Here is a 94,958-nt window from a genome sequence, read left to right as displayed (position 1 = left end):
AAGGCCTTCGCACTGGGTCTCCGTTCTACTTAAGTCCGGCCTAACAAATTTTTCGGACTCCACCGACCAAGCCCTATTACTGGCTTTGAAAGAAAAATTTTCAGCCGGCATTTTTTGTTACTTTTTGATGCCAAAAAGTAAGAGCGCTTCGGCGGCGGTGAGCCGAGGCAAGACTGTGCTGTATGGCATAAGAAATCAGTTACGTCATTTATATTGATTTTTATACCATAAATTATTCCTCAGCATGACAAATGTTGAAAAAGTTGGCACATCAACCGGAGAAACCCAATCCCAAAAGCTGCTACAATTGCTTTCTAAATCAATTTCTTTATAAATTTAGCCCTCTAAAATAAATTCTGCCTGATGAATAGCGGAGGATTGATGCCCGATAAAAATTAATCTTAATAAATTATCAATTAAGGGGTTCTATAATTTAAAAATTTAATTAGATTTGCCGACTTGTTAAAAAACAGCGAAAGACAAATTATTTTAAACAAACAATGCAAGGAAAAGGTTTTATTAAGTTTATAGCGATAGTATTGGCTATCGTTTGTGCGTATGCACTTTCTTTTACTTTGGTGGCATCCAAGGTGGAAAAAGACGCAAAAAACTATGCGAAAGGTGACTTAGCCAAAGAAAAGGCTTACTTAGATTCGATGAGTACCGAAAAAGTTTATCCAGTTGTTGGGTTTACTTATCAAGAGGTAAAAGCGAAAGAGATTAATTTGGGTCTGGACTTAAAAGGCGGAATGAACGTAACGATGGAGATATCGTTAGCGGAATTGGTAAAATCATTGGCAGGCAACCCTACTGATGCGAATTTCAACAAAGCAATTCAAAACGCGCAGATCAAATTAAATGCCGGCGGTAAAGATTACATCAAAATTTTTGTTGATGAATTCGAAAAATTAAGCCCTGGAGTAAAACTTGCAGATTATTTTTCTAATCAGGATAACGCATCTCAGTTGAAACCTAACGCAAGCAATAGTGAAGTTGAATCTTTCCTAGAAAAAGAAGCAAACAGTGCTATCGATCGTTCATTTACGGTTCTACGCTCACGTATTGATGGTTTCGGGGTAGTTAGTCCGAACATGCAGAAACAAGAAGGCAGTAACCGTATCCTGATCGAAATGCCGGGTGTGCAGGATAAAGAGCGTATTGCTAAACTTTTGCAGGGATCTGCCGAATTACAGTTCTGGCAAGTATACCAGGTACAAGAAGTTGCACCATTATTAGAAAATATTAATAAAATTTTAGCGGCAACATTAAAAACTGATGCACCTGCTGCTAAAGATACAACCGCTGCTCCGGCTGCAGGTGGTAAATTAGCGGGCCTTGAAAAAGCTGCTGCTAAAGATACATCAGCTAAAGGTGGCAAACTTGCTGGCTTAGGTAAAAAAGATTCGAGCGCAGTCAGAGCCGAATTGATTAAATCTAATCCACTTTATGCTGTTCTTAACCTTCCTATTTACCGAGGCGAAAACGGACAACAGCAATTAATGCCTGGTGCAGTTGTGGGTATGTCGCTACAAAAAGATACGGCAAAGGTTAATGCTTATTTAAAACTTCCTGAAGTTGCTGCATCGATTCCATCTACGATGAAATTTATGTGGAGCGTTAAACCCAGAGAAGGTTCGAAAGTTTTTGAATTATATGCCATTAAAGTGGTTAGCGCAGATGGTAAACCGGATTTAGGTGGTGAGGCCATCAGCGATTCGCGTGCTGACTTTGACCAAAAAGGCAAACCGGAAGTAACCATGTACATGACGAGTGAAGGTGCTGCGAAATGGAAAAAAATTACTGCTGAAGCTGCTGCTGATCCAAACAACAAAAAATCAATCGCCATTGTATTGGATAATCAGGTTTATTCTGCTCCTACCGTTCAAAACGAAATTGCTGGCGGTGTTTCTTCAATCACTGGTAACTTTACCCAGGCAGATACCAAAGATTTATCCAACATTTTAAAAGCGGGTAAATTACCTGCCCCTGCACGTATTGCAGGTAGTTATATAGTTGGCCCAACTTTAGGTGCACAAGCTATTCACGATGGTTTAATCTCCTTTGTAATTGCCTTTATTGTTATCCTGATCTTCATGGCGCTATACTATCACCGTGCAGGCTGGGTGGCCAACTTTGCTTTGTTAATCAACTTATTCTTCATCATTGGTATCCTGGTATCACTTGGTGCAGTATTAACCTTACCGGGTATTGCCGGTATCGTATTAACCATTGGTTTATCGGTAGATGCAAACATCCTGATTTTTGAGCGTGTACGTGAAGAGCTTGCACACGGCAAAAATACTGCTTCTGCTATTAAAGAAGGTTTTAAACATGCAATGCCTTCCATCATTGACTCTAACGTTACCTTGTTCATTTTAGGTGCCATCCTTTACGTTTTCGGCAGCGGACCGGTACAAGGTTTCGCCACTACATTATGTATCGGTATCCTTTCTTCATTGTTTGCAGCTGTAGCCATTTCGAGAGTAGTTTTCGAATCGTTGTTAAACCGCAAAATCGATGTAAGTTTTGATAACAGCCTTACGCGTAATGCCTTTAAAAACTTAGCCTTCAACTTTGTCGGCCGTCGTAAAATCTATTACATCATCTCTACCGTTATTATTATTGCAGGTATTGGGATGTACTTCAAAAATGGCGGTTTAAACTTAGGGGTAGATTTTAAAGGAGGTAGAACTTATTTGGTTCACTTCGATAAAGCCGTTAATACTGAAGATCTAAAAGCCAAGTTAAACCCAGTTTTCGGTAACGAAACGCCTGAGGTTAAAACTGCAGGTGAAGATAGCCAGGTAAAAATCACCACTACTTTCCACATCGAAGATCAGGACATTAAAACGGATAAAGTTGTAGAAGATGCTTTAAATAAAGGCCTGGCAGGTTCAAAATATGAAATTGTAAGTTCGCAAAAAGTAACGCCTATCATTGCAAGTGATATTGTAAACGGCGCTTTCTACGCAGTGTTGATCTCATGTTTATTCATGTTTATCTACATCGTTGTACGATTCAAAAAATGGCAGTATGGTTTAGGTGCAGTAATTGCATTATTCCACGACGTTTTAATGGTATTATCTTTCTATACCATCTTAGACGGTGTGATGCCATTCTCATTAGAAATCGGTCAGGATTTTATCGCTGCAATTTTAACCGTAATGGGTTACACCATGACAGAGACGGTTGTTGTATTCGACCGTATCCGTGAGAAATTAAAAGAATCTGGCAAAGAAGATTTACACGGCGAAGCGCGCAACAACTTAATCAATTTCGCACTGAACAGTACCTTAAGCCGTACCATTTTAACTTCATTAACCGTATTCTTTGTATTATTGGTAATCTTTATTTTTGGTGGAGATAGCATCCGCGGATTTATTTTCGCCTTGTTAATCGGTCGTATCATCGGTACGTACTCATCACTATGTATCTCTACGCCTATCGTAATTGATTTGGGTAGCTCAGCTGAGAAAAAATAAGAGATTAAAATCTGAGATATATAAGCGCCTCGATTTATCGGGGTGCTTTTTTTATGCCCTGCTCTTTTACCACGAAAAGAACACAAAGTGGTTTGCTATATTTTTTGGTTTTAGAAAAGCAATGCCTGTGGCGCTTAGGTTCAGATAGCCCTGCTGTTCGTTTTATTCCGCTGCGCTCCATGCTCACTACCATCAGGTTTAGCTAACTTAAAATACTGCTAATAAATCTTCAAAATCCCACTTCGTCATACCAGCGTTATATCTCCTTTTTTAAGCTGGAATAACCGTGAAAACCTCATTATTTAAACCTTTTGGCTATCTTTTTGTTACTTAAAGAATAGATAAACGGAAATAAAATGGATTTACAACTTCCTAAAAGCGAATACCCTAGAGTAGTTATAGTTGGCGGTGGATTTGGCGGCATCGAGTTAGCCAAGCGTTTAAAGAACAAACCCTTTCAGGTAGTCATGCTTGATAAACATAATTACCACACTTTCCAGCCCCTACTTTATCAGGTAGCTACAGGAGGTTTAGAGGCCGATTCAATTGCATTTCCGTTAAGAAAGATTTTTAAGGGACAGAAAAACCTGATTTTTCGCGTAACCAAAGTTACAGCAGTTAATGCAGCAGAAAACTGTTTACAAACGGATATTGGCAGAATTAAATACGATTATCTGGTTATCGCTACGGGTTCTACCAGTAATTTTTTTGGCAATAAAGAAATTGAGGCGAATTCCATGCCCATGAAATCTATCCCGGAGGCACTGGATTTGAGAAGTTTGATTTTACAGAATTTCGAAAAATCGCTGATTGAAAAAGATCCGGATAAAAAAAATGCCCTGCTCAACTTTGTTGTGGTTGGTGGTGGCCCAACCGGTGTTGAAACCTCTGGCGCCATTGCAGAACTTAAAAAACATGTTATTCCGAACGATTATCCTGAAATGGACCTAAGCAAGGTTAACATCTACCTGATCGAAAATTCGCCGGAATTACTGGGTGTAATGTCGCCACAGGCACAGAAAAAAGCCAAAGATTTCCTGACCGATATGGGCGTGCAGATCATGAACGAAACCCGGGTATTAAGTTATGACGGACATACACTCACTTTGCAGGATAAAGCACCAATTTTAAGCTCTACGGTCATCTGGAGTGCAGGTGTAAAAGGAGAAGTATTAGCTGGTTTAGACAAAGCAGAGGTAGTTCGTGGAGGCCGGTTGAAAACCGACACCCAAAATTTAGTGGTAGGTTATCAAAACGTATATGCCATTGGTGATGTGGCCGCTATTATAGATGAAGAAACACCTAATGGTCATCCGGGAGTTGCGCCGGCAGCCATCCAACAGGGACATCATCTGGCCAAAAATCTGATTAACATCAAAGAAAATAAACCTTTGGAGAAATTCAAATATTTCGATAAGGGCTCAATGGCTACCGTTGGCAGAAACAAAGCAGTAGTAGATATTGGTAAAATCCGTTTTCAAGGCGTATTCGCCTGGTTTACCTGGATGTTTGTCCACTTAATGACTTTGGTAGGCTTTAGAAACAAGATCATTGTTTTCGTAAATTGGGTTTGGAGCTACTTCAGTTACGATCGGGGCACCCGCTTAATCATCAGAACCTTTGCAAAGGATCGAAGTGTGGATTATAGGAAAGAAGTCCCTTCGGTGAAAGAGGTTAATGTGTCTTAGGGTTTAGGGTTTAGGGTTTAGGGTTTAGGGTTTAGGGTTTAGGGTTTAGGGTAACTTTAGTGCTAAAAATTTGTTTGTGGTTTCTTCTTTACTTTGCGAAAAACTTTGCGCACTTTGCGGTTAAACCGAAAATATGAGCCAAAACAATTTTAAATTAATAGAATGTCCGCGGGATGCCATGCAGGGATTGCACAATTTCATTCCGACCGAGCTTAAAGTTGAATATTTAAACCTACTGCTTCAGGTTGGTTTTGATACGCTAGATTTTGGAAGTTTTGTTTCCCCTAAAGCCATTCCGCAAATGGCTGATACCGCCAAGGTTTTGGCAAAGCTTGATTTAGGTCATACCAATACCAAACTTTTGGCTATAGTAGCCAATTTAAGGGGCGTAGAAGATGCAGTGCAGCAAGAAGCGGTTGATTATCTGGGTTTTCCATTTTCGATCTCTGAAACCTTTCAACAACGTAATACCAATTCGAGTATCGCTCAATCACTAAATACGATAGAAGAAATGCTTTCGATTTGTGCCAAAAATAACAAGAAAGCAGTAGTTTATTTGTCTATGGGCTTTGGAAATCCTTATGGCGATGAATGGAATTATGAAATTGTAGAAAAATGGGCTGATATACTGGTGAACAAAGGAGTAGAAATTTTGTCGCTGGCCGATACCGTAGGCGTGTCCACACCGGAAAAGATAGAAACAATATTGCCTAAATTAATATCGAAGTTTGATGCTACAGAAATAGGTATTCATTTACACTCTACTCCTGCCGAAAGAATAGAAAAGATAACCGCTGCTTATCTTTCAGGTGTAAAACGAATAGATTCTGCATTAAAAGGCCTTGGTGGCTGCCCTATGGCTGCTGATGACCTCACCGGAAATATTGCTACAGAAGACGTAATTAACGTTTTGAATGCTAAAGGTGAGAATTTAGGGTTAAATATGGATAAATGGGAGGAGGCGATGGCTTTTTCGGGGAAAATATTTGGTTAGGTTTGTTATAACCAATCCCATTGAAAAAGTCTTCATTGCGAGGCACGAAGCAATCCTACTACTATGGGTGGGTAAATAAATTGATACAGCTTTAGCTTTAAATGCTTCGTTGGCTGAAAAGTCTCCAGCAATGACGGAAACTACGCATCCAATCCATCATATAAATCAATCCAATTTGGATTTTTGGCTACTATTAAATCTATCTTCTTTTGACGACTTTCCCCTTTTATTCTTTTTTCTTCATTGATAGCTTCTTCAATTCCGAAAAAAGAAGTTTAATAAACCAATTTATAACATTTATATCTTGAAGTAAAGCTATTTGGACATTCGTTGTTTTTATGTTGCCAAACCCTAGCCTGTAAATCAGAAGTTACGCCCGTATAAAATACGGTATTAAAAGAATTTGCCATGATATATACGCAGCCTCCTCTTTCCATTTTAATTCTGCTTAGCAATTAAGAGCTAATTAGTAGTCTAGCGATCGCATTAAGATCGCTTCGTTCCTCGCAATGACGATATCATTTTCAAACCTGCTTCACCATTTTAAAATGTTGTATGCCAGCCTCCTCAAACTGCTCCCCCTCTGCAACAAAACCAAACTTGGCGTACAAACTCATGGCATCCAATTGAGAATTTAAGTAAATATAATGTGCATCTTCCGGCAGATCAGAAAGTGCCTCTGCAATGAGTGCACGGCCAACCCCCTGTCCTCTGAACTCCTTAAGAACTGCAAAGCGCTCCAATTTGTAACCCTTATCTGTTTTTCGCCACCTGCAGGCACCGCAAGGCTGTCCGTTTATGGTTGCCAGAAAATGTGTTGAGTCATCTTCGTGTTCCCATTCCAGCTCTGGCGGACAATTCTGTTCATCTACAAAAACAATTTTACGGATTGCAAATACTTTATCTAAATCTTCGGGGTGGTTAACTTTTTGAACGTGCAGGCTCATGATCGTGGTGTTTAAAGTGTTTACTCGATTTTAATTTCGATTCATTTAATTCTTTCGCTACATCTATAGAGTGCGAGCAATGAATATCGGCCTCTTTTTTGGCAAGTGTAGCAATCGTAACGTAAAATTTATGCAGTTGATCTAGTTCTTTTTCACTCAGGTCTTCAATATCTACCATCCGGTTGCTTGCACCCTGTTGCGCAGCAATTAATTCATTCAATTTTAACTGTATCGCTTTCCCGTCTTTATTCTGTGCTTTCTGGATTAAAAAAACCATCAAAAAGGTAATAATGGTTGTTCCGGTATTAATCACGAGTTGCCAGGTTTCAGAGTAATTAAAGACTGGCCCGGTTACTGCCCAGAGAATCACAATTGCAGTTGCAGCAATGAAGGCAGTAGAACTACCCGTAAACTTGGTTGCCGCATTCGCAAATTTCTCAAAAAAATTACTTTTTTTGATATCGTTTTTAGATTTTGCCATGACAAATTTGTTTGCTTAAATATACCATAAAACAAACAAAAGCGCCATAAGTTTTTAACTCCATGACGCTTTCGCTTATGTTGTAATGTGGAAAGATTGAAAGTTGCAACGTTACAACTTTTTAACCTCTTAGAGCTTGTCGTTTACGTTGATGCAGTTTAAATCTTCGAAAGCGGTAGTTAAACGCTTTACAAAAGTTTCCTCACCTTTACGTAACCATACACGAGGATCATAATATTTTTTGTTTGGCTTATCATCGCCATCTGGATTTCCGATCTGGCCTTGAAGATAACCCTCATTCTTTTTGTAATATTCTAAAATACCTTCCCAAAATGCCCATTGCATGTCTGTATCAATATTCATTTTGATTGCACCATAAGAAATGGCTTCCCTGATTTCTTCCTGGGATGAACCAGAACCACCGTGAAATACGAAATTTATTGGTTTCTCGGCTGTTAAGTTAAATTTATCTTTGATAAAATCCTGAGAGTTTTTCAAAATTACCGGTTGTAATTTTACGTTGCCTGGTTTGTAAACGCCGTGTACGTTACCAAAAGCTGCCGCAACGGTAAAACGGGGAGAAACTTTACTCAATTCTTCGTAAGCGTAAGCCACTTCGCTAGGCTGTGTATATAATTTAGAGCTGTCTACATCGCTATTATCCACGCCATCTTCTTCACCACCTGTAACACCAAGCTCGATTTCGATAGTCATGTTCATTTTAGCCATACGAGCCAGGTATTTAGCAGAAATTTCCATATTTTCTTCGATAGACTCTTCTGATAAATCTAACATATGAGATGAAAACAAAGGTTTGCCCGTTTCAGCAAAGAATTTTTCACCGTGATCCAATAATCCATCAATCCATGGCAATAATTTTTTAGCGGCATGGTCGGTATGTAAAACCACTGCAACACCATAATGTTCTGCCAATAAATGTACATGTTTAGCTGCAGATACAGCACCTAAAATACATGCCTGTAATTTCTCATTATCTAATGATTTACCAGCATAAAACTGGGCACCACCATTAGAAAGTTGAATCATAACAGGCGAATTTACTGCCTTTGCAGTTTCCAATACCGCATTTACCGTATTGGTACCGGTAACATTTACTGCTGGTAAAGCAAACTGATGTTTTTTAGCCTGCTCAAACAATTCTTGAACGGCATCTCCGTAAATTACGCCTTTGTAGCCTTTTAAACTCATTTCTTGTTAATTTTATTAAGTCCGAAGTTATAAAAAAAAATAACATTACAAGCTTTTGTAACAACAGAATTATTTGCCTGACAGCAAAATAAGGCCCATTTAGTGTAAAAATTACATTATCCTTAGTGTAAAAAAGACACACTTCAGTTTGCGATTTCTAACAGGTAATAGACAAAAATTACATTCATCATTGACAATCAACTATCAACAGATGAACCAATGACTATTTTTACGGCCAATAAGGTTCGAGTTTATTTTATTTTTCGTTTCTTTGCAATCCAATTCTTCAAAAAATTATATGGCTTGGTTTAAGAGAGAAAAAAAAGGTATCATCACTACAACAGAGGAGAAAAAAGAAGCACCAGATGGTTTGTGGAATAAATGTCCGAATTGCAAAAAACCGCTACATCAGGCAGAGCTTCAGGAAAACAAATATGTTTGCCATTATTGCAATTACCACCTCAGAGTAGGCTCGAAAGAATATTTTGAGGTTTTATTTGACAATAACGAGTTTAAAGAATTGTTCCCTAACCTCACATCTGGCGACCCTTTAAATTTTAACGATAATAAACCTTACACTGATAGGATTAAAGAAAGCCAGGCTAAAACCGGCTTAAAGGATGCCATCCGGGCAGGGGTTGGTAAAATCGAAGGACAAGATATTGTAATTGCCTGTATGGATTTTTCTTTTATTGGCGGTTCAATGGGTTCCGTTGTAGGTGAAAAGATTGCCAGATCGATTGATTATAGCATTAAACATAAAGTTCCGTTCCTGATGATCTCAAAATCAGGGGGTGCGCGGATGATGGAAGCGGCATTTTCATTGATGCAAATGGCCAAAACCTCAGCAAAACTGGCTTTATTAAGTCAGGCCAAAGTTCCATACATTTCTTTACTAACCGATCCAACTACCGGCGGTGTAACCGCTTCTTATGCCATGCTTGGTGATATTAATATTGCTGAACCAGGTGCTTTAATTGGATTTGCAGGCCCAAGAGTAATCAAGGAAACCATCAAAAAAGATTTACCTAAAGGTTTCCAGACATCAGAATTCGTTTTGGAACATGGTTTCCTCGATTTTATTGTAGATAGAAGAGCCATGAAAGCAAAATTGGGCGCTTTTATTAAAATGATGAATAATTAAGTTGATCCATTAAGTCATTGGTGATTAGCGAAAGTCTTCAATGACGAAATAAACGTTATAACAAAAAGCAGGGCTTGAATAAATCGGTTATTCAGCCCTGCTTTTTGTTTCAAGTCCCCGCTGTGGGCTTTCCACTAGATCAGGTTTAGCTTATAGTAGTTCTGTAATGCTTAGGATCGGCAGTTTCCCCGCCACAGCCTAAAAATATTCAGCCTTTAAAAGAAAACTAAAAGGTTTGCTGCTATGTGCAACATTTCCATTAACATCTATTTCTGCAGTCCTTATTCCTTAAATTAGCGGATCATTAACTAAGTCCTATTATGAATAAAAAGCTACTCTTACCAACCTTACTCCTATTTACCTCTTCTTTTGCTTTTGCCCAAGACAGGAAAGTAATCGACAATATTGTAAAAGAAGTAAATGAAAACTCTCAATTAGAGAAACTTGCGCACGAACTTTTGGATGTTGTTGGCCCACGATTGGTTGGTTCGCCACAAATGAAACAGGCTAACGATTGGGCAGTAAAAAAATATGCCGACTGGGGCATTTCGGCCAAGAACGAAAAATGGGGTGAATGGGCTGGCTGGGAAAGAGGTATCACCCATATCGATCTGGTAAGTCCGCGGGTACGCACACTGGAAGGTACACAATTGGCCTGGAGTCCATCTACCAATGGAAAAGCCATTAATGCCGAGGCAATTATTCTTCCGGAAATTACGGATTCGGTATCCTTTCAGAAATGGTTACCCAACGTAAAAGGTAAAATTGTGTTAATTTCCATGAACCAGCTTTCTGGCCGACCAGAAAAAAACTGGGAAGAATTTGCCACTAAAGATCTTTTTGAAAAATTTAAGAGAGAAAAAGCCGGAGCTGCAAAAGCATGGGCTGCGGGTATAGCTAAAACGGGTTTAACAGCTAAAACGCTTCCGGTAGCTTTAGAAAATGCGGGTGCAGTTGCTGTAGTAATTAATAACTGGTCGCAGGGTTTTGGTGTAGATAAGATTTTTGGGGCCAACACCACGAAAGTGCCTACCTTAGATTTATCCGTAGAAGATTACGGTCTTGTTTATCGTTTGGCTTTAAACGGTAACAAACCGATGCTTAAGATTGAATCAGCATCCAAAAAACTGGGAGCCGTACCTACTTTTAATACCATTGCTGAAATTAAAGGCAGGCAAAAACCAAATGAATATGTGATGCTTTCAGCGCATTTCGATTCGTGGGATGGTGCAAGCGGTGCCACAGACAATGGCTCGGGTACCATTTTAATGATGGAAGCCATGCGCATTTTAAAGAAGTTTTACCCTAATCCAAAACGCACGATTCTTGTTGGACATTGGGGTAGCGAAGAGCAGGGATTAAATGGCTCGAGGGCATTTGTAGAAGATCATCCCGAGATTGTAAATAACCTGCAGGCATTATTTAACCAGGATAACGGTACTGGCCGCGTAGTTAACATTGGCGGACAGGGTTTTGCGAAATCGAAAGATTACATTACCCGTTGGTTGGCAGCCGTACCAGATACCATTAAAAACCAGATCAAAACCACTTTTCCGGGAACACCGGGCGCAGGCGGTTCTGATTTTGCTTCATTTGTTGCTGCCGGTGCATTGGGTTACTCATTAAGTTCTACCAGTTGGGATTATGGTACCTACACCTGGCACACCAACCGCGATAGTTACGACAAATTGGTTTTTGATGAGATCAGGAGCAATGTGATCCTGGCCGCCATTATGGTTTATATGGCTTGTGAAGATCCTGAAAGAACCTCAAACGAAAAAGCAACCGATTTACCGGTAAATGAACGTACCGGTAAACCAGCTACCTGGCCTGTACAAACAAAATCGAACAGAAAAGGTGGGTTGTAGCTACAGAATTTAAAGATGATTTGAAGGAGCATTTGGAAACAGGTGCTCCTTTGATTTTCTTTAAAGCAATGCGATGTGCAACATTATTTGAAAAAGGAGCGTCTTTTAGAAAAAAACAGAATGAAAAATATCAGTAAAATACTATCCTCCTTTTTGTTCTTTCTCAGCATCAACGTGTGCTTTTCGCAATCGCTATCGCAAAATGATTTTATCGAAGATCTGGAGTACATTAAAAAAACTCTACCAATCAAACACATCAATCTTTTTGCTAAAATAGATTCTTTGGCATTCCTCAGAAAGATTGACATGATTGAAATCAAAACGGGTACTTTAGATTACGATTCATTTAGTGCTGAATTGTTTAAGCTAGTCGTTGCAATTGGTGATGAACACACTTTCATAGAACGAAAATTCACTAAAATACTTCCGATTCAGTTCGAGTTGTTCAAAGAAGGTATCTATGTAAAAAAGATTGATACTACAAATAAAGCGATGTTATATTCGAAATTATCTGCCATTAACAACATACCTGTAAACAATATAATCAACTTATTTAAAGAAGTTATATGGAGTGAAAATCAATCTTACTTTAACGATCGTCTTTTGCGATACCTTAATAATCCTGCATTTTTAAAGGGTTTGGGGATTCTAAATTCCGATCAGGAAGCAGAATTTACTTTAATCGATAAAAATAATATGACTAAAAGGATAACGCTTAATGCGGTTCCTGGAAACAACATTACTGACCTGCAATTGTATAAAAACAGTACTGCGTTGCATACTCAAGAGCAAAAAGGTAATTACTGGTTTAACTATAATCCGGCTCTCAAAACTATATATGTAAATTATAATGATTGTAAGGAAGATCCTGGCAATCCTTTTCTGCAGTTTAACGATGAATTATTTAAAACCATTAATCAATATCAGCCCGAAAAGCTAGTGCTTGACATACGGGAAAACAGTGGCGGAAATTCGGGTATTCTATGGCCATTTATAACCGAGATCAAGAAAAGCTACCTCAACAAAAAAGGAAAATTATTCGTACTCATTGGCAAGAAAACTTTTTCATCAGCTGTAATGAATGCTGTAGAGTTGAAAAAAAATACCAATGCCACACTCATAGGTGAAGCAACCAGTGGGAATATCAACCATTACGGAGAAGTAAGAGGCTTTAAATTACCGAAATCAAAGATAGGTATTGCTTACTCTACCAGATATTGGGAAAACTGGAAGGGTAAAAAAGGTCCGCTCAGACCCGATGTAAAAATTCAGTATTCAATTAAAAATTATATACAGGGCAAAGATGAAGCGTTGATAGTAGTAAACAAAATATAAATAGGGTTTATGTTATGAAAAAGATTTTGTGAAGCAATTCCAGGCATGTTGTAATGCCAAAAATCATCCCTGATAAAGGTCAAATGAATGAAGTATCCTAAACAAATGTTTTCCAATTGAAAACTACTCCTCTTTCTTCTGAAATTTGTAGAACAAATACCCCAGAAAAGGTAAAATTAAAACACTACCTAACAATAAAGCTAAACCTAAACTATAAATCGTTTTCGGCGGTCCGGCTGTTTCTAATAGTGAGATTGCATCTCCGTTTTTTAAACGGATAAAATTTGGAAAGTGGGCATAACTTATCGCCAGAAGAATCATGGTGACCTGGAAGCCTGCCAAAATGCGTAAAATCTTGGTTTTGCCTTTGATTAACAGGTACCATAACAACACCAATGAAAAACTGGCCAATATAATTGCCGATAAACCCACATTGCTCTTAAAAACCCAATCAATCAATGGAATTTCATCACGTTGAGCGGCAATAAATACCATGGCACCAAAAACAACTGCTGCAACGTTCATCAACATCGCCTTCGTAATAAACCTACGTTTATCATGTCCTTCTGTCGTCTCGCCGATGAGATAGATGGCAGCCAGGAAACCACAGAGTGAGACCGTAAAGAAACCGACAGCAACCGAAAACCAGTTTAACCAGCCTGAAATATAGGCCGTATAAAAATCGGTTGCCCTTGCATCGATATGTCCAGAAATCAAACTTCCTGCAATAATCCCCAAAAACAAAGCGGTTACAAAGCTCGAATACCGAAATATCCGGTTGTATAACCACTGCATATCATCTCTTACGGCATCGTAATGGCGAAATACAAAGGCCGTACCGCGGGCTATAATACCAATGAGCATAATGGCCAAGGGAATATGCAGGTAAACCGACATAGTGGTGTAAATAAACGGAAAACCAACAAAGAGGATTACAATCGCAATAATTAACCACATATGATTGGCTTCCCACACCGGGCCAATGGCGTGGTACATGGTTTTGCGTGTTCTGCTCCTGTTTTTTGTCGAGGTAAACAGTTCGATAATTCCGGCACCAAAATCAGCTCCACCCAATAAAAAGTAAAGCAGGATGGCCAGGCATAAAAAGGTAATTACAACGTCTTTCATATTTTATATGATTACACCGGTTACTGGAGTGTATAAATTATCAATTGATCTGGTTAATGATTATCTCCCGAATGCTTATCATACAACACCGGTACCATTTTAATCTGCCGGTAGAGCAAAAATGTCACAATTATACTCAACGAAACATAAATTGCAGAGAAGATATAAAAGGAATAAGCGATACCCGGCATTGGCGTAACGGCATCTTTGGTACGCATGATGCCGTAAATAATCCAGGGTTGCCTGCCAACTTCAGTAACTACCCAACCAGCCTCTAAAGCGAGGTAGCCAAGCGGAATGGCCAAAACAAATAACTTCAATAACCAGCGTTTTTGAGTTAGGGGTTTCTTTTTCCAAAGAATAAAGAAATAGGTTAAGGATATGAAAAGCAATAAAGTTCCAATCCCAACCATCATCTGAAAAGCATAATGGGTGATGGCTACCGGTGGCTGCTCATTTTCCGGAATCTGATCCAGGCCTTTAACTTCAGCTTTGAAATTGCCATGTGCCAGAAAACTCAAAGCCCCCGGGATTTTGATTGCGCCTGTTACCGTTTGATCTTTCTCATTTACTATACCACCGATCAATAGTGGCGCCGGTTTTTCGGTTTTGTACAATGCTTCCATTGCGGCCAGTTTTGCGGGCTGACGTTTGGCAACGTCTTTTGCAGAAATATCGCCACTTACGGGTTGCAGCAATGCCGCAATACAGGCAAATACAGCCGCTATTTTAAAGGCTTTTAAATGAAACCGGGTATTTCTGTTCCGCAAAATCATTAAGGCGTGTACACCTGCTACAGCAAAGCCCGTTGCTGTAAATGCGGCTAAACACATGTGCAGGGCCTGACTAAACCAGGCTTTATTGAACATAGCTTGTATAGGATCGATGTTCAGGTATTGTCCGTTTACAAAATCGAAACCTGCCGGACTGTTCATCCAGGCATTGGCAGCAACCACCAGGATTCCTGAGGCTAGTCCGCTTACTCCCACTACCATTCCGGTAAACCAATGGAACCACTTATTTAACTTATTCCAGCCATAAAGAAAAAAACCGAGCGCAATTGCTTCAATAAAAAAGGCTGTTCCTTCCAGCGAAAATGGCATTCCGAATATTGGTCCGGCATGATCCATAAATTTAGGCCAGAGCAGGCCAAGCTCGAACGACAGCATAGTACCCGAAACCGCGCCTGTGGCAAAAAATATCGCCACACCTTTACTCCACGCTTTAGTCAGGTTTTTGTACACCTCATCGTTTGTCTTAAGCCATTTATAATGTGATACGGCCATAAAGAATGGCATCACCATGCCAATGCATGAAAAAATGATGTGAAAGCCTAATGATAAGGCCATTTGGGAACGGGCTGCTATAAAATCATCCATGGACTGCAGATTTTGTATGGTAGCAAATATACTCGTTAATGATCAAAGCCTATCTTCATTTAATCACGTTGATGGGATTATTTGAAATATAGAACGTTTATAAATTGAAAAAAGATTTGAGATGCTTATTTGCAAGAAAATTATTTTTGATTACAGATGCGCACACATAAACACAGACTGCTGTCGTGCGCGTGGGCAGACTGCAACTCAATCTAGAACCCGAGGGCTTGGCGAAGCTGAATTTATTGAGAATACTGTCACCCTGAACTCGTCGCAGGGTCTTTCTTGGGTAAATTCTCCATTTATCGGTGTTTTATTTGGGAAGAAGGCCTTAGTTAATTTATATCAAGAAAGCGTTTGCCACGGAGACACAGATTGCACGGAATCTACCCGTATATGATTTCAAAACAAAATCCAGCTCCCCTTTAAATTCTGAAGCGGTTAGACAGGTTAAGCTCCCTTTAACTCATCATAAGCAGCGGTTAAACTTCTTTCAATTCCTTCGCCCTTCCATTCAGGTGCATTAGGGATGGTAGTTGTTTTTAGGATGTCCGCTTTGCTTTTACCCGCTTTAATTTCGCCGCCTACATAGGTTAACATGTTTTGAAGGTAATTTTGAAAAGCTTTTACATCAGCTTTACTTCCGGTTACTTTTTCAGGATCAAGACTATGTCCCCAAATAAATAAGGTATCATTATCAAACTGATTCTGAATCTTCTCCAAAGCAGTGATCCAGTTGCCGATGTGGGCACCATTTTCACGATCAATGTATGGAAATTTACGGTTGAATACCAGATCGCCTACATGCACGATATTGGCGTTTTCAAAATGATAAACGGCATCACCATTGGTATGACCTGAACCATAGTAATAAGCCTTTATATTTTCGTCGCCAACTTTAGCGCTCCATCTTGTACCAAAAGTGCTATCAGGCAAAAGCTGTTTATCTAAATTATTGGCTTTCTCTGCCCCTCTTTTTTGGTTGACCAGTGAATTTTGGTGAGCCACGATTTTTTCTGCCAATCCTTTAAAAGAAATATTTCCGGCAGTATGGTCGCCGTGATGATGTGTATTGATCAGGTATTTAAAAGGTTTTTCGCCTAACTTTTTCAACTCATCAATTACATGGGGTGCGGTGGTTGGGAACTGCGCATCTATCACAACGAAACCACTACTTGAATTTAACCAGCCAATGGTCCCGCCTTGCTCGGTAAATATGCCTACATTATTACGGAGTGGCTTAAAATTATAAGCGCGCAATTTTTCCTGCTGTGCAAAAACATTGGTTTTATACATTGAAAGCAAGGCCACGGCGAGTGCCGAATTTTTAATAAAATTTCTTCTTTCCATTTTTGGGATTTAAGCTAAAAAACCACAGCAGATGCCGTGGTTTAAATTTAATGATTTCGATGTTGAAATAACAAAAATTATATCCCCGCACCAGGCGTTGTACCAGGCTCATGACCCGGTCCGAAAGAATTATTCTTACGATCTTTGTCTTTGTTGAACAGGTTGGTAGTTACTTTGGATGATTTGTTTTCATCTAAAGTTCTATCTTCTTTAATATCTTCTGCGGTTTTATCCAGTAAATCGTTCTCAACAGCTTTACCTTGTTCTTTATTCGTTTCCATAGTAATTGTAAATTGATTTAATATAGGAACAAGCGAAAAATAAGATTGTTTTTAATAGTTGTTTTTGGAATGGATTTTAGCTATCCAAACACTATTTAGCCCACCGTTTGCAATGTTGAGTAGCTCACCAAATACGATCAATGTTACGTTTAGTGAGCCAACAACCAGTAAAATGGAAAGGACGAATGGCCTTAAAACATCGGCCCAGGTAATTTCCCTGATTCATGAATATCCCCGAAAGAATGAAACCTCCTTTTGTGGATTTTATTGAAATGATTTGAAGATTCAAAAGAAAATGGATTGAAGATAAACCTGTAAATGTGTTTTCTTTCTTCATTTAATTTTCGGTCCATTTTTGCGTTTTCCAGATTTTGCATGTTGTGATTCGTTTCCATGTTGATATAAATTATTGAAAACCTGGCGGCTTTCAGGGTTAACAATTTTAATTATATTAAAAAGCTATTTTAAAATTTGCTTAACCTTATACCATGAGGATTTGATAAGGTTTCGTTCTGGAACAACAGGTAAATGGCACGAATTGCCTTAAGTTTGATTAAATATAAGTTTATTTTTTGAACTCTGCAAGTTATTCTTTGTATTGGGAGGTATCGAAATGCAGTTTTCCTAAATCTTTTTTTGGAAAGCAAAGGCAGTACTACTTAGCCCTATGCAGTCCTGCTCTCCACTTTACCACGCTGCGCTTCGTGTTCGTTCCGATCAGGTTTAGGCGGCGAGGCCGGTAATCCTATCTGGGGCCGCTGGGCGTAAAGAATTTGTCTATCAGAACAAATATCTCCTGCAACATACAGCCTTCAATAGCAGCAGCGACTTAACGGAGCTAAACCTGATTGAAGCGGATACCGGCACAGGCGCATAAGGCCTGCAGGCGCGCTCCTGAACGAACGGGCAGGTATGAGCGTAAAGCAGGACGAACATTAAAATGAAAAGCTGCATCTGCTTTTCTAAAGCATCATTAAATATTGTCCAAAAAAAAGTCCCGACTTACAACGGGACTTCCTATTTGGCTAATAATATTTTATGCTAAAGCATTCTGCTTCACTACCATTTTAACTTTTTCGATTACGTAATCCAAATCTTCTTTAGTAGTGTATTTACTAAACGAAAAACGTACCGAAGGACGGTTTGGATCGGCCTTGATACCGTTTAACACGTGTGACCCAATGTTTGAACCTGATGAACAGGCACTGCCGCCGGAAGCACAGATTCCGTTAATATCCAAATTGAACAATAACATATCAGCCATGTCCATCTCTGGGAAAGAAACGTTCAGCACCGTGTAAAGACTTTTATCGGCATCCGTTTCACCATTAAAAGCAATTCCGGGAATTTCAGCAACAAGCTGCGTTTTCAGATAATCTTTCAGTCCCTGGATATATGATTGATGCTGATCCATTTCTGCATAAGCAATTTCCAGGGCCTTTGCCAGGCCCACAATTCCATATACATTTTCGGTACCGCCACGCATATTACGCTCTTGTGCGCCACCATAAATCATAGGTGGAATTTTAATATTGCTGTTTACATATAAAAAGCCAACGCCTTTAGGTCCGTGAAGCTTATGCGCAGCACAAACAATAAAATGCGCTTTAAGTTCGCGTACATTATGTGGGTAGTGACCCATGGTCTGCACGGTATCGGCATGGTAAATGGCATTGTATTTCTCGCAGATATCGCCCACCTTTACCATATCGGTCAGTGTACCCAGCTCATTGTTGGCATGCATCAAAGAAACGAAAGTGCGTCCGTTTTTCTGAAGCAGTTCTTCTAAGTGGTTATAATCGATATTTCCTTTTTCATCGATATTAACGAAACTTAACTTATCAATCTCACTATTTTTAAGCATCGTATTTAAAGTATGCTCAACAGCATGGTGCTCTATTTTTGAAGTGATGGCATGTTTAATGCCATAGGCTGAAATGCCACAACGGATAGCAGTATTATCAGCCTCAGTGCCACCTGAGGTAAAAAATATTTCAGATGGAGAGGCATTTAACAGACCGGCAACGGTTTTACGGGCTTTCTCTACCAGCGTTCTCACCTCGCGGCCAAGTGCATGAATGGCAGATGGATTACCAAAATAGTTTTCCATCACGTTTGTCATTTCTGCAATTACTGCTGCATCTAAAGGCGTGGTGGCCGCATTATCTAAATAGACCCTTTTCATTTCTATGAATATTTTAAAGTTAGTGTTGCAAAGTTGCCTATTTAGGGCCGCTCTGCTTTAAATGTCCGGGATTTAATCATCTTGTTAAATCCTGAACAGGTATGTTTAATCCTAAAATCTGTTTTAGAGATTATAGGTGTAATATTTCTTTAATATCAGAAATAATTTTGTTTGCCAGATTTTCGGCAATGGTTTCATTTTCTGCCTCGCTGTAAATCCTGATGATCGGTTCAGTGTTGGAGCGGCGCAAATGTACCCAAGTTTTATCAAATTCTATCTTTAAACCATCAATTGTGCTGTATGGCTGATTTTTATATTTCTCTTCTACCTGCTTCAATAAATGATCGATATCCATTTCCGGCGTAAGGGTGATCTTATTTTTAGAGATATGATATTGAGGGTAGCTGGCCCGAAGTACAGAAATAGATTTACCAAATTTGGCTAAATGTGTTAAAAATAAGGCAATCCCCACCAAGGCATCTCTACCATAGTGCGATTCAGGATAAATGATCCCTCCGTTTCCTTCCCCACCAATAATGGCTTCGACAGCTTTCATTTTGTTAACAACGTTTACCTCCCCCACTGCTGAAGCATGATAAGCTGCTCCATACTTTTCTGTTACATCGCGTAAAGCACGTGTTGATGATAGGTTCGAAACGGTATTTCCCGGTGTATTTTTCAATACATAATCCGCTACTGCTACCAAAGTATACTCCTCGCCAAACATGCTGCCATCTTCATTTACGAAACATAAACGATCAACATCAGGATCTACTACAATACCTAAATCAGCTTGCTGTTTCTGAACTTCTTTCGATATTTCAGTTAAATTTTCTGGCAGTGGCTCAGGGTTGTGTGGAAAGTGCCCGTCTGGTGTGCAATATATTTCTACCACCTTGCTCACGCCCAAGGCTTTTAGTAAGGCCGGAACAAAAATACCGCCAGTAGAATTTACACCATCGATTACCACTTTAAAATCAGCTTTTTTAATCGCTTCAACATCAACTAATGGTAAGGCCAAAACTTTATCGATGTGTTTTTGCACATAAGTATCGTTTTTGATTACTTTACCTAATTTATCTACCTCGGCAAAATCGAAATCAGCACTTTCAGCTAAATCTAAAACTTCCTTTCCGTCGGTATCACTAATAAACTCTCCACTGGCGTTTAACAATTTTAAGGCATTCCATTGCTTGGGGTTATGGCTTGCGGTCAAAATAATTCCACCTCCTGCATTTTCATCAGGAACGGCGATTTCTACAGTTGGTGTAGTGGATAAGCCTAAATCGACTACTTCAATACCTAAACCCTGTAGCGTTCCGATGACCAGGTTGTTCACCATCTCGCCAGAGATCCGAGCATCGCGCCCCAAAACTATTCTTTTATTGCCTGTTTTGTTTATCACCCAGCTACCAAAAGCCGCTGTAAATTTTACAATATCAAATGGAGTTAAGCCGTCTCCAGCCCTTCCGCCAATGGTTCCCCGTATTCCTGAAATCGATTTTATTAAAGTCACTTCTTACAATTTATTAGAGGCTTCAAAAATAAGAAAAAAAACAAGATAGCTGTTATTTAAACCTGGCTGATGACTTTAATTTACATTGTATTTATATCTACCAGTACGATCAATTCTATAGTGCATTTGCAGTGCTGAGTTATACGTTAAGGCAAATTTGTTTTTAATTAAATTGAGCAGTATTTTGGGTTGATTTTTCAGCTTTATGTGGGGAGCTGATTTAGATGATACAAAAAATCAATCCATAATATTCTTGCAACATTATTGCATAAAAGAATATTCTACCTTTACTACCGGTTGTAAAACCTTATATTTGCAACTTTTTAAGATACAAACAGCTTTTATATGCAGCTCAAGTGGTTTCAATATTGGTTCAATTCGCCATACTATCATATTCTTTACCAACAAAGAAATGATGCTGAAGCTGAATTTTTTATCGATAAGCTTACCGCTTTTTTAAACCCTGAAGCTGATGCTAAAATGCTTGATATTGCCTGTGGGAAAGGCAGGCATTCTATTTACCTGAATAAAAAAGGCTTTGATGTTACGGGCATAGATTTATCTGAACAAAGCATCAAATACGCAAAGCAATTTGAAAACAGCAAATTACACTTCCTTGTTCATGATATGCGAAGGCTGTTTTACATCAATTATTTTGATGTGGCTTTAAACCTGTTTACCAGTTTTGGTTATTTCGACACTGAAAAAGACCATATCAATGCGCTTAAAACTTTCTGTAAATGTTTAACTGCTGAGGGTATTTTGGTACTGGATTATTTCAATACCGGAAAGATCATCAGGAATTTAAATTTATGCGAGACCAAATCATTGGATGGCATCACTTTTCACATCACCAAAAATGTTACTGACGGCAAAATCATCAAAAAGATCAATTTTGAAGATAAGCAAAAGGTATATCACTTTGAAGAGCAGGTTCAGGCCTTTAGTTTTGAAGATTTTGAACGCATGTTGGGTAAAGCAGGCATGGTTATCGAAAAAACCTTTGGTGATTATGACTTAGCTGATTTTGACGGAAATAGTTCAGACCGGTTAATTTTAATCTGTAAAAAAGCATGATAGAAAGCTTACAGCAATTTGATGTAGAATTGTTTTTGAGAATCCACCGCGGACTTTCAAACAGCTTTTTTGATTGGCTAATGCCGTTGATGCGCAACCGTTTCTTTTGGTCGCCGCTTTACCTGTTTATCATCATTTTTTGCATCAGGCAGTATAAAAAACAGGGGTATTATATCATTGGCATGGTGCTGTTCACCTTCGCTTTGGGCGACTTAATTGCTTCAAGGCTTATAAAACCCTGGGTATCGCGTGTGAGGCCCTGCAATGATTTAAGTTTGGCGAATGATATCATCCACCGCGTACCCTGTGGGAGCGGTTTAAGTTTTCCGTCGGCACACGCTACCAATCATTTTGCGATAGCTGTTTTTTTAATCTGCATTTTTTACAGCAGATGGAAACCCATTTTACCTATCGGCATATTCTGGGCATTCATTATCAGTTTTGCACAGGTGTATGTTGGCGTTCATTTCCCTGTTGATGTCGCCACTGGTGCCTTGTTAGGCATAACCATAGGCATAATCTGTTCGAGAATATTTAAAAAATTACAACCTGATTTTTGACCTATGGAAATCTGGAAACTTTGCGTACTCTTTTTCTGTGCCTTTTTTGGCGGAACCGCTATCTTTTTGGTTAAAAGCGATAAATCCAAATTACTTAAACTGATTTTATCTTTCAGCGGGGCCTATTTGTTTGCCATAACGGTATTACACTTAATTCCGGATGCCTACAGCGGGCCGGACAAATGGCAGATTGGTATTTTTATCCTGATCGGCTTCTTGTTACAAATTTTCTTAGAGCAGTTTTCAGAAGGTGTAGAGCATGGCCACATTCATAAACATCATGATGGGCATGTATTTCCGTTCGGGGTGATGATCAGCTTATGTTTACATGCTTTTTTGGAGGGTATGCCGCTGGCTAAAGAACAGCATAACGAATTGATTTTTGGCATTTCGTTACACCACATTCCCGCTGCCTTTGCGTTGGCCAGTATTTTGCTGCAGAATCATTTCAAAAAAAGCAGCATTATATTTTATCTCGTTGTGTTTGCCATTATGGCTCCATTTGGCTTTTATGTAAGCGTTGGTTTAAGTAACGGCACTATTGGAGGTATTGATGCTTATTTTAACAAAATTATGGGCATTGTAATTGGTATTTTCCTCCATATTTCCACCACTATATTGTTCGAATCAAGTGCCGACCATAAAATCAATACACGTAAAATGATAGCTGTTTTGTTAGGGATTGGCGTAGCATTGATCGGTTTTTTTGCCGGACACTAATTCAGTTTAACAGTTTTCAGTCGGCAGTTTCCGTTGGCGGTTAGCAGTTTCAGTTAACCAATTAAACATTTCAAACCATTCACCTAATAGCCGTTTTTAAACGTTTAAATCGTTTATATTTTTGACCTTTATGAAAAAACATCCGTAAATTTAAATATGGATGAAATTGTAAATGAACCTGCTGTAGCCTACCAAAAAAGGCATTATACTATTGAAGAATACCTGGAGATGGAAAAAACATCAACAGTAAAACATGAGTATTATCAGGGAGAAATCTTTGCCATGTCTGGTGCAACCTTTAACCATAATCTCATATTTTCAAATGTTTTCGGTCAGCTTTTCTTTAAATTGAAAGGTTCTAAATGCATTCCTTTTGGAAGTGATATGCGAATGAATATCCCTGGAAATACATTATTTACTTATCCAGATATTTCTATATACTGTAATGGTTTAATGCATAGTGATTTTGATGAAGATACTTCCATTTTACCAACGGTGATTGTTGAGATCCTTTCCCCTTCCACCAAAAATTACGATAGGAATAAAAAATTTAACCTGTATAAAGATATTCCGTCTTTAAAAGAATACATTATGATTGATTCGGAATCTATTGATGTACAATCATACCATATTAATGAAGAAAGAAACTGGCTGTTGACAGAATACAAAGCGATTACTGATACTTTAATCTTTGTTTCAATGGGGTTTGATATGGCAATAAGCGATATTTATAACCATATCTTATTTAATGATAGAATTTGATTCGGTTTTCAAGTTCCATTGGGAAACTTAAACCATTAACCTTTCTTACCGATTTAGTAAATTATCATATGGATGAAATTGTAAATGAACCTGCTGTAGCCTATCAACAAAGGCATTATACTATCGAGGAATACCTGGAGATGGAAAAAGCATCGACCTGGAAACATGAATATTACCAGGGGGAGATATTTGCCATGTCTGGCGCCTGAGAGAATCATAATGAAATTTTCAGTAATGTTTTTTTGGAAATAGGCAATAAGTTAAAGGGTAAGCCATGCAGACCTTATGGAAGTGATAAACGAATGAATATACCGGAGAATACATTATTTACCTATCCGGATATTTCCATTTATTGCAATGGCGTAATACATAGCGAGTTTGATGAAGATACCTCTATTTTGCCAAGTGTGATTATTGAAATCCTCTCACCTTCAACTAAGAATTACGACAGAAATAAAAAGTTTAAGCTGTATAAAGATATTCCATCTTTAAAAGAGTACATCATGATTGATTCGGAATGTGTTTTTGTACAGTCCTATCACATTAATGAAGAAAAAAAATGGCTGTTAAGAGGATACAAAGAGATTTCTGATACGCTGACCCTTGTTTCAATGGGATTTGATATCGCACTAAGCGACATCTACTATTATGTCCGTTTTTGACATTGATAACAGAAGGACAAACTGCTGATTACAATCCGCTAACTGCAACTGAAAACTGCAAACTGTAAACTGCTTTACTTTTTCTCTTTTTTTTTCCATAACCCCAGGGACAGTGTTTGCACTTATTTTTACAGCAATAACCACGTTTTAAATGGTAGGTTTCAGTAAAGACCATTAATCCATCTTCATTGAAATAAAAATCTTCCCCTTCTTTCATAGCCACTATTGAATGCTTGAATGTTCATCTGTATCTAAAGATTCTGAAACACCCGTCCGACTGGCCGGGCGGAAGTTCAGAATGACGAAAACTGATTAATTTAATATTTTAACTTCCAGTCTATCTTTAAAATAATTTTTTAACTGTTTACCATCACCGTGCAAAGTCCAAACCTGACTGGGTTTAACTTTCTCGATGGTTTCCAAAATCGCACCCCAATCAGCATGATCAGAAATATAAAGTGAAATCCCGTTTCGCTGCTGCAGGTTCTTCCATCCGGAAGCAAAGGCACGTACTACATTAATGGCCTTGTGGTAACTATGAAATACCATTGGCGGCACGATGTAAACCTGATGTTCTTGGTTGTTCTTCATCACCTTTCTATCATACATTTTGTAATTTCCTATTTTCACGCCAAAATCTTCATATATTTTAACAAATGGCATTATACTATGGTGAACCATAATATTTTTTGTAGGGCAATGCTGGTTGAGCAATTGGATGATCCGCTGGCTTTTACCCAATGCATAAGCACCAAGCATAATGTTCGCAGTGGTACCGTTTAGTTTTTTGATTTCTGCTATGGCAGAAGGGTGTTTGGTTTCCGGATTGGCAAAAGTGCTTTCTGTAATCAAAACATCGGCTTCCACAAACTCAAAAGGTACACAAGTGCCATCAGGATCAATCTTATAATCGCCGGTATAAAGATATTTTGTCCCTTTGTATTCCATCAGTACTTGGGCAGATCCTAAAATATGTCCGGCAGAATAAAAAGTTATGGAAACCTCTTTTATTTTAAAAGATTCATGATAACTTTTGGTAAAAAAATCAGCCGCCGCAAATTTACGGTACCGGTGTTTCATAAAAGTTGCCGTAGCAGCGGTGCAATATACGTTCTGGCTCCCACCGATAGCATGATCTCCATGGGCATGCGAAACCACCGCTTCTTTAACCGGCTGCTGTGGATCAAGATAAAAATCGCCGTAAATACAATATAAACCCATCGGGGTAACGGCAATAAAATCTGCTAAAATCATACTGGAATGAGACAATTTAAGGATAATATGATTGGAGTAGAGCGTTATTCATTGGTAAGCTTAAGGACTTCTGCAGCCTTCAAAAATTGCTGATGCAAGCTTAATACCTGCCCGATGATAGATTGTTGCTCATCATTTACAATAAAATGATTGGCCAGTTTAGATTTCTCTTCGTCATTAAGCTGTTTGTCCATACGCGCTTTAACCTGTTCCGCTGAAACACCGTCGCGTTTCATCACCCTTGCCAGTTTAATTTCATATGGTGCAGTAACCAGAATAGTCGTATCACACATCTTGTAAGAACTACTTTCAAAAAGAAGGGCGGCTTCTTTAATTGTATAAGGTACATTTTCAGGTATGGTTTCTTCCCAGGCATCAAAAGCCCGAAATACTGCCGGATGAACCAACGCATTTAATTTTGCCAGTGCCTCCTCGTCATTAAAAACAATGCCTGCAATATATTTATTGTTCAGTTTCCCATCATCAAAATAACTTTCTTTGCCGAAAGCAGATTTGATTCCCGCTACCAACAAAACATCTTTATGCATGATTTCCTTGGCAACAATATCAGCGTAAAACACCGGAATTCCCAATACCTCAAAAACCTTGCAGGCTGTTGTTTTGCCGCTGCCAATACCACCTGTTATGCCTACTTTATACATTATTTATCTACAATAAAATCTATTTTGGAAGGTTTTACGCTAACCAGTTTACAATAATCCGGAAATTCGGTTATCTTGACCGTAAACTGATGATGCCCTAAATTTTGCCATTCATCCACATCAATGGTTGCGGTAATAAAACTTTCATCTACCTGATCATAATTGCTCAAAGCGACTAAAAAAGTAACCTTAACTTTTTTGGGATAAAGTTTAATGCTGTTGTAATTGCGGTTATTGGTGATTTTTAAGGGTATCTCGATGGTTTTTTCCGTAAATTCATCTACAGGAAGTTTAACTTCAACGGATGATGGGTAAATGCTTACATTTTTGTGGATGCTGTGCTGTAAAGCTACTCTGGTAACAATACTGCTCTGTATTTTATTCTGTTTGAGGGTGTCAGTTGGCCAAAATGTAATTTTTGAAAGCTCCTCTAAAGGACCGGCAACTTTTACATACTTGGGATTGAGGATCACATCGCCTGACCGTCCATATTGTTTTGCAAAACCCAATTTATCAATCAATTTTACCGGAACTTTTTTGACTATCCTTTTGGTAAAATCAAAATAAAGGGTATCGGGTTTAACCGAAATTACCTTTTGCGTACTTTCCAACTGCCTGTTGATATTAAAAAGCTGATCGGAAAAGACGATAAAGTCTTTAGTATTGAGCTGACTCAGGCTAACCGAAACAGAAGGGGGATTAATTCTTAAACGGGCAAAAAGCAGCTGCCAACCCGTCCCTTCTACCTGTAAATCTATCGTATCAGACTGTAAAGGATAAAATGCTCTTTTAGTGGGACTATTTTTAAAAACCAATACCGTTTTGGCTACGTAAACATACTTGTTATTTAATGCCATAAAAAGCCATGCTGCCACAGCCAGCAGAAGGCAGGCCAACAAGCTAAAAACACGTCTTTTTTCAATCTTCGTTAACGTAATGAAGGGCATAATAAATTAAATATGAACGGTAAGCCGGAAAAACATTTTTCGAAAATGCATTTAATCAAATGTAATAAAACAAAAACAGTCCCGAAAGTTTTCGGGACTGCACTTAAATTTTATTAATTTATTAAGCTTTCGGTGCAATCACCGCTTTAGTTGCATCTAAAGAAACAGCCGATTTATCGAAACGGATCTTTACGCCACCTTCAACCTCAATTAAAAAAGTGGTTTCGTTCATATCTGCGATGCGGCCGTGGATACCAGCGGTCGTAACGATTTTATCTCCTTTTTTTAATTCTTCAACCAGTTTTTTATGGTCTTTAGCTTTTTTAACTTGTGGACGGATCATGAAAAAGTAGAAAACTACCATGATCAATACCATTGGTACAACTGTAGATAGCATATTACTACCACCTGCTGCTGCATCTAAAATTAATGTTAATGTCATTTCTTATTGATTTGTTGTTTTGTGAATTCTGATGATTACGGACTATGCTATAAGCACAAGTACCGATTTATTTTTTTTCCAGCACCTCTCCTACCAAATGAACAGTACTTACCGCTGGATTTGCATTTGACGTTACCGTGATTACCTTATCTTGCATGCCCATTTTGCCTTCGCTATTAAAAACAACACTGATTACACCTTCTTTACCTGGCAAAATAGGCTCGCCTGGTACCTGCGGAATCGTGCAGCCACAGGTTGCTGTTGCATTAGAAACGATAAGCGGACTCTTACCCGTATTTTTAAACTTAAAATCGTGCTTCACTTTTTCGCCCTGCGTTAATTTTCCAAAATCGAAAATATCGCGTTCGAAAACGATAACAGGTGCATCTGCCGGGGCAACCTTAGCTGTTTTTGAGGTATCACTGCCAACGGAAACAGCTGAAGATGTTTCATTGGTTTGATTATTGGCATTTCGACATGCTACAAATGAAAGTGCAGCAATAGCCAGGATAAGTGTTCTTTTCATTTTTAATCTTCGATTAATCCGCGGCCGATCTTTTTAATGGTATTGTTTTTCTTCAGATCGCCTAAAATTTTGTCTAAAATACCGTTAATAAATGAATTACTTTTCGGTGTACTGTAATCTTTTGACAATTCCAGATATTCGTTAATGGTTACTTTAACCGGAATAGATGGAAAGTTTAACAATTCGCAAATGGCCATTTTCATTAAAATAGTATCCATTAAGGCAATACGTTCCGATTCCCAGTTTTTGGTGCGGTCAGCAATCATATCCTGGTATTTTGCATCATTCTGCAGGGTATGAACAAATAAATCCTGAACAAATTTGCTGTCTTCAACCCAATCGGCACTGATTTCGGTCAATTTATTTTTGAAGGGATCTTCGGACGTGAAGTTTTTTAAGGTTTTGGCCACCATACCTTTCATCACTTCGTGATCTACCTGCCAATTGATGAATTTCTCTTCAAAAACCTGGATAATGCCCTGATTTTTCAAGATGATTTTACGGAAAATGTATTTGATGATATCTTTTGAGGATTCTAAACTCTCGTTCGGATCAGCCAGATAATCGGCATATTCTTTTGACGCTTTTAAAGAGTTGTAAACGGTTTTACGGATTTCAGGATCAAAACCCCAATCAACCTTATATTTTTTTATTGCAGAAGCATACTCAGGGTTTTGCTGCAACAAAACGCTAAACTTATTGTGTAGCAATTTCATATTGGGATTTATATCCTCTGCTGTTTTAATAAACTTATTTGCGCGCTCTGCTGCGTCGTTAGCAGTAAATTCGGTAACCTCTACCATTAAAGATAACATCCAGATGTACATTTCGTACACGCTATCGATGCTTTGCATTAAAGTTTTTAAATCACCTTTAATGTCTTTTTTGTCTGCCATGTGCCAAGCAAAAATATTTTGCAAAGCTTTGATTCTTAAATGCCTTCTGTTTAACATGAATGTAAGAACGAGTGCGGTTATTTAAAACCTTTTTTAATAATTATGATTAATATGACGATTTAATTTTTTTAACATCTGCAATCCGTTTCTCGGCAATCCGGTTGGCAGCAATGTTTGTTGATATATTTTCTGTTTTGCTTAATTTAATCACACTGCGAGTGGCATCGTAAATATTCTCCGTAAGCTGTACGGTACGTTTTTTGCCGAAACCTGTTAATTCCGAATAGCAGGAAATTAAACCACCGGCATTGATCAGGTAATCAGGCGCAAATAAAATCCCTTTTTTCAAGAGTAATTCGCTGTCTAAAACCTCATCTTTTAATTGATTATTTGCTGAACCTGCAATAATGGCAAATTTCATTTTTTCGATGGTTTTGTTATTAACAGTAGCACCCATTGCACATGGCGCATAAACATCGGCATCGGTTGTAAAAATTTTATCTGCCTCGATCGGTTTTGCTTTATACTTCCGGGCAACATAAGTTAGTTGTTCCTGGTTAATGTCGCTGATCAACACTTCGGCATTTTCTTTTCTCAACAGCGCAACCAGGTGTTCGCCAACATTACCTATCCCTTGTACAACAATGGTTCTTCCGGCAAGCATATCTGTACCAAAAACCTCTTTAACACTCGCTTTAATACCTAAATAAACACCTTGCGCAGTAAAAGGAGCCGGATTGCCCGCGCCACCGATCGATTCAGGCACACCTGTAACATAATTGGTTTCCATACGGATATATTCCATATCGCGTGTATTGGTACCCATTTCTTCTGCGGTAATAAATTCGCCATTCAGGTTTTTGATAAACCTGCCATAGCTACGCATTAAAGTTTCGGTTTTGTCTTTTCTGGAATCGCCGATAATAACACCTTTTCCACCGCCCAGATTTAATCCCGTTATGGCTGCTTTGTAGGTCATTCCGCGCGACAACCGCAAGGCATCTTCCAATGCTTCGCCTTCGGTACTATAACTCCACATCCGTGTCCCCCCCAAAGCAGGCCCCAATGTGGTATCATGTATAGCAATAATTGCTTTTAAACCTGTATCTGGATCATTACAGAAAACCAATTTTTTATGCCCATAGGCACTTAACTGATCTAAAATTGATGAATCTGACGAAGAATTTGCTGGCATATTGAACGTACGGCTAACCTGCTGCAAAATTAAAATAAAAAACCATTATTACACGTATTTAAGAAAACTATGACAAAATTTATTCCTTATGCCTGCAATCCGATTCCCATCATCACTTTGTACGCAAAAGATCTGTAACCGAAGAAAAGATGCATCATTCCTGCGATTGGATTTTTTTTTTTACATGATCATTCCTGCGCAGCCTGTCGCACAGTTGCATCTGTAATTTAGATTGCCAGGACAATGACCATGCTGACTAAAATAAACTAATTTTTAAGTACAACAACAAACCGAAGGAGAAGTACCCGTATCAGATGGAAACACCTGAGACACCATGAAAAGATACTGATAGTAATGTAAAAACCAGGTCATTCAACCTGCTTACAATGAATAGCAGGGCTACAATGGCCCCGAAAGACAGGCCACACATTTCCAACAATCAGCCTGGCAACGACTGGCATTTGCGCTCATAATGTCATTAATTTTTAAAGCTCGATTTCAAATAGACAAATAAGTAGAATGAAATAACAAATTTATCTAAGTTTGTGCAACATGAAACATCTGAGCCGATTAAACAAATACTTCCTCAAATACAAATGGTGGATTATACCCGGAAGTATTTTTGTGGTGATTTCTAATATTTTTGGCGTGGTACCTGCACAGGTCATTGGCTACGCTGTTGACTTAATCGGCGAAAACATTCAGCTGTTTAATCTTTTTGCCGGTTTCGATCGTCAGGCTATTATTTACGATATATTTAGCAGCAACCTGTTATTTTTTGGATTGCTGGTTATTGCGCTTTATTTATTGCGGGGTCTGTTCCTGTTCTTTATGCGTCAAACCATTATATTGATGTCGCGGCATATAGAGTTCGATATGAAGAACGATATTTACCTACACTACCAGGAGCTGAGCCTAGGTTTTTACCGCCGGAATAATACCGGCGATTTAATGAACCGGGCGACAGAGGATGTAAACCGGGTAAGAATGTACGTTGGGCCGGCGATTATGTATACGATTAACACTTTTGTGTTATCTGTGCTCATTATATGGTCGATGTTTGATGTAAATTCCAAACTGGCTGTTTATTGTTTGTTGCCGCTACCTTTTCTGGTCGTAATTATCTATTATGTAAACACCCTGATATTTAAAAAAAGCGGAAAGATCCAGGAGCGGTTATCAAATCTTTCCAGCTTTGTACAAGAGCGTTTCTCGGGCATCAGGATTATTAAATCATATGTTCGTGAAGATTATACCCGGAATATGTTTGAAATCCAGAGCAATGATTATAAAAAAGACTCCATGAGCCTGGTTAAGGTATCGGCTTTATTTTATCCTACCATGCTGCTGTTAATTGGATTGAGTACGATTTTAACCATATATATAGGTGGGGTTCAGGTGATGAATGGCAGCATTACCGCAGGGAATATTGCCGAATTTATTATCTATATCAACCAGTTAACCTTTCCGGTGACCATGCTGGGCTGGGTTACTTCATTAATCCAGCGGGCTGCAGCTTCGCAGAAAAGAATAAATGAATTTTTAGACATCCCGTCAGACATCCAATCAACCGAAACTGCAGAGATTGAATTAAGCGGTAATATCAAATTTGATCAGGTGAGTTTTACCTATCCGGATACAGGCATTGAAGCTTTGAAGAATGTAAGTTTTGAAGTTAATAGTGGCGAATTTGTAGCCATTATCGGAAAAACGGGATCCGGAAAATCTACTTTGGCAAATCTGATCATGCGGATGTATGATGTGGAGGATGGTGCAATAACCATCGATGGGAAAAATATAAAAGCATTAAATCTTAAAGATTACCGCGGCCAGGTAGGCTTCGTACCTCAAGAAGTTTTTCTCTTTTCGGATACCATAAAAAACAATATAGCTTTTGGTTTAGACGAGGTTACGGATGAAGCGGTACATGCGGCGGCAAAAAATGCTTCGGTTTATAACAACATTATCGATTTCGACGAAAAATTTGAGACAATGCTGGGTGAGCGTGGAATTACCCTCTCGGGAGGGCAAAAACAACGCGTTTCTATCGCAAGAGCGTTGATTAAATCACCTAAGATTTTAATTTTCGATGATTGCCTTTCGGCTGTTGACACGAAAACAGAGGAAGAAATACTACAAAACCTGGGTAAGATCATGGCCGGAAAAACCAGTATTTTAATCGCCCATAGGATTTCGACCATTAAAAATGCAGACAAGATTCTGGTACTGGATAACGGCAAAATCATTGAACAAGGCACACACAATGAATTACTTAGGTTAAACGGGAGTTATACGGAGCTTTATAACAACCAACTTTTGGAGGAGGAAACGCGTACAATTTAAATTGTATTAAAATTGTATTTTGAACTTTAAATATTTGCTTTATATTTACCGAAACCAAAAACCAACATCAATACCAACCATGGGAGAATTCGACAACAAGGAAAGAGAAGAAGTTTTTTCAAAGAAAGTAAGAGCAGGCAAGAGAACTTATTTCTTCGACGTGAAGGCTACAAGATCGGGTGATTACTATTTGACAGTTACCGAGAGCAAGAAAAGATTAGAAGACGGTGTGTTTGTAAAACATAAAATCTTTTTATATAAAGAAGATTTCGAAAAATTTGCAGAAGGACTAAATGAGACTGTCGATTACATCAAAACTCATCAGGATGTGGTTGAAAAACGTTATGAATATTCCGAAAATGGAGAACATAGCACCAGAACAAGCGACGATTTTACTTTTTAAGTAATATAATTTCAATAAAAAGCCTCCAGATTTTGACATCAGGAGGCTTTTTTATGTTTTTGGAAGCACCGTTTACTTTATACCGATACTGCTCGCCGCTACTGCGAGAATTAATAGAAAATAGCTTGCCAAAAATACAATAGTAAGTATTCCCCAAAATTTAAACAGTGATTTTACATTTGCGATGGCATCATTAAAATTTTCCTGATCGCCAAATAATACACCTTGTTTACCTTTTGCTGAAAAACGCATTAACAATAAACTTGGGTAAAAAAAAAGTAAGGCCAACAAAAGGTAAAATATGGTAATGCCCGTTGCGCCGATACCAGCTAACGGCCCTAATTGATTAAGCATTGCAGGATTTGCTGTTATTGCCGCCCCTATACCAAATGAACTCAAGGTTAAAAATGCAGAGATCACAAAACCTACAACCGATAAAAATCTTGCCCATTTACTCATATCGTAAAAATAACTGCGCATTTCTTCGGTAACAATCAATTTTACTTCCTGGGGCACTTCCTTTTCAAAATCTTCCATTTAATCTCTATTATGTATTTTGGGCTAAACTTAGATAAAATATAGATTTGATACAAGAGCAGGGGTTTAAATAAAGGTTTAAAAGCTTATCTTTGCGCGGAATTTAGGTGGAAGGTGGAAGGTGGAAGGTGGAAGGTGGAAGGCGGAAGGCGGAAGGCGGAAGGCGGAAGGCGGAAAAGGTAAAATGGTTGATGGTTGATGGTTTGATAGATCATAGCACGGCCGACAAAACTTAAGATTAAATGAGCATAGGGCTATTGATCATAAAATTATGAACCAATAGCCAAAACTAGACATAAAGACTAAAAAATAATGGCATTACAATGTGGTATAGTGGGTTTACCAAATGTGGGAAAATCTACTCTTTTTAACTGTTTATCAAATGCAAAAGCACAGGCGGCAAATTTCCCCTTTTGTACTATCGAGCCCAACGTTGGCGTAATTACGGTACCTGATGATCGCTTAACCAAACTGGCCGAGCTGGTTAAACCCAATAAAGTACAACCCAACACAATCGAGATTGTAGATATTGCAGGATTGGTGAAAGGTGCATCAAAAGGTGAAGGTTTAGGAAACCAGTTTCTGGGAAATATCCGTGCAACCAATGCCATTATTCACGTTTTACGTTGTTTTGATGATGGAAATGTAATCCATGTGGATGGTTCTGTTGATCCGATCCGTGATCGTGAAATTATTGATACTGAACTTCAGCTTAAAGATTTGGATACTGTTGACAAACGTATCCAAAAAGTGGAAAAAATGGCTAAAACAGGTGGTGATAAGGATGCCAAACGTACTTATGAGATTTTAACGGTGGTTAAATCTCACTTGGAAAGCGGTAAATCAATCCGTACGGCACCATTGGCACCAGAAGATTTTGAGTTCATCCAGGATTTAGGTTTGTTAACTCAAAAACCCGTCATGTATGTTTGTAATGTGGATGAAGCATCTGTAGTTACCGGAAATAAATATGTTGACCTGGTTAGAGCAAACGTTGCGGATGAAAATGCGGAAGTTTTAGTGATCTCTGCTAAAATTGAATCAGAAATTGCCGAGCTGGATAGTTACGAAGAGCGTCAGGAATTTTTGGCTGATTTAGGGTTAACCGAATCGGGCGTAAACAAACTGATCCGTGCGGCTTATAAATTATTAAACCTGTATACCTATTTCACCGCCGGTGTGCAGGAAGTTAGGGCCTGGACCATTACAAAAGGTTTTACAGCGCCACAGGCTGCCGGCGTAATCCACACCGATTTTGAAAAAGGATTTATCCGTGCAGAGGTGATCAAGTATAACGATTTTGTAACCTTAGGCTCTGAAAATGCCTGTAAAGATGCCGGAAAATTGGGTGTAGAGGGAAAAACTTATGTAGTGGAAGATGGCGATATTATGCACTTCAGATTTAATGTTTAATGCTTTTACCCTCCAAAGGAATTAAAAAACTTACAAGTCATTCTCTAGAGTGGCTTTTATTTTGATTTTAGATTTGACAACTTTAATAGCACGGTTGTCCGGAAAGTTGTCAAATCTTCTGGTTTTATCGAACTGAAGATCCTGAAATAAATTCAGGATGACGATCAGGATGAGAGAATATCTATATTAAACCTCCAGCCCGTAAGCGGCTAATTGCGCTTTGGTATCTGCGTAATCGGTATGATGAATACCTTTTAAACCTAAACCTTCGGCAACCTGTACAAATAACATCCTATCATCAATGTATAAACTAGTTTCTACGTCGCTTTGCGAAATGTCTATCGCTACTTTAAAGATATCTGCATCTGGTTTACGGAAGTGCACAAAACTGGATGAAACAAAAAAATCGACAAACTCATTCAATTTAAAGGTATTGATGCGGTATTGGTTGAGTTCCCGGCCTTCATTGCTGATTACTGCTACCTTTAAATTGTATTTCTTTTTTAAATCACAGATCAACTGAATCATTTCCGGATAAGGAAGCGATTTTTTGAACATGAATTCCTTAAAATCATCGTAAGTAAAATCACGTTCTTTGAAAAAAACGATACGCTCCAGATATTCATCCAGCGTTAGCTTACCTACTTCATAAGTATCGAAAGTAAGGTGATGCCGTTCTTCGAGATCAACAGAATCAAGTTTAAAAAGTACTGAAGCCTCTCCTCTCGCCTGCCTATCCCAGCCATTGGTTAACAAAACGCCCCCAATATCGGTAAAGAGCGTGGTAATTTTCTTATGCATAATCTAAATTTAAAGTAAAACGCCTTTTAAAATTAATACGGCCACACTGAAATAGATTACGATTCCGGTTACATCTACCATAGTAGCTACAAATGGTGCAGATGAGGTTGCCGGATCGAGTTTCAGTTTTTTTAGAATGATGGGCATCATCGAACCGATTAAACTGCCCCATAAAACAATCCCCACCAGGGTAAAGAATATTGTAGTGGCGATTAATAACCAATGTGGCCCATAATTATAGAGGTGTAATTCTTGCCAGGTTACAATACGGACAAAACCAATTGTCCCTAAAATGACCCCCAGTAATACTCCGGAAACGAGCTCGCGGCGCATTACCCTCCACCACTCAGCAATGGTTACTTCGCCCAAAGCCATGGCCTGGATAATTAACGTTGATGCCTGGGAACCGCTATTACCGCCACTACTCATAATCAAAGGAATAAAAAGAGACAATACCACTGCCTTTTCGAGTTCGATTTCGAAATGTTGCATGGCTGTTGCGGTTAACATTTCGCCCAAAAACAGCACGATTAGCCAACCAGCACGCTTTTTCACCAATTTGAGGATCGGGATATCCAGATAAGGCTCATCCAAAGCCTCTGTACCCCCTATTTTATGCATATCTTCGGTATACTCTTCGTTGGCTATCCACAAAATATCATCAACGGTAACGATACCTAAAAGAATATTATTCTCGTCTACCACAGGTAAAGCTACGCGGTTATTCATCCTAAAAATGTTAATGGCATCTTCCTGAGGGTCGTTTGCTTTTAAGGCGATGAAACGTTTATCGGTCAACTCACCGATAATGGCTTCAGGATCGGCGAGTAAAACCTCCCGGATCCTGATATCGTCCAATAGTACCCCTTCTTTATCGATTACGTACACTACATCAATGGTTTCGGAATTCTTTCCATAACGCCTGATGTGCGCCAGCACCCTCGCGATAGACCATTCAGGTTTTACGGCAATGTAATCGGGTGTCATTAACCGGCCGATACTGTATTCGTTGTAACCTAAAAGGGTGAGCGATTCATTTCTTTCCTGTGGTGGCAACAGGGTAATCATTTTTTTTACCACATCTCCTTTTAGTTCACCAAAAAGTGCCGTACGGTCATCGGGTGGCAGATCTTTGATGATCTGATTGAGCTTATTGCCTGAAAGTTTTTTAATAATACGCTCCTGTGTAGGAAAATCCAGAATCCTGAAAACATTTACGGCCCTGTTGAGGGACAAGGTTTCGATAAATTTGGCTGCATATTGTGGAAGTTCGTCAATCAGTTCTTCCACATCCGAAATGTTCAGTTGATCCAGATATTGCTTTAGCGCTTTATCGTTCTCTTTCTCAATTAGTTCCTGAATTTCTTCCACAACCATTTCTTCCATACGCAGCTATTTATTTTATTACATGCCAAAACCTTAATTAACGGTTCGCAAAGGTGCATTTTATTTCGCTAAAATGCCAGACTAAGCCTCTAAAAACAGCATAGCAAAAGGTCTGATTTAAAAATAGAAGTGCATCAAGTCAATATGAACGCCTATCTGATCAATAGATTTAATCATTTTTTAACATAAAATATACGTTTTAACGGGATTGCCTGCCACCAATTTCATCGTATTTCTTCAATCAAAAGAAGCCTGAAAATGTAAACCATCGTAAAAAAGCTTTTGTATAACCGTGATTCTAACCAGGAATATTTTGTATCTTGTCATATCTAATATGTCTCTCATGAACAATACAATTCCCTGCATCATCATCGATGATGACCAGTCAGCTATTGATACTCTTCAAGAATGTATCTCCGCATTTCCAAGGCTCAGATTAGCACTAACGTATACAAAATCAGTTTCAGCATTAAACGATATTACCATGCTGAAGCAAAGCCATATCATCTTCACAGATATCGATATGCCTCATCTTTCGGGAATTAACCTCGCGGAGAATTTGAAAGGCGAATCGCATAATATTATTTTTATCACCTCCTATCCGCAATATGCGATCGAAGCTTTTAAAGTCAGGGCAAAGCATTATCTTCTTAAGCCATTTGATCTTTCAGAATTTGCAAAAGTGGTAAATGATGTATTAAAAGAATGTTATAGCAGTCATAATTTTGAAGGGGACAGTGAAGATGTGTTTTATTTTAGAAAATCCAGCGATAAAAGCACCATATTAACTATACCAAAAAACGAAATTATCTATATCCAGGGTTCAAATAATCATATCCATCTATACACGCCTACCGAAAATCACTCAGTTTACATGACTATTAAGGCAATGGAGGAAAAACTTAAATATAATACCAGCTTTTTCAGGGTACATAAATCCTACATCATCAATTCGGCTTTTGTAAAGAAAATTGAAGGTAATAAAATAAACCTTGGAAAGTATGAAGTATTGATGGCGGCACATTACAAGGCAGCCTTCATCAAGTTCATTGAAGACAGGTTTCTCCTATCCAGCAGGACATAGCCTGAGCTGTAAAGGCTATAGCTGAATTTAACTGTATTTTTTTGAGAAAAAAGATTAATATAGCCTAAAGTGGCTAATAAAGAAGAGTTTACAAGAACCGGAAGTGCTATCGGTAACGATTTAGTAATGGTGCTTACTGCACTCGCTTTCATCTGATTACCTTGTAAATCATTACTGCAAATATAAAAAAATAAAGGGTAAAGTACACTCAAACTTTACCCTTTTTGCGTTATTTATCTTTCCTCAAAAAAGCCTAATTAAAAATAAATCTTTCCCAATATGGGGTCAATCTGTGATGTTGGTTTAAATGTTATTTCCAAGCTTTGGCAAATTAACAAAGATCTATTTCTCAGTCAACAATTTGTCCCAATATCTTAACTAACGCCTAAACTATGGAAATCGTGTTGAATAAAATATTATCGGAAATTCAGCGTCAGGAAGATAAGCTGTCTTCTAAAGTGATGCAAACTGTGGATGAGGCTTACCAGATGACCTTATTTTTGAATGAAATGCTGTTTACCATAAAGATGAAAGTCTTACAAACCGGATTTAAAGACGACCAGCAGGAAATCCATTTTTTTAAGGACATCAAACCGCAAATTTTAGGGAAACTTATTTATTATAATAAAGTATTCCGTATTGAAACTACCTGCCCGGTAAGTACGGGGCGGATACATCAAAGTTATTTTGAGAACCAATTAAAAATCCTTAAATCTGAATATAAGGAAAACATTTCCTGTGAGGACTTTTACAGGTACTACCGTGCGGGCAGAACCGACCGGGATCATTGCTATTTCAGGCTTGGAAAAATCAATTATCACGACGGATTAAAGAGTTCCGTATTTGAAATTGACCTTAGTTTTTCCACTTATTATGATAACAAAATTGCGCATATTATAGCCAATGAGTTACTTTATACTTTTTTGCTTACTAAAATAAGCCCTGGGAAAAATCCCGATACCATTTCAATAAACGGGGATGCTAACAAAGACATTTCGTGGACTAATTCACAGAATGCGCTCATTGAGTTGATTTACGCTTTATATGCGTCGAAATCTATTGCCTTCGGTAAAATAGGTATTAGAAAATTAGCGTTGATATTCCAAATCTTATTCCAAACACCCTTAAACGATATACATCATTCTTTCCATAGGATGAAGACAAGAGCTGGCTCCAGGACGGCGTTTTTAGACCAGCTAAAAATTTCTCTCGAAGAATATATGGATAAAGACCTTTAATAAGGCTAACACAGGTTTTCAAAGCAGTACACCAAATGTGCTGCTTTTTTTTTGCCCATATCTGCCAATTGGAAAATATGGGCAAAAGGCTTTCACAAAATATCCGAAACACGCTAAAACCCTTACCAATCAAAGGTTTTTCCTCATTGCAAAAACTTTCAAAAAAATGCCAAACCAATGGGTAAGCATTGGCAGACAAACACTGCCACACTTCTGAATTTTGCCCTGTGAATATTAAACAACAGTGCTATGAACATAATAACAGTTGAAGAAGAAGTGTGGAAGCACCTTAATGAACGGTTGAAAGCCATTAGCGAATATATCCTCAAATTGGAAGATACAAGCTACGACAGCTTGTGGCTTAACAATCACGAAGTCTGCCAGTACCTCCACATCAGCGAAAAAACATTGTGGCGTATGCGCACCACAGGTCAGATAGTCTTTTCCAAAATGTATGGGCAGTATTACTATACGATTGGTGCTATCAAAGAAATGCTCAATGCAAACGCTGTGCAGACCAAGGATGAATATGTAGAGCAACTTATGGCAAAAGGCAAAAGCTATATTGAGAAAGGCAGAAAATTGAAATCAGGTAATCATTAATAGCATACACGTATGAACATTGACAGAATGGAATTCGTGGCGTGGATGGAACGTATAATGGATAGGCTTGACATTCTCGGCAACCACATAGACGATTTACAAAAGAAGCGCAACAGCATAGATGGCGAAGAATTACTGGACAATCAGGATTTATTGCAAATGCTGAAAATAAGCAACCGTTCCCTGCAACGGTATCGCTCCATAGGCAAGCTGCCTTATTATACCATTAGCGGAAAGCTGTATTACAAACTGTCCGATGTGCATCAGTTCATCAGAGAAAGTTTTAACCCGCCTTTGCCCAAATTGGATGCCAATAAGTGACAAACGCTGCCTTTGAGTGCCACATAAAGCAAATCAGTGAAGGCTTCCTTTACATTCGACGGTGAATTTTAAAATATCAGATTATGAGTGAAGAAACAACGACTAAACAGGAAATGCCCGAACAGCTTTCGGACATATTACTCGTACTGGATAAAGAGAAAATGAAAATCCAGGCGGTAAAGAAATCAGTCAATCATCTTCATATTAAACAATATTTAGCTACAAATAATACTTATGTTACTGCAACTAAGTTGCAAACTTAGACAAAATATTAGAAAAGATATACATCCTTAATGGTTATCTACGAAAATTAAGTTTTGCGGGATATTATTGTCCAAATACATTAACAATGCTTTGAAATCACATTAAATTATTGCAACTTTGTTGCGGTAATTTTAGCCGTACTGTCGATCTACCGATTCAAGTGTACGGTGAACAGCTTAAATTTTTATGAACTTCTTACTTGAAATATGAGAAGATTTTTAGTGCTCATTTTTATTTTTTCTGCCGTTTTTTGTTATGGGCAAGCCAGCATATCATTAGTTGGGAAAGTAGCCGATTCATCAACCAAACATTTTATTCCATTAGTATCAGTTAGCTTTTCGGCGGTTGGTTTCGATGTTAAAAAGTCAACCTTAACAGATACAAGCGGGTATTTTACATTTGAGGTCTCACCTCGTTATGATTACATTTTAACCATTAGCTGTATTGGTTATGAACAAAAAACAATAACGGTGCATAAGGATTGGCTAAAATCCACCAAAACGTTCAATCTGGACACCATATACCTCCCCCGAAAGTCAAAAAAATTAGATGAAGTAATTGTAACTGGTAATCGGCCAAAGATTAGGCAAGAAATAGACCGTTTAATATATGACATCCAAGCCGATAAGGATCATAAGGTTTTAAATGTATTGGAAATGATGTCCAAAGTTCCGCTCCTTTCATTGGATGGCGAAGAAAATGTTTTGCTAAAAGGTAGCGGCAGTTACCGGATATTTATTAATGGCCGTCCGTCGGCGATGTTTGTCAATAACCCTAAAGAAGCATTGAGGGCTATGCCAGCCAGTTCTGTTAAACAAATTGAGGTCATCACTACACCACCAGCCAAATATGATGCTGAGGGGCTTGCAGGGATCATAAATATTGTCCTAAACAAAAAACTGGTTGATGGTTATAGCGCATCAATAGGTATTAACTATAACAACACAGTTGGTACTGGCGAAAATCTTACACTTTCGGGCAAAAAAGGCAAATTTGGCATCACTGGGCGAGCTTACTTATTTCAGGATTTTGAACGTCATTTGCAGAAAAGTGTCTGGAGACAAACATTTTCACCATATCAATCCAGTTTTTCCCAATCTGGTGACTATTCCTTTAAAGGAAGCTATTTTACCGAAAGCGTTGAACTTAGCTATGATATTGATACATTAAATCTACTTACCGCTTCCATTAATTTTACGAATACCAGGTATGATGATCAAACATTAATTTCTGCACTCTCTTTAAATGACCAGCAACAATTATTTCAAAGCTATCAGGCACGTAACCTTAATCCGCAGAGAGAAAGTGGGCTTAATCTCGATGTTAATTATCAAAAGGGGTTTAAGAATAAAAAAGACCGGTTACTAACGCTTTCTTATCAATATCAGCACGCTCCTGAAAGACAGACCAATGATGTTTATTTTACCAATAAGCAGAATTATACAATGAGTGATTACTGGCAAAAAAATCAGGCCAGTTTAACCGAGCAGACATTTCAGGCAGACTATGTTCATCCGGTATCTAAATTTACATTTGAAGGTGGTGGAAAAGCTATATTTCGTAACAACACCAGCGATTTTACAACTGGATTGTTAGCACCTATAAACGGTTCTACTAACAGTTATCTACAACCGGATGATGAATTCACTTATAGTCAGAATATATTCAGCTTATACCAATCCTGGCGTTTTAAGATTAAATCAATTGAACTGAAAACGGGACTTCGATTGGAGCATACCATAGTAAATGGCGATTTTGTAACACAGCAACAAAGCCTGAATACCTCATATACCAACCTGATACCGGTAATATCCATTCAACATAGGTTAAAACAGGGAGCATTGAACTTTGGGTTTACACAGCGAATCAACAGACCAGGGATAGGTCAGCTCAATCCATTTGTTAATCGTGCCAATCCAGCTTTCGCTTCATCTGGCAATCCGGACTTGAAAGCTGTTTTAAAGAATAATCTTGAATTAAGCTATAGCCGGTACGGTAAAGCGAACATCAATATTAGTAGCAGTTATTCCTTCTCTAACAATACCATTCAGACAGTTACCACCTTGGTTGATAGTATCGCTTACACCAGTTTCGAAAATCTTGGAAAAGACAGGGGATTATCGTTAAACCTTAGTGTAAGTTATCCTTTCACTAAGGCGCTTTCTGTTACGTTGAATAGTGAATTGAATTATGTATGGTTGAAAGGGACTTATAATAATTACTCGTTTACCAATAGTGGATTACAAGGATATGCCTACGGAAATGTGAGTTATGATTTCAAAGAAAATTGGCGCTTTAGCCTTGCCTCAACGCTCAGGGGAAGGGATATATTTCTTCAAGGATCAAGTAACGGGTATATCGCAAGTACTTTCAGGGTTTCAAGAAATCTATTCCAAAAGAAATTTACGGTTGCCGCAACTGCAAACAACCCTTTCAGTAAATACCGGTATGTATTAGCAAAAACAAATGGCATTGATTTTATCCAGGAACGAAATACACAGCGCTTTTATCGCTCATTCAGTCTATCGCTTAACTACAATATCAACAACCTTAAATCATCTATCAGGAAAAACGACCGGGGCATTAAGAATGATGACCTGATAAGTAATTAACCTATGGCCATACGAACAACTTTTCCTTTTTACCGTCAGTTGGATTCGATGGATTGTGGGCCAACCTGCCTGCGTATGGTGGCAGCACATTTTGGAAAAAGCCACTCCATCTATTGGCTTAGAAATCTTTGCCATATCGACAAAGCAGGTGTTAGTTTCAGTTCATTAAAAGGAGCACTTGAAAAGATGGGTTTTAAGGCACTTCCCGTTGAAATTGATTTGGACACCTTAAAAGAAAAAGTACAGTTGCCCTGTATTTTACATTGGGACAAAAAGCATTTCGTTGTTCTTTATCAGGTAAGTCAAAATGGAATTTGGGTAGCTGATCCCGCAATTGGTAAAATCAGGTATGAGGTTAGTGAGTTCTTGAACCATTGGCAATCAGAACTGGGCACAAATGAGGGCAGAGCTATAATTATAGAGCCAACCTCAATCTTTTACGATACTGTTTCACAAAAAGAGCCTAAAATTGGCTTGGCTCATTCGTGGCAGCTTCTTAAAGCACATCAAAGGAAACTGTTATTTACCGTACTTACGCTATTAATCGGTTCCAGCCTCACCCTAATTCTTCCTTTTATAACACAGGCTATTGTCGATAAAGGAATAAATGGTAAAAGCCTTTCATTGATAAAGTTATTGGCACTTGCTCAATTGTTATTGGTTTTCGGCCGGATAGCGATGGATGTGATCAGGGCCAGGTTACTTTTTGGCATAGGTACTGAGATCAGTATTGAAACGCGCACTAGCTTTTTATCGAAACTGCTGAAACTCCCTTTCACTTTTTTTGATACCAGAAATATTGGCGACAATATCCAAAGGATGCAGGATAATCAGAAAGTTGAACAGTTTTTTACGGAATCCCTGGTCAACATCTTGTTAGCCATTATCAGCTTTCTGGTTTTTGGAAGTGTGCTGGCTTATTACAATATGCCTATTTTTTGCACTTTTTTAGTTGGCAGTGCGATAATGCTTTGCTGGATTTTGGTCAATTCTCAACAACGAAAAATTATAGACTATAAACTGTTCAGACAATCGTCAGCCAATCAACTGATGCTGGTAGAGAGTATCTCTGCTATACAGGAAATCAAACTTACAGGCTGTGAAAATCAAAAAACCACACATTTTGAACAACAGCAGCGAAATGCTTATGCAATTAAGCTAAAAAGCCTGAAGCTGGATCAACGCATACAGAACGGGACCCAATTGGTGAACGAAATAAAAAATGTTTTGATTACCTACCTGGCCGCCTCGGCAGTTGTTTCGGGAGAAATGTCAATGGGTATGATGTTATCGATCTCTTTTATTGCCGGACAATTAAATACACCCATTTTTCAGTTTACAGAATTTATCCGGACCTACCAAAATGCAGATTTTAGTATGCGAAGAATGAATGAAATATTTCTTGAAGCTGACGAAGATGATGCTAAGCAGGAATTTAAAAAAGTTAAGAGACAGTCTCTTAGATTAAGTAAAATTTCCTTTAGGTATGGCGCTCCTGAAACTCCATTATTGTTCGATGACTTGTCCCTGAAAATCCCATATGGTAAAACCACGGCAATTGTTGGAATGAGTGGCAGTGGAAAAACAACACTCCTAAAGTTGCTCCTAAAATTCTACAGCCCTTTTTCAGGAAATATTCTTTTGGGCGAAACTGACTTGGATTCTATCAATGCTTCAGAATGGAGAAAGCGGTGTGGTGTAGTGATGCAGGACGGATTCATCTTTGCCGATACTATATCCAATAATGTGACGGTAGGATTTGATGCTATTGACCACGAAAGATTAATACGTGCGTGTAAAATGTCAAATATGCTATCATTTATTGAAAGCCTTCCATTTGGGTTTAATACGATCATTGGTAAAGATGGCCACGGTTTGAGTGAAGGCCAGAAGCAGCGAATCCTTATCGCTAGGCTTATATATAAAAACCCTGATTTCGTTTTTATGGACGAAGCCACTAATTCTCTGGATGCAAATAATGAAAAGGTTATACAGGAAAATCTCGATGAATTTTTTGTGGGTAGAACCGTAGTGGTCGTTGCTCATCGATTAAGTACCGTGCGAAATGCAGATAACATTGTGGTTTTGGATAAAGGGCGAATTCTCGAACAAGGTTCGCACAAAGATTTGGCTTTGGCTAAGGGACCATATTACACACTTATCAAAAATCAACTCGAATTGGGTAAATAGAAATTAATGAATACAGAAAAAACGCAATCAAATAGCAGGCTCCTTCTTTATCCATATGTATTTTTCAGATATGCATCGGGTGACCATTCGCAATTCGAGCAGCTTAAATTAAAAAGTTGGATTTCCATTTCATCGCATTTTACATCGTTAAACACCGAGATTAAAGTTGTAAAAGAACTATTATGTGACTATTTATTTCACGAGGTTTCAAGAACCGATGTGGTTTTAGAAAAGCAGTTGCTGATCAATCTTAAAAGGGATGTATTTAATGATCGCGACGTTCCAAATATTGGTGAAATATTAGCGATCAAATCTAATATTGAAACTAACCTTTTACATCGTTACAGTTCATTGAGGGAAACCAGGAAAGCTGCTATGGCCAGCTGGAAGGAATATTTTGACAAGCATCAGCTAAATAATCATAAAGCTCTTCGTAAAATTTCATCAGATGAACTCTTCTTAAAAGGTATTCGGCTTTCAAGCAATGATCTTTATAATGAAGTCATTCAATTTGTAAATAAACCAATTGAAAAATTAACAAAAAAGGATTTTAAAATTGAGTACAGTCTTTTGAGATATCTCACCAGAATGTATTACAAAACTTCTCCTTTCAGCACGTTCACACATATTGGATTGGGTAAAATTTTTCCGTCAGGTGTATTACTTCAACTTCCTGCCGAATGTAAAATATTAAGTCGTTTAAGATTGAACAACCGCGTATTGGAACATATCAAAAATCTTGTATCGGCTCATCCAGATATCAATGATTCGGTTTTCATCAATTTTAATCCAACAATAGATTTAAAAGACAATAAGGTCAGCTTTTTAATAAATTTCCATAACCTGGAATCTTTTCAGACCGTTGATGTCAATCCTGTTATTAATAGGTTATTAGAAATCCGCGACACTGAAAATAAAGATTATAGACTGAATGAGTTAGTTGGAATTCTGGGAAATGACATAGATGCCACTCCAACTGAGATTAAAGAATATCTGCTAAAACTAGTTGAGGTAGGCTTGCTTGAATTTGACTTTAAAGTCTCGCCGCTTTTACCGGACTGGGATACAGCGTTGATTGAAGCGTTGAAAAATTACGAGTCGCCATCATATTTAATAAGCGATGTGATAAAATATTTAAAGGATCAGCGGCTGAATTACCTGTTGTATGAAACCTCAGCGGCATCACCACGCCATATGATTTTACAGCATATGGTAGATAGATCTGAAAAGATTTTTGATGATTTTTTGGAATGCCTTGGACTGAAGGGATTTGATCGACAGGCATACAAAAAGCAATTCCAACAGAATTTTGAAAACAACAAGTTTAAAAGGCTTCCTTATTTATTATCATCAATTACTACAGAAAATATTGTACTCGAAGATACTTACACTCCTGAAATTGCTATAGTAGATGAAATTTCTATTAAAGCAATAGTAGAGTTAATTAGTGAGCTTGGCAATTACCTTAAACCTTTCAGCAAAGTTTCAAAGCTGCAGCAAATTTGTGAATTCTTTATTGAAACCTATGGCTTGGAGAAGGAAATTAGCTTGCTTGACTTTTATCGTGATTATGCCATTAATGAAAAAAACCAGCAGGAAAGTAAACAAAAGATACAGCCAGGTTTTGGTGAAATTGATCAAATACAAAAATCTAAATACAATGATTTTTTTGCAGTGCTGAAAGAAAAGTTGCAAAACATAGTTAATAGTCAAAAAGACGAAATCTGTTTAACCAGGCATTGCTTTGAGGAGTTTACCAATGATGAGTCTCAACCGGCCCAAAATATTTCTTTTGGAATGTTTACCCAATTATATGTTGATCGCAAAAAGTTAAAAGCAGTGATCAACAGCGTATGTCCGGGAATGGGACGGGCATCAGGTCGTTTTCTTCATCTATTTGATGAGGAAGTGACTGCTCAACAACGTGAATTGAACAAAACATTAAATGATGGGGTAATGATGATGGAATTATCAGATGCATCCTTTTTCAACGCCAATATTCATCCTCCATTGCTGCCTTACGAACTTAAAATCCCGAATGGATATACTGCACTGCCGATAGAGCAACAAATCGATGCTAAAAGAATTATGGTATACATATGTAAAGCGACCGGACAGTTGTGCTTACGTGACAAGATCTCAGGCAAGCAGATTATACCTTACGATATGTGCCTCCAATCTGTTTCACAGCGGTCCAAACTCTATCAACTATTATCCAATTTTTCTGTACAAGGCAGCATTAATTTTAATCCGATACGACAAGCTGTCCAAGATCTCTTATATGGCAGTGAAGACAAATTTGAGGAAAGAGAAGTTTATTTTATGCCCCGATTGGTTTACGAAGATCTCCTCATACTCAAGAGGAAAAGTTGGACCATTCGTACGAGGTCAATTCCGAAGAAAAAAGATCAGCAGGATGATGCAGCTTATTTTATGGAATTAAACGAATGGCGGACATTACATCACATTCCTGCTGAAATTTTTCTTTATATCAAACTAAGGGCAGATGATACGACAATTGGCAATTCAGATGATTATAAACCGCAATATATTTGCTTTGAAACACCTTTAATTGTAGCACTTTGGTCTAAACTGCTACGCAAAGCCGGGGATCACATTTTCCTGGAAGAAATGCTGCCCTCAACTGACCATCTAAATAAAAATCCAATAAATGAAACGCTAATACAGTGGTATGAATACAAATAAAGATGCTAAAAATCAGGTATGGATCTCAGCATATATCTATTATAATGACATAATCAAAGACTTATTGATAGAATGTGTCGCCAAATTTATCAATGAGATGCGATCAAGATATGAATTACATCGATATTTCTTCATCCACTATTATGAATCAGGCTATCATATGAGGCTTCGGTTGAAGGTGCCAGCTGATATGGTGGCGACCTGGAAGTCTGGACTGGAAAATACTTATAAGTGCTTTTTAAATGATCGAGAAAATAGAAACCTTGCCACTGCGGACAGTGTTTACATTCGGTATAGCCCTTATTTGCCGGAAATTGAAAGGTATGGTGGCAGCGAGGTGATTGCTATAGCCGAAAAACAATTTGAATGCTCTTCTGAATTTGTCATCAATCTTCTTAAAGACAAGCAACGTCAATCATCATTATCAATGGCCATCAAAATAAATTTGATATTAATGACTGGCTTAAAGCTAAAGATTGGAGAAATGATACAGCTTTGTAATGATTTTGTTGAAGATTGGCTGTTTGTTCTATACGATATGACAAAGGATATTCCCACCCAACGGAGCTATTTTATTCATCATTTCGAAGAGAAGTTTCAAGAATATACCGATGATCTCGTCCCTGCAGTAGAGCTGATCTGGAATGAATTAAAAATGGAAACGTTCAATGATGAGACAGCATCAACCTACTATTTGTCTTGTTTGCAACAGCGATATGATTACGAGAATGTAAATCTTGATCTTTCTTCCAGATTGGATATCGTAAGAAGCTTTATCCATATGAATAACAATCGTCTTAGCATCCGCAACATTGATGAGTCATACATCATTTATCTATTACGCAGAACGCTTGAAACAATAAGGAATGGAATTAAAACAGCAACTTCACAGAGAGGTCATACGGATTGCTAATGAATTGTTACACCGTTCTCAACGGAATGAAAATGGGATTTATTGGCATACGCTGGATAGGGAACCATACGGAGAAGCTTATCAGCAGGTAAATGAGGAAATCTACAATGGTGTTGCTGGAATATCATTGTTCTTTATTTCCTTGTACCAATATTCGAAAGATGAAAAATATCTGAAAGCTGCAGAAGAAAGTCTGAGTTGGTGCAAAGCATACGTTCAATCCTCATCGGTTAAATACTATACATTTTATACCGGTGCAACAGGTGTCATCTACGCATTTATAAAACTCTTTGAGATCAGTGGAAAAAGTGAGCATTTAAAATCTGCTGAAGATTTGTTCTATGATATCAAAGATGGCATTATAGATAAAGTGACCATTGATGATTTTTTGAGTGGCAATGCTGGTAACCTGTTTGTAATTTCCTATCTCCATTTATATTCTGGCAGCACTGAAACTGGCGATATGGTTGACCTGTTACTTAGCAGGTTAATTGATAAAGCAAGGATTTCCAGAACTGGGCTAAAGTGGGGGTATTTTTCTAATGCTATTGATAGTCTTACTGGAGTCACACACGGAGCATCCGGAATAGCACACGTTTTTATTGAGATTGCTAATTCACTTCAAATTCCCGGTCTTATTTGGATTGCTGAGAAAGCACTATATTTTGAGGATGAATATTATAGTGAATACTTGCATTCTTGGATTGATATGCGTTTATATCCGGAGCATAGTGGCGTTAATGAAAAGCCGGGAAAAAATTTGTCTTTTTATCTAAAGCACAAAAGAGATGTAAACGCCTGGGCCCACGGTATAACGGGGATGGGTTTAGTGAGGTTAAACGCAGGAAGACAGCTCGAAAAAAATTATTTGCTTGATAAAGCAAAACAATGCTTAAAGCTCACTCAGGATGATATTTACGGTAAAGCTGAGTTTTCGAATTTTACGATCAGCACAGGCGCTGGTTCTTGGATGGAATTATTTCTAACAGGTGCCAAAACTTTTAATAGGCCTGAATTAAAAGTCCACGCATATTTCCTTGCCGAGAAAAGCCTGGAACATAAAGATAATATTGGAAAGTATGCATCGGCTTGGTTCACCGATAAAGATGATCCATCATTACTGTTAGGAACTGCCGGAATCGGATATATGTACCTTCAACTTTTAAACGATCAAACGGATTCCATCTTGCTACCACTCATAACTGCGCCTTCACGACCTTATAAAAAGCAAGGATTGCAAATTAATGAAATAAAGCAACGTATCTACGGAAAGTTCTACCGGCGTACTTTGTCTTTACTGGAACACGCACAGGTAGGTTTAGGAGATTTGTGGTATGGTGAACGGAGCAATGATATCATCAGCCTCTCAAAGTATTTAGAGCAAGTGGTAAAAGCGGTACCAGAAAACCTTAAAGATAGATTGTCAGATATCTTTCAATTTGAATTCCAAAAAGTAATGATGGAAATCACACCTGATTATAATATTTACAGGGAACAAAAACGGAGTTTTTTCAAAGATCAGCTACTAATGCTCAACGAAATTCCAACCGCTGATTTTGAAAAATTAAAATTCCAGCTAAGCGGACACGTTCACATAAGGAAAACAGAATGGGATTGGAGTGAAAGTGAACAAGCGATATGGTTCGAGAATACGGATAGTGGCCCAGCTGAATATCAGGCTGTACTATGGGCAGGTAATGACCGAGTTGAAGAATATCATCCTACCAAATTCTGTGGCATAATTCTAAAATATTTATTAAAGGAAACAAAGTTTTCTTCCCTATTAAAACAATTAATAAAAGAATTTGAGATTGGAGATAAAGCACTATTGAAGAATAAATTGACCGAACAACTCCGCTATCTAATCAACAAACAACTGGTAATCTTTATAAAATAAAACGCCGCTCCGAAGTAATCAGAGCGGCGAAAGGATTGTGCTTATTACAATACAGCAGACAATGATGCTGATTGGCTTGGGCAAGTACAATCTTTTGGATGCTGAGGATCGGTTTTTTCGGTATGCGTTGGGTGAGTTGATTCACCTAAGCCACCAGCCAAACGCTGTGAAACCTCAGAACTGATGCTTGTTACCAAGCTATCTACTTTCAGTTCATCCAAAGTGAGCTTTCTTTTTAATTCTTTCATAAGTTTTAAATTTAAAAGTTATGCCTGATAATAATGGGGATCGGCTTATCCCATTATGTTGCAACAGCATAAAGATACTAATATCGCAACACAGTTGCAATAATAGTATCAATTAAATTTTTATAACCTGTAGGCTACAGAAAGTTTGAAATTGAATGGCATACCTTCTGTGTAATAACCATTTCCATTATAGATATCTCCGGCCAGTATATATCTTTTATTAGTTAGGTTATCCAACAGCAAACGGGTGGTAACTTTACGGTAGGTATAAGCTACTGAGCCATCCAGTTTGGTGTAATTCGGTATATAGGTATCAGGTGTTGTAGTGGCTTTTTTAATGATGGTCGTTTGACCCAAAGCTAAGCTCAGACCCGGAACAGCATCTGCCGGAAATGTATAGCGTAACCAGGTATTGATTACTTGGCGTGGAGCCGAAGCATAACGCTGGCCAACCAATGCAGGATTATTATCTTTTGTAACTTTAACATTAGAATAAGCATAGTTTGCTGATATGGTAACGTTTGATACTACACGACCGATGATATCTAATTCAATACCTTTGCTTCTAACCTGCCCAAGCTGAACGTTAAAAGTTGGCGCAGATGGGTCTACCGTGACCATATTGTTTCTCGCCATATCGAAACCTGTAATTGTTGTCGATAAATTACCGCCAAACCAATCACGCTTCAAGCCTATTTCCCTATCCTCACCTCTGATTGGAACGAAAGCTTTCCCTTCTTTATCTTGTCCTGCTGTAGGGACAAAGCTCTGGTCGTAAAGAGCGAAAATAGAAGTTGATTTATCTATCAGGTAAGTTAACCCTACACGGGGGGTGAATGCCTTTTGCTTCAAGGTTTTAGTTTCTGGTGCAAAAATGCCGCTGTTTTCCCTTTTATTGTAGGTGTAGCGACCACCAAATTGTATAAAGAATTTATCACTGATACTTGTTGTATTGTACAGGTAAACTGCGGCAAAATTATTGTCATACCGGAATCCATTAAAGGTTTCCTGGTTTCCCTGCAATTCATCCCTGCTCAAACCATATTTGAGGTTATTAATGTTCAGTTCAAAAGATTTTGTACCATAAGACTGAAATGTAGAATCTTTATCCAGAACGTATTCACCGCCAAATAATAGACGGTGAGTGATTTTTTCTCCGGTTTTAAATTTACCATTCAAAAATAACTGCGTTGAAGCTCCACGGCCATTATTATACGTGCGAAAGCTCAGTCTGTGCGCAATACCATTTGCGTCAAATCCAACTGCATTATATCCGGTTTCTTCCGCCAGAAATGACCAGGTTTCTGATGGCGTTTTATAAAAAGAAGATTGAGAAGTTATTTTCCAGTTGTCGTTGAACTCGTGTTTAATCACAATCCTTCCATATTGTGATTTTGAGTAAGAATTTGGTAGTCCCGGATCTGCCTGATAGTTGGCGTGGCGATCATCAGTTAGCATTTTATCCTGGGCAAAAAACTTGGTATAGGTTGAACCGCCAATGGCAGTTTGGTTATTTAGAACGTACTCTGCCAAAATTGAAGTTCGTTTACTGAAATTATATTGAATTACAGGTGCGATTATAAATTTGTTTGACTTCATAATATCAACAAAGTATTGCTGATAGTTATAAGCAGCATTAAACCGGTAAGAAAATCCTTTTTCCTTTACGGCACTTCCGGCATCTACAGCAGCCCTGTAAAAATTGAAGCTTCCCGCAGTTAAGGTTGCGTTTAAAATATTGTTATCTGTAGGAACTTTTGTTACCACATTGATCCTGCCACCAGCTTCACCAGAACCACCGAGGAAACCGGCAGGGCCTTTAATAAATTCTATACGCTCAATCACTGATTCATCATCCTGCGAATGTCCATAGTCGCCAGTTGGAAGACCATTTCTCACAATTCCATTCTGAGGTAGACCACGCATATAAAGATTACTTGCGCCATCAAATACGTTGTTGTTCAAACCAAAATAAGTGCCGCTGGAATTGCGGGCGGCATCGCGTAAATTGAAAACACCCTGATCAACAAGAACAGCAGATGAGATACTCACTATATTTTGCGGCATCGTCAATAATGGCTGATCCAGTTTCAAAGTTTGGGACAAGGTATCGTTCTTCAGTTTTCGTCTAGTGTCACGCACAACTACTTCTTGAAGTTCCTTCACTTTGGCTGTATCGGGATTTATAGGTTTAGAAGGTTTTTGTTGGGCAAAAGCCCCCAAAAAGCCTCCTAATAATGGAATTATTAAAATGTACCGTTTTTTCATTTTTTTATTGTTTTATGGTTTATATTATTTGTTGCAATGAGAAGAAAAAACCCACAAAATATCAGTGTTAGGCAACTTCTGATGGTTAAGCCGGCATCCTTATAATCATAGCTTGGAAACCTGGTATAATCATCAGCACTGAATTTTTTGTCGTTGAAAATAAAGCCGTAGATATAGTCCTGCCATTGTCTTTGGAAAAACTTAGTACTTCGGTCGAAATTTTTAAAGCTAGCCAGGTCATTTTGTGCCAATTGATTGAAAGCTTTTTGAGCCGCAAGCGTAGGCACCCAATCCGATAATGTTGTCATCAGTGCATTCCGCTCATCAATCCGGTCATTGAATTTTTGAGTTATTGGATAAAGGCGCCGTTCCATTTCATCATAATAGGCAGCAAAGCGCCGTGGACTATACTGAAGCGAGTCATTGACGTTGCCAGTTTTATATTCCGGATGATGCTTATAGAAATTCCAGATCAAATCTTTAGGGCTGATGGCCCATACGTCTTCCTCAATCTTGCGCTGCTCAGAATCCATATCTGCCCTGAGCAAGGTGGGATATGCAAGATCTATATAGAGATTGAGTGTAAATGGAATTAACAGTGCAAGCACCATCCAGCTTGCCGACATATAAAGTACGGTCAGGATGGAACTCTTTCTAAGTCTGATAAATAGATACAGTAAGGCAGTCCAGAAAAAGATATAGCAACATACTATAGCAATCCAGTTCAATGATCTGAGTGGATTAATGCTACCTTCTGAGGCCTGAATAATCCCATATATATTAAGGGCTAAAGTAATCAGTAGTATTAGGGATATCCTGATCAGATATTTAAGCAAAACTATTTTCTCCGGTTTCCCGGACTGCACTGCCATTAAAGAAAATGTACCGTTCTCATTTTCACTTGAAACGACATTATAGCTAAAGCCAATCATTAAAAGCGGAAGAAGATATATGATTACAAAGGAGAGATCAATATTTCCCTCAGCCAGAATTTCTGGGTTTGAAATGTCAGGAGCATAATTTTGTGTCAGGTTTCGTTCAGTAGAAACCTGCTTGTAAAATGGAAGCACATCACGCTGTCCAATGGCCAATGCACTAAAACCGTTGGGTGTAAAAATTGCGTAAGGCTTAATGTTATAATTTACCGACGATGGCTCGCTTACACCGGCATAGTCCTTTTTACCTTGTGGAGTAAGGGTGTCCGATTTAAATTTTTTCACAGATTCGTCAATCTTGGCTGCATAGGTTTTCTGCAAACTGTCGATAACAACCTGCTGTGAAGCAACTACATTTTTTCCGTAATGAATACTGTATAAGCTAATGATAATGTAAAAACCTAGCAAAACCAGATAGAATGGCTTTCGGTACCACAGCTTCCATTCAAAAATAAATAGGGTCTTGATCATAGGTTTATTTCCTGATTTTAATAACTGAAAGTTCGATGAGCAGCAATATTAGCCCCAGCCAGCAAAGCAGGGATATTCCGATAGGTATAAGGTAGGCCGGTAGAATTGCCGAACCTTGAATATGATATATGAACGGTTTAATGCCAGCCAAAAAATTAGCACTCACCAGATGCTTCTCTTCTTTGGGATCGGAATGTACCAGTGCATTGTTAAGTGTTCTTACAAATTCATTCCGATACGTTCCGGCTTTATGATGGAAATCTTGGTGATGGAAAAGATCAGTTCCCGCAAATGCACGGGACAATTCCTTAATGCTTATGTAAGGTGATATAAAAGCCCCATATTTAAAGGTATTTTGCTGCTTGACCAGTTGACTATCTATTGTCAGTGAATGAAGGCTATACGAACGGGCCATATAATCTTCCGCATCTTGCAGCATCAGCCCGTCTATATTGATGGGCAACTGAGGGATACTATCAACCTTATACTTTTTCAAAGTATTCTTTTCAAGGTTTTCCCGACGTTGGGCGTAAGATGGATCACCATTTATTCCGTTGTAGAAATCTTTATTGACCAATTTGCTGAACTCGTAATAAGAAAGGAGTGGATATCGCTCATTAGCAGTACTTGCAATGATTTTTGGACTGATGATGCAAAAGAAAATCCAAAGACAAAGCTGCAACAGCAGAGATGAGCCAGAACTTCGAACCCAATCAGATATAAGAACACTAACCCCAGTCCATACAAACAAATAAATGAAGTAGCTGAAAATAAATAGTGAAACCCGAGGGATAATTCCATTAAAGGCTCCGGCGATTAATGTCAATATGAGCGCTGGAAAGATAATGATCAAAATCAGGGAAAAATTTCCGGTAATTTTTCCCCAAAGGATAGCTTTTTTAGTAGCGCCTTGGGTGTATAAAAGTTTGAGCATCCCCCTTTCATATTCTTTGGAAATTGATGCAGAACAAAGGAAGACGATCAACAGTGGCAGGAAGAGCTGCAATACAGTTGCTATTGATAACGAGCCGAATCGCATCATACTATCTGAATCTTTTGCAGCAGCAAAGTTCATTTCAGATTGCTTATGAGCTTCTACCCGATAGGTTGATCCAGTATAATCATTTACCCCAGGATCAAATAGGCTAAGAATTGTTAGTGGCTTATAGAGCCAAGTCCCAAAATGGGCGGCTGAATGAGGATTGCGGTCTTTCTCCGCAAGTTCTTCCCGGAACATTTTCTCGGCTTCATTTTGTTGCTGTCTGATATTGGAATAAGCCTTGTATCCTCCAAGAGCAGCAAAAATCAAAAGTCCCCAGATGATAACAGCCAGGCAGAAGAATAACTTACTGCGAAACGCTTCCTGGATTTCTTTCTTTGCCACGATGAGCCAGGTGGCAGGGAACGCTATTTTCATAAATACTATTGCAATAAAGTTGCAATAATACTTAATAATCTATCAAAATTGCAACTATGTTGCATTAAAATTATGATTGCTGTTAAAATGTTACCAATATGATAGATGTAAAATTCCCTGTTATATTAGTCTTGCATATAATTTAAATATATTTTTTCCAGCTCGTTGGCTGTAACTTCTGAGGCATTCATCTCTTTGACTAATGTGCCGTGTTTGAGAATACCAATCTTATTACAGGTTTCCCTAACCCTGAAAATATCGTGGGAAGCCATCAGGATAGCCGAGCCTTCTTCTGCCAGTTTTTTGAGCAAAGATGAAAGTTCGTTGCTTGCAAGCGGATCAAGTCCACTGGCAGGCTCATCAAGCAGGTATATTTTAGCCTTTTTTGCATAGGCAGTCGCTATCCCAACTTTTTGATGCATCCCTTTGGAATAGCTGCCAGTCTTTTGATGATGCGCACTGTCCTGTAACCCGCAGGCGGTAAGAATGCTTGAAAGTTCTTTGTGACTATAGTGGAATTTTGCTAATCTGCAGAAATAATCCAGGTTTTCCAATCCGGTTAGGTGAGGATAAAGGTTTACATTCTCTGGTATGTAGCCGATCTGTTGTCTTGCTCTTTCTGAATCGTTATAAGCATCAAACCCGGCAATGAAAGTTTTGCCACTATCTGGACCTAAAAATCCAAGCAACATATTGAGCGTGGTTGATTTTCCTGCTCCGTTTGGACCCAGTAAACCATAAACTTCTCCTTCGGCAACCGCCAATGTAAGATTATTTACAACCTGCTTGCCTTCAAACGATTTACTTGTGTTCTCAATTGTAATCATAATGTATAATTGAATTACTAATGCAACTATGTTGCAAAATTAATGATTATATTTGTTATCGCAACCGAGTTGAAATAAATAGTTATCTTTGCAGGGTTATGAAGAGCAGAAGAAATACTACAGCGAAAACAAAGATATTAAATTTATTAAGTGCTTCGAAAGAAGCGTTGTCCCATTCGCAATTACAGGCTTCATTGAAAGATATTTGTGATAGGGTAACCATTTACCGAGTCCTAGACAGGTTAGCTGAAGAAGATGTCATCCATAAGATCGTAGATTTTGATGGGGTGATCAAATATGCGATATGCCATAAGTGTGACGAGAAGCACCACCACGATCATATACATTTCAGTTGTACACAGTGCCACACCGTTACCTGCATAGAAGATGTTGAGCCTTTATTTAAGCTGCCAAAAAAATATAAGGTGGAGGAAGTTAATTTTACTGTATCTGGTATTTGTCCAAGTTGCTCCTAGATAATACGAGTGTATTATTCCTGCTGTACCAAATGCTGTAAGTTGGGATCGCTCTTGATACGCTCCATTTCGCTTTCAACGATATGCAGCACATCCGATTTTATCTGTTTGTAGTTGGCTTCTATTTCCTGTTTCATTTTATCCTCGCCCTGCTCATTTACAAAAGATAATATTTGTGGTATCTGCTGACAGGCTTTGGTTTCGGCGGCTACCTTTTCATTATCTACCACGATTTCGGCGTGGAAAATCTTTTGCTCGATACGCTCGTCGAAGTTATCCGATACAGAACCGACAAACATACCCTGTGTCAAAGTTGAGATTTTGGAAGCTGGAATAAGACTGTCTAACTGTGTGGAGATAGATGTAGATTTATCATTGCGGTTAATCGTCATACTCTGGCGTTTCTGCAATACTTTCCCGAAGCGTTCAGATAGGCTTTTTGCCGTTTCGCCAACCACCTGACCACAAAATATATTACCGACGGTATTTTGGATAACCTTGCTCTCTTTGTCGCCGTAATCCCTCGTTGATTGCGAAAAATCCTGAAAGCCCAAACATACAGCCACCTTATTACTTCTCGCCGTTGCGATAAGGTTATCCAGTCCCCGAAAATAAATCGTTGGCAACTCATCTATGATAACCGAACTCTTTAGCTGTCCCTTTTTGTTGATCAGCTTTACAATCCGTGAATTGTACAACCCTAATGCTGCCGAATAGATATTTTGGCGGTCGGGATTATTACCCACGCACAAAATTTTCGGCTCTTTAGGGTTATTGATGTCGAGTGTGAAATCATCGCCTGTCATTACCCAATACAATTGCGGGCTAATCATTCTTGACAATGGAATTTTTGCTGATGCTATCTGTCCCTGTAACTGGTCTTGTGCGCCGCCTTGCCACGCATGCATAAAGGGCGACAAATAATTTTCCAGTTCGGGATAAGAAGTTAGAATAGTGAACACCTCTGAATACTTTTTATTTAGCAATTCAATGGCGTGTGGGAATGTACAATACTTACCATTCTCATAGATTTTCAAATACCAAATAATGGCAGCCAATAAGATAATTGGGCTTTCCACAAAAAAATCCCCTTGCTTCAAAATCCAGCTTTTATTAAGGTTCAACATTATGGTATATGCCGCCTCGTAAGCATCCGAAATGTCGGTCATAAAGTCGGGTTTAAGTGGATTGCAACGGTGGCTCTTCCGTGGATCGTCGAAATTTATCACGTAAAATTTCGGCTTTACGTTGTACTTATCCCGGTGCTTTAGTAGATGATTGTAGGCAATGGTAGAAAGGTCGTCAAACTTGAAATCGTAGATGTACATACTAAAGCCTTTTTCAATCTGCTGCTTGATATAGTTATTTACGATGGCATAGCTCTTGCCTGAACCCGGCGTACCCAGCACGATTGATGCCCTGAAAACATTCACTACGTTAATCCACCCGTTGTTCCATTTGCCTTTGTAATAAAACTTGGTCGGAAGATTGACAGAGTATTCGTTTTCCATTAAATGAGTTTCCTGTTGGAAGCTCTCGTTTTCATTATTGAAAACATCATCCATAAGGTCGTTGCGAAGCAAACGGCTCATCCAAACACCTGCAACCATTAAAGCGATATAGCCTGAACCTGTGGTAACGATATACAGGATTGTAGCGGGTAATAATGGTAGCTTTAGTAAAGGAAAATTCAAAAAAAACAGGATAATACCGATTGCTAAAGCCATATAGATTTTAGACCAGGTTATCTTCTCGTCTTTAACGCCCTTAGTCCCCAAACAGCTCAAAGCAAGCAATACAAAAGCGAATAATTTGGTATAAAGCGTATGTGAAAACAGTCCGGCAGTACGCTGAAAATTGCCTAATATCTTGTTGATGAGTTCTAACGTCCAGCCGCGTTCAATAAAGAAACCGTAGCAGAACCAATAAAGGTGCATCAGTACTAAAATGATACTGACTGCCCGCATAAATGCCATTATCTTGGCAAGCCCTTTTAAATCGTCTTCTCCCTGCATTATTTTAAGTTTTAATGTTTGAGGCGTGAATTTAAAGGCTCTGCGTACCTGCCCTAAGAATGTGGCGGTCAGTGGCGTTGTGTGGCAGTGTTTGGCTCTCCAATACCATAAAAAAGTCGATCTTGTTAGTGCAACACTATTGCGTTATCATTGCAGATGTGTATATTTGCAACACAGTTGCATTAATAAATTTATAAAATGGTTCCTCAAACATTTGCGCAGTGGAAAAGCTGCATTGTAAACAATTGCAAAATTGATCTGACAAAAGACTTTGCGGAAGAAAGGTTGATGGTGTATGAAGATTTCAATAATCCAGAAACCCAAAAATTCATTTCGCTGTATGGCGAAGCACATTTACAAAACATCATCAATTGGTTTAAACAAATTCTACAATAGATGACCACGGATGTATTACAGATGATTTTAGATTGTAGTGTTTTTGCTGTATCGCACAGCGGCATTATCGCTGTACACAACGTGATCTCCAATATTGATTTATTGGCCATTAGATGGAATGTTAATCCTGAAATATTCGACATTGGGCGGTTTTCCTTGCGATATTATTCCCTATGCTTTGTGGCGGCATTTTTTACGAGCTACCTGATTTTGCAACATAATTTTTTGAAAGCGCACAAACCGCAACGACTTTTAGATGCGCTGACTGTTTATGTATTTGTAGGTACGATCATTGGTGCAAGGTTGGGCCATTGCCTGTTTTATGAATTTGATTATTACCGCCATCATCTACTCGAAATTATTCTGCCTTATAAATTCTCTAAGGATGGCACATTCCAATTAACCGGGTATCAGGGATTGGCCAGCCACGGCGGTGCTGTCGGTATTTTACTGTCAGTACTATTATTCTGCAAGAAATATAGGCAATCATTTTTTTATATGGCTGACCAATTGGTAATCGTGGTAGCCATATCCTCTTTTTTTATCCGTATAGGCAATCTCTTCAATTCTGAAATAATCGGTAGACCATCTGCTTTGCCCTGGGCATTTATTTTTGAGAGGATTGACAATGTACCCCGGCATCCGGCACAACTTTACGAAGCAATTGCATATCTGTTGCTGTTTTTCTTTTTGGGTTACTACTATAAGATGAAAACCACAAAGCATAAGAGCGGCTACCTGTTTGGCCTGTTCCTCGTGCTCCTTTTCAGCATCCGCTTTTTAATAGAATTTATAAAAGAGCCGCAGGAGGCATTTGAAAATAATATGGACTTGGATATGGGCCAGTGGCTTAGTATTCCTTTCATAGCCATTGGAATTTACCTGATGTACATAAAGCGATTAAGGCCTAACAAAAAAACATTGATAATTTAAAATAGGATATAAATGGAAACAAAACTGTTCAATGAAAAAATGGTTACAGACACGTTACAGCTTTGGTGTGACAATGTGGTGCTGATCGGCAAAATCCATTCGGAAGGTGGCGATTTTGCAGCGGCGGCCAACAAAGTGCTTAGCGAGAATTACGACTACGACAACGGCAAGGTGCTGTTCAAACCTACACTGGCTTATGGGCCACAAACCTTCAGACCCACCAAAAAGGGCGCGCTTGCCTATTTTGTAGGAGGCGACGAAAATTTCCCCACCGATAAAGGGTTTAAGCTTAAGCCTTGGGTAAAAGTATGGTTCAATAAGCTTGATTACATCCTGCACGCCGATCTCGCAATCGTGCAATGCAACGTCCATTTTATCGGTGAGGATGACAGCCACATATTTGTGAACAAAAGTTTTGTATTCAAAATCTGTGGTGATGGAAAGGTGCGGATTATCCTCCATCAGTCCTCGTTGCCATATCAACCAACCATATAATCTGATGATGAATTGTCTCTACTTGATCTGTCCTACGGACCACCTGGAAACTGTGATTAATACTGTTTTCAAAGGGCGTAATTATTTCTATACCTCCTTGGGCAACAATTTGCCTCCGGATGAGCATACCATAGCACAGATATCGGCTATCATTGAATGCAATAACATTGGTCGGCTTACATTCATCCTTTCCGAGCGTAACCGTATCGTGCTCGATGCGGTCAATGATCAAAACTTTATTAAAATAACCGGGCTGCGCAATGCTTATGCAGATCTGAGGCGACACCAAAAAATCACGGGTAATTATCCGGCAACCAGTAGTTCGAATGCCCTCATAATTTCTTCTTACCTCCACCAGAAAATCAAGGAATTACAAGAATTGCTTCGGAACAGGTTTAGAACACCACTCCTTATTGATGGGAAATTGTATTCAATGAAGGAAAAATGCTTTAAGCCTGTTTATTCTGATCTGCTATTCCTGCAAACTGAGAGCCTAAATTAATATAATATGACAGTTAAAAAAAAACTCCCGGTAACCGTATTGAGCGGATTTCTCGGTGCAGGTAAAACAACCCTGCTCAACCACATCCTACATAACAAAGAAGGGCTGAAAGTTGCTGTTATCGTTAATGATATGAGCGAGGTCAACGTAGATGTCCGCTTGGTAGAAAATGAAAACACATTATCCCGTACCGAAGAAAAACTGGTGGAAATGAGCAATGGCTGTATATGCTGTACACTCCGCGAGGATTTAATCATAGAAGTTGAGAAACTGGCCAAAGAAGGTCGTTTCGACTATCTACTCATTGAAAGCACCGGTATCAGCGAACCTGTTCCCGTGGCGCAGACTTTTTCTTTTGTGGATGAGGAAAACGGTATTGACCTTTCCCGTTTCAGCTATGTTGATACAATGGTTACGGTAGTAGATTGTCTCAACTTCTTTAAGGATTTCAGCACAAACGAACTGCTGCAAGACCGTGAACTGACGGATATGGAGGGCGATAACCGAACCATCGTAAACCTGTTGACCGACCAAATCGAATTTGCCAATGTCATCATTCTGAATAAAACTGATTTGGTAGATGAGGGTACCGTTGGGGTGCTAAAAGCGGCAATTCACAAACTGAACCCCGGGGCCAACATTATTACCTCTTCTTTCGGCAAAGTAATGCCCGGTAAAATACTGAATACGGGGTTGTTCGACTTTGAGGAAGCCCAGAACTCGGCTGGCTGGCAGAAGGAACTGGAAGCGGAACACCATACTCCCGAAACGGAAGAATATGGGATAACTTCTTTTGTATTCCGTAATCAAAGACCCTTTCATCCCGAACGTTTCTGGAAATACCTGAACGAAGAATATCCCCACGGGATCATAAGGGCAAAAGGTTTATTCTGGCTGGCTTCACGCCCAGATACAGCACTTAACTTTTCACAGGCGGGTGGCTCTTCCAGGTTGGAAAGTGCAGGTGTATGGTGGTGCAGTATGCCCCTTGCCCAACGGGAGAACTACGCTTCGTTTATCGATAACCGGCACGTGATTGAAGGGCGCTGGAGCAAGCAATGGGGCGACCGTATGAATGAGCTCGTCTTCATCGGCCAGGAAATCGACAAGGAACAGATGATTGCCGATTTGGAAAAATGCCTGCTGCAAGATGATGAACAATACCTGTTTGATAAGATGATAAGGTTTAAAGACCCATTTCCTGAAAATATCTAATTATGGAAATATTGCATTTTCGAAAAAATCAATAAAAATGGAAAGACGTAAATTTTTAAGGGGCTCTGCTCTGATATCGGGTTTGATGGCTGTAAGCCCGCTTGAAGCACTTAAAGCTACACCGATTGTAAGTTCAAAAAAGTTCCCATCGAAAGCAAAGAATATCATCTTTATGGTAAGCGATGGGATGAGTTCAGGCACTTTAGCAATGGCAGATCTATATTCCCGGAAAATGTTGGGCAAAGGTACCAACTGGATGAACCTTTATTTAGAGAATAAGGTATCAAGGGCAGTGATGGACACGGCATCAGCCAGTTCCATCGTTACCGATTCAGCAGCGGCAAGTTCTGCATTTGGCGGAGGCACGAGGGTTAAAAACGGAATGCTGAACGTGGGACCCAATGGAGAAAACTATCTTCCCATTTGGCAATACGCTAAAAGTAAAGGCAAAAAAGCCGGATGTGTAACAACGGTAACCATAACTCACGCAACGCCTGCTGGCTTCTGTATCAATTCAGCGAAAAGAAGTGCCGAACCTGAAATTGCAGAAATGTATGCGGAATTTGGTTTCGATGTGATGATGGGTGGCGGTGATGAGTTTTTTAATCCCGAAAAGAGAAAGGACAAGAAGGACATTTATGCACTATTTAGCCAAAAGGACTATGCTATTCTAAAAGACCGTTCAGACCTAAAGAAAATAACAAAGGGCAAACCATTATTAGGGGTTTTTAATACAGGTGCGCTGCCCTACACTTTGGACAGGAATAATATCCCGACTTTGCAGAACACGCCTACACTGGCTGAAATGGCAAAGGCGGCCATTGATCAGATGAAAGATAACAAGGAAGGTTTTGTGCTGCAGGTAGAGGGAGGAAAGGTAGATTGGGCAGCCCACGCAAATGATATTGGTGCACTTGTGCACGACCAGCTTGCTTTTGATGAGGCCATAAAGGTGGTAATGGATTTTGCCGAAAAGGACAAAAACACTTTAGTAATCATTACCACAGATCACGGCAATGCCAACCCCGGAACAATCTATGGTGATGCCGCAAGTAAGAATTTTGAAAGCATTGCGCAGTATAAATATACCAATGAATACCTGCTCAATTCTTTGCACGCAAACTTTAACCTGCAACAAATCAAAGATGTGGTATTTGAGGTCAATGGATTCAGTTTATCCGACAAAGAAGCCATCGAAATTTTAGGTTTCTATAACGGATTGGAAAAGGAGGATGGCTTGTACAACTATAAAAAACTTCCTTACCACTTATACGCTGAGATCCAGAAAAAACATAATTCTGTAGGCTGGATCAGTATGGACCACAGCGGCGATTATGTTGAATTGGCAATGTACGGTTCTGGGAGCGAACAGCTCAGACCTTTTATGAAAAATACAGACGTCCACCAATTGATGAAAAATGCGATTACATAAATCACATAAAAATATCTGGATGAAATCGTTTTTGTTATTTGGCATTACGCTGCTTTTGGCAATTCCCCGCTTAGGTATTGCCCAAACATTCACTATTAAAGGTGACGTGCGCAGTGAGGATGGTGCTATTCCTTATGCGAATATTGAACTGAGAAACCTTTCAGATAGCGTAAAGCAGTATGCAATCAGTGACAGTCTGGGCTCGTACGCATTTAGGACAAAAAAACCGGGAGATTACATTATCAAAGCATCAAGATTAAATTTCGGGGATTACATAAGCGACACCCTCCATATTGGGGCCGGGAATGAAAATCGTACACTGAATATCATACTTATTAGAAAAGAAACTGCTTTACAGCAAGTAACCGTTACCGCCAAAAAACAGTTATTTGAAACTGATAAAGGAAAACTGGTTTACAACGTACAAAACTCCGCACTTACGGCCGGACAAACGGCCTTCGACCTGTTGAAGAACCTGCCTGGCGTAATTATTGGGCAAAATGATGAGATACAGTTCCGTGGTTCTGCGGGAATCAATGTAATGATTGATGGGAAGATGACCTATCTTTCTGGCAATCAATTGTCCAACTACCTCAAGGGAATGAGTGCAGAAGACCTAAATAAAATTGAACTAATCACCACGCCACCAGCTGAATATGATGCTGCGGGCAACGCAGGAATCATTAACATCATTCCCAAGAAAAATCAGAAACAGGGTTACGCGGTTGATTTGCGAACGTCCATTTCTAAAGGAAAATTCTGGATGAACAACCAGAACGTTGCTGCCAGTTTCAGGGCCAAAAAATGGAATGTGAACGGGATGCTCGATTTTAAAACTCCGCATAGCTATATGCTGAGCAAAAGCGGTAATACCATTAACGACAACGGTAACCTGATTCAATTAGTTCGGGAAAATGATAACTCCTACAAAATCAAATATTACACCTGGCGCTTTGGTACAGAGTGGCAGTTTCTTCCAAAGCATAAATTGGGACTGAACTACCACGGTTATTTTGATGATTTCGGTAGCTTCAAGCATTCGGATGTAAAAAAGTACGACAACGCAGGTAATTTACAATCACTTATACGCTCTGGTGTGGAAATCATCGAACCTTATCACTACGATGCGGTCAATTTGAACTATAGGTTTGATATTGATAGTTTGGGCAAAAAGATCACCGCTGATGCACACTATACATCCTATCGCAATTTTTCGGATGCCGTGCTGAGAACGAAAAACTATACGGCCGGCGGCACATTTATAAATGAAGACCTGTTACGTTCTCACCAGCCAGGATTTGTAAAAATAAAATCAGTACAGTCCGATGCAGATCTCCCCTTCAGAAAATTTATTTTAAAAGCAGGTTTAAAGTATGCCGAGGCGGCAAATGATAACAAATACCGTTATGACAGCTTGCAGGCCGGAAACTATGTTGAAGCGCAGTCGATGACCAACCATTTCAAATACAGCGAACGCATCGCAGCGGTCTATCTATCTGGAGCTAAAAAAATGGGAAAAACGAGTATTGAAGCTGGTCTTCGCCTCGAACATACCAATGCAAAAGGCTATACGGTTAAGCAGGACATTAGCAACAACTGGTTATACACTAAATTGTTTCCGTCTTTGGCTGTTGAACAGACTTTAAGTGAGAATAATAAAATAGATTTTTCAGTCAGTAAGCGTATTAACAGACCATCGTACACTGAACTGAACCCTGTGCGCTGGTATTCTGATCAGTATTTCTATTACTCTGGCAATCCCAATCTCCTTCCGGAAATTGCTTGGGTATATAATATCAATTATAGCTTCTACCAAAAATACATATTCACAGTTTCTTGGAACCAGAGTAACAATTACATTAACCGGAGATTAGTAATAGATGATAATGGCACAACCATTAAAAGCCAGAGTGATAACTTTGGATCACGAAAACGCTTTGATCTGACAATTTCTGCGCCTGTAAAACTGTTATCATTTTGGGATGTCCAAGCATTTGCTAATATCAATTATACCTCTTACCCAATCTCGCAATTAACTGGCGATAAACTGCTATCCAAATGGTCGGCGATGTATTCGCTTCAGCAAAATTTTGTATTGCCGAAGGGTTTCAAGATGAATGTAGCAGCCTATTATTACACCTCAGAGCTAAGAGGAATCTATAAAACAAAGCCAGCGGGTTGGATTGATTTCGGAATTAAAAAGTCGTTTTATGGAAACAAACTGGATGCGCAGTTCAGTATCAATGATGTATTGAATACCAATCGTTATCGTGCCTCATCCCTCAGCAATATTTCCAATTACTATTACGATGACAAACCATATAGCCGGATATTTGGCTTGTCCTTCCGCTATCATTTTGGCGGTGACCTAATTAAAGCGGCCAACAAAAAAACTGAAGAGCAGGAACGGCTTTAAAGTGTTATCAACGTCGTGTCCTTCTCCTTTTCCTCTTCATCTTATTTGCAAAGTCCTGTTCCTCGTAATCTTCGCCCTGCGCTTCGGGCAATAAACCACCAAACGCTTCAATCAAACCGTCTTCGTGTTTGTCCGTAGTTAAAAAGTCGAACAAAGGGTGTGGTTCTTCCGCAGGAAGATCCGCATCATTTGATGTGGATAGTTTGGGTTGTAAAACAGCAGGTTCTTTAATATCCGGTTTGATGTTATTGTTCCAATAATCGTTAAAGGTATTGGCAGAAAGTTCCTTTGCCAAACGTGAGCCGTTCCATACGGCTTTTGAATTATGGTCTATAAAAGTTATTCCATAAATACGCTCTGCATCATTTCTCCGAACGACCACGTTAATACCCTGTTCTGCCAATTGCTTTTTAAAGCTCAATTCATCGCTGGTCGATTTTAAAGCATTGGTAATAGCTGATTTTAAAGTTTGTTTGGTCGGGCTGTCTTTCAAAGCCGTTTTGCATTTCGCAAAATGCAATTCCAAAGCAGTAAGCCCTGCGCCCTTTCCGAACAGCGAGGTCTTGAATGGATGTCCGGCTCTTTCGCCTTTCTCATTCAACGGAATATATAATAAGCCCTGTTGCATCTTTCCGTGTAATTCGCCCTCGATTTTCTCGGTTGTAATATTGAACAAGGAAAGCAGGGCATTGTATTCTCCCAAAGTTTGGTACTGGTAGTAGTTCGGCAGGTGGCGAACAACCGAAGCGATTTGACTTTTTACATCGCCTGCCCGATAATCTACCGGACGGAAAACCTTATCAGTCTGGTTACGCTCTTTGTCGGTGGCGGGTATCAGCCCGTGTTTTCTTTCCAGTTCACGGCATACATTCATAGACCGCATTTTCTCGAATTTGTCCGAAATCTTTTTGCCCTGCTCATCCACACAAACCGATACAATGTGTATATGGCTACGGTCAATATCGGTATGTTTGAATACGACAAAAGGCTGTTCGTCGTAACCCATTTCCCGCATATACTGTTCTGTCATTTCTCGATATTTCTCATCGCTTAACTTGTCATTCGGGTCAGGATTGAGTGAAATGTGCAGCGTATGTTTTTCTGTATTACGGTTCGCTATCAGGTAAGGGGCAAAAGACTGGGCTAATTGTGCAACTGAATAATGCCCGTTGGCGGTTTCAATTATCTTATTGGCAAACAAAATCTGTCCGTTTTCATTCTCCACTTTAAGCTGATTGTATGCCAACGCACCGTATAAATTTTCGCTTCTGCCAATTTTCGCTATCATTTCTACCGCTATTTTTTGAGATATTTTGCATCAAATTCCTCGCTTAGCTGAATGATTTTTTGGCATAGCATCGCCATTTCTGCAGTCTGTTTTTCCAGTTTGTACAGAAATGCAGCAGCCTTTTTCTCGGAAAAATGCTTGTACAGCAACTTTACAACCTGGTTATAGTTTATCCCTACGGAGCGAAATTGACTGTGAAACGAAGTCAATCGCATATAAAAATCAACCGTTCCTTTGTCAATTTTAACCGACTTCATTTCCTTATTGAACAACAGGGCGATGATAAATTTTGCCTTATTGGACATTCCCGATGCTTCAAAAAGCGATAAAAGTTTGGCGTTTTCTTCGTCTGTAAGACGGAAAACGTGGCGGTGGATGCTTGGGTCTATTTTAGGAGTCCGCCCGCCCTTATTCTGTTTACTGTTACTGTTCTCGTTCATCACAAATTCATTTATAATTCACACAAAACCCTGACTTCGGAAGGTGTTTTCTGCCCCCTGCAAAGGGCAAGTTGTTTTGAGGCACGAACTCGGTTTCGAGTGCCTCAAAACACAACTTGCCGTGTTCCGGTGAACACAAAAATCCGCCCTGCGGGACGGATTGAATGTAACAGGGAAAACGGCTCGATGCCGTTGCTGTTATGTCCTGATTTGCCAGTTGAGGTTTGCATAAATCCGTTAATAAAAATCATTTTACAAAGTAAGCCCCTCTTTACGAAAGCATTGTATAGTGCGGCAGTGCCAAACACTGCCTTTGAAAGCCAAACAGTGCCACCACTGTACAACCGAGTGAATTTGATGAGTTCTTTGCCCTTGAATGTTGGCAGGCAGACAGCTCGTACTTCAGGACGAGCAGACGGCACACATTCAAGACGGCAGGTGAGCCAGCCTGCAAGAAAGCAAGAGCGCAGGAATGACGGAAAGCGTGACAGCCTGTTATCAGGCTATCACGCCTGCGTGACGGATGGAATGACGAACGGAACGAATGCAAGAACGCAATCCTGCCTGATAAGATGCCTGAATGAAAGCATTGCTGCTGTACCGCAGGGAAGCAGGCAATCAGCAATTCCCGCAAGCAAGCCTGATAGCTATCCTGCAAGAAAGACAGCACAAAATCAGGACTGCGCGGCTGAAAGCCTGCAAGACTGAAAACAGGAAGATGTAAACTTTAAATTTTAAAAATATGGACACAAAAAAGAAACCTCTGTTTGTCGCCTTTTCTTCTCAAAAAGGCGGTGTTGGCAAAAGCACATTTACTACGCTTGTTGCAAGCACAATGCACTATCGGTTGGGCTACAACATAGCCGTATTTGATGCGGATTTTCCGCAGCACAGCCTGATGAAAATGAAAACCCGTGATTTGGCAATGGTAATGGAAAATGAGGCGTTGAAAAAACTGGCGTATAAGCAGTTTACCACCATCAACAAAAAAGCCTATCCCATTATGCAGCACAAAGCGGATAGCGTACTCGATGCGGCACACGAATTTGTAAACACATCTCCCGTTCCGCTTGATGTGCTGTTCTTCGACCTGCCCGGAACCGTGAACACGCCCGGCATCCTGAAAGCATTGGCAGGTATGCACCACATTTTTACACCCATTACGGCAGACCGTGTGGTAATGGAAAGTACGCTCATTTTCACGCAGCTTTTACAGGATGTGATTATGAAGAAAGGCGAAACTTCCATACAAACCATTAACCTGTTTTGGAACCAGGTGGACGGCAGGGAAAGCACACCTTTATACGATGTGTACAATCAGCTTATCGGGCAACTGGGGTTAAGCCTGATGCAAAGCCAAATCAAGAACAGCACCCGTTTTCGCAAGGAAAGCGAAGCCGACAGCAAAACGGTTTTCCGTTCTACCGTAATGCCACCCGATGAGCGTTTGATGAAAGCCTGCCAGTTAGACCTGTTCATTAGGGAATTTTTAAACATCATTCAATTGTAGTGCTATGGAAAAAGACAATAAAAGAAAAGTCACGCCGGAAATTAACGAGGAAATGATGATGAACCTGATGGTGGATGGCGTTAAAAAAGACGGCTTACAGTTACCGCCAGAACCTGCCGAAGAGCAGGTAAAGGAAGCGGTAAAAGACGAGGTGCAACAGGAAGAATTATCACAAAGCAAACCCGTACAACGGGAAAGAAACCGCACAAAGAAAAACCTTGACGGAAGCTACTGCGAACACTTTTTGAAAACCCATTCGATGACAAAACGGGGCGATAAAAGCATTTATATCCGGCAGGAATACCACGAACGGCTATCCCGTATTGTACAGGTAATCGGCAAAGATGCCATACCCCTGTATGCCTATCTCGATAACATACTGGAGCATCATTTTGAGCTATTTGAAAAAGCCATTACCGATGATTTCAACGAAAAGTTTAAACCCATTTTTTAAAGCAACCTTATTATGGAAATCGTAATTGTGATATGCCTGCTGATAGTCATTATCCTGCTTTTGCAGGATAAGATTGTCATTCATAAAAGGTCGGAGCAAAAGCCTACACAGGAAAAAGTTAACCCGAACCTGCCCGATATTATGGGACAGCCCAAGCCAGTAAAAAGCCATTCCCTGCCAAACACTGCCATTGAAAGCCAAATAACGGAACCGGATATAAACCCTGATAATTTAGACATTGAATACGACGAAAACGAAAACGTCAGCATTCAAATTCCGCAGGAAGAACTGGACGAAGTTTTCAGCAATATGCCTGATTTGGAGGAAGAGGAAAACTTTTAGGATAGCATCATCCATTACACCAACACCTAAAAACGATAGCTTTACTTTTTGGGCGGTCGCAAAGCCCTCGTGCTTCAGCATATCTTCATAAATCTTGTCGATGCGCCCACGTATGTTATCCAGTTTCTTATTGATGCTTAATGCCTGCGCACTTTTGCCCTGAACTCTTCCGTGTTTTAAATCCCAATTATTGGGGTCAATTTCTAACTTTGTTCCGAAAGTCTTCGGGGTTCCGTCAATGGTAATACGTGCCATAATCGGGGCATTACCGTTCTTTTTCAGTTCGTTCTTTTTCAGGTAGAAAAGTAGTTTGAACGTGGACTTTTTTGTCTGCTCCATAACTCAAATGTTTAACGTTTAAAAGTTAAGATATGAAATTACCATTGTCAATCGGTAACGAATTAGTAACCTAACCTTGTCAATTTAAGCCCGAAACCTATCAGACACCGACTTCCTAACTAAGACTACTCTTTTTATAAATCCTTGTATAGCAAAGGTTTTAACCGTTTTGCTTATTTTTGCTTTTTACTAATCTTTTTTTATTAAAAATGCAAAAAAAATAAGTTTTCAAATCCTATATTTGCAGCCTTGCTCCCGTAGTTCAATGGATAGAATTATGGTTTCCGGTACCATCGATATGAGTTCGAATCTCGTCGGGAGCACAAAAACGAGACAAATCAGTTTTACGCTGGTTGTCTCGTTTTTACGTTAGCTCCCACGCTAACTTTATTTTCTAAAGAAATCTACCATACAGGGGCTCAATGTTTTCATACCTGGCTTACCATTAAAGATGGAAAAATTTTCATCATATTCCCAAACCATCCATGGAATAGCAAGCCGATCAAGTTCGTTTTTAACAACAGTTAAGTAATTGCATATGCTCTGCCCGGATGCATATTTTCGGTATACACCATACTCACCACATAATATCGGTACATGGTGGGTGTCAGACCATTGCTTAATGATCAGCAATTTATCATGTACCGCTCCGGCCTTTCCTTCATTTTGGTAATTTTTATAATTTGCTTCTCCGGCCGTACCCTTTGCAGATGGGGCCATAGGAGGCATTTGGCGATCCTGGTAAGGAAAAGGGATACCCGTGGTAGATACCTGTTTCCCAATCCAACCGGCTCCCTGATGGGTAAATATAAAGGGTTCGTAAAAATGAAAGGTATATATGATATTTTTAAAGGGTAACGGGGTAATCCTGCTTAACTCATACATGCTGTTGTAGTTTGAGCCTCCTATAATAATCGTCCTATCAGGCGACATCTTCCGAATAACCGCGATCAGCTGCTGCGCAACAGGAAGCCATTGCTGATCGTTTACTACCGGTTCGTTCAGCAGTTCAAAGTAAAGGCTGTTGCAACTTATTTTTCGGTAACGCTTTTCAAGAAATGTCCAAAGTGCCAACAGTTGTTGCGTGTCATACTGTAAATATTCTGCCCTGAGGTTTCCATAATGGTTTACCAGTACCAATCGGACCCGGTATCGGATGGCTTTTTTTATCACCGCATCAATATCTGAAAGCAGTTTAGCTTTCTGCAAATCGCTGCCCTGGATATAAAAATGCTGGAAAGCAACGGGCAGGCGGATTGTTTTAAGTCCTAAACCAGTAATCAAACGGAAATCGGCATCGGTTAATTTATTAAGATACAATGCTTTGGGATTCCAATATTGTTCAAGCCAGGATACATTAATACCCCGACCTAACTGGCCGGCGCGCCATTGAGACAGGCGGTATGTTTGTGCATAACCGAACTGCACAAAAATAATCAGAAGCAATACTATGTATTTTTTTTGTGTCAATTCTTTTTTTTTGCTATGTTTAAAATTCATCCCTGACATCATGAATATCTCTGCCGTAACTGGTACCTCAGACGCTGTTTATGTCAGTGATGCGGTATATGAACAGCAATTAACAAAAAAATCGATATACTACGCCAATATTATTATTTGGACAGTTATATTTTTATATCCCTTACTGGGCATATTAGACTATGTGTATGCCTATCCTATCTATCAGGTACTTTTTCTCAGTAAAATAATTATTGTAGTCCTCATCTATGCCGTTTACGACATTTCAATTAGGCTTGGAAAATCTACGGATTCGGCACTGCATACGGCATTTATCCTGATCGCGCTGAACGCTTCCATCATCTGCAATATCGTACCATTTGATATCGCTCCTGTATTTTTTATGGCTTTTGCGAGTTTATCCATGCTTTTCAACCTGGTTGTTTTCTGGAATCCGATAAACTCGTTTGGTCATTTTTTTGCAACGCTTCTGTTGATGGCTGTAGGGTACCACCTCCTTAATACGGTTAGTGTAGAAACCTATATTACCCAAGGGGCCGGACTGTTTATCATGATTCTTTTTTTTTCCAGCTTTATCCCGATGGCCAGGTACGATATCATCAGGAAAAACACTCTGAATAATTTGCGTATAAAACAAACAACAGCTCAGCTTAATTTGCTGCATGAGGAACTGATAGAGAAAAACCAGCAGGTAGAAATATCAAACTCGAGGTTAACCGGCCTTGTTATGCAACAGGATAGCTTTATGGCCTTTGTACGTGAAGATATCCTGAATTTTGTCGGTTCAATTAATTTATCGGCCAACGCGATGAGAGAACCCGAGCATAAATCTCATAACCTGCAACACATCGAAATCATAAATGAAAATATACTTCGGCTGAAACAGCTTGCTGAACTTTTCCCTAATGATCATTCCAAACTGTCAAGTGATATTGTACTATCGCTAAAAAAAGTCAATCTTCTTGCCAGTACTCAGGCAGTAGCCAGCTGTTTGATGAACAGTTTTGGGTATCCTGACATACACTTTAGTATGGATTTACAAAAACAATGGCCAACCGTTCAGTTGGACCAGCTTTATACCGATCAGATTCTTTTTAACCTCTTTGCAAACTGTTTTAAGTTCTGCAACAATAACGAAATGATTGATTGCCGGATGGAGGAAGGTAATAACAGAATTCATCTTATCATCAATTGTATCTCTCCTGGCGTAGCTGCAGATGATGTGGCAAACGAATGGAAATCTGCCATAGTAACAGCACAAAGCCTTCATAAGGGGCTTGGCCCAGGTTTCTACGTTGCCAAACTGCTCGCTGAAAAAATGGGGGGAGAACTCATTTACCACAAATACCAAACCCATAACGGTTACGTACTGGCTTTTAACCTATAATACCTTTCAAATTTTTATCCAGATGAAAAAATTACTGATCGTTTTCGCACTTTTTATTAGCTATATACCAGGTTTCGCACAGAAATCTTTCGAATCTTACGGATATCAAGCCCAGCTGATCAGAGGTACTGAAGGACAATCTATTTATTATGTACGCGTACTTCCGAGCCAACAGATGGATAAAAGCACCATAATCATCCATTTCCAGGCATCAAAGATATTGAATACAGCAAAATCATTTATCCATATACTGGTTAACGATATGCCGGCCATGAGCAGCAAGTTTCAAACAGACAGCATCAACAGATTGGTGGTACCAATAAGTAAAAGCAATAACAGCACTTCTGATTTTTTAAAAATTACGGTCAAATCGCAGCTAATGATTGGGGATGATGTTTGCCAGGATGACAACCATGCTGGCTTATGGCTAAATATTTTGCCAAGCTCTACTATATACTGGGCAAAAAACAAGCTATACGGGCCTTCCAGCGTAAATCTTTCCAATACTCTTTTTAGTAAAAAAGCGATTGTTTATCCTAATGATATTTCGGCTGCTGAACTACAGACGGTTGCATTAACCTATGCCAAACTGTTAAGGAGTGGTACAGACAGAATAGATCTTTATCCGATTTCTCGGATGCCACAAGGTTTGGATAATTTTATCGCTATCGGGCTAATGCATAAGCTCAAGCCAAAATTTGGCTCCAAATTAAATTTTGCCCCGAAAAAGGGTCAGGGCATTCTTTATCTGAACAAAGAACCCGATACTACAAAGTCTGGATTGCTCAGGCAAATCCTGTTTGTAACCGCAGCAGATGTTGCCGGAATGAGCAAAGCTACTGATGCCCTGTTAACCCCGGGGATTTTGGGCAGTAGTTTTCAGGATATATTAAAAGTTGACAGAGCAGCTTATAAGCCACTGGAGAAAAAAACCAGACTTAATCTTTCAGATCTTGAAGACAATAATAATTTAATGACGGGTACAGGAAGCTTAAACCATGATTACCGATTTAAAACATCGGTATTCAGTACACTTCCTGCAGCACTAAACTGTCAGTTTGAAATCAAGTTTTCTGGCCTTGAGCAAAAAGACAGGGGTTATTTCAATGTTTATTTAAATGATATACTACTTACCAGCAGACAATTGAATGAATCTGGCACATTACAGGTAAGTGCATCAGTGAACCGCTACCAGATCAAAAAATTTAATACGCTCAGAACAGAATTTGTTTTTTACCCCGCCAGCGGATTATGTAAGGGTAATTTCCAACATTTTATCGGACAGGTTGATGCTTCAAAATCGTTTATAGAGGTGGCTGATAACCTGGAGGAAAAGCAGGTCAGTTTTTATAGTTATCCTGATGTTTTTCAACAGGGAACAGCAATTTTGGTTGCAAAAAACATGCTTTCTTACGCTGTAAAAGCAATTTGTGAATTAGCCTACCAATTAAACGACCACCCTAGTAATGAGATTGTATACCGACCTGTTATTGATTTCAGCAACAATGCCGCTAAGTATAAGGGACGCAACATTGTATTGATCACCGATAGGCAGGATCGGTTGCTCAGCAATTTTAAGGAGATGCCATTGCAGTATAGAACTGATTTTACCATATATGACGAGCAGCCCGGTGAAGCGATCTATAAACTTTCGTCACCCGAAGCTGCAGCCATTTCGCAGATATTCAAAGATCAGGATTATCCTTTGGTACTTTCAGTTACCGCATTGCCAGATCATGCTGCCACAGTGCTTTTAGCAAATAGCATTCTGGATTTAAATGAACAATTAAACCTGCTTTCCGGAAACACAATGATCAACAGTAAAGATAGCCACCTCATCTTCAACCTAGAAAGAAGCAGCAACAATATTGTTTACCAGGGCGATGGCAACGGCCGCTGGCAAACACTTTGGTTCAAATACAAATTACTACTACTTGCAGGCGTACTGTTCCTCATTTTCCTGGCCTATCTGTATGTCCGTTCAAAGGTAAACAAATCACAAAAAATTGTAACCCAATAAGCTATTTCCATGAATACCAAAGCCATAAAATTTATTTTCGCTACCATTATTCCATTTTTCATGGTACAGGATGCCCTGGCAAGCGGTTTTCCTATGCGGAAAGGTAAAGCACTACTTGCCCCATACTTAAGTTATTTTGTGGCCAACCAGTACCGGGATCTTAAAGGCCAGAAGTACAATTATGCTAATGGCGGGAAATATAGTTCATTTACAATGCAGCTTTATATGGAATATGGCATCACCGATCACCTCGACCTGGTTGCAAAACTCCCTTTAACTGCTGCTCAGTTTAAAGATAATGTACAGCGAAACAGCAATACTGCACTTTCGGATGTAGAAATAGGTCTTAAATACAACCTGTTAGCATTTAACCAAAAAAAATACTTTCTGTCGGCACAGGCGCTGGCGGCAATTCCGCTGTATGGAAAAAATGGTAACCCAGGTACAGGTTATGGGCAGTTCGGTTCGGAACTTAAATTATTATTTAGCGGGAGTAATACTGATGCTTATTTTAATGTTGAAGCGGGTTACAGGCAATATTTTGGCAACAGGTTCGGTAATGTGGGACAAGTGAGTTACATCGCAACATCAGGATGGCATCTGGGCAAAAATAATCAGCTTATGGGTGAGGTAAATGGCGTTAGTTCATTAAGATCGAATCAGTTTAATCCCGAAAATCCTGCTTCTAATACCGAATTCACGTTTATTAAAGCCAACATCAGCTTCGGGCAACGCATTACTGGTGATAACTGGGTATTTGCGGGGCTTTTTCATGATATATTCAATAGGAACTCGGGCATTGGCCAGGGTGTTGCTTTGACGGGAATTATACGCTTTTAGCATGGGCAGGAAACAGCAGCCTTATATTATAAAAATACTCTCTGTTCAGGGTTATATCACGGAGGATGATGTGGTGCGGATTGCTTCGTTTAATGAAACCAGCGGATTATCGCTGGTAAAAATACTGCTTAATTTTGGGTACATCAGCCGGAAGGATTACCAAAAATGCCTATTGGAAGAGGGTTACTACTTTAAAGACGTTCGGTTGGAAGACACCGATCCCGAGGTAATGAAGCAGCTGGATCTTAAAAGTGTAGACCGCGACCTCATTCTGCCCTTACGCATGGAAGCTGGTTATCTGGTTGTTGCTGTTGCCGATCCTACTGCAACGGCAGATTTTCTTTTGATAGAGGAAAAATACGGTTGCCCTGTAAAAGTCCTGCTCACCTCCGATCTGGATATTCTCTGGCTGGGACATAAATTACTGGGTACAAGCTATGTAAAAAAAGCGGTATTCGAGTTACTCAACAGGGATCCCGAGAGCTCGGCATTGGTTACTTTTACCAAAACCCAGCTCCTTATCATCTTTTCAGTTATCGCCCTAGTTACAACCGCTCTCTTTCTTAGTTTTACAAATACGACCATCATCATTAACATGTTAATGAGCGGATTTTTCTTAGTGGCCGTTAGTTTTAAGCTGTTTCTTGCGCTTACCGGCTCAAAGCTTGAATTTTTTCAGGCAGTGAGCAAAAAAGAGCTTAAAGGGGTAAAAAAAGAGGACTTGCCTGTTTTTACCATTCAGTTACCTGTTTACAGGGAAGATAAACTAATCAAAAAACTGATCTGGAACCTTCAGTCGCTGGATTACCCCAGAGAAAAGCTTGACATTAAACTCCTGATTGAAGAAGATGATGAAAAAACACTAAATGCTGTAAGAGACCTTGATTTTCCGGCTATTTTCGACGTGGTTGTGGTTCCTTTCCACATGCCAAAAACAAAACCGAAAGCTTGCAACTATGGTCTTTATTTTTCGCGCGGCGAATACCTTACGATATATGATGCCGAGGATGTACCAGACCATGACCAGCTTAAAAAAGTAGCGGTTATGTTCGGCAAGCTTCCCCAAAACTATATCTGTATACAATGTGCACTGAATTATTTTAACAGGAACGAAAATTTTCTCACCAGAATGTTTACCCTCGAATATTCGTATTGGTTCGATTACATGCTGCCCGGCCTAAGCAGCCTTGATATTCCCGTTCCTTTAGGTGGTACGAGCAATCATTTCAAGTTTGAAAAGCTGATGGAACTGGGTGGCTGGGATCCTTTTAATGTGACCGAAGATGCAGACCTTGGCATAAGGGCTTTTGCAAAAGGTTATAAAGTTGCATTGGTAAACTCTACCACTTATGAGGAAGCCAACAACGAACCATTTAACTGGATCAGGCAACGTTCGCGATGGATAAAGGGTTATATGCAAACCTATCTTGTACATATGCGTAACCCTTCAAAACTGATAGCAAAAATAGGTTGGAAAGGTTTTTTGGGGTTTAATTTTTTTATAGGCGCAACACCTGTTACCTTTCTGATCTACCCGCTTCTGCTGTTGATTTTTATCTGCTACCTCATCTTCGATCTTGATGATATCCGCACCATATTTCCCGATTGGGTACTTTATATTTCGATATTCAACCTGGCAATAGGCAACATACTCATTATCTATGTTAATATGATCGCTGTATTTAAGAGAAGATATTATGAGCTGATTTTATTTTCTATTCTTAACCCTTTTTACTGGTTAATGCACTCCATTGCTGCCTATAAAGGCCTATGGCAACTCATTACCAAACCATTTTACTGGGAAAAAACAGATCATGGATTGAGCAAGTTACAGACGAATAGGGACACAAAATCGGATATCAAATGAACAGTTCATCCTCAAATAAATCCCTGATCCTGATATCATTTTTATTGTTCGGATATTATATTTATATCGCTTACATGCTTTATACGGGAGGAGTACATAGTAATGAAGCGCTTTTTTTCACAGAAAAATCTGCGCTGTTGAGAGAGGGTAATATAGATGAAATCAAAATTGCCGGACTTACTTTCCCGCAGCCGCCTTTCATCCTTTCATGGATTTTTTCTTTTCTGGATATCGGGTTTTCTTCAGTTATTGCCTCAACCTTAGGTACCTCTGCTTTATTTTTCATCATTGCATCTTCCATCAGGGCGCACCAGTACCGAAACTGGTTGTTTTTGGGCATACTCATTACTTTCATGTTCCATCCTGCGTTTATTTTTTTCGCTGTATCAGGAAAAAGCTCATACATGGTGCTCATCTTCTTCTATCTTTTTGTGATGAGTATTTTCAGGTATTTCAGAACCAATACATCTTACCATATTTCGGTAGCCAGTATTTATTTTACGCTGCTTATTTTCTGTTCGTTCAAGTTTTTCTGGTTAATGCTTTTTATTTTTCCCATTATTTTTTTTGTAGCGCTTCAATCTATGACCGTTGCAAACAACGACCTTATGAACAAAATTGCAGTCGCATTCAATACCGAATCGATCAGGCGTAAACTGGTCAATAAAACCCTGGCCATCTATCTCATCATCTTTGCGCTTCCGATAACCGCAATATTCATTTTCAGGATATTGAACCAAGCTTATACCGGAGATGCAGATTATTACCTAAACAGTCCTTACGCAAATTATACCGCTATTACAGATCAGACAGATAACCTCCGTAACTTAACAGACAACAAACTGGGACGCATATTTCCGGAATCGAATTTTTTAACAACGTTAAGGATATTGCTATTTGCCCCCCTTATCGTATTCTGTCTGGGCATTTTCAAGAGCTTTAGCCGTAACATCTTTGTGGTTTTTTCCCTTTTCTTCTTCATGGAATTTTTAAAAATAAAATATCCTAATGTTTTTATTTTAAGTCATTTTTATGCTGCATTTATCTGCCTATCCTGGGCGGTTATAGCTAATGCAAAAGATACCAGAAAATTTAAATTCAGTAAATATTTTTATCTCTCCATTATCATCGTACAGCTAGCTACCGCATATTTCACCATAAATTCGAGCCATATACCTGAAGAGAAAAAATTCCAGCGGGCGTTGGTATCTCTACTGAAGAGAGAACCGATGGAAAGAGATGATACCGAAAAAATAACCAGCTACATCAAAAAGATCAAATCTGACGAAGCCATACTTGCCGATGATGCCAATGCATACCGGATGATTGCCTTGACAGGAACTGCAGAAATGTTTCTCACACCGGGTGAAAATAGTTTCTTAGCCGCACTTGCCCGGCCGGCAAAACATGTATCCTACATATTAGCTACCAAAAAACACAGCCCTTACGATTCGTTTGGACTGTTAAATGCCAATATGATACAAACACTGGTTTCAAACGGAGTTTTGCTAAATCCGGTATGTTCCAATAAAAACTGGATATTATGGCGTATCGAAAATAGGGAAAAATAAAAATCAAGTAAGTTAAGTACCATCTAGCAACACCACAAAATCGGTTATCAATAAGCTCAGGTTTTGGTATATCCTCAACCGGTTTATTGCCATTAAATAAATAGAAGCATCATAAAACTCTTAGCACATTAAGCATTTCCTACCGACAAAAAGCAGAAGAATAAAATTTACAAAAGATAAGCTGTGATCCGTCATTTACAACGTAAACTGCATATAATGCATAAACAGCAGATTCATCACAGATTTATGGAGATTCGTCATACAAAAAAGCACCTTTGTAAATAAGCAATTAAAAAATCTTATTTACCAGTAAAATTTCCCGATTTTCGATGCTTTCACCATTGTAATTATCCATATTTTTATGGCTTAATGCGCTATGTATTATGTTAAAGCGGATATTAATATTTATGCTTTCGTTTGCTTTTATTCAAGCACAAGCGCAGGTTCCTGTTAATGATGACATCAAAACGGCAATTACGCTTAAAAATGTTACGGCGTATTGTTCGGGCGATGCCGCTTATACCAGTACCAATGCTACTGCTAGTGGATATACAAAGGGAAGCTTTTGGAACAGTGAAGGAAACGATGTCTGGCTTAGGTTTACAGCCATAGGCACTGATGTTACCGCTACGGTGACCGGACAGGCTATAAGTAATAGCAATACGCTGCTTGGCCCCCTTATTGCATTCTATACCTATAAAGACAATATCCTTTCCGAGCAAATTGGTGCTATGGCTGCTGAAAATAACCTGACTACTGCATATAAAGGAGGACTGATCATCGGTGAAGTCTATTACATCCGTATCAGTGCTGAAAATAATGCCACTGGTAGTTTTAAACTCTGTGTAAATAGCTATAACCCACCAAACAAACCCGGACAGGATTTCTCGTCGGCATCGCTTTTATGCAATAAAGATAGTTTTACAGAGCTTCAGGTGAGCGGTGCGGGACTTAATAACCGCGAAGCCTATGGAACTTGCTTAAGCGTTGAATCGAACAGCGCCTGGTACACCTGGATAGCCGCCAATAGTGGTAGCTTAGGTTTCACCATTACGCCCACAGCCGTTACTGATGATATAGATTGGGTTCTATTTGACTTAGGACCGGCCACTGCGGCTTCCGCGCCCTCATCTGCAAATTCAATCCGGTGTGCAGCGGGTAGCGGTGTTAACTGCATTCCAAAATATTACATTACCGGTGCAAACAACAGTTCTCTGGATCTTACAGAACAAGGAGGTTGCAATACAAACCAAGATGGTTTTGTAAAGGCTATTGATATGGTAGAAGGACATCAATACGCATTGCTGGTTGATAATTTTTCAAATAAAAATAATGGTTTTACACTTGCTTTTAATGGTGACGGAGAGTTTGAAGGACCAAAATCGGCCATTGAAGCAAAAACAGAAGATGCATGTTTAAGTACGCAAAAATTTATATTCTCGGCAAAAGCCAGTAACTACAGCAGTTTGAAATGGAGTTTTGGAGAAGGTGCCAGTATAACTAATGCCACTACTTCCGGTCCTTTCGAAATTAACTACTCTACTCCAGGTACCAAAACAGTAGTACTCGAAGCCTTTTCGGAAAGGGGCTGCCGCACAGTGAACAGTTATACCTTTTACGTAGCATTAAGGCCTGAAAAACCAGTTATTTCTGCCAATAGTACTAACTTTTGTTTGGGCGGGATAATGGAACTTCGTATACCGGAGGTATCGGATGCGACCTATGAATGGACAGGGCCTGCCAATTTCAGCGATTCAACCGCAGCAGTCAGTGTACAAATAAACAATTTAGCCCAGGCCGGCAATTATATGGTGAGGGTAAAAGTGGGAAATTGCTATAGCGAAACGGCCACAATCAATATTCCTGCTATTGTAAAAAATCCTGTAGCAAATTTCCAGACAGATCCTGTGGTACCGGGTAAGTTCGCAGCCCCGGTTCCCATCACCTTTTTAAACCATTCGCGTGATGCAGATTATTTTGAATGGAACTTTGGAGACAACGAAACTTCTACCGATTACCAGCCGACACATGTTTACCAAAAAAAGGGCACTTATACGGTAACCCTGAAGGCTTTTACCAATAATGGCTGTATAGATATATATACACTCAATAATCTGATGATACTGGATGGTAGTACGTTGCATATCCCTAACTCTTTTTCACCAAACGGAGATGGCATCAATGACCTGTTGAATGTTAACGTCAGCAATTTAAAAAGATCCAGTTTTAAAATCTTTAACCGCTACGGAGATCAGGTTTTCTTTAGTACGAATATTTTCGACTCATGGGATGGTACATGGCATAACAAGCCTGTACCGGTAGGAGCCTATTATTATGTATTAAACGGAACGGATGTTTTTAATAAAGAGGTACGGTTTACCGGATCAATTACCCTGATCAGATAAACTACCACTGCCGTTGCGGGCACACCACTTTGTAAACGTTATTAAGTAATAAACCCAGTACGATTTCGTGACTTCCTTTACTAGCCTGATTAAGCGTGGATGTGGTTACATCATAGCTATAGCTCACATTAAGAAGGTGACTGATATTGAAGCCCGCCATCATATTCAGGGCATCCTGTTTTCGATAGCCTGCACCGATCCATATCCGATCTTTAAAACCCATTTTTACGTTCACATCAACCGAAAACGGAACGTTGGGAACATATTTCACCAAAACCGATGGTGTAATATTCAGGTCTTCGACCATACAAAACTTATAACCTGCATGTAGGAAAGTATGCGGCACCTGTTTACCTTTTTGGTATTGTTCCTTTCCAGAAAAGTTAAGTTTTTGCGGCAAAACCTGCTGAACTGAAAGTCCGGAAAAAAAATTAGCGCCATATAACCATAAGCCTGCCGATAAATCAGGTAAAATCTTTACATCAGCTGCATTGTTTAATGCAGGATCCTGTGGATTTTCGAGCAAAAGGGCATTAATATCTATAGTTGTGCGGCTAATGCCACCTGCAGCGCCTACTGAAAGGTTTAACTGATTGTTTAATTGTAAGTGGTAGGCATAACTAACGTTAAAAGTAGTTGTAGCGATTTGGCCAGCTCGATCAGACACCGCTACAAAACCTATACCGTGATGTGCTGGCGAAGCCGTGTAGTTTTGTGTATAACTTCTGGAACGTGGATCGTTTCCATTATTTTCGAAAGATAAGGCATTTGACCATAAATATTCATTACCTAAAGCCCAATGCGCAGATACAAAGGCTGTTCTTGGCGACTCCTGAAGTCCTGCCCATTGGTGCCTGTAACCTATTTTTACATCCGTATAATTTTCGATACCGCTTAAAGCGGGGTTAAGGAGGTAACTATTTAAAAGGTATTGACTATATTGTGGCCGTTGCTGTGCGTGAAGGCTTAAGCAAATAAATATCGAAAATAAGAAAATCCAGTTTTTTCTTTCCATTCTTACTATCTTTGGCGGCCATTTACAGCTTACGCAACCTTTTCTCCAGTAAACGAATACGCTCATCCTGTTTTTTCACATTACCCAAAAGGCCTTTATACTGCTTATCTTTTTCTATTAAATGCAGCGTAAGTTCCTCTATCTTTTTCAACAGCAATTTGTTCATTTCTCCAATAGCCATTCCATCCCTTTCAAGCTCTTTTGCCGAAGGTACCTCGGGCAGGTGTTTATTTGCTTTGATATAACTTTCCAGCGCCGGCAAGGTTAAATTTTGGTAATTTTCTTCAAATACATAATCCGGTGCGCCTGTACCATCCACTCTTACTTCTTTCGCCTTTATTCTTCCATTAACACTAAGCATTTCAGTTGGATTTTTAAGGCCAATTCCTACCTTACCCCAGGGATCAATCCGCATCTGTTCGATATTATCATTCGTGCTAAAGGTGATAAAACCACCGGTTACACCAGTGCCCCTGTAAAAATTAATTGAATTATTTGTACGGCCATAAAAACTATGCACTAATGAGAATGTCTTTCCCTCGTACTCAGCTGGTTGAGTAGCATAGGCTTTTATGCCCAAATAAGTTCCCTCACCATTTCCATCCCCTTCGGGCAACCTGGAAAATACGGAACCCAGGTTTCCTCCTCCCTGATAATTGGCCACATCAAAAAAAGCCCTTGGCGCAATTGTACCAATCCCCACATTGCCATCCCCCGAAATTCTCAAACGCTCTGTCATACCCGAAAATAAGGCCAGTCCAGTTTTATTGCTGTGCAAATTCTCGGCAACACTAGCAATACCTGCCCACTTATCTTCACCAGGATAACCTGAATAGAGCTTAACGCCATTAATGTCTCCAAGGGACGTTGCAGTAGCCCTCGAACTCATGATCCAACCGTTCTGTGAAGATTGAATATCAAGCGGGGTTTTAGGATCATCAGTGCCAATTCCAAGCTTTGTACCCTTCAAGGTCATATAAGTAGAATTCCTGCTGCCCCACGTTTGAATTTCATTTCCAGGATCTCGCTGCCACCATGTAAGGGCATCAACACCTGGCACGAGGCAAGAAACATCTATACTTATCCCATCAAATAAGCTTGCGCTTGTCCAACCTGATCCGTCAGACATCCGATACAGCCATAACTTGTTCATAAAATTATTATTTGTAGGCCCGGCTTTAGAACTAATTTCCAGATAATCAGCCTTATGATAGCCTAAATTTTGTGCAAACAATGGCGTAGATGAGAATAAAAAATAAAGTGATACAACAACTGCAAAACCTTTTCTCATAAAACTTATAATTAATTTAGCTTTCAATTATCAGAATTTCAATCTTTTTTCCAACTCTGCAATCTTTAAAGTCTGATTATCTATTTTGCTGTTCTGCTCAATCAACTGTTTATTCTGTTCAATCAAATGCAGCGTTAGCTCCTCTATCTTTTTCAAAAGCAACTTATTCATCTCGCCAACAGCCATCCCCTCGCGCTCAAATTCCTTCGCTGATGGCATTTCGGGCAGGTGTCTATTGGCCTTGATATAACTTTCCAGCGCTGCCAAAGTTGCCAGTTCGTATTCTTTTTCAAATACATAATCGGGTGCGCCAGCACCATTTACTCTGATTTCAGTAGCCGCTATCTTCCCGTTTACGGAAAGCATTTCTTTGGGTTCATACGTACCGATGCCTACTTTACTTCCGGTAGGATTGATGATCAGATCGCCACCCCATTGGGTTAAGTTATAATTATGAGTACCTATGATTGTTCTTCCCCCAAAACCGCTCCCGATTACCAACCTGTCTGATGCATTATCAGATCCACCAAAATCTGCAGCAATCCATCCGGTATGCAGGTTAGGATCTTGCCCGGTATTGAAGGAATTAATTGAATTACGACTATTGCCACTAAAGTTTGCATTACCTAAACGCAAACGATCTAGTTGTGCATTTCCGTTCACATTAAAAAGTTCAGTCGGATTGGTTGTGCCTATGCCCACGTTACCATCCCCCGAAATCCTCAAACGCTCCGCCATACCTGAAAACAAGGCCAGGCCAGTTTTATTGCTGTGCAAACTTTCTGAAATACTGGCAATACCTGCCCATTTATCTTCGCCAATGTAGCCAGAGTAGAATTTTAAGCCGTTTATTTCTCCTGCTGTTACTGCATTAACCCGGCTATTCATCGTCCAGCCACTTGTAGTCTGCATTACTTCTAATTTGGTGGCGGGGAAAGTAGTGCCAATACCCACATTACCTCCCTGTGGGTTGATAAAGGTATTGCCCTGATTATAGTAGTTAATATAAGTACCAAAACCAACTTTTGAATCAAGATGCAGATTCCCGTTTGTTACAGCCACAAAGGCATGATTAGTTACCTGCCCATTACCTCCTAGCTGCAGGTACTGCCCCCAGGTAGAATTAGGGCCATAAAGGTGGTATTGATCGTTAGCGATATTTATGACTTGTCCATTTGCAGAAACGATCGCATAGAAAAAGCATAGCGCAACAAATGTGATATGTTTAATTTCCATTGTTTTTGAGTTTTTTGTTCTCTGCCTCTAGTTTTTCCACGCGCTTATTCATTTCTATCATGTGGAGAGTAAGCTCCTCTATCTTTTTCAAAAGCAACTTATTCATCTCGCCAACAGCTATCCCATCACGCTCAAACTCTTTCGCAGATGGCACTTCAGGAAGATGTTTATTGGCTTTAATATAACTTTCCAAGGCTTCTAGCGTTGCAAATTTATAATCTTCTTCAAATACATAATCGGGTGCGCCGTTTCCGTTTACCCTGATTTCGTTTGCTTTGATTTTTCCGTTAACTGTGAATCTTTCTTCGGGTGCTATGGTTCCTATGCCCACATATCCGTTTGATCTGATTGACATCGCGGTCCTTTTACTATCTGCTAAACCTGCATCCAAATGTACATTAAAATTAAGGGCAATATTTTTAATCCCTGGATACCCTCCTGAAGGATAACTGCCACAGCAAACCCACTCCGGAACGGCTTCGATAGAAGCACCAAAATAGTTTGGAATGACATCCCTGTAACCGGCAAACTGGATGCCTTTTACGCCACTGCCGGCGTCATAACTGCCCAGGGTGATAAATTCATCGCCTGCAACATGAAGTTTGCTGGCAGGAAGTGGCGTACCAATCCCGATATTTCCATTTTTATTTATCGAAAAAGCTTCCTGCTCGGGGCTTTGCCCACCATTTATAGAAAAAAAACCTAAGCGTTCATAGTGAGTATTGATGCCATTCATTTCGATTTTAAAACGCCTCGAATTATCAGATACATGGAAACCAATGCGTGGCCGTTCAGACGCTTCGGCTCCGATGGCAATGCCAGAATTATTATCATAACCATAAGCTTTAATATCGCCGCCCGCAACCGTTAGTTTATAGGCAGGATTTTGTGTACCAATACCCAAACCTGCGGCTAAATAGCCTTGTCCGTCTGCCCTTACCGTAAAATTGGTGATTCCGGCGGTAACACCTTCATAAAAAAAATTGCTCTGCCCGTTAGCGTTATCGGTTATGGCTTTAAAAATTCCACCGGGGTAGCTATAAGTACCCCCCGCCTGGTGACCGGTAAAAAAATTCTGACCACCTGAGGTAAGCATATATAACTTTCCGTTTAGGTTGCCGTTGGTTTCGGTAATTACTCTTGACCATTCTGTATTTGGTACGTTATTAGTTTTTCTAAACCAAAGATTCTGATCAAAAAAACTGCCTGCAAACTGCATGGCGAAGTTGTTGTTCACGTTGCTGTGCCTCACATCAAGCAAATGCCACCAGCCACCTGCCCCGGCAGGAAAGTTGACAGGATTATAAGTTTCGAAAAAACCGGAAGTGCCACCCATCTGGCCTGCATCGTCTTTAGGTTGAGTGGTCTGTGCGAAAAGAAAATACGGGATAAACGCGAAAAATAATAGCGCAAAAAATTTCATCATAAACTTGTTTGATTCTAATTACCCAAAAGAATTAAGTGAGGCTAGTTAGGTCTCCAACATACATAATGGGCCAATCTAAAATCTCTAATTAAAATGGAATAAAAAACCACGTTTGATGAAACACGGGTTTTTGACCGTCTGAAACCGTCAATCAACTGACCAATTTACCTTTTGTTATTTAGTAATCTTTTCCAATTTCAATAATCTTTCCTGTACATCGCTTAGTACTTTATCTTTTTCTATCAGGTGTAATGTCAATTCTTCTATTTTTTTTAACAACAGTTTATTCATTTCACCAAGGGAAATTCCGTTTTCGGCGGCTTCGTAAGCCGATGGAATTTCGGGCAGGTGTTTGTTCTTCTTGATGTATTGCTCGATTTCTTTAAGCGATAAAATCTTGTAATCCTCTTCAAAAACGTAATCTGGTGTTCCCGCACCATCAACCCTGATTTCATTCGCTTTGATCTTACCATTTACGGTGAATTTTTCTGATGGGTTGTTGATACCGATTCCGACATAACCAGAACCATCAATGGTAATATCATCACCATAATACCACTGTGGGCCGCTACCATTTTTATCGAACATTCTTCTGGTTCCTAAAATCATCCTTCCCGTAGCATTATAACTTTGATCGTTCCCGGCAACTGTAATAATTCGGCCCTGACTATACATATTACTTCCATCGGTATTGGCCGGTATAACAAATTCCAGCTGTGCCCCATTAATTTGAGACCGCCCCCGGGTATTGGCCTGGATGACCAGCCCACCCGCAGTAATGGGATTTTCATTTCCAATATTTTTCGAAATCCCACCATCAACAATATGGAGCTTGCTATGGGGGTTGGCGGTACCAATGCCCACATTCCCCGCGGCGCTCCATACGCCGTTTGGTAATCCAATATTTGCTTTGCCAAATCCACCGTCATAACCCAAATCAATGAGTCCGTTACCCGCCCGGATAAAATCAACCCGGCTGCCAGAATCGTGAAAACCAATCGTAGTATAATCCTGAGCATTTAGGAGTAACGTAGTTTTACTGGTCCAATCCTGTATGGTTGGCGAAGAGCTTTCTAAAATATTTCCTAAACTCATATAACCATCGGTATTATGGCCAGGTGTATGGCTCCCCAACACAAAAGCCCCTCCTTTCACGGTAAGTTTAGCTTCAGGATTTGCCGTTCCTATCCCCACAAATTGGTTATCTGAACGGATGTGGAATAAGGCATCGTGCTGTATACTCCCTGTTTGATGGCTAATGGTAAAGTCATTTCCAGTTGAGCCAGCATAACCAATAGCCCAGTTCCCTTCATAATTTCCGGTACTGGGATCATTTCTGGTAAAACGAAGGCCAGACCAGCCAATCGGTTTTACTATCGTTAGCCCCTCAGCCCACGCTTCGTCTGCAGCCATGATTTTAACATTTCCTTCAAACAGGCCCTTGCCCAACACATGCAAGGGTACCTGCGGTGCAGTTGTTCCAATGCCCACCTTACCACCACTTTCGGTTACAATCTTTACCCAGGGCTGTTGAGCATTGTCATTGGTTTTGCGCAGATAAAAGTTCTGATCGAAAAAGCTACCGGCAAGTTGCATCGCATAATTGTTCGCCCCATTTGAATGCCTTACATCAAGCAAATGCCACCAGCTGGAGGCACCGGCCGGAAAATTGACAGGTGCTGATGCTTCATAAAAACCAGCGTTGATGTTGGCCTGGCCAGCATCATTGCGGAAAATGGTTTGTGAAAAGGCACCTATAGGTAAAAGTACCATTAAAAACGGGAATAATTTGAGTTTCATCTAATTGTGGTTTGGTTTATGGCAATTGCGAAGCAGATCAGCTAATCTCATAACAATATGCCATATTAAATATCAGACAAAGGACGCATTTAAAAAACCCAGATTGACGGAACCACGGTGTTTGATAGTTGAAAACCCTAAATTGAATGACTAAATCTCTCGATGTGGTTGTTAGGTTTATATCCCTGATGGATCAAATAGCGCTTATTTAACTTACATGCCCATTAAATTTCCGATATGGTTAAACACTGAAAACTGCGAACCGCTAACTAAAACCTGTTCATGCTTATATTAAAAAGGTGTGATGAAAATGATCTGGAAATGAATGGTTCTGTGTTTTTGGGGTTTGCAGCCCTGCCATTCGCTACAATCTTTTTGTAGCCATGATCTCTGAGATTTATATAAGTGGCAACAAAAAGGATTTCCACTTTTGTCAGGTTTATTGAGAAGGGCTTGTAGCTTTTTGGGAGAGGCCGAATAGCGACTGTTAACTTACATGCCATTAAATATCTGATATGGCTAGACAGTTAATTGGTTAGTAGACACTAATCAATTGTAAACCATCATATTTAGTTCTGAATATATCTTGATAGGATCCTGAAACACCCGGCCGGGCGGATGTTCGGGATGACGATTTTTTGAGAGAAATCGGCTACACTATACCCGCACTGGTAAATGAAAATAATTTAACCACCCACCCTACGGATACCCCTCCTTAAAAAGGAGGGGATTGGCCCCTCATAGCTGCATAGGTAAAGGGCCAATAAAAATCTGAAGGGTTTATGCTGTGGCCGCTAAAGTGATCGTTTCATTACATTCATCACCTTCAAAAGCATTACACCAGGCATTACAAGCGGCAAGCCAATCAAAAATCATTTTATAGGCAGCGGTAATTTCGGCAGAAAAGTTGAGGTTTGCACCCTCATAACCTTCTTCCTGGAAGATGTATTCATTTAAACCATAATATAACAGTTCAGCCAGGTTTTCGATATCAAAATGGCCAACGGCCTGCAATTGATAAACCTGGTTTTGGGCATATTGCTTGAAGGTGCTTTCATTGGCCAAAGTTTTCGCTTTGGTTAACAGCTTGATGATGTGGTTTACATTGTAAAGCGTGTTGGCAATGGTAAAGGCTTTGTGTTTGCCCGAACGTGGATCGGGGCCGGTACTGGCGCTGAGCATTTCGGTAAGGAGTTGATTGACATCCGATAGACTGATCATATCAAAATAGGCTTCAATCAGTTTCCGGAAGGTGCTTACAGCTGCTACCTCATTTGGGAGCTGTGTGTCTGGGTTTTTACAATTGTCGGTTTGCATAACATTGTTAAAAAAGTATACTTAGGGGCTGCAAACCGACAATCAACTCCATACAGAGATCAATTGAAAATGCGTTTCTAAAACGCTCCCCTAAGTAATATTGTTAAAAAATGATTTGCTTATACCGTCTCTGTTAGATTAGAACTTTATTGATTATCGATTTGCATAAGCAAGATAAATAGAATAAATCAGTTTACAAAATCTTTGTTGCTCAAATAAGGCATAAATGAGGGCAGTTTCATCTTGCAGTTGGCAGTTCTATCAACGCAGTTAACAACATTATACTTACAGTTGGTATGTTTATACTTGCCGATGGCAGCAATGTTAACGCAGTTAATAGTTATGAATTTGCAATAGATCGTTATAAGCCCGCAGTTAACAACATTATATATGCAGTTGATAGTTTTATACTTGCGGTCGATAGTTCAGACGTCGCAGTCGATAGTTCAGGGGTTGCAGCCGGTAGTTCAGACGTTGCAGTCGATAATTCAAACGTTGCAGTCGACAGTTCAGACCTTGCAGCCGACAGTTCAGACCTTGCAGCCGATAGTTCAGACGTTGCAGGCTCATCAAACTCGAGAAACTGGAAAAGTGAAAATCCCGGCACGAGAGCCAGGCTAAGATTATTGAAAAGCACAAGTTGGCCACACACTAATCTGCCTAGTAAGACTTACGCTAGTGAGGGTTATATTTTCCCATGGCTATATTATTAACAATTAATTTTCCCGTACCCGCACCAATTAAATAATCATGATCATTAAAAGCAATTAAAAAATCATTATTTAATTTGGTGATATAAAAAGCAAATTTATAGCAATTTTCAAAAATTTTAGTTAATACCCCTCCATCATCAAATAAAAACATATTCTCGTCGTCACCATGATCAAAAAACAACACAACACTTTCTTTGTCAAAAATCTGATTGAATAAATCCCAAGCAAATTTATATCTAATACTTTCACGATCTATAATATCTTCCCACAATGGGAACGAGTACCTTTTTTTATGGCAAAATCTTTCTAAAACAATCTGTAATACTTTTTTTGATTTTTCAATACTCAATGGTACCAGTTCATAATTAATTATTTTCGCAGCCTCTAAAACTTCGGTGCTATGTGATATATTCATATTATTTATTGCTTTGCTTTTGATCTACCAGCAGGAACTGCATCCAATATAATTTGGCCACTGTCTTGTTTATTTCCTTTCCCCAAATTGGTGCGAACTTTTAGCTCGTATCTAAGTATACTTAAATTATATCAATTTCTAACAAACCCCTTTCTCCAGAAAAATCTATTGTACTACTATACTTACAATGATAATCTTCTGTTACAAAACCTGCCTCAATTGGATTATGGTGTCTTGAAAATTATAAAAAATTAGGATTGCGACTTTCTAAATTTTAGAACTATAGCCTTTTATATGGGTACGAGTTAAAAACTCGCACCAGCACAATTTATCTAATTACAATTCACTCGGACTAGCAGGGGGGTTAATTATTTAAATTATAAGCACTTTAATTCTTCTATCCATTCTTTAGCATTTCCTGTTCCTATTAGATAATCGTGATCATTATAAGCTATTAAAAAATCACCACGAATATCTGTAACATAGAAAACAAATGAATAACAATGCTCTAAGATTTCAGTAAGTATTGAACCATCCTCTAAAAAAAACATGCTTTTATCATCATCTAATTCAAAAAAGAAAACAACTTCTTTACCTTTAAGCATTGTTTCAAATTTTTCCCAACCATATTCACATTTGATAGAGTTAAATTCAAACATATATTCCCATAATGGGTAGACATACTTTTTTTTCGTTATATTTTTTTCAAGTACTTTTTCCAAAAGATTGCAATTTTCATTTTCGGAAAGCTGAATAGGTTTTTTCTTCAAAAGTTTTAATGCATTTAAAAATTCAATGCTATGACTTCTTAAATTTTCCATAATTAAGGCTTTTTATCTGTTCTACCTGCAGGCACATAATCTACTATTATATGTCCAACTTTTTTGTCTTTACCTTTACCTTTACCGGGTGTTTTCCATCCCACATGTGGTTTGACAGGATATAAATAGCTTAACTTAATAGCATTGGAGACGCTAAGACCAGATTGGGGGTCATCTTACCCATTGCCTCGCTAACTAAGATTTGCGCTAGGAATGGAACATATCAAAGCATTAATTTATTTTCGTATTCATTCATATAATATTCTACCGGATAAACTGTTCCTGTAGTATATTTTTCTCCAGTTAATTTATTTATAATTATTGGTGAATTTCCGACAACAATATCCGATAAATCATTAGTTTCCAAATATTTTCTATTGACGTAAAAAAAAACCCAGTATTGATCTCTATCAATTGTATCATCTCCTAAAACAATTAAACTATCATCAACATATTTATACTTTTTATTTAAATATGCCTCTAATTCTTCTCTAACTAAATCTACTTGTTTCATTGTTATTTATTATTAGTTGGAATGAATGAAAAATCTTTATATCCTTGACCTGATAAAGCAGCTCCTTTCCCTGTCTGTCCGTCAACAAAATTGATTTTTCCATTTTGATTGATGACATTAAAAACATGACCGACTTTACCTGGCCCTCTATTGCCAAAAACTATTCCAGTTTCACCACTTGAAGAAACCATTCCTTTAATTTTTTCAATGGATAATCCATGAACAAACTTACCATTATATTCCGACTCAATTACCGATAAAGAAGTTGGCTTAGAAGTCAATTCAGAATTTAATGCAGAAGTCGGCCTTCCTTTCAGATAATTATCTGTTGCCATTGCACAACTGACACAATTATTATTGCCACCGCTTTTGTTAATATCACGTAAACTAAATTTCGGTCCACCTTCACTTTCATTTTGAACAGCAGAAGTACCTGCGGCAATGTTTTTATAAACACCATATGTTCCTGTTAAGTGACTATTTAAAGACAGAGCAACAATTGTAGAAGTTTGCCAAGCAGTAATCATTGCTTGACCTTTTGAATCTTCATCAGTCTCAAAATTGCCAATAAAAAAACCAACGTCAGGCTTTTTTAGAAACTGTTTAAAGAGGTCTTGCCGGTAATTATTATTTACATAAGATCCAAAACCAATGTGATAAGTATTTTTATCATAGGTTACAACATATCTTTTACCAACAATCTTAGTTTGAAAATCAAATCCTAGGAAAGTGAGATCATTATGTGTCTTAACACTATTAAGTTTTAAATGTGTTCCTGTTTTATCAAGAGTTAAAGTGTAGTGATATTCTTCCGCTCCATCTAAATCGGTTGCTTGGATTGGTGTATTACCAGAAAACTGATAAGGAGTATACCATGGATATGATTTACTAAGAGGATCCACACTCAAGAACTTCCCAATCCTTGGGTCATAAATCCGCATGCCATAATCCTGCTGGTTGCCCTGCCCTTTTACCTCATTATCGTTCTCCTTACCGTTAAAACCATAACGGTAGGCCTGTG

Annotated in this window: 85 protein-coding genes, 1 tRNA gene and 1 pseudogene; 45 read left to right on the top strand and 42 right to left on the bottom strand. The window is 39.1% G+C overall.

Going from position 1 to position 94,958, the window contains the following annotated elements; genetic code table 11:
- From QZ738_RS15320 to QZ738_RS15305, 4 genes are all read left to right on the top strand, one after another.
- Nucleotides 1-217, top strand: a 217-nt coding sequence (locus QZ738_RS15320; protein WP_293788610.1) for a hypothetical protein, incomplete at its 5' end; no start/stop codon positions are given.
- 283 nt (nt 218-500) lie between these two features.
- On the top strand, nt 501-3,482 hold the full coding sequence (gene secDF / locus QZ738_RS15315) for a protein translocase subunit SecDF (protein ID WP_293788609.1): 2,982 nt from the start codon (nt 501-503) through the stop codon (nt 3,480-3,482).
- Between the two features lie 356 nt (nt 3,483-3,838).
- Nucleotides 3,839-5,170, top strand: a complete 1,332-nt coding sequence (locus QZ738_RS15310) for an NAD(P)/FAD-dependent oxidoreductase (protein ID WP_293788608.1) — start codon at nt 3,839-3,841, stop codon at nt 5,168-5,170.
- 133 nt (nt 5,171-5,303) lie between these two features.
- The gene (locus tag QZ738_RS15305; protein WP_293788607.1) at nt 5,304-6,164 is read left to right on the top strand and encodes a hydroxymethylglutaryl-CoA lyase; all 861 of its coding nucleotides are present in this window, start codon (nt 5,304-5,306) and stop codon (nt 6,162-6,164) included.
- A gap of 275 nt (nt 6,165-6,439) precedes the next feature.
- On the opposite strand, the gene QZ738_RS15300 is transcribed toward QZ738_RS15305, so the two are convergent.
- From QZ738_RS15300 to fbaA, 4 genes are all read right to left on the bottom strand, one after another.
- Entirely contained in the window at nt 6,440-6,601 is a 162-nt protein-coding gene (locus QZ738_RS15300; protein WP_293788606.1) for a GIY-YIG nuclease family protein, read from the bottom strand.
- 87 nt (nt 6,602-6,688) lie between these two features.
- On the bottom strand, nt 6,689-7,111 hold the full coding sequence (locus tag QZ738_RS15295) for a GNAT family N-acetyltransferase (protein ID WP_293788605.1): 423 nt from the start codon (nt 7,109-7,111) through the stop codon (nt 6,689-6,691).
- Entirely contained in the window at nt 7,086-7,592 is a 507-nt protein-coding gene (locus QZ738_RS15290) for a low affinity iron permease family protein (protein WP_293788604.1), read from the bottom strand. The genes QZ738_RS15295 and QZ738_RS15290 overlap by 26 nt, the downstream gene beginning before the upstream one ends.
- 129 nt (nt 7,593-7,721) lie before the next feature.
- Nucleotides 7,722-8,801 carry a class II fructose-bisphosphate aldolase gene (fbaA, locus tag QZ738_RS15285; RefSeq protein ID WP_293788603.1) on the bottom strand — a complete coding sequence of 360 codons (1,080 nt, stop codon included), beginning with the start codon at nt 8,799-8,801 and terminating at the stop codon, nt 7,722-7,724.
- 298 nt (nt 8,802-9,099) lie between these two features.
- Between fbaA and accD the strand changes: the two genes are divergently transcribed.
- The 3 genes from accD (at nt 9,100) to QZ738_RS15270 (ending at nt 13,148) form a co-directional block, all read left to right on the top strand.
- Nucleotides 9,100-9,945: an acetyl-CoA carboxylase, carboxyltransferase subunit beta gene (accD, locus tag QZ738_RS15280; protein WP_293788602.1), complete on the top strand. Its 846-nt coding sequence runs from the start codon at nt 9,100-9,102 to the stop codon at nt 9,943-9,945.
- Between the two features lie 320 nt (nt 9,946-10,265).
- Entirely contained in the window at nt 10,266-11,813 is a 1,548-nt protein-coding gene (locus QZ738_RS15275) for a M20/M25/M40 family metallo-hydrolase (RefSeq protein ID WP_293788601.1), read from the top strand.
- Nucleotides 11,814-11,933: 120 nt separating this feature from the next.
- Nucleotides 11,934-13,148 carry a S41 family peptidase gene (locus QZ738_RS15270; RefSeq protein WP_293788600.1) on the top strand — a complete coding sequence of 405 codons (1,215 nt, stop codon included), beginning with the start codon at nt 11,934-11,936 and terminating at the stop codon, nt 13,146-13,148.
- Between the two features lie 123 nt (nt 13,149-13,271).
- Here QZ738_RS15270 and QZ738_RS15265 read toward each other — a convergent pair whose 3' ends face one another.
- The 6 genes from QZ738_RS15265 to glmM all read right to left on the bottom strand — a co-directional run bounded on the left by QZ738_RS15265 (nt 13,272) and on the right by glmM (nt 20,987).
- A complete protein-coding gene (locus QZ738_RS15265) occupies nt 13,272-14,276 on the bottom strand; it encodes a cytochrome d ubiquinol oxidase subunit II (RefSeq protein WP_293788599.1) in 1,005 nt (334 codons plus the stop codon).
- Between the two features lie 53 nt (nt 14,277-14,329).
- Nucleotides 14,330-15,655 carry a cytochrome ubiquinol oxidase subunit I gene (locus QZ738_RS15260; protein WP_293788598.1) on the bottom strand — a complete coding sequence of 442 codons (1,326 nt, stop codon included), beginning with the start codon at nt 15,653-15,655 and terminating at the stop codon, nt 14,330-14,332.
- Nucleotides 15,656-16,105: 450 nt separating this feature from the next.
- The gene (locus QZ738_RS15255) at nt 16,106-17,005 is read right to left on the bottom strand and encodes an MBL fold metallo-hydrolase (RefSeq protein WP_293788597.1); all 900 of its coding nucleotides are present in this window, start codon (nt 17,003-17,005) and stop codon (nt 16,106-16,108) included.
- A gap of 77 nt (nt 17,006-17,082) precedes the next feature.
- The gene (locus tag QZ738_RS15250) at nt 17,083-17,286 is read right to left on the bottom strand and encodes a hypothetical protein (protein WP_293788596.1); all 204 of its coding nucleotides are present in this window, start codon (nt 17,284-17,286) and stop codon (nt 17,083-17,085) included.
- Nucleotides 17,287-18,322: 1,036 nt separating this feature from the next.
- Nucleotides 18,323-19,471, bottom strand: coding sequence for a cysteine desulfurase family protein (locus tag QZ738_RS15245; protein ID WP_293788595.1), 1,149 nt, complete (start codon nt 19,469-19,471; stop codon nt 18,323-18,325).
- Nucleotides 19,472-19,601: 130 nt separating this feature from the next.
- Complete coding sequence (glmM, locus tag QZ738_RS15240; protein ID WP_293788594.1) at nt 19,602-20,987, bottom strand: phosphoglucosamine mutase; 1,386 nt, start codon at nt 20,985-20,987, stop codon at nt 19,602-19,604.
- A 345-nt stretch (nt 20,988-21,332) separates the two neighbouring features.
- Between glmM and QZ738_RS15235 the strand changes: the two genes are divergently transcribed.
- The 6 genes from QZ738_RS15235 (at nt 21,333) to QZ738_RS15210 (ending at nt 24,768) form a co-directional block, all read left to right on the top strand.
- Nucleotides 21,333-22,064: a class I SAM-dependent methyltransferase gene (locus tag QZ738_RS15235; RefSeq protein WP_293788593.1), complete on the top strand. Its 732-nt coding sequence runs from the start codon at nt 21,333-21,335 to the stop codon at nt 22,062-22,064.
- Nucleotides 22,061-22,624 carry a phosphatase PAP2 family protein gene (locus QZ738_RS15230; protein ID WP_293788592.1) on the top strand — a complete coding sequence of 188 codons (564 nt, stop codon included), beginning with the start codon at nt 22,061-22,063 and terminating at the stop codon, nt 22,622-22,624. The genes QZ738_RS15235 and QZ738_RS15230 overlap by 4 nt, the downstream gene beginning before the upstream one ends.
- Nucleotides 22,625-22,627: 3 nt before the next feature.
- Nucleotides 22,628-23,344 carry a ZIP family metal transporter gene (locus QZ738_RS15225; RefSeq protein ID WP_293788591.1) on the top strand — a complete coding sequence of 239 codons (717 nt, stop codon included), beginning with the start codon at nt 22,628-22,630 and terminating at the stop codon, nt 23,342-23,344.
- 156 nt (nt 23,345-23,500) lie between these two features.
- Nucleotides 23,501-24,106 (top strand): Uma2 family endonuclease, encoded by a 606-nt coding sequence (locus QZ738_RS15220; RefSeq protein ID WP_293788590.1) that lies wholly within the window; start codon nt 23,501-23,503, stop codon nt 24,104-24,106.
- Nucleotides 24,107-24,174: 68 nt separating this feature from the next.
- Nucleotides 24,175-24,315 (top strand): hypothetical protein, encoded by a 141-nt coding sequence (locus QZ738_RS15215; protein WP_293788589.1) that lies wholly within the window; start codon nt 24,175-24,177, stop codon nt 24,313-24,315.
- A 15-nt stretch (nt 24,316-24,330) separates the two neighbouring features.
- Nucleotides 24,331-24,768: a Uma2 family endonuclease gene (locus tag QZ738_RS15210; RefSeq protein ID WP_293788612.1), complete on the top strand. Its 438-nt coding sequence runs from the start codon at nt 24,331-24,333 to the stop codon at nt 24,766-24,768.
- 28 nt (nt 24,769-24,796) lie between these two features.
- Here QZ738_RS15210 and QZ738_RS15205 read toward each other — a convergent pair whose 3' ends face one another.
- The 8 genes from QZ738_RS15205 to QZ738_RS15170 form a co-directional block, all read right to left on the bottom strand.
- Nucleotides 24,797-24,985 (bottom strand): DUF5522 domain-containing protein, encoded by a 189-nt coding sequence (locus tag QZ738_RS15205; protein ID WP_293788588.1) that lies wholly within the window; start codon nt 24,983-24,985, stop codon nt 24,797-24,799.
- A gap of 95 nt (nt 24,986-25,080) precedes the next feature.
- Nucleotides 25,081-26,022 carry an exonuclease gene (locus QZ738_RS15200; RefSeq protein WP_293788587.1) on the bottom strand — a complete coding sequence of 314 codons (942 nt, stop codon included), beginning with the start codon at nt 26,020-26,022 and terminating at the stop codon, nt 25,081-25,083.
- 44 nt (nt 26,023-26,066) lie between these two features.
- Nucleotides 26,067-26,684 carry a dephospho-CoA kinase gene (coaE, locus tag QZ738_RS15195; protein ID WP_293788586.1) on the bottom strand — a complete coding sequence of 206 codons (618 nt, stop codon included), beginning with the start codon at nt 26,682-26,684 and terminating at the stop codon, nt 26,067-26,069.
- Nucleotides 26,684-27,631, bottom strand: a complete 948-nt coding sequence (locus QZ738_RS15190) for a YbbR-like domain-containing protein (protein ID WP_293788585.1) — start codon at nt 27,629-27,631, stop codon at nt 26,684-26,686. Before QZ738_RS15190 ends, coaE begins: the two co-directional genes overlap by 1 nt.
- 121 nt (nt 27,632-27,752) lie before the next feature.
- Entirely contained in the window at nt 27,753-28,073 is a 321-nt protein-coding gene (yajC, locus tag QZ738_RS15185) for a preprotein translocase subunit YajC (protein WP_293788584.1), read from the bottom strand.
- A gap of 67 nt (nt 28,074-28,140) precedes the next feature.
- Nucleotides 28,141-28,599, bottom strand: a complete 459-nt coding sequence (locus tag QZ738_RS15180) for a DUF1573 domain-containing protein (RefSeq protein ID WP_293788583.1) — start codon at nt 28,597-28,599, stop codon at nt 28,141-28,143.
- Between the two features lie 2 nt (nt 28,600-28,601).
- Nucleotides 28,602-29,552: a transcription antitermination factor NusB gene (nusB, locus tag QZ738_RS15175; protein ID WP_293788582.1), complete on the bottom strand. Its 951-nt coding sequence runs from the start codon at nt 29,550-29,552 to the stop codon at nt 28,602-28,604.
- Between the two features lie 49 nt (nt 29,553-29,601).
- Nucleotides 29,602-30,690: a Glu/Leu/Phe/Val dehydrogenase gene (locus QZ738_RS15170; RefSeq protein WP_293788581.1), complete on the bottom strand. Its 1,089-nt coding sequence runs from the start codon at nt 30,688-30,690 to the stop codon at nt 29,602-29,604.
- Between the two features lie 552 nt (nt 30,691-31,242).
- Between QZ738_RS15170 and QZ738_RS15165 the strand changes: the two genes are divergently transcribed.
- Nucleotides 31,243-33,033, top strand: coding sequence for an ABC transporter ATP-binding protein (locus QZ738_RS15165; RefSeq protein WP_293788580.1), 1,791 nt, complete (start codon nt 31,243-31,245; stop codon nt 33,031-33,033).
- Between the two features lie 79 nt (nt 33,034-33,112).
- On the top strand, nt 33,113-33,436 hold the full coding sequence (locus QZ738_RS15160) for a DUF3276 family protein (protein ID WP_113947092.1): 324 nt from the start codon (nt 33,113-33,115) through the stop codon (nt 33,434-33,436).
- Between the two features lie 72 nt (nt 33,437-33,508).
- Here the strand turns inward: QZ738_RS15160 and QZ738_RS15155 are convergent, their stop codons facing one another.
- The gene (locus QZ738_RS15155; RefSeq protein WP_293788579.1) at nt 33,509-33,973 is read right to left on the bottom strand and encodes a hypothetical protein; all 465 of its coding nucleotides are present in this window, start codon (nt 33,971-33,973) and stop codon (nt 33,509-33,511) included.
- A gap of 312 nt (nt 33,974-34,285) precedes the next feature.
- Here QZ738_RS15155 and ychF point away from each other — a divergent pair, with 312 nt between their 5' ends.
- On the top strand, nt 34,286-35,386 hold the full coding sequence (ychF, locus tag QZ738_RS15150; protein WP_293788578.1) for a redox-regulated ATPase YchF: 1,101 nt from the start codon (nt 34,286-34,288) through the stop codon (nt 35,384-35,386).
- Nucleotides 35,387-35,572: 186 nt separating this feature from the next.
- Here the strand turns inward: ychF and QZ738_RS15145 are convergent, their stop codons facing one another.
- Nucleotides 35,573-36,187: an HAD hydrolase-like protein gene (locus QZ738_RS15145; protein WP_293788577.1), complete on the bottom strand. Its 615-nt coding sequence runs from the start codon at nt 36,185-36,187 to the stop codon at nt 35,573-35,575.
- A 9-nt stretch (nt 36,188-36,196) separates the two neighbouring features.
- Nucleotides 36,197-37,573, bottom strand: coding sequence for a magnesium transporter (gene mgtE / locus QZ738_RS15140; RefSeq protein ID WP_293788576.1), 1,377 nt, complete (start codon nt 37,571-37,573; stop codon nt 36,197-36,199).
- Nucleotides 37,574-37,916: 343 nt separating this feature from the next.
- Here mgtE and QZ738_RS15135 point away from each other — a divergent pair, with 343 nt between their 5' ends.
- From QZ738_RS15135 to QZ738_RS15090, 10 genes are all read left to right on the top strand, one after another.
- Nucleotides 37,917-38,657, top strand: coding sequence for a LytTR family DNA-binding domain-containing protein (locus QZ738_RS15135; RefSeq protein WP_293788575.1), 741 nt, complete (start codon nt 37,917-37,919; stop codon nt 38,655-38,657).
- A gap of 392 nt (nt 38,658-39,049) precedes the next feature.
- Nucleotides 39,050-39,895, top strand: coding sequence for an RteC domain-containing protein (locus tag QZ738_RS15130; RefSeq protein ID WP_293788574.1), 846 nt, complete (start codon nt 39,050-39,052; stop codon nt 39,893-39,895).
- 249 nt (nt 39,896-40,144) lie between these two features.
- Nucleotides 40,145-40,498 carry a helix-turn-helix domain-containing protein gene (locus QZ738_RS15125; protein ID WP_293788573.1) on the top strand — a complete coding sequence of 118 codons (354 nt, stop codon included), beginning with the start codon at nt 40,145-40,147 and terminating at the stop codon, nt 40,496-40,498.
- Nucleotides 40,499-40,510: 12 nt separating this feature from the next.
- On the top strand, nt 40,511-40,819 hold the full coding sequence (locus QZ738_RS15120) for a helix-turn-helix domain-containing protein (protein ID WP_293788572.1): 309 nt from the start codon (nt 40,511-40,513) through the stop codon (nt 40,817-40,819).
- Between the two features lie 83 nt (nt 40,820-40,902).
- On the top strand, nt 40,903-41,082 hold the full coding sequence (locus tag QZ738_RS15115; protein ID WP_293788613.1) for a hypothetical protein: 180 nt from the start codon (nt 40,903-40,905) through the stop codon (nt 41,080-41,082).
- A 207-nt stretch (nt 41,083-41,289) separates the two neighbouring features.
- The gene (locus tag QZ738_RS15110) at nt 41,290-43,695 is read left to right on the top strand and encodes an outer membrane beta-barrel family protein (protein ID WP_293788571.1); all 2,406 of its coding nucleotides are present in this window, start codon (nt 41,290-41,292) and stop codon (nt 43,693-43,695) included.
- A 3-nt stretch (nt 43,696-43,698) separates the two neighbouring features.
- Entirely contained in the window at nt 43,699-45,885 is a 2,187-nt protein-coding gene (locus QZ738_RS15105) for a peptidase domain-containing ABC transporter (protein ID WP_293788570.1), read from the top strand.
- A gap of 6 nt (nt 45,886-45,891) precedes the next feature.
- A complete protein-coding gene (locus tag QZ738_RS15100; RefSeq protein WP_293788569.1) occupies nt 45,892-48,591 on the top strand; it encodes a lantibiotic dehydratase in 2,700 nt (899 codons plus the stop codon).
- Nucleotides 48,578-49,504 (top strand): thiopeptide-type bacteriocin biosynthesis protein, encoded by a 927-nt coding sequence (locus QZ738_RS15095; RefSeq protein ID WP_293788568.1) that lies wholly within the window; start codon nt 48,578-48,580, stop codon nt 49,502-49,504. Before QZ738_RS15100 ends, QZ738_RS15095 begins: the two co-directional genes overlap by 14 nt.
- A complete protein-coding gene (locus QZ738_RS15090; RefSeq protein ID WP_293788567.1) occupies nt 49,458-51,401 on the top strand; it encodes a lanthionine synthetase LanC family protein in 1,944 nt (647 codons plus the stop codon). The genes QZ738_RS15095 and QZ738_RS15090 overlap by 47 nt, the downstream gene beginning before the upstream one ends.
- Before the next feature lie 44 nt (nt 51,402-51,445).
- Here the strand turns inward: QZ738_RS15090 and QZ738_RS15085 are convergent, their stop codons facing one another.
- The 5 genes from QZ738_RS15085 to QZ738_RS15065 all read right to left on the bottom strand — a co-directional run bounded on the left by QZ738_RS15085 (nt 51,446) and on the right by QZ738_RS15065 (nt 57,567).
- A complete protein-coding gene (locus QZ738_RS15085; RefSeq protein ID WP_293788566.1) occupies nt 51,446-51,649 on the bottom strand; it encodes a pinensin family lanthipeptide in 204 nt (67 codons plus the stop codon).
- 120 nt (nt 51,650-51,769) lie between these two features.
- Nucleotides 51,770-53,917 (bottom strand): TonB-dependent siderophore receptor, encoded by a 2,148-nt coding sequence (locus tag QZ738_RS15080; protein ID WP_293788565.1) that lies wholly within the window; start codon nt 53,915-53,917, stop codon nt 51,770-51,772.
- Entirely contained in the window at nt 53,914-55,323 is a 1,410-nt protein-coding gene (locus tag QZ738_RS15075) for a DUF3526 domain-containing protein (protein ID WP_293788564.1), read from the bottom strand. Before QZ738_RS15075 ends, QZ738_RS15080 begins: the two co-directional genes overlap by 4 nt.
- A 4-nt stretch (nt 55,324-55,327) precedes the next feature.
- The gene (locus QZ738_RS15070) at nt 55,328-56,740 is read right to left on the bottom strand and encodes an ABC transporter permease subunit (RefSeq protein WP_293788563.1); all 1,413 of its coding nucleotides are present in this window, start codon (nt 56,738-56,740) and stop codon (nt 55,328-55,330) included.
- Between the two features lie 125 nt (nt 56,741-56,865).
- Nucleotides 56,866-57,567, bottom strand: coding sequence for an ABC transporter ATP-binding protein (locus QZ738_RS15065; protein ID WP_293788562.1), 702 nt, complete (start codon nt 57,565-57,567; stop codon nt 56,866-56,868).
- A 20-nt stretch (nt 57,568-57,587) separates the two neighbouring features.
- Here QZ738_RS15065 and QZ738_RS15060 point away from each other — a divergent pair, with 20 nt between their 5' ends.
- A complete protein-coding gene (locus QZ738_RS15060) occupies nt 57,588-58,043 on the top strand; it encodes a Fur family transcriptional regulator (RefSeq protein ID WP_367268599.1) in 456 nt (151 codons plus the stop codon).
- Between the two features lie 14 nt (nt 58,044-58,057).
- On the opposite strand, the gene mobC is transcribed toward QZ738_RS15060, so the two are convergent.
- A complete protein-coding gene (gene mobC / locus QZ738_RS15055; protein WP_293788611.1) occupies nt 58,058-60,061 on the bottom strand; it encodes a conjugal transfer protein MobC in 2,004 nt (667 codons plus the stop codon).
- 195 nt (nt 60,062-60,256) lie between these two features.
- Between mobC and QZ738_RS15050 the strand changes: the two genes are divergently transcribed.
- From QZ738_RS15050 to QZ738_RS15020, 7 genes are read left to right on the top strand one after another with little or no spacing between them, the layout of a single operon-like run.
- Nucleotides 60,257-60,454 (top strand): hypothetical protein, encoded by a 198-nt coding sequence (locus tag QZ738_RS15050; RefSeq protein ID WP_293788560.1) that lies wholly within the window; start codon nt 60,257-60,259, stop codon nt 60,452-60,454.
- The gene (lgt, locus tag QZ738_RS15045; protein ID WP_293788559.1) at nt 60,455-61,387 is read left to right on the top strand and encodes a prolipoprotein diacylglyceryl transferase; all 933 of its coding nucleotides are present in this window, start codon (nt 60,455-60,457) and stop codon (nt 61,385-61,387) included.
- A gap of 12 nt (nt 61,388-61,399) precedes the next feature.
- The gene (locus tag QZ738_RS15040; protein WP_293788558.1) at nt 61,400-61,882 is read left to right on the top strand and encodes a hypothetical protein; all 483 of its coding nucleotides are present in this window, start codon (nt 61,400-61,402) and stop codon (nt 61,880-61,882) included.
- 4 nt (nt 61,883-61,886) lie between these two features.
- Complete coding sequence (locus QZ738_RS15035; protein WP_293788557.1) at nt 61,887-62,384, top strand: hypothetical protein; 498 nt, start codon at nt 61,887-61,889, stop codon at nt 62,382-62,384.
- A 6-nt stretch (nt 62,385-62,390) separates the two neighbouring features.
- A complete protein-coding gene (locus QZ738_RS15030) occupies nt 62,391-63,599 on the top strand; it encodes a GTP-binding protein (protein ID WP_293788556.1) in 1,209 nt (402 codons plus the stop codon).
- A 37-nt stretch (nt 63,600-63,636) separates the two neighbouring features.
- On the top strand, nt 63,637-65,031 hold the full coding sequence (locus QZ738_RS15025) for an alkaline phosphatase (protein ID WP_293788555.1): 1,395 nt from the start codon (nt 63,637-63,639) through the stop codon (nt 65,029-65,031).
- Nucleotides 65,018-67,447: a TonB-dependent receptor gene (locus QZ738_RS15020; protein WP_293788554.1), complete on the top strand. Its 2,430-nt coding sequence runs from the start codon at nt 65,018-65,020 to the stop codon at nt 67,445-67,447. The genes QZ738_RS15025 and QZ738_RS15020 overlap by 14 nt, the downstream gene beginning before the upstream one ends.
- A 7-nt stretch (nt 67,448-67,454) precedes the next feature.
- On the opposite strand, the gene mobB is transcribed toward QZ738_RS15020, so the two are convergent.
- Together mobB and mobA are read right to left on the bottom strand one after the other, a co-directional pair.
- Nucleotides 67,455-68,735 (bottom strand): conjugal transfer protein MobB, encoded by a 1,281-nt coding sequence (gene mobB / locus QZ738_RS15015; RefSeq protein WP_293788553.1) that lies wholly within the window; start codon nt 68,733-68,735, stop codon nt 67,455-67,457.
- Between the two features lie 8 nt (nt 68,736-68,743).
- Nucleotides 68,744-69,175 (bottom strand): conjugal transfer protein MobA, encoded by a 432-nt coding sequence (gene mobA, locus QZ738_RS15010; RefSeq protein ID WP_293788552.1) that lies wholly within the window; start codon nt 69,173-69,175, stop codon nt 68,744-68,746.
- Between the two features lie 129 nt (nt 69,176-69,304).
- Between mobA and QZ738_RS15005 the strand changes: the two genes are divergently transcribed.
- The 4 genes and pseudogenes from QZ738_RS15005 to QZ738_RS21365 all read left to right on the top strand — a co-directional run.
- A complete protein-coding gene (locus tag QZ738_RS15005) occupies nt 69,305-69,883 on the top strand; it encodes a hypothetical protein (protein ID WP_293788551.1) in 579 nt (192 codons plus the stop codon).
- A gap of 34 nt (nt 69,884-69,917) precedes the next feature.
- Entirely contained in the window at nt 69,918-70,685 is a 768-nt protein-coding gene (locus QZ738_RS15000; protein WP_293788550.1) for a ParA family protein, read from the top strand.
- 4 nt (nt 70,686-70,689) lie between these two features.
- Nucleotides 70,690-71,139, top strand: coding sequence for a DUF3408 domain-containing protein (locus QZ738_RS14995; protein WP_293788549.1), 450 nt, complete (start codon nt 70,690-70,692; stop codon nt 71,137-71,139).
- 12 nt (nt 71,140-71,151) lie between these two features.
- A pseudogene (locus tag QZ738_RS21365) lies at nt 71,152-71,472 on the top strand (conjugal transfer protein TraD); the annotation flags it as partial.
- Here QZ738_RS21365 and QZ738_RS14990 read toward each other — a convergent pair.
- Entirely contained in the window at nt 71,371-71,820 is a 450-nt protein-coding gene (locus QZ738_RS14990) for an Arm DNA-binding domain-containing protein (RefSeq protein WP_293788548.1), read from the bottom strand. The pseudogene QZ738_RS21365 and the gene QZ738_RS14990 overlap by 102 nt on opposite strands.
- Before the next feature lie 251 nt (nt 71,821-72,071).
- Here QZ738_RS14990 and QZ738_RS14985 point away from each other — a divergent pair.
- A tRNA-Arg gene (locus tag QZ738_RS14985) sits at nt 72,072-72,143 on the top strand.
- 64 nt (nt 72,144-72,207) lie between these two features.
- Here the strand turns inward: QZ738_RS14985 and QZ738_RS14980 are convergent.
- Entirely contained in the window at nt 72,208-73,320 is a 1,113-nt protein-coding gene (locus tag QZ738_RS14980; RefSeq protein ID WP_293788547.1) for a cellulase family glycosylhydrolase, read from the bottom strand.
- 10 nt (nt 73,321-73,330) lie between these two features.
- Here QZ738_RS14980 and QZ738_RS14975 point away from each other — a divergent pair, with 10 nt between their 5' ends.
- The 6 genes from QZ738_RS14975 to QZ738_RS14950 all read left to right on the top strand — a co-directional run bounded on the left by QZ738_RS14975 (nt 73,331) and on the right by QZ738_RS14950 (nt 83,389).
- Nucleotides 73,331-74,686 carry a hypothetical protein gene (locus QZ738_RS14975; RefSeq protein ID WP_293788546.1) on the top strand — a complete coding sequence of 452 codons (1,356 nt, stop codon included), beginning with the start codon at nt 73,331-73,333 and terminating at the stop codon, nt 74,684-74,686.
- A gap of 22 nt (nt 74,687-74,708) precedes the next feature.
- Complete coding sequence (locus QZ738_RS14970; protein WP_293788545.1) at nt 74,709-76,706, top strand: cellulose biosynthesis cyclic di-GMP-binding regulatory protein BcsB; 1,998 nt, start codon at nt 74,709-74,711, stop codon at nt 76,704-76,706.
- 9 nt (nt 76,707-76,715) lie between these two features.
- Complete coding sequence (locus tag QZ738_RS14965) at nt 76,716-77,546, top strand: hypothetical protein (RefSeq protein ID WP_293788544.1); 831 nt, start codon at nt 76,716-76,718, stop codon at nt 77,544-77,546.
- Between the two features lies 1 nt (nt 77,547).
- On the top strand, nt 77,548-79,413 hold the full coding sequence (locus QZ738_RS14960) for a glycosyltransferase family 2 protein (RefSeq protein ID WP_293788543.1): 1,866 nt from the start codon (nt 77,548-77,550) through the stop codon (nt 79,411-79,413).
- A complete protein-coding gene (locus QZ738_RS14955; RefSeq protein WP_293788542.1) occupies nt 79,410-80,984 on the top strand; it encodes a hypothetical protein in 1,575 nt (524 codons plus the stop codon). Before QZ738_RS14960 ends, QZ738_RS14955 begins: the two co-directional genes overlap by 4 nt.
- Nucleotides 80,985-81,367: 383 nt before the next feature.
- Nucleotides 81,368-83,389 (top strand): PKD domain-containing protein, encoded by a 2,022-nt coding sequence (locus QZ738_RS14950; protein WP_293788541.1) that lies wholly within the window; start codon nt 81,368-81,370, stop codon nt 83,387-83,389.
- Nucleotide 83,390: 1 nt separating this feature from the next.
- Here the strand turns inward: QZ738_RS14950 and QZ738_RS14945 are convergent, their stop codons facing one another.
- The 11 genes from QZ738_RS14945 to QZ738_RS14900 all read right to left on the bottom strand — a co-directional run.
- Complete coding sequence (locus tag QZ738_RS14945; protein ID WP_293788540.1) at nt 83,391-84,404, bottom strand: type IX secretion system membrane protein PorP/SprF; 1,014 nt, start codon at nt 84,402-84,404, stop codon at nt 83,391-83,393.
- 22 nt (nt 84,405-84,426) lie between these two features.
- Nucleotides 84,427-85,695: a hypothetical protein gene (locus QZ738_RS14940; protein WP_293788539.1), complete on the bottom strand. Its 1,269-nt coding sequence runs from the start codon at nt 85,693-85,695 to the stop codon at nt 84,427-84,429.
- 30 nt (nt 85,696-85,725) lie between these two features.
- Nucleotides 85,726-86,931 (bottom strand): hypothetical protein, encoded by a 1,206-nt coding sequence (locus tag QZ738_RS14935; RefSeq protein ID WP_293788538.1) that lies wholly within the window; start codon nt 86,929-86,931, stop codon nt 85,726-85,728.
- On the bottom strand, nt 86,921-88,357 hold the full coding sequence (locus tag QZ738_RS14930; protein WP_293788537.1) for a hypothetical protein: 1,437 nt from the start codon (nt 88,355-88,357) through the stop codon (nt 86,921-86,923). The genes QZ738_RS14935 and QZ738_RS14930 overlap by 11 nt, the downstream gene beginning before the upstream one ends.
- A 174-nt stretch (nt 88,358-88,531) precedes the next feature.
- Nucleotides 88,532-90,157 carry a hypothetical protein gene (locus tag QZ738_RS14925; protein WP_293788536.1) on the bottom strand — a complete coding sequence of 542 codons (1,626 nt, stop codon included), beginning with the start codon at nt 90,155-90,157 and terminating at the stop codon, nt 88,532-88,534.
- A gap of 780 nt (nt 90,158-90,937) precedes the next feature.
- The gene (locus QZ738_RS14920) at nt 90,938-91,474 is read right to left on the bottom strand and encodes a hypothetical protein (protein ID WP_293788535.1); all 537 of its coding nucleotides are present in this window, start codon (nt 91,472-91,474) and stop codon (nt 90,938-90,940) included.
- A gap of 675 nt (nt 91,475-92,149) precedes the next feature.
- Nucleotides 92,150-92,602 (bottom strand): DUF6756 family protein, encoded by a 453-nt coding sequence (locus QZ738_RS14915; protein ID WP_293788534.1) that lies wholly within the window; start codon nt 92,600-92,602, stop codon nt 92,150-92,152.
- A 377-nt stretch (nt 92,603-92,979) separates the two neighbouring features.
- Nucleotides 92,980-93,423 carry a hypothetical protein gene (locus QZ738_RS14910; RefSeq protein ID WP_293788533.1) on the bottom strand — a complete coding sequence of 148 codons (444 nt, stop codon included), beginning with the start codon at nt 93,421-93,423 and terminating at the stop codon, nt 92,980-92,982.
- A gap of 2 nt (nt 93,424-93,425) precedes the next feature.
- A complete protein-coding gene (locus QZ738_RS21360) occupies nt 93,426-93,563 on the bottom strand; it encodes a polymorphic toxin type 47 domain-containing protein (RefSeq protein ID WP_367268600.1) in 138 nt (45 codons plus the stop codon).
- 83 nt (nt 93,564-93,646) lie between these two features.
- Entirely contained in the window at nt 93,647-93,937 is a 291-nt protein-coding gene (locus tag QZ738_RS14905) for a YrhB domain-containing protein (RefSeq protein WP_293788532.1), read from the bottom strand.
- Nucleotides 93,938-93,939: 2 nt separating this feature from the next.
- Nucleotides 93,940-94,958, bottom strand: a 1,019-nt coding sequence (locus tag QZ738_RS14900; RefSeq protein WP_293788531.1) for a toxin glutamine deamidase domain-containing protein, incomplete at its 5' end; no start/stop codon positions are given.

The organism is uncultured Pedobacter sp., from assembly GCF_913776295.1.
Taxonomy (GTDB): Bacteria; Bacteroidota; Bacteroidia; order Sphingobacteriales; family Sphingobacteriaceae; genus Pedobacter.
Note: the sequence above shows the minus strand (reverse complement) of the source record. Positions and strands in the feature narration are given on the sequence as shown.

Excerpts from the sequence above, each read along its gene's own strand:
- QZ738_RS15215 (WP_293788589.1), top strand. The coding sequence starts at position 24,175 with ATGGATGAAATTGTAAATGAACCTGCTGTAGCCTATCAACAAAGGCAT.
- QZ738_RS15085 (WP_293788566.1), bottom strand. The coding sequence starts at position 51,649 with ATGAAAGAATTAAAAAGAAAGCTCACTTTGGATGAACTGAAAGTAGAT.
- QZ738_RS15065 (WP_293788562.1), bottom strand. The coding sequence starts at position 57,567 with ATGATTACAATTGAGAACACAAGTAAATCGTTTGAAGGCAAGCAGGTT.
- mobB (WP_293788553.1), bottom strand. The coding sequence starts at position 68,735 with ATGATAGCGAAAATTGGCAGAAGCGAAAATTTATACGGTGCGTTGGCA.
- QZ738_RS15180 (WP_293788583.1), bottom strand. The coding sequence starts at position 28,599 with ATGAAAAGAACACTTATCCTGGCTATTGCTGCACTTTCATTTGTAGCA.
- QZ738_RS15295 (WP_293788605.1), bottom strand. The coding sequence starts at position 7,111 with ATGAGCCTGCACGTTCAAAAAGTTAACCACCCCGAAGATTTAGATAAA.
- QZ738_RS15000 (WP_293788550.1), top strand. The coding sequence starts at position 69,918 with ATGGACACAAAAAAGAAACCTCTGTTTGTCGCCTTTTCTTCTCAAAAA.
- ychF (WP_293788578.1), top strand. The coding sequence starts at position 34,286 with ATGGCATTACAATGTGGTATAGTGGGTTTACCAAATGTGGGAAAATCT.
- QZ738_RS14975 (WP_293788546.1), top strand. The coding sequence starts at position 73,331 with ATGAATATCTCTGCCGTAACTGGTACCTCAGACGCTGTTTATGTCAGT.
- QZ738_RS14905 (WP_293788532.1), bottom strand. The coding sequence starts at position 93,937 with ATGAAACAAGTAGATTTAGTTAGAGAAGAATTAGAGGCATATTTAAAT.
- QZ738_RS15310 (WP_293788608.1), top strand. The coding sequence starts at position 3,839 with ATGGATTTACAACTTCCTAAAAGCGAATACCCTAGAGTAGTTATAGTT.
- QZ738_RS15300 (WP_293788606.1), bottom strand. The coding sequence starts at position 6,601 with ATGGAAAGAGGAGGCTGCGTATATATCATGGCAAATTCTTTTAATACC.
- coaE (WP_293788586.1), bottom strand. The coding sequence starts at position 26,684 with ATGTATAAAGTAGGCATAACAGGTGGTATTGGCAGCGGCAAAACAACA.
- QZ738_RS15290 (WP_293788604.1), bottom strand. The coding sequence starts at position 7,592 with ATGGCAAAATCTAAAAACGATATCAAAAAAAGTAATTTTTTTGAGAAA.
- QZ738_RS15170 (WP_293788581.1), bottom strand. The coding sequence starts at position 30,690 with ATGCCAGCAAATTCTTCGTCAGATTCATCAATTTTAGATCAGTTAAGT.
- QZ738_RS15145 (WP_293788577.1), bottom strand. The coding sequence starts at position 36,187 with ATGCATAAGAAAATTACCACGCTCTTTACCGATATTGGGGGCGTTTTG.
- fbaA (WP_293788603.1), bottom strand. The coding sequence starts at position 8,801 with ATGAGTTTAAAAGGCTACAAAGGCGTAATTTACGGAGATGCCGTTCAA.
- QZ738_RS15120 (WP_293788572.1), top strand. The coding sequence starts at position 40,511 with ATGAACATTGACAGAATGGAATTCGTGGCGTGGATGGAACGTATAATG.
- QZ738_RS14990 (WP_293788548.1), bottom strand. The coding sequence starts at position 71,820 with ATGGAGCAGACAAAAAAGTCCACGTTCAAACTACTTTTCTACCTGAAA.
- QZ738_RS14965 (WP_293788544.1), top strand. The coding sequence starts at position 76,716 with ATGAATACCAAAGCCATAAAATTTATTTTCGCTACCATTATTCCATTT.
- QZ738_RS15255 (WP_293788597.1), bottom strand. The coding sequence starts at position 17,005 with ATGGAAAGAAGAAATTTTATTAAAAATTCGGCACTCGCCGTGGCCTTG.
- QZ738_RS15095 (WP_293788568.1), top strand. The coding sequence starts at position 48,578 with ATGAATACAAATAAAGATGCTAAAAATCAGGTATGGATCTCAGCATAT.
- QZ738_RS15245 (WP_293788595.1), bottom strand. The coding sequence starts at position 19,471 with ATGAAAAGGGTCTATTTAGATAATGCGGCCACCACGCCTTTAGATGCA.
- QZ738_RS15160 (WP_113947092.1), top strand. The coding sequence starts at position 33,113 with ATGGGAGAATTCGACAACAAGGAAAGAGAAGAAGTTTTTTCAAAGAAA.
- QZ738_RS15090 (WP_293788567.1), top strand. The coding sequence starts at position 49,458 with ATGGAATTAAAACAGCAACTTCACAGAGAGGTCATACGGATTGCTAAT.
- QZ738_RS15040 (WP_293788558.1), top strand. The coding sequence starts at position 61,400 with ATGGAAACAAAACTGTTCAATGAAAAAATGGTTACAGACACGTTACAG.
- QZ738_RS14960 (WP_293788543.1), top strand. The coding sequence starts at position 77,548 with ATGGGCAGGAAACAGCAGCCTTATATTATAAAAATACTCTCTGTTCAG.
- accD (WP_293788602.1), top strand. The coding sequence starts at position 9,100 with ATGGCTTGGTTTAAGAGAGAAAAAAAAGGTATCATCACTACAACAGAG.
- QZ738_RS15270 (WP_293788600.1), top strand. The coding sequence starts at position 11,934 with ATGAAAAATATCAGTAAAATACTATCCTCCTTTTTGTTCTTTCTCAGC.
- QZ738_RS14940 (WP_293788539.1), bottom strand. The coding sequence starts at position 85,695 with ATGAGAAAAGGTTTTGCAGTTGTTGTATCACTTTATTTTTTATTCTCA.
- QZ738_RS15115 (WP_293788613.1), top strand. The coding sequence starts at position 40,903 with ATGAGTGAAGAAACAACGACTAAACAGGAAATGCCCGAACAGCTTTCG.
- QZ738_RS15220 (WP_293788590.1), top strand. The coding sequence starts at position 23,501 with ATGGATGAAATTGTAAATGAACCTGCTGTAGCCTACCAAAAAAGGCAT.
- QZ738_RS15020 (WP_293788554.1), top strand. The coding sequence starts at position 65,018 with ATGCGATTACATAAATCACATAAAAATATCTGGATGAAATCGTTTTTG.
- QZ738_RS15125 (WP_293788573.1), top strand. The coding sequence starts at position 40,145 with ATGAACATAATAACAGTTGAAGAAGAAGTGTGGAAGCACCTTAATGAA.
- QZ738_RS15105 (WP_293788570.1), top strand. The coding sequence starts at position 43,699 with ATGGCCATACGAACAACTTTTCCTTTTTACCGTCAGTTGGATTCGATG.
- QZ738_RS15155 (WP_293788579.1), bottom strand. The coding sequence starts at position 33,973 with ATGGAAGATTTTGAAAAGGAAGTGCCCCAGGAAGTAAAATTGATTGTT.
- QZ738_RS15130 (WP_293788574.1), top strand. The coding sequence starts at position 39,050 with ATGGAAATCGTGTTGAATAAAATATTATCGGAAATTCAGCGTCAGGAA.
- QZ738_RS14930 (WP_293788537.1), bottom strand. The coding sequence starts at position 88,357 with ATGATGAAATTTTTTGCGCTATTATTTTTCGCGTTTATCCCGTATTTT.
- QZ738_RS15030 (WP_293788556.1), top strand. The coding sequence starts at position 62,391 with ATGACAGTTAAAAAAAAACTCCCGGTAACCGTATTGAGCGGATTTCTC.
- QZ738_RS15060 (WP_367268599.1), top strand. The coding sequence starts at position 57,588 with ATGCAACTATGTTGCAAAATTAATGATTATATTTGTTATCGCAACCGA.
- QZ738_RS14910 (WP_293788533.1), bottom strand. The coding sequence starts at position 93,423 with ATGGAAAATTTAAGAAGTCATAGCATTGAATTTTTAAATGCATTAAAA.
- QZ738_RS14955 (WP_293788542.1), top strand. The coding sequence starts at position 79,410 with ATGAACAGTTCATCCTCAAATAAATCCCTGATCCTGATATCATTTTTA.
- QZ738_RS15070 (WP_293788563.1), bottom strand. The coding sequence starts at position 56,740 with ATGAAAATAGCGTTCCCTGCCACCTGGCTCATCGTGGCAAAGAAAGAA.
- QZ738_RS15205 (WP_293788588.1), bottom strand. The coding sequence starts at position 24,985 with ATGAAAGAAGGGGAAGATTTTTATTTCAATGAAGATGGATTAATGGTC.
- QZ738_RS15260 (WP_293788598.1), bottom strand. The coding sequence starts at position 15,655 with ATGGATGATTTTATAGCAGCCCGTTCCCAAATGGCCTTATCATTAGGC.
- mobA (WP_293788552.1), bottom strand. The coding sequence starts at position 69,175 with ATGAACGAGAACAGTAACAGTAAACAGAATAAGGGCGGGCGGACTCCT.
- QZ738_RS14980 (WP_293788547.1), bottom strand. The coding sequence starts at position 73,320 with ATGAATTTTAAACATAGCAAAAAAAAAGAATTGACACAAAAAAAATAC.
- QZ738_RS14970 (WP_293788545.1), top strand. The coding sequence starts at position 74,709 with ATGAAAAAATTACTGATCGTTTTCGCACTTTTTATTAGCTATATACCA.
- QZ738_RS14925 (WP_293788536.1), bottom strand. The coding sequence starts at position 90,157 with ATGAAACTCAAATTATTCCCGTTTTTAATGGTACTTTTACCTATAGGT.
- QZ738_RS14935 (WP_293788538.1), bottom strand. The coding sequence starts at position 86,931 with ATGGAAATTAAACATATCACATTTGTTGCGCTATGCTTTTTCTATGCG.
- QZ738_RS15100 (WP_293788569.1), top strand. The coding sequence starts at position 45,892 with ATGAATACAGAAAAAACGCAATCAAATAGCAGGCTCCTTCTTTATCCA.
- QZ738_RS15075 (WP_293788564.1), bottom strand. The coding sequence starts at position 55,323 with ATGATCAAGACCCTATTTATTTTTGAATGGAAGCTGTGGTACCGAAAG.
- QZ738_RS14945 (WP_293788540.1), bottom strand. The coding sequence starts at position 84,404 with ATGGAAAGAAAAAACTGGATTTTCTTATTTTCGATATTTATTTGCTTA.
- QZ738_RS15110 (WP_293788571.1), top strand. The coding sequence starts at position 41,290 with ATGAGAAGATTTTTAGTGCTCATTTTTATTTTTTCTGCCGTTTTTTGT.
- nusB (WP_293788582.1), bottom strand. The coding sequence starts at position 29,552 with ATGTTAAACAGAAGGCATTTAAGAATCAAAGCTTTGCAAAATATTTTT.
- QZ738_RS14915 (WP_293788534.1), bottom strand. The coding sequence starts at position 92,602 with ATGAATATATCACATAGCACCGAAGTTTTAGAGGCTGCGAAAATAATT.
- QZ738_RS15250 (WP_293788596.1), bottom strand. The coding sequence starts at position 17,286 with ATGGAAACGAATAAAGAACAAGGTAAAGCTGTTGAGAACGATTTACTG.
- QZ738_RS15305 (WP_293788607.1), top strand. The coding sequence starts at position 5,304 with ATGAGCCAAAACAATTTTAAATTAATAGAATGTCCGCGGGATGCCATG.
- QZ738_RS14920 (WP_293788535.1), bottom strand. The coding sequence starts at position 91,474 with ATGCAAACCGACAATTGTAAAAACCCAGACACACAGCTCCCAAATGAG.
- lgt (WP_293788559.1), top strand. The coding sequence starts at position 60,455 with ATGACCACGGATGTATTACAGATGATTTTAGATTGTAGTGTTTTTGCT.
- QZ738_RS15275 (WP_293788601.1), top strand. The coding sequence starts at position 10,266 with ATGAATAAAAAGCTACTCTTACCAACCTTACTCCTATTTACCTCTTCT.
- secDF (WP_293788609.1), top strand. The coding sequence starts at position 501 with ATGCAAGGAAAAGGTTTTATTAAGTTTATAGCGATAGTATTGGCTATC.
- yajC (WP_293788584.1), bottom strand. The coding sequence starts at position 28,073 with ATGACATTAACATTAATTTTAGATGCAGCAGCAGGTGGTAGTAATATG.
- QZ738_RS15230 (WP_293788592.1), top strand. The coding sequence starts at position 22,061 with ATGATAGAAAGCTTACAGCAATTTGATGTAGAATTGTTTTTGAGAATC.
- QZ738_RS15050 (WP_293788560.1), top strand. The coding sequence starts at position 60,257 with ATGGTTCCTCAAACATTTGCGCAGTGGAAAAGCTGCATTGTAAACAAT.
- QZ738_RS15190 (WP_293788585.1), bottom strand. The coding sequence starts at position 27,631 with ATGCCCTTCATTACGTTAACGAAGATTGAAAAAAGACGTGTTTTTAGC.
- mgtE (WP_293788576.1), bottom strand. The coding sequence starts at position 37,573 with ATGGAAGAAATGGTTGTGGAAGAAATTCAGGAACTAATTGAGAAAGAG.
- QZ738_RS15135 (WP_293788575.1), top strand. The coding sequence starts at position 37,917 with ATGAACAATACAATTCCCTGCATCATCATCGATGATGACCAGTCAGCT.
- QZ738_RS15080 (WP_293788565.1), bottom strand. The coding sequence starts at position 53,917 with ATGAAAAAACGGTACATTTTAATAATTCCATTATTAGGAGGCTTTTTG.
- QZ738_RS15225 (WP_293788591.1), top strand. The coding sequence starts at position 22,628 with ATGGAAATCTGGAAACTTTGCGTACTCTTTTTCTGTGCCTTTTTTGGC.
- QZ738_RS15235 (WP_293788593.1), top strand. The coding sequence starts at position 21,333 with ATGCAGCTCAAGTGGTTTCAATATTGGTTCAATTCGCCATACTATCAT.
- QZ738_RS15200 (WP_293788587.1), bottom strand. The coding sequence starts at position 26,022 with ATGATTTTAGCAGATTTTATTGCCGTTACCCCGATGGGTTTATATTGT.
- QZ738_RS15165 (WP_293788580.1), top strand. The coding sequence starts at position 31,243 with ATGAAACATCTGAGCCGATTAAACAAATACTTCCTCAAATACAAATGG.
- QZ738_RS14950 (WP_293788541.1), top strand. The coding sequence starts at position 81,368 with ATGTTAAAGCGGATATTAATATTTATGCTTTCGTTTGCTTTTATTCAA.
- QZ738_RS15025 (WP_293788555.1), top strand. The coding sequence starts at position 63,637 with ATGGAAAGACGTAAATTTTTAAGGGGCTCTGCTCTGATATCGGGTTTG.
- QZ738_RS15035 (WP_293788557.1), top strand. The coding sequence starts at position 61,887 with ATGATGAATTGTCTCTACTTGATCTGTCCTACGGACCACCTGGAAACT.
- QZ738_RS14995 (WP_293788549.1), top strand. The coding sequence starts at position 70,690 with ATGGAAAAAGACAATAAAAGAAAAGTCACGCCGGAAATTAACGAGGAA.
- QZ738_RS15265 (WP_293788599.1), bottom strand. The coding sequence starts at position 14,276 with ATGAAAGACGTTGTAATTACCTTTTTATGCCTGGCCATCCTGCTTTAC.